The organism is Vibrio hepatarius (assembly GCF_011806575.1).
Lineage (GTDB): Bacteria > Pseudomonadota > Gammaproteobacteria > Enterobacterales > Vibrionaceae > Vibrio > Vibrio hepatarius_A.
Genome location: NZ_JAATOO010000002.1, coordinates 1 through 115,343 on the forward strand (window position 1 = coordinate 1; position 115,343 = coordinate 115,343).

The window sequence follows — 115,343 nt, forward strand, 5'->3', positions numbered from 1 at the left end:
ATCAATCTGTGTGGACACTCATCGTGAGTAATCATCGTATAAGGAGGTGATCCAGCGCCAGGTTCCCCTAGCGCTACCTTGTTACGACTTCACCCCAGTCATGAACCACAAAGTGGTAAGCGTCCTCCCCGAAAGGTTAAACTACCTACTTCTTTTGCAGCCCACTCCCATGGTGTGACGGGCGGTGTGTACAAGGCCCGGGAACGTATTCACCGTGGCATTCTGATCCACGATTACTAGCGATTCCGACTTCACGGAGTCGAGTTGCAGACTCCGATCCGGACTACGACGCACTTTTTGGGATTCGCTCACTTTCGCAAGTTGGCCGCCCTCTGTATGCGCCATTGTAGCACGTGTGTAGCCCTACTCGTAAGGGCCATGATGACTTGACGTCGTCCCCACCTTCCTCCGGTTTATCACCGGCAGTCTCCCTGGAGTTCCCGACATTACTCGCTGGCAAACAAGGATAAGGGTTGCGCTCGTTGCGGGACTTAACCCAACATTTCACAACACGAGCTGACGACAGCCATGCAGCACCTGTCTCAGAGTTCCCGAAGGCACCAATCCATCTCTGGAAAGTTCTCTGGATGTCAAGAGTAGGTAAGGTTCTTCGCGTTGCATCGAATTAAACCACATGCTCCACCGCTTGTGCGGGCCCCCGTCAATTCATTTGAGTTTTAATCTTGCGACCGTACTCCCCAGGCGGTCTACTTAACGCGTTAGCTCCGAAAGCCACGGCTCAAGGCCACAACCTCCAAGTAGACATCGTTTACGGCGTGGACTACCAGGGTATCTAATCCTGTTTGCTCCCCACGCTTTCGCATCTGAGTGTCAGTATCTGTCCAGGGGGCCGCCTTCGCCACCGGTATTCCTTCAGATCTCTACGCATTTCACCGCTACACCTGAAATTCTACCCCCCTCTACAGTACTCTAGTCTGCCAGTTTCAAATGCAATTCCGAGGTTGAGCCCCGGGCTTTCACATCTGACTTAACAAACCACCTGCATGCGCTTTACGCCCAGTAATTCCGATTAACGCTCGCACCCTCCGTATTACCGCGGCTGCTGGCACGGAGTTAGCCGGTGCTTCTTCTGCAGCTAACGTCAAATCCATACGCTATTAACGCATGAACCTTCCTCACTGCTGAAAGTACTTTACAACCCGAAGGCCTTCTTCATACACGCGGCATGGCTGCATCAGGCTTGCGCCCATTGTGCAATATTCCCCACTGCTGCCTCCCGTAGGAGTCTGGACCGTGTCTCAGTTCCAGTGTGGCTGATCATCCTCTCAGACCAGCTAGGGATCGTTGCCTTGGTGAGCCCTTACCTCACCAACTAGCTAATCCCACCTGGGCATATCCTGACGCGAGAGGCCCGAAGGTCCCCCTCTTTGAGCCGAAGCTATTATGCGGTATTAGCCATCGTTTCCAATGGTTATCCCCCACATCAGGGCAATTTCCCAGGCATTACTCACCCGTCCGCCGCTCGACGCCGTTCACGTTCCCCGAAGGTTCAGTGAACTCGTTTCCGCTCGACTTGCATGTGTTAGGCCTGCCGCCAGCGTTCAATCTGAGCCATGATCAAACTCTTCAATTTAAGATTTTGTTCGGCTCAATGAATACTGAACATTACATAAAGTAATGTTTGAATTGACTGTGCTGAATCCGAAGATTCAATGGTCACTTCGTATCATTGAAACCTAATTTGAAGCCTAAGCTTCTAATTGGATTATCATCAACGAGTGCCCACACAGATTGATAGGTTTATATTGTTAAAGAGCTTTGCTCTGAGGCTTCTCAAAGCGGACGGACATTTTATCGAGATAACTTGTTGTGTCAAACACTTTTTTCGTTATTTCTTTGAAAGTAATTTCACTTAACTTTCGCCGTCTTGTTGCCTTGCTTTTCAGCTCGGTTTCCCGTGACAACGGAGGCGCATTATAGGGAGGAATTCAAAAGGCGCAATAGCAAATATGAAAAAAACTCGTATTTTGGATTTGTTCGTTCACATTTCAACCAAGCTGTATTAAAGATAAACAAAAAGGGCCTATCAAGGCCCTTTTTAGTTAACTTAATTACTGATGCGCAATGATCTGGTCGTTGCTCACCACCAACTTGATTGGCTTGTCTGGAACCACATTGCCCGCCAATATTTCTTTGGCTAGTGGGTTTTCGACACTTTGTTGGATCGCACGCTTCAATGGGCGAGCACCATATACAGGGTCGAAACCGACTTGAGCAATATGTTCGAGTGCTTTGTCTGACACCTCAAGCACAAAACCTTTCTCTTCCATTCGTGACGCTAAACGTTGCAACTGAATAGAAGCAATCGACTTGATATGGTCTTGTCCTAGAGGATGGAACACGACACTCTCATCGACGCGGTTAAGGAACTCAGGACGGAAGTGTTTGCTAACCACATCCATTACCTGCTCTTTCATACCTTCGTAATCCAGCGAACCAAAGTTCTCTTGAATACGCGTTGAACCCAAGTTAGACGTCATGATCACCACAGTATTACGGAAATCTACCGTTCTACCTTGCCCGTCAGTGAGTCGACCATCATCCAATACTTGTAGCAGAATATTAAACACGTCTGGATGTGCTTTCTCTACTTCATCAAGCAGGATGACCGAATAAGGCTTACGTCTTACCGCTTCGGTTAGGTAACCACCTTCTTCATACCCCACATAACCCGGAGGCGCACCGACCAATCTTGCCACGGAGTGTTTCTCCATGAACTCAGACATATCGATACGAACCATCGCATCTTCACTATCGAACATAAAGCTCGCCAGTGTTTTACAGAGTTCGGTTTTACCAACCCCGGTTGGACCTAAGAATAGGAACGAACCAATTGGTCGATTTGGATCAGATAGCCCCGCTCGACTACGACGAATCGCATTCGATACCACTTCCACCGCTTCGACTTGACCAATTACACGTTTGTGTAACACGTCTTCCATGCGTAGCAGTTTCTCTTTTTCTGCTTCCAGCATTTTTGAGACTGGAATCCCCGTTTGTTTAGAGAGTACTTCGGCAATTTCGTTGTCTGTAACCTTATTGCGTAACAAGGTCATCTCTTGCATTTCAGCCTGTGTCGCAAGATCGAGCTGCTTCTCTAGCTCAGGGATACGACCGTACTGAAGCTCAGACATTCTGTTCAAATCGCCCGCTCGACGTGCGAACTCCATATCCATACGCGCTTGCTCAAGCTCAGACTTGATATGCTGCGTACCCGATAGCGCTGCTTTCTCTGCGTTCCAAACTTCTTCTAACTCCGCAAACTCTCGCTCTTTCTCTGCCAACTCTTCGTTGAGCATGTTTAAGCGTTTTTCACTCGCGTCATCATGTTCGTTGTTCAGTGCCTGCTGCTCGATTTTAAGTTGGATAATTTTACGCTCCAACTTGTCCAGTGCTTCTGGTTTCGAGTCAATTTGCATCCTGATGCTAGAAGCCGCCTCATCGATCAAGTCAATCGCTTTATCCGGCAACTGACGGTCCGAAATATAACGATGTGACAAGCTTGCCGCTGCAACAATAGCAGGGTCAGTAATTTCTACGTGGTGGTGTAATTCGTAACGCTCTTTCAAACCACGCAAAATCGCCACGGTATCTTCAACCGACGGCTCATCCACCAGCACTTTTTGGAAACGACGTTCTAGCGCTGGGTCCTTTTCAATATATTGGCGATATTCATCTAATGTGGTCGCCCCGACACAATGCAGTTCACCACGAGCAAGCGCAGGCTTAAGCATATTACCGGCATCCATCGAGCCTTCGCCTTTACCCGCACCGACCATAGTATGCACTTCGTCGATAAAGAGGATGACGTTGCCCTCTTCTTTTGCCAATTCGTTAAGGACCGATTTCAAGCGTTCTTCGAATTCACCACGGTATTTAGCACCAGCCACCAACGCGCCCATATCCAACGCTAGTACGCGTCGGCCACGAAGTCCTTCCGGAACTTCGTTATTAATGATGCGCTGAGCAAGCCCTTCAACAATGGCCGTTTTACCAACACCAGGCTCACCGATGATCACCGGGTTGTTTTTGGTACGACGTTGTAGCACTTGAATAGTGCGACGGATTTCATCGTCACGACCGATCACAGGATCCAGTTTGCCTTGCTCTGCTCGTTCGGTCAGGTCAATGGTGAACTTCTCAAGCGCTTGGCGAAGCTCTTCCGCATTAGGGTCATTCACTTTCTGACCACCACGCACTTTATCGATCGCTTCGCTGATCTTCGCTTCGGTTAGACCTTGCTCTTTTAGCAATGCACCTAATGGACCACGATCCTCGATCGCCGCCAGCAAAAAGATTTCTGATGAGATATAGGTATCTTGGCGCTTTTGCGCGACCTTATCACACAGGTTAAAAAGCGTGCCCATTGAGCTAGAAAGCTGTACGTCCCCACCAATACCACTCACTTTTGGTAATCGGTCGAGGATTTCGCTCAATTTAGATCGTAGTTGAGTCACATCGACATTAAGCATAGTTAGCAATGGGCGGATCGGGCTACCATCCTGATCCATTAATGCCACCATCAGGTGTACCGGTTCGATGTATTGATGGTCGCGGCCTAACGCCAACGATTGAGCGTCAGATATCGCGATTTGAAATTTACTTGTGAATCTGTCAAGACGCATATCTACCTTCCTAACCTCAAATAGAAGAATTCTTTAGTCAGTTAGAAAGATGGTTACGTCAGCAAAGATTTTCAAGGGGAATAAATCGCTTCCCCTAAAATTTAGGAGGGTATTATTGCTCGATCCAGATAAAACTTGCTTGGCGGCCAGTTTTACCGTCTCGGCGGTAAGAGTAAAAACGCTCTGCGTCGTTGTAGGTACATAAATCACTGTAGTAAACCGCTGTCACTCCCGCTTTATTCAAACGTTGAGTCACCAGCATGTTCATATCAGCGAGCCATTTACCCTTGGTGTTTTTTGGCGTAAACGCTTTTTCGGCTTGAGAGTCAAACGCGCAAAACGCATCCAGTACATCTTTACCGACTTCAAATGCGCTCTGAGCAATCGCAGGGCCAATCCACGCCATCACCTCACCGTCAAACTTTTGCAGAGCTTGTTCAACGATGCCACCGGCTAAACCTCGCCAACCCGCATGCACCGCCGCTACTTGGGTTCCTGTCGTGTTGGTGAGTAATACCGGTAAACAATCAGCGGTCATAGCACTACAAACCACATTCGCAGATTGTGTAAATAAACCATCTGCATCTAGAACCTCGTCGGTCGGAGAGCTGGTTTCTAATACAAGCGTCGAATGAGTTTGATTAAGCCAAATTGGTCGTGATGGCATATTGGCATGTTCAAACAACCACTGGCGGTTATTCGCAACGATAGCGGCATCATCCCCAACATGGCTACCAAGGTTTAAACCTTGATAGGGCGCATCAGAGAAACCACCAATGCGAGTCGACGCAAAAGCTTTAATATTGCTCGGTGCTGGCCAGTTAGGGACGATCATTTCCATGCTTAGTAATCTTCTTCCAAGCCGTGCTCTTGCGTATCTTGACGAAGCGCTTCTGCCATTGCAACCATGTCATCAGGTACATCAGCATGAAACTCTAATTGTTCGCCAGTCACTGGATGTTCAAACCTTAGCATCACCGCATGAAGTGCCTGACGGTCGAAGCTACGGATCTTCTCCGCCAACTCCTCCGTCGCGCCAGATGGAATACGTGCGCGACCACCATAGGCAGTATCGCCCAACAGCGGATGTTGCAAGTAAGCCATGTGCACACGAATTTGGTGCGTACGACCAGTTTCCAGACGCAGACGAATACGAGTATGTTCGCGGAAATGCTCCGCTACTCGGTAGTGTGTCACCGCTGGCTTGCCCATTGGGGTCACTGCCATCAGAGTACGTTTGGTAGAATGGCGACCAATTGGCTGCTCTACCTTACCACCTGCAGTCATACGACCAATCGCAATTGCTTCGTATTCACGAGTGATATTGCGTTTTTGTAGCGCACGAACCAAACGCGTTTGCGCTGGGACCGTTTTCGCTACCACCATAAGACCCGTGGTATCTTTATCTAGACGATGGACAATACCTGCACGCGGCACTTCTGCAATCGCTGGGTAATGGTGCAATAGCGCATTTAACACTGTGCCATCCGGAGTGCCTGCACCTGGATGAACCACGAAATCGCGCGGTTTGTTGATGACAATAATGTCGTCATCTTCGTAGACGATATCCAAAGGAATGTCTTGCGCTTCCCAGCGCTCTTCATCTTCAAGTTCCGCTTGCAGTGTAATGACCTCACCGCCCATCACCTTAGTACGGGGTTTCTTGACAACTTCACCATCGACTTGGACTTTACCTTCCAAAAGCCACTCTTTTAGACGAGAGCGAGAGAAGTCGGCGAATAATTCGGCGATAGCTTGGTCAAGACGCTGACCTAATTGGCTATCTTTAATTGTGTTGGTTAATTCAATCTGCTGAGCCATGTCGAACTTTTTTAAAAACTGAGAGACTAATCGTCACTACTGTGGAAAAATATAATATTTGGACATTGTATCTGTTACCGTCCAGAAAGTAACGGAAGCAACGAAATATTTATCTGAAGGAACTGAATCCTGACATGAAAAAGCATACCTTATCTGGCTTATTGGCGTTATCAGTACTGGTTGGCTGCTCAAGCAGCGACGAGGTCGTCCCAGATGTTCCTCCATCAGAGCTTTACTCAGAAGCTCAAGTCGCACTGCAAAGTGGCAATTGGCTATCCGCAATCAGCCAGCTAGAAGCTTTAGACTCTCGTTACCCATTTGGTGCTTATTCAGATCAAGTTCAACTCGACCTTATCTACGCTTACTACAAAAATGACGATTTAGCACTGGGTCTAGCAACTATTGAGCGCTTCACTCGCTTAAACCCTACCCACGAGAAGTTGGACTGGGTGCTATATATGCGTGGTCTGACTCACATGGCGCAAGACCGCAACTTTATGCACGACCTATTTAACATTGACCGTGCTGACCGAGACCCTGAGCCAGTCAAAAAAGCGTTCGCAGACTTCAAACGTTTATTAGAACGTTACCCAACCAGCCCATATGCCCAAGATGCGCAGAAACGCATGTACGCACTTAAAAACCGTCTTGCGGAATACGATTTAGCGACAGCAGATTTCTACTTACGACGTGAAGCTTGGATCGCGGCGATTAATCGTGCTCAAGAACTACAGAAAACTTACCCAGACACAGAAGCGGCGCGTAAGTCGCTAGACATCCAACTGGAAGCATACAAAGAGCTTGGATTGACAGACGCCATTGAACGAACAAAGAAGCTGATGGAACTCAATCCACACTAAACTACAAAGTTCACAACGTTAAAGCCGCCTACTCTTAGGCGGTTTTTTTGTATTTTGGCGGAGCGAAAACGTTGTGAAATCGATAAATCCAGGCACGATACTGTATCAATGCGGCCAAACATATCGCACAACATTCATCGGCTTAAACAGCTGTAAGATGAAACTTGAAAAAGAGAAGAAATGAACTGGAAAACGTTCTGGAAGATAATTCACATTTTGAATTGTTTAATCTTCACTCAATGACTTTTATTGAGCCGAATCCCGCCCCTAAAAAGTAGAAGATTTTTAGTAACTTACTCTTTCCAATCTAATGAGTTTTTTCCTCAAAACAAGCTTTTTTATCCATAAACACAACTACTCTTTGAGTTGGATCACGTTTAAATTTAGTCGGTAAAACGCCCCACCAAATAATGATCTACGTCACATTATTTTGTGATGGGATGGGTAATCTGGAGTTAACCCATGAGGGATTACACAGAGGAAAACATATATGAAAGTAAACATCACTGGTAAAAACATCGACATCACCTCTGCAATCCGTGCTCACATTGAGAGCAAGTTTAAAAAACTAGAAAAGTGGCAAGTAGACATCATCGGTTGTCAGGCAAGCTTCAGCGAGGAGCCGAATAAACAGAAGAAATTTGAAGCTGTCATCACCGTACCAAAAGGCAAACTTGTTGCTTCAGCAGTACATGAAGATTTATACGCTGCCGTTAATGAGGTAGAACAGAAACTAGAACGTCAGCTAAACAAACTACGCCATAAACCAGAAGCTCGCCGAGCGGATAAGCCGGAGCTGGAAGAGGCAGAAACAGAGTAATCCTTGTAAGAATGCTCAATTCGCAGAGGAATCAAGAAGTAGCGCCGAAAGGCGCTATTTTTTTGCTTGACGCTCCATGAGCGGTTGCTTATTGTGTTTGCAGCTTAATTGAAAAGTAACGCATTATGACACCAACTATTCTGTTCTTTTTTGACTTCTTTTTTCTCCATTAACCCTGGAGGCTCTCTCGTTTTCGAAAGATAAGTCAAGAACGAACAGAAGGCCTCCCAAACGGGAGGCTTTTTTATTTTAAGGAATACAGGATGACTGAACAAAAATACTCTCTTGAAGAGATACGCTTGAGACTTAATGAGCTTGATGACCAGCTATTAAAGCTGCTCTCTGAGCGCAGAAAGATGAGTATTGAAGTCGCCAAAAGTAAAGTGGAAACCTCTAAGCCAGTGCGTGACGCCTCCCGAGAACAACAGTTGCTGGTTAAACTCATCAATGCTGGTCGTGATAAATACGAGCTAGACGCGCAGTACATCACCAAGCTATTCCACACCATCATTGAAGATTCGGTTCTACTTCAACAGTCGTACTTACAAAACCTTGCCAATCCAGAACTCAGCCGTAAACCTTTGGCGCGCGTTGCGTTCTTAGGCTCGAAAGGCTCCTACTCTCACCTAGCGAGTCGTGAATTCTTTAGCCGCAAGAACACCGAACTAATCGAGCTCAACTGCGAACAGTTTAAAGAAGTCGCTAGTACGGTTGAGTCCGGTCATGCCGATTACGGTGTACTACCGATTGAGAACACCAGCTCAGGCTCTATCAACGAAGTTTACGACTTACTACAACACACCACGTTATACATCGTCGGTGAACTGACACTACCGATAGAACATTGCTTGGTGGCAACATCAGACATTCGTTTGGAAGAGATTAAAACGCTTTACTCTCACCCTCAGCCTTACCAACAGTGCAGCGAATTTTTGAGCAAACTGAAAGGCGTGAAACTTGAGTCATGTGCAAGCACAGCTGATGCTATGCGTAAAGTTCAAGAATTAAACCGTAGCGATGTCGCTGCAATTGGAAACTCTTCAAGTGGCAAGCTGTACGGCTTACAAGCGATCCAAAACAACATTGCTAACCAAACAGAAAACCACACCCGCTTTATTGTTGTTGCGCGTAAACCAGTCGAAGTATCGGCACAAATCCCTGCGAAAACCACGCTAATCATGTCAACATCGCAGGATGCTGGTTCACTGGTTGAAACTTTACTGGTGCTTCAACGCTATGGAATTAACATGACGAAACTTGAGTCTCGTCCAATTATGGGCAATCCATGGGAAGAAATGTTCTATGTTGATCTAGAGTCTCATTTGGACTCAGAAGAGATGCAGCAAGCCCTCAATGGACTAACCAAGATCACAAAACACCTGAAAGTTCTTGGGTGCTATCCGAGTGAAAATGTGAAACCGACGCAAATTAAGTTGCAGTAAAATAACTCTACCGAGTTCAAATAATTCCATTCTTTAGCTGACACCTCTAATCGATGCTCTTACTATTCGTGGTTTAAGTTGCATATTAGTTGTGTGTCAGCCTAATAACTGACGCTGATAAGCATTGTTCGACGTAATTGTTAAGGGTGCCAAGCAGTCAGTATGAAAACCTCATTCCCACTTATTCTTCTCTTTGTTTCATTTTTTAGCGTTGCTGGTAAAACACCACTCAACGTCTATCTGTGGGAAGATACCCTTTCTCCTCAAGTCGTCGAACTTTGGGAGCGCAGCAATAACTACCAAATTCAACGCGCCCATTTCGACAACGACGACGAACGCAGTTTACTGATGATGAAAAGCGTTCAGTTACCTTTTGATATCGTAGTACTGGATAACGTTTCAGCGCAAATCTATGGCCGACAAGGGATCTTCGAAGACCTATCTAAACTGCCGAATAGAAAACACAACGCAGCCAAATGGAACCAAGCGTGCGGCACTCACGCCGTGCCTTACTTTTGGGGCACGGTAGGAATCGCGTATCGTAAAGACCTGATTGCCAATCCTCCTAAAACATGGGGGGAGTTTGTCCATCCACCAGCCGAGCTAGAAGGCCGAATCGGTATGATCAACGACAGCGTCGAGACCTTCTTACCGCTGTTTTATAGCTTAGGCATTGCCCCAACAACTGAAGATGTCTCTGAGATTCAGTCTGCCTATGAAGCTCTCCAACGCTTTAGCGAAAAAGTCCTGACGTTCGATTACATCCTGAGCTACATCCGCAGCCAGAAAAATTACGACAAGCTACAAATGGCACTGGCATACAGCGGCGACCAACATTCGTTGAATCGCTTTTTTACTGGCAACAATTGGGACTTTTCGGTTCCAGATGGTGAGCTTTACATTTGGGTCGATTGTCTAGCCGTCAGCAGCCATTCAGAAAACAAACGCGCCGCAATCTCGTTTTTGAACCATCTTTCAGATCCCGAAAACGCTGCAAAGAATGCAATCCATATCAAAGCTGCAACGCCCAATTTAAGTGCACTAAAACTAATGCCAGATTGGTACCTAAATGATGCATCATTGTTCCCAGGTGAAGAAAGAGTCGCCAACGCTCATATCGACAGCGAACTTTCGGCACAAAATATTAGCCTAAGAACAAAAATAATTAATCGTATTCTTAAACGTCATGAAGCTCAGTACTAGAGTTCTGTTACTAGTCACGCCAGTCATTCTCCTTAGTGCTGCTGTTTCTAGCTACAGCATATACTCGAACCAAAAAGAAACTCTGATCAAGCGCGAAAACAGTTACTTACAACTGACAATGGAAAAGCTTGCGGGACACTTTCGTCAGTCAGTTTCCTTAATCAATAGTTACTCATTAACGCTCATTAAAAGCGACATCATCCGCCATTACTTTGGTCAGCCAGAAAATCCCTACCGAGAAATGAAGCTGATCGAAAGCCTGCAAACCACAATTGATGACTTACAACCTAACCAACAAGATGCACTCGCAGTCGCTATTGTCGACAGCAACGAAAAAGTGAAGTTCTTTGCCGATAACCAAAGTGATCCTTTTGGCACTTTAGATGAAAACGTACTGACTTACGTAAAGTACATGTATAAGCACACCGGAGAACTCTCTCACACTGGCTTTGCGCACAATTTTCAAGGGCAGAGTATTCTGATCCGTTACGATGTGCTGGACAAAAACACTCTAACCTCTCCGCTGAGCTACAATAAAGACCAAATTTTTTTCGTCATCGTTTCGTTGTCGCTCGAAAAGTTTGACCAACTAAAACACGTTCTCGAGTTTGATAACGACAGCAGCATCTATTTTTCTCTTGAACCGGTAAAAAAGCCCGGCTTAACGCAGTCTGTTGAATTGAAACCCAACCTGTATGCGGTACTCGACCCTGCGCAGTACTTGTTGGATGAGCAACTGAGTAAGATTGAAAACAAGCTCCTGATTGCTTTCGGTGCATCAGCGTTAACGACGGTGATTATCTTATTACTACTGCTTTACCAACACGTCATCAAACCGATTACCCGCCTAGACCACCAACTTAGAGAAGTCGAGCAGCAACGACGCATTAACATTGATCGCTTACCAACCGATAACGAAATTGGTCGTCTGTCGGTCCGTTTCTACGATATGTACCGCGAGCTCAACTCAAGCTACCAAAAAACCAAAGCGATGGCCGAAAATGACCATCTGACACAGTTGGCTAACCGCTATCAATTTCAAACCTTTGTCAGCCGAAACATCGCCAATAAAATGCTCAACACCCGAGCTTGGATTCTCTATATCGACCTAGACAACTTTAAGTACGTCAACGACAAGTACGGCCATAACGTTGGCGACAAGCTGCTGGTGAGCTTTGCCGAACACATCAAACAAAGCTGTCTCGAGTTCGAGCGTAATTTTGGCATTAAGTGTCTTGCTGCGCGTTTATCGGGTGACGAGTTTGCTATCTTCATTTCTTCTTCTCATCGTTCGAGCTACGCCGAGCAGATGGCGAATGAAGTGCTCGACCCAATTCAAAATAGCACTAACTCTCCGCTTGGCAACTTGCCCATTACCGCCAGTGTCGGCATTGCGTCTTACCCGAAAGATGGCCATGACCTCACCACTCTGCTATCAAACGCCGATACCGCGATGTATCAAGCCAAGCGTGCGGGTAAAAACCAAGTCGCGCACTATTCTAAAGAACTCGACCAAGTGGTTAAACGCCGGACGCAAATCGAGCGAGCGCTACGTAACGGTGACCTCGATAAAGAATTTACCCTGATGTACCAACCATACTTTGACCGCAGCGGTAAGGAAGTCAAAGGATTAGAAGCCCTGTTACGTTGGGAATCAAAAAAGCTAGGTAATATTCCTCCGAGTGAGTTCATTCCTATTTCAGAGCAAATTGGCTTATTCGGCTCTATTGACCGCTGGGTGGTTAAACAAGCGTTCCTCGATTTTGAAGCGATCCAAGCGTGCTTTACTCAACCAGTGCAGATTTCAATTAACCTCTCCTCAGCAGAGCTGGATTCTTTACAGCTCGCCCAAGACATTAAGGCGTTGTCTCGACAATACAAAGTCCAGCCGTATTTGATTGATTTTGAGATCACCGAAACCTTCGCGTCTGACTCGCAAAGCTTCCTGCTACTGCACAAATTATCTCAGGCAGGCTTTAAGTTGACGATTGATGACTTTGGTTCTGGCTACACCTCTATCACCCAATTGGTCGAATACCCAGTGCAAAAAATTAAGTTCGACCGCGAGTTTTTAGGCACCTTGATCAAGACTAATAATCAAGCCGTCGTCAAACCTCTGGTTGACCTTTGTCATTCACAATCTATGCTAGTAACCGCAGAAGGTATCGAGTCCCAAGAGATGCACACTTGGTTGGCCGAAAATCAGTGTGATTACATGCAGGGCTACTATTTATCGGCCCCGTTGTCACTCGAACAGCTGCAAGCCAATAGCCCAAAGATGAAAGGAATGATTGATGTCAGTGAAGAAAGTCGTCGTCGCTTCGCTTAACCCAGCCAAAATCAACGCGGTTAAGAGCGCGTTTCAATCTGCATTTCCACAGCAAGCTTGTGAATTTATTGGTGTCAGCGTCGAAAGTGAAGTCGACGACCAGCCAATGAGTGATGAAGAAACCCGAGACGGTGCGCTTAATCGTGTTAAAAATGCCAAGGTCTCACTACCAAACGCTGACTATTACGTCGGTTTAGAGGCAGGGATTGAAGATAATGTTACCTTTGCCTGGATGATTATTGAATCAGATACTCACCGAGGAGAGTCTCGTTCCGCAAGCTTAATGCTGCCGCCGCTGGTGATTGAAAAGCTCGATCACGCCAATGAACTAGGCGATGTGATGGATGAGGTGTTTGGCACTGAAAATATCAAACAAAAAGGCGGAGCGATTAGTCTGCTCACTCAAGACTTACTTACCCGCAGCAGCGTCTACCACCAAGCATTGATCTTGGCGTTAATTCCTTTTACCAACCCAGAGCACTTTCCTGCCAACTTATAAAAAAGGTGCCGATTTGGCACCTTTTTATTTACTTACGTTCCAGCAATTGAATGATCACACTCTTTTCTTGCTCGGACTTTGATTTTAATTCATTCGATCCACGTGTGATGGTTGCAATCCCGACGCCGAGTAACTGGCTAATCTGCCTTTGTGAAAGTTCACCTTTCAGCAGCTCACGAAAGATGTTTACCCTTGAAATCAGAGACTCTCTCTCATCAGGGCTGAGCAACATAGTTAACAACATTTCATGCTGATTGGTTGCCGTACTTTCTTTGACTAAATCTAATATTTCCTGCCACTCAGTGTACTCAGGTTGTGTTGCCATCTTTTCTCCGCCTAGGAATTTAATACCTGGTATCGACCTCATTTTGGTTCAAAAACGCACCATCGACATTCAAGAGATCACGATAGTAGGTTTCGAACATCAAAATGTTTTGCACGTAACCACGGGTTTCATTGAACGGTATCGCCTCAATGAAAGCATAGGCATCCAACTTGCCTTGTGTACGTTCGCGCCAGGTTTTGACTCGATGTGGACCCGCATTATACGCAGCAAACGCAAAAATTCGATTGTTATCGTATTGCTCCAACAAACCTTTTAAGTAGTGGCTACCAATCTCGATATTTTTGCCTACTTCATATAAGTCGTTACTGCTATCGTAGCTTAGTTCGTATTTACGCGCGGTATATTTCGCCGTTGAAGGCATGATTTGCATAATACCACGTGCACCAACCGGAGACTTCGCTTCGATGTCCATCGCGCTTTCCTGACGAGCCAACGACATCAAAGTAATCGGGTCGATGCTGTGCTTTTCGCCATAGAAATTAAACCACCAGCGGTGAGCAATCGGGAAACGCAGCTTCAGGTTATCCCACATTTTCGCCTTGATACTGGCAGTAACCGTTAAATGGTGCCAACGTTTATAGGAAGCATACGCCGCCAACATCTCTTTTTGTTCTTCATTTGCTCGTGCCAGCAACCAGTACCATTCACTTTTTGCCGCAGCAATTTTATCGCGCTCGATCAGCTCTTCAATTCGCACCAAAGACGAGTTAAACGGCTTAATAACCGCCTTGTTTAATTTCACCGTAGACACTGGGTAATCGATCGATCGCTTGATCTCTTTCGCCGCCGCAACGCTGTAGAAGTTACGTTGGCCTACCAGTTTTTCAAGTCGTTGATGGCCTTTCTGTGCCTCTCCAGTTGCCACTTCACTTCTGCCCAGCCAGTATTGCCAACGCAATGAGCTCTGTAGCTCTGGAGGCATACGCGCAATCCAGTCCATGACACCTTGCCAGTCCATCTCTTGAATCGCCAAACGCGTTCTACGTTCCAGCAACGATGAGTTAGCAGAATCAGCAATCGCGCTATCTCGCCATTGTGCTAGCTCGGCAGAGTCGGTATTGATCAGACGAATCGCCAGATAATCGGCAATGGATTGGCTCTGTTTCTTTGTCAGTTTCTGCGCTTTGACTACGCCGTCAAAGAGTTCCTGAGCTTGTTTCACATCTTTACGCGCCAGTTTTTTCAAACCGAGTATGGTTTGCTGCTGATAAAATTCACTCGCGTCATGTTGGCGGGCAAACTCAAGTACACTCTCTGGTTTGGTGAACAGCGCTTTCATATCTGTGGCTTGCTGCTTGGCTTGGTCCGATTTGAGTAGTTTTTGTAGGTAATTCATCAAAGCGCCATTACGCGCCTCAAATGCCAGCAGCATACGTTCCATCACTTGCGAGTCGGTTCTTAAACCAGCGTCATCCCAAGCGGTAAATAGTGGGTCACAGGCACCTGAAACGCTGCTACCGGATAGCCAGAGTTTCTCAGCGCCTTTAAACGCTTCATCTTGCTTGCCTTGCTGGTATAGCGCGTTGTAGTAATGGCACTGGTAAGTCTCACCTGCCGGCTCGTGCTGTTGAAACTCAAGTAGCCTTGCCCACTGTTCTTGAGAGGCTAACTGACTGAGGTAAGGCGCACTGATTCGTCTGGAAAACGGAAAAGCCTTATGCGACTCGATAAACTGCTCGACTTCCGCTGGCGAGCGATCGCCTATATCGACTAAAAACGCACGGTAATCCACATAAGGCGTTAGCGGATAATCTTTAATTTGATTGCGAATTGTCTGGTACTTAGCAACATCTCTTGCGTCTAAGAGCTCTTGCGCTTGATCGTAAATATCACGTTGTTGCTGAAGAGTCATAGCCACAGCAGAGGTGGCATAACTTGCGCTGCAAACCATCGATGTCATAACCAACAGCGATGAAGGAATGCGATGCAGCGACTTTGAAAGCGTCGACACCATGTTTCTCTTCCCATTGAGAGTAGTGAAATGAATCCCTAATTAAGCTCATTGTAAGCCGTGCTGTAAAGTGAGATGGCGAAAATAAAAATAATTTCACATTACTGTGACATTCGACGAGCCTCACTAAATATTTACTGCCTGAATCATCAACTAAATTAATGATTTTTGTCGTAACCGTTTTCAGGGTAACAAACGCTATCATCTTGGTATAAAATGTCGGTTTACCGTGAATTGAAATGTTAGGAACGATCGGCAATGGCTGAATACGTATATACGATGTCGCGCGTGAGCAAAATTGTGCCACCAAAGCGACAAATTCTTAAAGACATCTCTCTGAGCTTCTTCCCTGGCGCAAAAATTGGTGTGTTAGGTCTAAACGGTGCAGGTAAATCGACACTTCTACGCATCATGGCGGGTATCGATACCGACATCGATGGTGAAGCACGTCCACAACCTGGCCTGAACGTCGGTTACCTACCGCAGGAGCCAGTGTTAGACGAATCTAAAACCGTTCGCGAAGTGGTTGAAGAAGCGGTCGCAGACGTTGCGCACGCGCTAAAACGTCTGGATGAAGTATACGCAGCTTACGCTGAAGAAGACGCTGACTTTGATGCACTGGCAAAAGAACAAGGTGAACTGGAAGCGCTGATCCAAGCAAAAGACGGTCACAACCTAGACAACACGCTAGAACGCGCTGCAGATGCTCTCCGTCTTCCAGAGTGGGACCAAAAAATTGCCCACCTTTCTGGTGGTGAGCGCCGCCGTGTCGCAATCTGTCGTCTACTACTCGAAAAGCCAGACATGCTGCTACTCGACGAACCGACCAACCACTTGGACGCAGAGTCTGTTGCATGGCTAGAACGCTTCCTGGTGGATTACACAGGTACTGTCGTAGCGATTACCCACGACCGTTACTTCCTAGATAACGCAGCGGGTTGGATTCTTGAACTTGACCGTGGTGAAGGTATTCCATGGGAAGGTAACTACACGTCATGGCTTGAGCAAAAAGATGCGCGTCTACAACAAGAAGCATCGCAAGAAAGCGCTCGTCAAAAGACCATCGAGAAAGAACTGGAATGGGTACGTAAGAACCCTAAAGGTCGTCAGGCAAAATCTAAAGCGCGTATGGCTCGCTTTGAAGAACTGCAAAGTACTGACCACCAAAAGCGTAACGAAACGAACGAACTGTTTATCCCGCCAGGTGAGCGTCTAGGTGACAAGGTTATCGAAGTAAATAACCTAACCAAGTCATTCGACGGTCGCGTACTGATTGATGACCTATCATTCAGCATCCCTAAAGGTGCGATCGTCGGTATCATCGGTGCCAACGGTGCTGGTAAATCGACGCTATTTAAGATGCTAAGTGGCACTGAACAACCTGACTCAGGTACGATTGAGATGGGTGATACGGTGAAACTGGCGTCTGTTGAGCAGTTCCGTGACTCGATGAACGATAAGAACACCGTGTTCCAAGAGATCTCTGAAGGCGCTGATATTATTAAGATCAACAACTTCGAAATCCCAGCGCGTGCTTACTGTTCACGTTTCAACTTCAAAGGCTCTGACCAACAGAAGATCATCGGCGAACTGTCTGGTGGTGAACGTAACCGTGTCCATCTAGCAAAACTGCTTAAAGCGGGCGGTAACGTATTGCTACTTGATGAACCGACCAACGACCTTGACGTTGAAACACTGCGTGCGCTTGAGGAAGCACTGCTTGAATTCCCAGGCTGTGCCATGGTTATCTCGCACGACCGCTGGTTCCTTGACCGTATTGCAACGCACATCATCGACTACCGCGATGAAGGCCAAGTTAACTTCTACGAAGGTAACTACACGGAATACATGGAATGGCTGAAGAAGACCCTTGGTCCAGAAGCAGCAGAACCACACCGCATCAAATACAAGCGTATCGCAAAATAATACGCTTGAATTATGTGCAAAGGCCGCTTAAATTAGCGGCCTTTATTATTTGCCTCGCATAACCGAGAATTTCGCTGTCGAGTGTAAATAATTATTGCGAAGCCCTCTGCATAGCGACTAACCTTATTTTGATAATCTAATAATTTCAAGCTAAGAGAGATAACTATGTCAGAGCGACGCCGTTTTTCACGCATTGTCTACCGCACTCCTGCCATCGTTGTACAAGGCGAGCTGACGATCAATGCGTCGATTAGTGATCTGTCATTGCACGGTTTACTTATCACATGCGATCAAGCCAACAAGCTTAATCTCGACAAGCAAATTGATGTAGAATTTGCGCTTTTAGGTAGTGATATCACTATCCAGCTTACCGGCAACATCGTCGAAATTAATAATAATATGATTCGTCTCAGCATTGATCATATTGATATTGAAAGTATTGGATACCTGAAGCGTTTAGTTGAACTCAATGTCGGTGACGACGAGTTGCTCTACAGGGATATAGAGCACTTATCCGAACTGGGTGAACACACTTAACGAACAACTTATGTCTAGAAAAATTACTATCTCCATTCCCGGCTCTAATGGTGAGACTCGCTTTTACCTTTCACGCCCTGTTTTCGCCGTTACTCTTAGCGCTTTACTCGCGTCAATTGTCTCAGGAGCGGTCTATGTCCATGGCAATATTGAAAAAGACCAAATCGCACAAGCAAAGTACCACGCGCTGATCGACAAACTCAGCCAAGTGGAAAAAGAGAAAGACGACCTTGAGCAGCTCTATACCGCGCAAGTGGGTGAAACCCATTCACTCTCGCAAGAGCTAGAAGATAAAAACAACATGATCAACATCTTAGGCCGACGAGTTTACGATGTTGAATCTGCGCTCGGTCTTGCTGATCCGTTTGCGAATGAAGAAAGCAGTTTAGAAAACCGTCTTGATGCAGCCGCGGTTGATTCTGCGGTACGTGCAACGCTGTTTCGCATGATTCCTAACGACACGCCGATCGATTATCAACGCATCTCATCCTCTTATGGCAGACGTACCAACCCAATTACTGGCAAGCGTCACACTCATACCGGTATCGATTTAACCTGTGACCGTGGTGACCCGATTTACGCCCCTGCTGACGCCGTTGTAGAAACGGTTCGCCCAAGCTCCAAAGGCTTCGGTAACTTCCTGACGCTCAGACACTCTTTTGGCTTTATGAGCTCATACGCACATCTGTCCAAATTCAAGGTACGTAGCGGACAGTTTGTCAGTAAAGGGGACTTGATCGCTACCTGTGGTAACTCGGGTAACTCTACCGGCCCACACCTTCATTACGAAGTACGCTTTTTGGGTCGCCCATTGAACCCTCGCTACACCATGGAATGGACACCAGACAACTTCAACTATCTGTTTGAAAAAGAGAAGACGGTAAAATGGGCACCATTGGTAGACTTGATTGATAACACAGTGCGACTACAGATCAATTTGACCAATAACCCATACGTTGAAAACAACGTGAATACGGTTAAAAACGAAGAAACGCCCGCAGAAACAGAAATTACCAGCGTGCAATAATAAAAAAAAGAGCTGCCATTGGCAGCTCTTTTTATTTGTTGATGGACGATAGTTTACGCTCGGTGAATCGAGTCGTTCGCCTGCTTCAGCAAATTCTGGCTCTCATGCATAAACTGCTGTGAATAATCACCAAACCAATCACTTACTTTGTTAAAACTCTTAACGAATGCTTGCTTGTCTTTACCATCCAGAATCATTAACGCTTCTCCAAAGCACTGGTGGAAACGTTTTATCATCTCGATGTTCTCATCGGAAGAGAGAATAATGTCACCGTAGAGGTTCGGGTCTTGTCCAAACAGACGTCCAACCATCGCTAACTCAAGTCGGTAAATCGGCGAGCTAAGCTGGAGCAACTTATCGATACTTGGGTTCTCTCGGCTTAAATGCAAACCGTAAGCAAACGAAGTAAAGTGACGCAGCGCCTGAATCAAAGTCATGCCGTGATCGTGTTCTGACGCATCGATATGGCACAAGCTCGCTCCCCAGATCGAGAACTGCTTAAGCAACCATTCGTACTGCTCTTGACCGCGACCATCACAGTAAACAATCACCTGCTTCGCTAAGCTTGGAACATCTGGACCAAACATTGGGTGTAAACCCACCACTGGCCCTTGGTGCACCGCCATCATCGCTTGCAATGGCTTAAATTTAATCGAAGTCAAATCACACAAGATGCAGTCTTGTGGCAAGTTGGCGAGCTTTTCAATCACACCTTGAGTGAGATGAATCGGTACGGTCACAACGACTAACCCCGCATCCGCCAAGATTTCATCGGCATGATCCCAATCTTGACTGCCGAGAACTTTTACTTGGTAGCCCGACAGTTTAAACATACGACCAAACAATCCACCCAATTGACCGTTACCACCGACGATAACCACCGAGCGAAGCTCAGGATTAAGGCACTTAAAGCCCGAATCTTTTTCACTCGCGTAAGACTCACGCATCGTGCGACGCAAAATGTCTTCAATCAATTGAGGCGGTACGCCCTTTTTCTCAGCTTCTTCTCGGCGAGAGGCCAACATGGCTGCTTCTCTATCTGGGGCATAAATCGGCAAGCCATGCTCGCTTTTAACCTCACCCACTTTCTCTACTAACGCTAAGCGCTGCGCCAGTAGGTCTAAGATCTGCTTATCTACTGCGTCTATTTGGTCGCGCAGCTCGTTCAGTTCAACAGCCATCGTTATTCCCTGTTAAATTCTACTTCTTACCCTTTCAGGCGGTCTTCCAAGAATGGCACTAACTCTTTGTGCGCATGACGCAATAGTGCCTCAGTTGTATCCCAATTAATACAAGCATCGGTGATAGATACGCCATATTGCATTTCTTTTAAAGGAATATCAGACGATTGATTGCCTTCATTGATGTGGCTCTCAATCATCAGGCCAATCACTGACTTGTTACCTTCACGAATTTGATGGATAACGTCTTCTGCCACCAGCGGCTGACGACGGTAATCTTTGCGTGAGTTCGCGTGGCTGCAGTCGACCATTAACGATGCGTCTAAGCCCGCTTTCGCCATTTCTTCTTCACACTCAGCAACAGAAACGGAATCGTAGTTAGTCTGTTTACCACCACGCAGAATCACGTGACCGTTCGGGTTACCTTGTGTGGTTAGCAACGCCACCTGACCTTCGCGGTTGATGCCCATGAAACGGTGACTAGATGACGCCGCCTGCATCGCATTGATCGCCGTAGCCAAGCTACCATCGGTACCATTTTTGAAACCGATAGGCATAGATAGACCACTCGCCATCTCACGGTGAGTCTGAGATTCCGTCGTACGCGCGCCAATTGCTGCCCAGCTGAATGTATCAGCTAGGTACTGTGGGCTGATCGGGTCCAGCGCTTCTGTCGCGAGTGGGATATCCATTTCCGCCAGTTCAACTAACAACTTGCGACCAACGTGTAGACCATGCTCAATATCAAACGTGCCGTCTAGATGTGGGTCGTTAATCAGACCTTTCCAGCCAACCGTGGTACGAGGCTTTTCAAAGTAAACGCGCATAACAATATACAGTTGGTCATTAAGTTGAGCAGAGAGCTCTTTTAGGCGACGTGCGTATTCTTTCGCAGCGTCTACATCGTGAATAGAACATGGACCACACACCACAAGTAGGCGGTGATCTTTCTTATGAAGAATATCGGCAATCGTCTGTCTCGACTCTTGGATAAAACGGCGCGCTTTGTCACTCAACGGGATTTTGGCTTTTAATTCATCCGGAGTAACTAAAACCTGCTCATCACTGATGTTGATATTGCTTAATTCACTTCTTTGCATGACTCTTAACCTGTATATTTTATTTTACACCAAGATAATCCATATATCTTAAGTGGCGAATAACCACACATTAACAGTCTAAATATAAATTTCAACCGTAAACTTTAAAAAACACCCAATGTAAACTTTAGTTTACAACAACAAATAAACGAAGCTTTATCCGAAAATAATAAGATAAACATACTTTCTCTACTCGAAGTTATCTAAAATAAGCCAAAACCACTGACTGAAATCGTTATGGATCTCGTCCTCTCCTTACTACAACAGATGTGTGTCTACCTTGTCTTGGCCTATATGCTGAGCAAGACGCCGATCTTTCTCCCTTTACTGAACATATCCAATCGGCGTAGCCATAAACTCAGCGTTTATGTGTTGTTCTCTCTATTTTGTATCATGGGGACCTATTTTGGTCTGCAGATCAACGACGCGATTGCCAATACTCGAGCGATGGGCGCCGTCATGGGCGGTTTGTTTGGTGGGCCGGTCGTGGGCTTTTTTGTCGGTCTAACTGGCGGGATACACAGATATACCTTGGGTGGTTTTACTGACTTAGCCTGCGCGATCTCGACCACCGCAGAAGGTCTTATCGGCGGTTTACTGCATAGCTACTTGCTGCGAAAAGGCAAACGCGAGCAACTGTTTAATCCGAGTGTAGTATTCACTATCACCTTGGTTGCCGAAGTGATTCAGATGGCGATCATCCTTGTCGTGGCCAAACCGTTCGACCAAGCCTATACGCTAGTGTCTGCAATCTCAGCGCCAATGATCATCACCAATTCGGTCGGTGCGGCACTGTTTATGAGCATTCTTCAAGACCGTAAAACCATTTTTGAAGAATACTCAGCAACGTTCTCTCGTCGAGCGCTCAATATTGCAGAGCGCTCAGTGGGAATATTGGTTTCAGGGTTTAACACCGAGACAGCAGAGAAAATCGCCCGCATCGTTTACGAAGAAACCAACGTCGGCGCAGTTTCCATCACGGACGATGAAAAAATCCTCGCTTTTGTTGGCATTGGCGACGACCACCACCGACCTGAAACACCGATCTCTTCGCAAAGCACGCTAGACGCGATCAGCCAAAACGACATCATCTACCTCGACGGCAAAGAGAAAGCCTACCAATGCTCGATTTCTCCGGACTGCAAACTGGGTAGTGCGCTGATCATTCCACTACGCGCCGGCGACAAGGTGATCGGCACCATCAAACTCTACGAGCCAAAGCGCAAGCTGTTCTCAACGATCAACATGTCGATGGCCGAAGGGATCGCCCAACTACTATCGAGCCAAATCTTGTTCGGCGATTACCAGCAAAAACGTACGCTACTCTCCCAGGCAGAGATTAAGCTGTTGCATGCACAGGTTAACCCACACTTCCTGTTCAACGCGTTAAACACCATTAGCGCGGTGATTCGTCGTGACCCAGCCAAAGCACGCGAGTTGATTCAGCATCTGTCGCATTTTTTCCGCAGTAACCTTAAGCAAGATATCGACACCGTTACACTGAAAGAAGAGCTGGCGCATGTAAATGCGTATCTGACGATAGAGAAAGCGCGCTTTACCGATAGACTTGAAGTCAATATCGATATCGACGATACCCTACTCAACCGCAAGCTACCGACCTTTACCTTGCAGCCTTTGGTCGAAAACGCGATTAAGCACGGGATCTCGAACTTACTGGAAGGTGGCCACGTGCACATCTACAGTCAGAATGTGAACGGTGGCTATCAGTTGGTGGTTGAGGATAACGCGGGGAGCTATATCGCACCGCAGGATGATCATGCTGGACTTGGCATGCAAATCGTTGATAAGCGACTCACCAATAAATTCGGACGACTCTCGGCGCTGAAGATTGACGTCGAGCCAAACAAATTCACCCGAATGAGCTTCTTCATTCCGGATGAAAACACGTATTAGGGTATCTACATGCTTTCTGCTTTAGTCATAGACGACGAACTTTTCGCCCGAGAAGAGCTAACGGAACTACTGGAAGAAACGGGGCAAATTGAAGTCATTGATCACGCCAGCAACGCGATTGAAGGGTTAAAGAAAATCAATCAGCTCAAGCCTGACGTGGTTTTTCTCGACATTCAAATGCCGCAAATCACCGGCATTGAACTGCTTGGCATGTTAGACCAAGACACAATGCCGAAAGTGGTGTTTGTCACCGCTTACGATGAGTTTGCTATTCAGGCGTTTGAAGACAATGCGTTTGACTACTTGCTAAAACCTGTCGATACCCGTCGACTGGAGAAGACCGTCAAACGCCTACTCAAATCAGAGTATCAGGAACAGGTTAGCCCCGCCGTTCTCGCGCCGCAAAGTCTTGACCAAGTTCCGTGTATCGGCCTGAACCGGATTATGATCATCCCTACTCAAGACGTTGAGTTCGCTTATACGGACATCAGCGGTGTGCACGTCCAAACTCGCGAACAAAAAGCGACGTCTCAATTAACGTTAAAGGTGTTGGAAGAAAAGACTCCGCTGGTTCGCTGCCATCGACAGTTTCTGGTCAACATCAAAGCGATCAAAGAGATCAAATTGTTGGAAAACGGTCTAGCCGAAATTATTACCGTGAGCGACCATCCTATTCCGGTCAGCCGTCGTTATTTAAAAACGCTCAAAGAGCTGCTAGGTTTCCACTAAGCGAGTCGATAAAAAAAAAGCCACAATCGTGGCTCTTTTGTTCTATATGGGACTCTCTTAACCCAGCATGCGTTTCATCGCTTCGGACGCTTGCTGCCACTTTTCGCTGCTTTGCAGCTCAGACAAGCTAAAGCTCTGCTTTTTAAGCAGACTTTCCGCCGCTGGCGTCTCGAGGATTGGTAAGTTGTCTAGCACTTCAATCTGAGCATCACGCTGGTTGCACACTAACAACATATCGCAACCCGCGACCAAAGATTGATGAGCGCGCTCTGCTGGCCCGCCCATGATCGCCGCACCTTCCATAGTTAGGTCATCAGAAAAAACAATCCCTTTAAAACCTAGCTGCTGGCGAAGCACTTGCTTGAGCCAGTATTCCGAACCGCTTGCTGGCTGATCATCGTAATGCGGATACACCACGTGCGCTGGCATCATTGCGTCTAGAATCCCGCTATCGATTTGCGCTTTAAACACCTGCATATCTAACTCGAAGATATCGTCACGCTGGTCAAACGGCGTTTCTAAGTGAGAGTCAGCGATCACGCCACCATGACCGGGAAAGTGCTTACCTGTAGTTGCCATTCCCGCCGCTTTCATGCCATTCATATAAGCGGTGCTGTGGCGGATAATGCTATCGACATCCTCACCAAAAGCGCGATTGCCAATCGCTTTACATTCGTGACCTTTATCCAGCACTGGCGCAAAACTCAGGTCGATATCATGGGCAACAAGCTCTGCCGCCATCAACCAGCCACCAAGTTCAGCCAGTTGCTCGCCGTTGTTGTGCTTGGCGTATTCCTGCGCGGCAGGAATAATTGAGAAACCTTCACGGAAACGCTGTACACGTCCTCCCTCCTGATCCACACCAATCAAGATTGGTCGTTTCGCAGCTTGGCGAATGGCCTTATTCAGCGCGATAAGCTGCTTGTTATCGTGGTAGTTTCTTGCAAACAGAATCACCCCGCCAACGGTAGGATGCTCTAGAATTTCTTTATCTTCTGCGGTCAGCTCACAGCCTTCCACGTCTAGCCACAACGGTCCCATAAGGTTTCCTTTATTATTTCTAAGCTATTGTTTTAGCGCCGCAACCGCGGACTTACTTTGTTCTATTAGTTGGTCAGCTTGCTCTTCCAGCTGAGTTAAAGCAATAAAGAGCAAGTCGGTAATCATTAATTGGCTGTCTCGCGCGGTAATGGACGAGCTGCGGATCTGTTCTTCATCCGCTGCGCTGACCAACTTAATATCCGCGTACTTGTCGAGTGGTGTCGGTGCAAACTGGCTAACCGTAATCACCTTAGCGCCTTTACTGCGTGCCAACTGGGCGATCTTGATCACCTCTTGGCTGCGCCCGGAATAAGACAAGGCGACCAGAACATCTTTGTCGTTCAACGCCGCGGCATTGGCAATCTGCACATGAGTATCGTGCTCGGCGTGCACCGCATGCCCAATCTTCATTAATTTGAACGCGAGATCTTTCGCCACCAGCGAAGAAGCCCCGACACCCGCAACCTGAATTTTCTCAGCCAAATGTAAAAATTGAGCGGCATTTTGTACTAGATCACCCTCATTGAGAATAACGGTTCGCTCTAACGACTGATGTTTACTGGCGAGCAGTTTTTCCATCACTAAATCAGGGTGGTCGTTACGGGTAATGGAACCATGGATCATTTTGCGCGAAACAGGCTGATAGGCAAGTTCATTCTCATACAGCTTGAGCTTCATTTCTGAAAAGCCGCGATAACCCAGTTTTTGACTAAACTTAACAATCGTCGACTGGCTGACACCGATCGCTTTCGCAAGCTCGGGTGACGAACTCTTCTTAACCAACTGCGGGTGGTCCAACAGATATTGACCTATTTTTGCATCAGAGGGAGAAAACTTGGGCAGCAACGCTTTCACCTTTGCCAGTCCTTTCATAGCCAATCTCCTTCGCGTCAGTTTCAGCATGAAACAAGAATAGGTTGAGTGTAACGAATTTCACTTCAATGCTGGAATAGGTATTCCTATCCACTATCCCATTTGGAATAAAAATGGCAGAACTCTGATATTCCGCTCACACAATTCAACTGGTCATTATTCCACCAGGGAATAGATTTTGCGAACTACTATTCATCCCGCCACTCTATGCAAAACGACAACAATATATTCATGCTAAGGAGTTGCTATGAATACCCTCTTTACCTCGCTTGACTGGGCAGTGTTTGCGGTTTATTTCGCTGTCATCATCTACACCGGTTGGTACTTCAGCCGGACCAAAGTCACGACGACCAAGGACTACTTCTTAGGCGGGAATAGCATGCCGATGTGGGTCGTTGCAGTTTCTGTTTTGGCTACCTCACAATCTGCTGCAACTTTTCTAGGCGGTCCAGAATCGAGCTACCGTGGCAACTTGACCTACCTAGCGACGAATATCGGTGGAATCATCGGCGCGCTGTTTGTTGCTTGGGTACTGATTCCTCGCTTCTACGAAAGCAAAGTATCGACTGTATATGAACTGCTACAGGTCCGTTTCGGCGATAAGACCAAACGCCGAGCGGGCAGTATGTATCTTATTGGTCGTGTCTTCGCTTCGGGTTCGCGCCTGTATATGGCGGCCATTGCGGTTTCAATGATCTTGTTCACCAATATCGACCCACAAAGTGTGATTACCTCCGTCATTATCTTGGTTGCGGTCGGCCTCGCTTATACCTATATGGGCGGCATTCGCTCGGTGATTTGGAGTGACTTGATCCAACTGATTGTCTACGTTGGTGCCGCGATTGCCGTAATCATTTATCTGCTTGGCCAAATCCCGGCGGATATGGGACAAATTGTTCATGCACTGCAAAACCCAGGCGGTGATCAGCACTCAAAACTGACCTTACTGGATTTCCGTCTTGATTTTGGTCCAGCGGGCACGTTCAGCTTCTGGGCATGTATTACCGGCTTCGTGTTGTTGAACATTGGTGCGTTCGGCCTTGACCAAGATATGACCCAACGAGTGCTGACGTGTAAAGACGCCAAACAAGGTTCGCGAGCGATGATCAACTCGATCATCTACTCAATCCCTGTAGTTCTAGTCTTTATGACCATTGGCCTGTTGCTATACATCTTTTACCAGCGTCCAGAACTGATGGGTGGCGGCGATAAAGAAGTGGTGCAGAGTTTTAACGGTGAAAACGTAACGATCTTTATGTATTACGTGCTGAACGAAATGCCTGCAGGCTTACGTGGCCTGGTAACGGTTGGTGTCGTCGCAGCAGCGCTTTCAACCCTAAACTCTGGATTAAACTCAATGTCATCGGTCGCGATTCAAGATATTTATCGTCCGTGGAAAGAAGCGCGTAGCGGCAAACAGGCAGAGCTGCACTATGTAACGGCGGGCCGATTCGGTATGGCTGCGGCGGCCATTGCGCTCGGTAGCATGGCCATCTTGTGTTACTACTGGCAGCAGTACACAGATATGCCGTTGTTGTCGTTTGCATTGAGTGTGATGGTGTTTGCTTACACGGGTCTATTGGGTGTGTACTTTACCGCTATCTTCACCAACCGCGGCAGTGAGTCTTCGGTTGCTATGGCGCTTGTGTCAGGCTTCTTAACGACATTGCTACTGCAAGCGTATATCTGGGACAGCGTGATGGGCGTCATCAACCCTGATTGGATAGGTGTAAGACTCGCGTTCCCTTACCAACTATGCATCGGTACTGCGGTATCAACCATTGTGTGTTTGATGGGTAAAGCGCAAAATCAAGAGCAGAACCAACTACAGGCTGCCAAAGGATGATCACCCATTACTTAGCCGTGGATGGCGGTGGTACCAAAACCGCCATCCAATTAACACCCGCAAGTCATAACGGGGGCGAACACGCGGTTACTCTCACAACTGGCCCTTCCTCGTTGACCCAACAAGGCGAACAAGGCATACAAACCATCGTCGGAGGGTTACGAGAGATACTGCAACAACACCAACTTTCACCGGCTCAGTGTATGTTGGTGGCAGGTGTCGCTGGCGCAAGCAATAGCGAGCTAAAGCAATTACTTGATGACGCGCTCGCACCATTTCCACATCGTTTGGTCACAACGGATGCGCACATCAGCTTGGCAGGTGCTGGAAATGGGAATGCGGTGAACTGCATTGCGATTGGTACAGGCACCGTTGCGACTCGCTTAAACCCCGACCGCAGTGTCTCGCTAATTGGCGGATGGGGCTTTCCCATTGGCGACCAAGGTGGCGGTGCTTGGCTTGGCTTTGAAGCGGTTCGCGCGTTAATTCGCTCAATAGATACCGGCCAGTCTAGCGTGTTGGCCGATGTAATTCGCTTGGCAATCGGCTCACAACGCTCAGAGATTTTAAACTGGGTCAAAGCGGCCAATGCCACACGCTATGCGCAGCTTGCTCCTGCAGTAACCGACAGCGCAAATCAGGGTTGCGCAGTAGCTCAAGCCATCATCCAACAAGGCGTTGAGCATATCGAATCGCTAGTAAAAGATTGTTGTCAAAATAATGACTTAGATATCGTTTTCCTTGGTAGTCTAGGTCAATACTATCAACCAAAACTTGCAAACCAATGGCAGACTCGCTGTATTGCACCACAGGGAAATGCACTAGACGGTGCGACCCTTCTGGCGAGCCAGTTATCAGGAGAATGAACATGACTCAAGAGTTGTATATCGGTGTAATGTCCGGTACCAGCATGGACGGCGTAGACACTGCCTTAGTGGCTTTTGACGGCAACCAACCGTCGTTACTCGCACATGATGAGTTTCCGATGCCAGAGTCATTGAAACAGCGACTGCTTGATGTGTGCATTGGTCAGCAGACAAATCTGATTGAAATTGGCGAGTTGGACCATCTGCTTGGTCACTTGTTTGCCGATGCGGTCAATCAACTACTAAATAGGACCGGCTACCGCGCAGAGCAAATCTGTGCGATAGGCAATCACGGGCAAACCGTCTACCACCAGCCTCAAGGCAATACACCGTTTACGATGCAGATCGGCGATGCCAACATCATCGCAGCCCAAACAGGCATCGATACCATTGCCGATTTTCGCCGTAAAGATATCGCGTTGGGCGGACAAGGTGCACCACTCGTCCCCGCTTTCCACCAAACCATTTTCCAGTCACAGGGCTCAAGCGTTGTGGTGCTAAACATCGGCGGCATCGCCAATATCTCTGTGATTCGACCGCAACAGAAGGTACTCGGTTACGATACTGGACCGGGCAACATGTTGATGGACAGCTGGTGCCTGCGCCACACAGGTAGTAAGTACGACAAAGATGCGATGTTTGCCAAGACAGGTAACGTCAGCAATGAACTACTGAAACAGCTGATGAGCGAAAGCTACCTTGCCCAACCCGCGCCTAAAAGTACCGGACGAGAGCTGTTCAATTTACCTTGGTTAGACAACCAATTGAGTCAGTTCGACTTACCTGCCGAAGATGTCCAGCGTACTCTGTGCGAATACACCGCACAAACCATCGCCAACGAAGTTGGCCGCTATGGATTTGGCTCTCAACCTGAGTTATTGGTGTGTGGTGGTGGAGCGAGAAACCCACTCGTAATGGAAAGACTGGCTGCACTGTTACCCGACTGGAAAGTGGCACCAACCAGCGACAAAGGTGTCGACAACGACTACATGGAAGCGATGGCTTTTGCTTGGCTTGCTTATCGCCGTGTTCACAATTTGCCAAGCAATTTGCCCGAAGTCACCGGAGCCAGTAAGCTAGCTTCGCTCGGTGTGATGTACTTTGCGGATAAATAAGGACAATTATGACTAACGATGCGCTCATTGCAGCCCTATCTCACTTAGTGTCTGAGGGACGAAACCCAGACACCATGGATATCGACTTGCTGCCGTCTCTCGAAATCGTTAAACGTATTAACCAGCAGGATAAACAAGTCCCGCTGGCGGTAGAAAAAGTGCTACCGGAAGTCGCGCAAGCCGTCGATAAAATCACCGCCGCATTTAAACAAGGTGGTCGCCTGATCTATATGGGAGCAGGCACCAGTGGCCGACTCGGAATACTTGATGCCTCCGAATGTCCGCCAACCTTTGGTGTTTCAGAGCAAATGGTGATTGGCTTAATCGCTGGTGGACCAGAAGCGATTCTCAAAGCCAAAGAAGGGGCGGAAGACTCACCAGAGCTTGGTGTAGAGGATTTAAAGAGTATCGATTTCAGCATCAAAGATGTAGTGGTTGGCATTGCAGCCAGTGGCCGAACCCCTTACGTCATCGGTGCGTTGGAATACGCTAACGAGATTGGAGCTACAACCGTGGCGCTCTCGTGTAATCCAGATTCTGCGATTGCCGAAGTCGCACAGATAGCAATCAGCCCGGTAGTGGGACCAGAAGCATTGACCGGTTCAACGCGTTTGAAGTCGGGCACAGCACAGAAGTTAGTGCTCAATATGCTCACCACCGCGTCCATGATTCGTTTAGGCAAAAGCTATCAGAACTTAATGGTGGATGTGAAAGCCACTAACGCCAAACTGGTCGCAAGAGCGGCGCGCATTGTCATGCAAGCGACAGATTGTGACAAAGCCGAAGCGACGGAAGCATTACGCCAAACCGATTACGATGTGAAGCTATCAATTCTGATGATTTTGACCGGATTGAATGTTGAGCAAGCGCGTGAACAACTTCATCGCCAAGATGGTTTCTTGCGCAAAGCAGTGCAAACTCATAGCCAAGATTAAGTAAAACAAAAACAGGGAGCATCACGCTCCCTGTTTCTATTTGTCTGTCAATTACTGAGACAAGTTGTATTCGCTCCAGCCTCGTTGCCATTCCATACGGAATTTCTGCGCTTGCTCGGTGCCCTCGCAGACACCTTCATAGTTTTGTCCAGATAACCCCATTTGGTACGCAAAGTCTGCGTTGCAGTACTCGGCAACACCTTCTGAATATCCCTGTTCATAGTCACTTTGGTTAACTCCACCAAGAGCTGACATTTCTTTGTACGAGCGCTGGGTATGCCCTGCGACGCCATCTTGATAACCAATTTGGTACCAGTTTCCATCTTTCGCCAATTGTTCTGTGCTCGCTGCACATCCTGCCAATGACACTACCGCTGCTAATACGACTAATTTTTTCATTGTTATACTTCATGTTTTGTAAACTGAGTTAACTAAACCACTAAATCTTGTTAATTGCCACTCGCCGTCAACAAAAACCACTCAACCTCACTTAAAACCACTCAAGAGCGTATACGACCACTCACTACATTAGCGAATGCTTATTGCCATCTTGGTGCGTAATATCCAACCTGAGCTTATAAAATTTACCAAGGAACAAGTGATATGTTGTGGTTTTTAACCTGTGTTGCCGCACTGATTGGCGGTTACTTTATCTACGGTGCTTTCGTTGAGAAAGTATTCGGCATCAACGAAAAACGTCAAACTCCGGCGCACACTAAGCAAGACGGTGTTGACTACGTACCAATGTCGACCAAAAAGGTTTACCTAGTTCAACTACTTAACATCGCGGGTGTCGGTCCAATCTTTGGTCCAATCATGGGCGCACTTTACGGCCCTGCAGCAATGTTGTGGATCGTAATGGGTTGTATCTTCGCGGGTGCAGTTCACGATTACTTCTCAGGTATGTTATCTGTTCGTAACGGCGGTGCTTCTGTCCCTACGATTACAGGTCGATACTTAGGTAATGGCGCAAAACACTTTATGAACATTTTTGCCATTGTCCTACTGCTGCTTGTTGGTGTGGTTTTCGTATCAGCGCCAGCTGGCATGATCACTAACCTAATCAACGATCAAACTAGCCTGAATGTAAGCATGACAACAATGGTTATCGCGATCTTCGCGTACTACATCATTGCGACAATTGTTCCTGTCGATAAGATCATCGGCCGCTTCTACCCACTATTTGGTGCTCTGCTTATCTTCATGTCTGTTGGTCTAATGACTGCGATTGCTCTCTCAAGCGAGCACACCGTAATGGGTGACTTCCAAGTGTCAGACATGTTCACTAACCTAAACCCGAATGACATGCCATTGTGGCCTGCGCTATTCATCACTATCGCATGTGGCGCTATCTCTGGTTTCCACGCAACTCAGTCTCCTCTAATGGCGCGTTGTATGGAAAACGAGAAGAACGGTCGCTTTGTATTCTACGGTGCAATGATCGGTGAAGGCGTTATCGCTCTAATCTGGTGTGCTATCGCGTTGTCTTTCTTTGGCTCTCTAGATGCACTATCTGAAGCCGTGAAGAACGGTGGTCCTGGTAACGTTGTTTACAGCTCTTCGTTTGGTCTACTAGGTGTGTTCGGCGGTATCATCGCATTCCTAGGTGTGGTTATTCTACCAATCACTTCAGGTGACACAGCGTTCCGCTCAAGCCGTCTGATCCTTGCTGAATACTTCAACATGGAACAGAAAACACTACGTAACCGCCTACTGATGGCTCTTCCACTGTTCGTTATCGGTGGCATCCTAACTCAAGTAGATTTCGGTATCATCTGGCGTTACTTCGGTTTCGCAAACCAAACTACTGCGGTAATGATGCTTTGGACTGCGTCGGCTTACCTACTACGTCACAACAAACTGCACTGGATTACGACTATCCCAGCAATGTTCATGACTACGGTATGTGTTACTTTCATTCTGAACAACAGCACACTTGGTTTCGGCCTACCAATGCAAGTGTCGACTATCGCAGGTATCCTGTTCACGCTAACAGCAACGGTATACGTAATTAAAAGCTCAAAAGGCAAAGGTGAAACAGACCTTGCAGATGAGGAAAAGCTAACGGACGTTACAGAAACAGCATAGTCTCAGCAAAATAGCTAATAGGATCAAATAATTGACAAGCCACTTGTATCAAATACGAGTGGCTTTCTTCTTGGATATAGACTGAATTGATCTATCTTGTACTTAGTCACAGAGAAGATTAGAGATTTTTAGTGTTAATATCACATGCCCTCTTCACAAGCACGACACGTTTAATATCCAACTGCCCCCTTTAATATCGCTCATCAACAATAGTCTTTTCAGAGAGTTTCGCATATAAGCTCACTTAACAAGCAAAGCCCAAACCGGAGAAAACGAGTGCCGTAGATGGCATCTATACCATGATCTCGCTACGCTTAGTTTGGCGAGACGTAATCTAATTTATAAACGCAGTTTTCTCGTAATGGTCTGGTTCCAAGTCAAAGTTTGATCACTTTATCGGATCATCTTACTTTATTTTTGGAGGTGTCAAACTATGAAAGTGAATAATCGTAATTGGCGACTATGGGTGCTTTGGGTGTTTTGGGCTAGCGCTTTTTCGGCTTCTGCTTCTACCATACTTTTTGAGGGAAAGGATGTTCGTCTCACCCTCGAATTTAGCCAACCAGAGGCGGCTAAATATCAAGATGAAGTCATCCAACTTGCTGATCATGCGTTTAGCCAACACAAAAAGTTATTCGGCGGTTTACCCAGAGATTTACAAGGAAAGCCCTATCGCGATGTGAAAGTCTCCATAAATCTTGCCGAACAAATCGGCGGGGACGCTGATCCGGGTGAAGTTTCGCTCACGATTGCCGACAATGGTTTGTTTGGCTACGCCAGTTGGCAAACCATATTAATCCATGAACTGTTTCATCTTTGGAATGCCGAATCTTTCCGTTACGCGGATAATCGCGAACAATGGTTCAATGAGGGGGTTACCGATTTTTACACATATCAGACAGCGGCGCGGTTAGGTCTGTTAACCCCGCAGCAAGCATTGCAAATAGCCGCTCTGCCCGTTGGCTATTACTCCAGCTTTGAAAATACCGGTAAATTGTCGATGCGTGAAGCCACAATTAATAAACATTCGAAAATTGATAATTACTTTTTGGTATATAACGGCGGCTGGGTCACTGGCATGTTATTGGATCGCGATATTCGCCAACGTAGCAAAGGTCAGTATAGTTTGGATAATCTGATGCGCTGGCTATATCGGAATTATCCTCGTCATGAACGAAGTTACAGCATGGAAGACATAGTGTTGGGTTTACAACAAAGCTGTCAACTGGATTTTGCCGATTTTTTCAAGCGCTACATCGATGGTAAGCAACTATTGCCACTAGAGCAATTGCCTTTAGGTAAAGCCGCTTGGGCGTTGGCATTTAATCCATCTAGCGAAAATCCTTACCCTTGGCTGTACCAAACGTTAGGTATTGTATGGCCGCACGCCAACGAATAGAGATCTAGTGTGGCATTACAAGTTTTAAGCACCAATCTAACGCTCGGCATTCTATAAATTGGCGCCTAATAAGCATTCATAATACGGAGAAGTATCAAGCTAAACACACAATAACGTCGCGATGTTTCATCACTAGTATTGCGTTGCTAAATGCTACTGATGAAACTAGAGCGCTGACTGACCTTTCGTAATTGTTTTACAGCAATTTGTGGGTTCTTTATGCGAGGCAGGCCGCTTTGATATGTTGTTATCCTTCCCGATAAGTCAATAACGCAGCAGAAAGGAACACCAAGCGTCCTGCTCAAAGACTAAGACAAGGCCTGTGTTACTCTACTTGCTTGATCTGTAGCTCTTTTGGCACTTCAAAAAACATGTTTTCTTCGCGCCCCTGGATTTCTTCTACTGACTTAGTACCGCCGATCTCTTTGATACGTTCCAGAATCTGGTTAACCAACTCTTCAGGAGCAGAAGCACCTGCAGTCACACCTACTTTGCTCTTGCCGTCAAACCATTCAGTCTGAATGTCTTCAGGACAGTCGGTTAAGTAACCCGGTGTGCCTAGCTTCTCTGCCAACTCTTTTAGACGAGTTGAGTTAGACGAGTTCTTTGAACCCACAACCACGACCACATCCACGTCTTCTGCCATATCGCGCACTGCGTCCTGGCGGTTTTGCGTCGCGTAACAGATATCATCTTTGCGTGGCCCTTGAATATCAGGGAACACACGGCGTAGCTCTTCAATCACATCGGCGGTTTCATCCACTGACAGCGTTGTTTGGCTCACATAGTGCAGGTGGCTTGGGTCTTTCACTATTTCAACTAGCTTCTGCACGTCTTCTGGTTTCTCAACCAAGTACATGCCACCCGTATCGCTCGCGTACTGCCCCATGGTGCCTTCCACTTCTGGATGACCAGCGTGGCCAATCAGAACCACTTCCATGTTCTTGCGGCTTGCGCGCGCCACTTCCATATGCACTTTGGTCACCAATGGGCAAGTGGCATCGAACACCGTCAACGCGCGCTCTTTGGCTTCTTTGCGTACCGCTTGCGACACACCATGAGCGGAAAAGATAACGATATTGTCATCTGGCACTTCACTCAGTTCTTCAACGAAAATGGCGCCACGCTGCTTTAGCCCTTCCACAACAAAGCGGTTATGCACCACTTCATGGCGAACGTAAATCGGCGGTTGATACATTTCTAGTGCACGCTCAACAATACTGATGGCGCGGTCAACACCAGCGCAAAAACCGCGAGGGTTGGCTAACAGAATTTTCATTTCATTGCTCATGGTTCTAAGTTCTATTCGGTGGGCTATTCTACTGACAAAATCTCGACTTCGAAAGTCACGTCTTGCCCTGCCAGAGGATGGTTAAAATCTACAGTCACAGAGTCACCTGCGATTTCCGTAATGATACCCGGAATTTCCATACCGTCTGGGCCAGAGAATGCCATGATGGTGCCGACTTCTACTTCTGCGTCACCGACAAATTTCGTTCGGTCCATGTGATGGATATTGTCTGGATTTGGCATACCAAAGGCGTCTTGCGCTTTTAACTCAATCGCTTTGCTGTCGCCAGTGCTTAAACCCAGCAGGCATTGCTCGAAATTTTCACTCAAGCTACCATCACCAATGACTAACTTCGCTGGTTTCCCCATGTTATGGGTACTGTCCGCCACGGAGCCATCTTTCATTTTGATTGTAAAGTGCAGGGTTACTGCTGAATCTTGGGCAATTGTAGTCACGTTACTGCTTCCTTGAAGTTATTGTCGATACTAAAGCGTAATCGAACTTTCAGTTGTTCTTATATTAAAAAGCGCTCTCCGGATCAACGGACAGCGCTTAGGGTTATTCGCTAAAACAAAGCTTATGCTGCTGAGTTTTCTTTTTTGCGAAAGCCATCCAAGATGATCATCGCAGCACCAATACAGATAGCGGTATCTGCAAGGTTGAAAGCAGGCCAGTGGTAATTGCCCCAGTAAAAATCTAAGTAGTCGACAACAAAGCCGTGTACAACTCGGTCAAACACGTTACCGACTGCGCCACCGATGATCATCGCATAGGCGCTGTTGTTCCACTTTTCTTTCGCTGGCAGTTTACTCATCCAGTACGTCAGTAAACCCGTCACAAAAAATGCGATTCCGGTGAACAGCCAACGTTGCCAACCCGCTTGGTCACTTAGAAAACTAAACGCCGCACCGTAGTTGTGTACGTAAAGCAGGTTAAAGAATGGCAGAACCTCGATGCGATTTGCCCATCCATAACCCATGTTGTCCATCACAACCAGTTTGATGCCGATATCGGCAATAAAAATCACAACCGCCAGCCATAGCCAACGTACGCCTGATTGTTTCAATGTTAGTGCTTTTTCACTCATTACTTTACCTAAAAACAGCCCCAGTAAATACTGGGGCTGTTAAAACTAATGAAAGTTCAATGAATTATGCGTACTTACGCTCTTCACCTTCACCGTCAACGTTCGATACACAACGACCACAGATCTTTTCGTGACCCGCGATAGTGCCAACGTCTGGCGTGTGGTGCCAACAACGGTCACACTTCTCTGATTCCGTCGCTTTCACTTCAACAAATAAACCGTCAACGTCAGTGGCTTGCGCTTGCTCTGTCTTCTCGCTCAATGGCTTAACCACAGCCGAAGATGTCAGTAACACAAAGCGTAGCTCGTCTTCGAGCTTGTTGATCTTCGCCGCCAGTGCGTCTTCAGCAAATAGAGTGACTTCTGCTTGCAGTGCGCCACCGATAGTCTTTTCACTACGAGCCGCTTCAAGCAGTTTGTTTACGCCGCTACGAACCGATTGGATTTCGGTCCAGAAGTCGTTGTTTAGCTCTTCGCCTTCAGCCAGACCAAATAGACCATCGAACCATTCACCAGTGAAAACAAACTTGTCACGTTGACCCGGCATTTCGTTCCAGATCTCGTCTGCTGTGAATGACATGATTGGTGCCATCCAACGAACCAACGCTTCAACAATGTAGTAAAGCGCAGTCTGACAGCTACGTTGCGCGTGGCCACCACGTTTCGCTGTGTATTGACGGTCTTTGATCACGTCTAGGTAGAAAGAACCCATTTCGATCGAACAGAACTGCATCAAACGCTGCGTGACTGCGTGAGTGTTGTATTCGCCGTACGCTTTCACAATTTCTTCTTGAGCTGCTTGTGCGCGACCAACTGCCCAACGGTCCAACGCGACCATTTCATCTGCTGGAACAAGATCTGTTTCTGGGTTGAAACCGTTTAGGTTAGCAAGGAAGAAACGAGCCGTGTTACGGATACGACGGTATGCGTCAGCACTGCGTTTTAGGATTTCATCCGATACTGCCACTTCGCCAGTGTAGTCAGTTGACGCAACCCAAAGGCGCAGAATGTCAGCACCCAGCTTGTTTGTCACATCTTTAGGTGCAACAACGTTACCGATAGATTTCGACATCTTACGGCCTTGACCATCAACCACGAAACCGTGTGTCAGTACTTGTTTGTATGGCGCTTCGCCTTTCATCGCGATCGATGAAATCAGTGAAGACTGGAACCAACCGCGGTGTTGGTCAGAACCTTCTAAGTAAAGGTCTGCACTGTGGCCGTTGTACTCTTCACGAGCGTCAACCACTGAGAAGTGAGTAACACCTGAGTCAAACCATACATCTAGTGTATCCAGTACTTTTTCGTATTTGGCTGCGTCTTCTTCGCCTAGTAGTTCTGCCGCATCGACATCCCACCAAGCTTGAATACCTTTTTGTTCAACAAGTTGAGCCACTTTTTCAATCAGCTCAGATGTATTCGGGTGAAGTTCTGCTGTTTCTTTATGAACGAACAGAGCAATTGGCACACCCCAAGTACGCTGACGAGAGATACACCACTCAGGGCGACCTTCGATCATGCCTTCAATGCGGCTTTGACCCCATTCTGGCATCCACTGAACACCTTTGATTGACTCTAGTGCTTTTGCACGTAGGCCTGCTTGATCCATAGAAACGAACCATTGAGGTGTGGCACGGAAGATGATTGGAGTCTTATGACGCCAGCAGTGTGGGTAACTGTGCTCGTAAGCGTGGTGATGCAGCAAAGCGCCTTTTTCTTGTAGCGTTTCCACAACCGCAGCGTTCGCTTTAAATACGTGTTGGCCAGCAAATAGCTCAGTGTCAGGTAAGTAAACACCGTTTGAGCCTACTGGATTTGCTACTTCTAGACCGTATTTTTGACCAACCGCGAAGTCTTCTTGACCGTGGCCCGGTGCAGTGTGAACCACACCAGTACCTGAATCTGTTGTGACGTGATCGCCAAGGATCGCAGGAACAGTAAAGTCGTAGAACGGGTGGTTGAACTGAGCAAGCTCTAAGTCCGCACCTTTTGCAAATCCAAGGTTATGGAAATGCTCGATACCCGCACGATCCATGACGTCTTTCGCGAGCTCTGAAGCCACGATAATACGCTCAGGGTTGTCACCCTCAACTTGGATTAATACGTACTCTAGATCATCACGCAGACACACAGCACGGTTTGCAGGTAGTGTCCAAGGCGTTGTTGTCCAGATTACGATAGAGATATCGCCATGACCTTCGTGGCCTTCGCTTAATGCAAATTTAGACAATAGCGCCGCTTCGTCTGTCGCTTTGAAGCGCACATCAATAGAAGGTGACACTTTGTCTTTGTATTCGACTTCTGCTTCTGCCAGTGCACTGCCACAGTCTGTACACCAGTGAACAGGTTTGAAACCTTTTAGCAGGTGGCCTTGGTCAGCGATCTTACCCAAAGCACGGATGATGTTCGCCTCTGTATCGAAATCCATAGTGCGGTAAGGTTTGTCCCACTCGCCCATGATGCCAAGACGCTTAAAGCTCTCTTTTTGACCTTCAACCTGACCCGCAGCGTAGTCGCGACATTTTGCGCGGAACTCAGCAGCTGTAACTTTTTGACCTGGCTTACCAACCTTTTTCTCTACCATTAATTCAATTGGTAGACCGTGGCAGTCCCAGCCAGGAATGTAAGGAGCGTCAAAACCTGAAAGTGTTTTGGATTTAATAATAATGTCTTTAAGAATCTTGTTTAGTGCGTGACCAATATGAATGTCACCGTTGGCGTATGGAGGGCCATCGTGTAGAACGAAAGATTTTTTGCCTTTCTTCGCTTTACGGATTTCACCGTAAAGGTCTTCTTTGTACCAACGCTCAAGCATTTCTGGCTCGCGGTTCGCCAGATTGCCGCGCATCGGAAACCCTGTTTCAGGAAGGTTCAGGGTATCTTTATACTCACTCATCGATTCTTAATTCCGTTGTGTTGGGCGAATGTTAGACATTATGCTAAGTCGGTGGACTAAACCACTTAGCGATTAAGCTGACGCAACCACACCCTTGCTGCCTCAGCATCCAATTCAATTTGTTGTTTCAATACTTCAAAAGACTCGAACTTCTGTTCGTCTCGAAGCTTATGTAAAAGTACGATTTCTAACTGTTTGCCGTATAAGTCGGCATGAAAGTCGAATAAATGCACTTCCAATTGTTGGCGAACACCATTTACTGTTGGTCTGTTGCCAATGTTTGCCACGCCACCGATTGGCTGGTTGCCTAAGCCCAAAGCTTCGACAACATATACGCCAGATACTGGTGAAACACGGCGTTTCAGTGGAATATTGGCGGTTGGAAAACCGATCGTTCTACCAAGCTTACGCCCATGAGAAACACGCCCACTGATACTGTAATCTCGCCCAAGCATTTCTGCGGCGACATCCAGTTGATCTTGTGCTAACGCGTCGCGAATCGCCGTGCTACTCACTCGCAGTTTCTGCATACAGAAACTTTGGGTACTGACCACTTCAAAACCGTATTTTTCGCCGGCTTGTTTAAGCATGTCAAAGTTGCCTTTCCGGCCACGACCAAAACAGAAATCATCGCCTACGACCAGAAACTTAACACCCAAACGCTTCACCAACAAGTCACTAATAAACTCATCCGCCGTGAGATTGGCAAATTGCTCGTTAAAATTGACACAAAGTAGTCGCTCAAGCTTGAGTTTACTAAGCTGAACAAACTTATCTCTGAGTCGGGTTAACCGAGCGGGTGCTTTCTCTTTAGCGAACAACTCCAATGGCTGTGGGTCAAAGGTCATAATCGTGGAAGGCAAGCCTAATTTCTCTGCTCGCTCAGACACTTGACGCAATACTGCTTGATGACCTAGATGCACTCCGTCGAAGTTTCCGATCGTCAATACACACCCGTAATGGTGTGGTTTGATATTGTGAATACCTCGGATTAATTCCATTGGAAGTTACTAAAACCTGTGTTTTTATTATTTACGCTGCGTGAAACTGACGGATTATATACTAATCGCCATCAGTCTGTCGCTGCTTTTAGATCTTTTAAACGTACGCCCATTATGACAAGCGACAGCAAATAAACCGCTGCACCAAGCGCGATTAAAATCGCTAGGCTCGTTGAACGTTCCAGTAAGCTCCACTGCAACCACACTGGCATCTCTTCCAGTTGCCATAAGATAGCCGCAACCATGAAACCACCAGCAATCACGAGTTTGATCGCGAATACGATGGTTTGACGTGTTAGCCTATAAACACCAGCAATGTGTAAGCCCCTATATAGTAGAGACATGTTAACCAGTGCCGACAGCGCCGTCGCCATTGCGAGACCAACATAGCCGTAAAACCATGCAAAAATCGCGTTGAAGACCATATTCGATACCATGGCGATGATGCCGTACTTCACTGGAGTCTTAGTGTCTTGACGCGAGTAGTAACCCGGCGCGAGCACTTTAATCAGCATGAAGTTCAACAAGCCCGCGGCGTAAGCCATCAACGACATAGAGGCAAACTCGACGTCTTGTGGAGAAAACTCTCCACGCATAAACAGTACCATCAACATCGGTTTGGCGAGTACGATCAACCCTAGCATCGCTGGTACACCAAGTAAGCTGACCATACGCACCCCCCAATCCATGGTATGCGCAAAGCCTTCCCCTTGGGCGTCGACGTGTTTACGCGATAACGCCGGCAGAATCACCGTTGCGATAGCAATACCAAACAGACCGAGTGGGAACTCCAATAAGCGGTCCGAGTAATAAAGCCAACTGATTGAGCCAGTCTGAAGAAAGCTGGCGATAAAGGTATCAAACAGTAAGTTGATTTGGCTGACCGATACGCCAAACAGTGCAGGAATCATCAAGGTTCTGATTTTCACAACCCCAGGGTCACGCCATCCCCATTTAGGACGCACCATCACGCCAGCTTTAATAAGGAAAGGAAGTTGGAAGAAAAACTGAACCAACCCACCTAAAAAGACCCCGATCGCTAAACCTATTTCTGGTTGTGCTAACTGCGGCGCGATAAACCACGCCGACAGAATGATCATCACGTTGAGAAACACCGGAGTAAAAGAAGAGACGGCAAACTTGCCCAAGGTATTCAGTATCGCTCCGGAAAGCGCGACAAAGGTAATGAACCAAAGATAGGGAAAGGTGATTTTGAGCATCAAGCTCGCCAGCTCAAATTTTTCCGCCGATGGGCCACCGTTAAGCCAGTCTAAGAACCAACCAAAACCAAACATTGCCGTCACGATACCGGAGCCAAGTACCCCGAGTATTGTGACAACCGAGACGATCACTCCTAACGTACCTGCGGCTCTTGCAATCAACTGGCGCGTTTTGTCCATATCACCGCTGGCGTGATATTCCGTGAGTACCGGCACAAAGGCTTGCGAGAATGCCCCTTCGGCAAATAATCGGCGTAAGAAGTTGGGAATTTTATTAGCAAAAAAGAATACATCGGCACTTGCCCCTGCACCCATTAAATTTGCTACTACGACATCACGCACCAATCCTAAGACGCGCGAAATCAAAGTCATAGCACTCACAATCATGCCTGACTTGAGGAGACGTTTACTCACAGTTACCTCGGGAGTCCTCTAATACTAAATGCAAAGCGCTTCTCTTTGGCATGAATAAATGCCTGAGAGCAGATTAGTATTAGCATTGAAAAAAAAATACTGTTAGAATCCCCGCCATCTTAACCGTGAAGACCTTTCTAATCCAAAATTTGTTTGGTTTCGATTGGTTTTTGCACAAATCATTTGACATTTAAGCGCAAATAGGGGATAGTCCTCGCCCTTAAATTGTCACCGAACTAAAGTTTTTGGGAGTTAGACCCTTGGCAAATAGTAAATCTGCTAAGAAGCGCGCTATCCAAGCTGAGAAACGTCGTCAGCACAACGCTAGCCGTCGTTCTATGATGCGCACTTACATGAAGAAAACTGTTGCTGCTATCGAAGCAGGCGACAAAGCTGCTGCAACTGAAGCATTTGCTGCAGTTACACCAATCCTAGACCGCATGGCGACTAAAGGCCTTATTCACAAGAATAAAGCTGCACGTCATAAGTCTCGTTTCTCTGCTGCAATCAAAGCTCTTTAATAGAACTCTGATTACTCAGTGAAAGAAAAAACCGGCTTTTGCCGGTTTTTTTATATCTGCTAAAAATAAAAAAGAGGCTCAAGGCCTCTTTTTCTGTTTGTTCGATTAGCTGCAGTACATACCATGAAGTAATTGGATCATCGCTTTGACTTCTTCACTGCTGAGTGTGTAGTAAACGGTTTGTGCTTCTTTACGTGTTTCAACCAAACCATCACGTCGCAACCAAGCAAGGTGTTGAGACAAAGCCGATTGGCTGAGCTCAAGCTTATTACACAATTCGCCGACCGACAGTTCGTTGTTGTGTAGCAAACACAGTATCTGCAACCGTCTCTCGTTGGCCATCGCTTTCAGTAGTACTACCGCTTTTGCAGAGTTTTGTTCCATCGCTTGTAAATTCATCGGCCAGTACCCTTTGAAACCACACTAAAATACATCTGTAGACTACTTTCAAATCTAAATCGCTGAGCCAAAATTGTGTTAGCAATCTAAAACTAAAATCGATTTAACTATATATGTAGCACTATAGCACCGTTGATTTTAATCGATCTGTAATAACTAATCTATTTCTTATACAGAAAAGGTTATTTAAACAACGAGGTAAAATCGGCATCACACACATTCTTCACCGCTGGATGCTGGATCATACGTTCGGCGAAAATGACGTAGTACTCTTCTTTGAGCTCTTCGATATGACCGATCAACTGCAGTGCTAAGTCACTGTCCACTTCCGTGACATAGAGTGACGGAGCAAGAAAGATGACATCATCATGATAGCGGGCAAACGCCTTCATTAATGCGACATCATCAAATTCTCCCAACACATTCGGTTGAAGGCCTTGACGGTCGAACCACTGCAGCACCTTGCGCCCCATTGCTGTTCGGCTGCCAGGAATTAGTAGTTTTCTCTGTTCCAATACTTCAGGGAACTTCACGCTATCGACTTTACCCGCGCAGAAAAAGCTCATATTACACTCACCTAGCTTTTTGCTGTACAGACCAGGGCTTTGGCTGGAATCCACAGGGCAATCAGACAAAATCATATCGAGCTTGTGCTGTGATAACTGTTCTAACAACATTTCGTGGGTCGACTCAAAACAGCGTAAATGAATGCTGTTGTCTTCAGGGACGGTTGTCATCAGTATCTTACTCACCAAGCGCTTTGAGAGTGCGTCTGCAACACCGACATCAAACAAGATATTGGAACGCTGACTGTAGTTCACGATATCCAACATTTCGTAGCTCAAACCAAACATACGGTCTGCGTACTTGAACACCAACTGCCCTAATTCGGTTGGCTCGATGCTTCTACCGTTACGTTTGGTCAGCTTACCATCCATTCGGTCTTCTAACGCTTTGATTTGCCCGGTGACCGTTTGCGGTGTCAAGAATAGTGCATCTGCAGCTTTGGTAACCGCCCCTTGTTTGCACACCATCCAGAAGTAATAGAGATGATTGTAATTTAAGTGCGACATGACTCTGAACTCGAATTGTTTGTCGAAGATAGCGTTATAGCAAATGCGCCAAATGACAACAATACTTCGGTAAAAACGAAAAATATCAACAGTAGAACTATCTTTACCGAATATTGATAATCGCTTTATGACAACTCAGTGTCACCTTGTCATAAAACAATCATCTTTTTAGCAAAAAAATCGGTAAATTTCAGACTTTAATCACAATTTAAACCACACAAAATACCCATACAAATCAATACCTTAAATTCAAAACTCAACCTATATTTCGAGAATATAATCCGAGGTCACACAAAATCATCTCCATTACATATAACTGTAATATTACTGAAATATTTCCCCTCTAACATCGCCCTCAGTTTCAACAACAGACCACTATTAAGATTTTATCGGTCCACGGAGAAAAATTATGAACCAAGCTACTACTACAGCGGCTCCTATTTCGAGCACGACTCGCTGGTTGCGCTGGGCTAACTTGGCGTTCATGTTATACCTACTGCTTCTGGCTGTATCTATGGTCGGCAGCGGCTTCAAATGGGCAACTGGTGATCAAGCAAAAGTTCTCTTTGAATTTGCCTCTCACCCTGTAGCTGGCCTAATGATCGGCTTAGTTGCAACCGCTCTTATTCAATCTTCAAGTACAGTAACGTCTATCATCGTGGGCCTTGTGGCTGGCGGTTTACCGGTAGAAACAGCTATCCCTATGGTTATGGGTGCAAACATCGGTACAACAGTCACCAACACGCTTGTGAGCCTTGGTCACGTTCGCTGTAAAGAAGAGTTCAAACGCGCATTCGCAAGTGCAACAATCCACGATTTCTTTAACTTATTAGCCGTTGCGATCTTCCTACCATTGGAAATGATGTTCGGCATCCTTGAGAAAATCTCTCATTGGTTGGTTTCACCGCTACTTGCAACAGGCGATATGAGCCTCAAAGGCTTTAACTTCATTAAGCCAATTACCAAACCAGTTGTAAGCGCAGTTAAAGAGCCACTATCAACATTTGGTGATACTGTTGGCGGCGTAATGCTTATCGTACTGGGTATCGCAACTATCTTCGTCGCAATTACTGTGATGGGTAAACTGATGAAGAGCCTAATGGTTGGCCGTGCTCGTGAAATTCTGAAGAACGCCATTGGTCGTGGTCCTATCCACGGTATTATGTCTGGCTCTATCGTGACAGTACTGGTGCAGTCTTCTTCAACAACCACTAGCCTGATGGTTCCTCTAGTAGGTTCAGGTGTACTGAAAGTTCGTGATGTTTACCCATTCACACTAGGTGCAAACATCGGTACTTGTATTACCGCACTACTGGCAGCAACCGCAGTATCAGGTGAGTTCGCAGTATTCGCACTACAAATTGCTCTAGTTCACCTAGTGTTCAACGTAATGGCAACCGTATTCATCTTCGGTATCCCGTTCCTACGCGAACTGCCAGTAAAAGGCGCAGACCTTATTTCCGACATGGCAGTGAAGAACAAAGCCGTCGTGGCAGGTTACCTACTCAGCGTATTTGTGGTTCTACCAGGTACTATCCTTGCTTTAACAGCATAAGAATAAATACCAATTACACCATCGCTTGCGAGCCCCTAACGAAAGTTAGGGGCTTTTTTCATTCTTCGATAAAGCAAACTTATCTACCGCACCAATATCTAATTGCTCTTTTCTATCTACCTAACTTGCTGCTGTGATTCGATAAACATCAAGCAATAAAAAAGGCTGCACACTGGCAGCCTTTAATCATATGTCATGGATTAGACAGAGAACGGATACTTAATCGCGTCGTGATGCTCATAACCTTCTACCCAGAAGTCATCCATAGTGACCCAAGTTTCCAAATCTTCCAGAGATTTGATTTCAGGGTTGATGTGGAACGTCGGTGATTTCAGCGGTTCACGCTTCAGTTGTACGTCACGCATCAATTCGAGTTGATCTTCGTAGATATGGGCATTCACGATCTTATGGTACGCCTGACCTGGTTTCTTGCCAGTGATCTGCGCCATAATCGCTAAGAACACGTAAACCTGAACCATATTGAAGTTCAACCCAAGCGGCACATCACAAGAGCGCTGGGTGCTGTTGAGGTATAGCGTATCACCCAATAGCGAGAAGTGGTGGCTGTACATACATGGGCGCAAACAACCCATGTGGAACTCACCCGGGTTGTAGAAGTTGAGGATTTCACCTCGGTCATCCACACCACGAGTTAGGTCATCGACTATCTTGCGCAGTTGATCGATATGACCGCCGTCTGGTTTTGCCCAAGCACGACCTTGAACGCCGTAAACGCGGCCCATATCGTCCTCACCTTTACGGTAAGGGTTATTCAACCAAGCGTCATTCAGGTTGGCATTCGCATCCCAAGTTTTGGTGCCCAGTTTGCGGAAGTCTTCAGCATTGTCATAACCACGAATGTAGCCAAGTAGCTCAGCAACCGCCGCTTTCCAAAAGCTTTTACGCGTTGTTACGAGCGGGAACTGGTTGTTGCCAACATCGTAGGTCAAGTCTGCATTGATAACCGTCAGACAACGCTTGCCTGTACGCTCGTTTTCAACCCACTCACCTTGCTCAACGATTCGTCGACAGAGATCTAAATACTGTTTCACACCAATTCCTTACTTCGTCTGTTGTGGTAGTTCGTCTTTGTAGTGACCGCGTTTGTATGCCCAAACCATCATCAAAATACCGATGATAACCATAGGAAGTGACAAGATTTGTCCCATAGAGATAAAGCCGCCAAATAAACCTAAATGCGCATCCGGTTCACGTACGTACTCGACAAGGAAGCGGAATGTACCATATCCAGCTAAAAATAGCCCTGATACCGAGCCCAGCGGTCGAGGTTTCTTGATAAACCAGTTAAGGATAAAGAACAGGACGACACCTTCTAGCAACATTTCGTATAGCTGAGACGGGTGACGAGGCAGCGGTCCACCATTTGGGAAAACAAACGCCCAAGGCACGTCGGTAACACGGCCCCATAGCTCGCTGTTCATAAAGTTACCTAAACGTCCAACACCCAGTCCAAATGGCACGAGTGGTGCGATAAAGTCCGCCACACCAAAGAAGGTGCGACCGTTCTTTTTCGCATACCAGAACATGGCAGTGATTACGCCAAGTAAGCCACCGTGGAATGACATACCACCAGTCCAAACCTTGAAGAGATAAAGCGGGTCTTGCAGGAACAGGTCGAAGTTGTAAAACAGCACATAACCGATACGACCACCGACTACGACACCTAAGAAGCCAGCAAACAATAGATCTGACACTTGGTCTCGAGTCCAACCACTATCTGGCTTGTCTGCACGACGATTCGCTAACCACAGTGCGAACGCAAAACCGACTAAATACATTAAGCCATACCATCGGATCGACAGCGGGCCGATAGAGACCAAAACAGGATCTATATTAGGAAATTCAAGGTATCCCTGAGACATAGGAGCATTACTCTTTAGAAATTCAAAATGTTGAAAGGTATAGATGAGAGTGCGTCACAGTAACATAGTTCCAGCAACGAACATTAAAAATAGTGCAAAGATTTTCTTTAGCCTGACCGTCGGCATACTGGTCGCTAATTTCGCCCCGATTCGAGTGGTCAACATCGAGGTCGACGTAATACCAATTAACGCAGGTAGATACACGTAACCCAGGCTATACGCAGGCAGCACATCCGCTTTATAGCCATTGAGAATAAAGCCAACCATTCCCGATAGCGCGATAAAGCAGCCACACACAGAAGAAGACCCCACCGCGCGTCGCATCTCAACACCATGACGGTTTAGAAACGGCACCGACAGCGAGCCACCACCGATACCGGCTAAGCTCGATACCATACCAATTCCCGTACCGATCACCACGGTTGCCCCACTCCCCGGCATCGCGCGTTCCGTTTTGCCTTTGATAGAAAACAACATCTGAATCGCGAGTAACAGCACAATCACGCCAAATACTTTAGGTAAGTATTGCGACGGGATCCAATCAGCAATGTTCGCGCCTAAAAAACCACCGACCACCACACCGGGCATCAGCCATTTGACGACAAACATGTCGACGTTGCCCAATCTGAAATGGTTAAAAGCGGAAGAACCAGAAGTGACGATGATAGAAGCCAGCGATGTCGCCAGTGCGATGTGCATGCTGATCGACGGGTCAATCCCAGCCATCGGCAACAAAAATAACAACGCAGGAACAACGATAAGACCGCCCCCAATCCCAAGTAACCCAGCCATGATTCCAACAAAGCCACCCAGCAGGAGCAGTAAGCTCAAAAACTCAATGTTCACGGTATTTCCTATCGTTTACCAGCGCGAATAAAACCTGCAAATCCTTTCTCTTCAAGGAAGGTCTGCATCATTGTATAAATATCATTGCCGTAAGGCTGCATTAGTGCTTTGTCTGCCAAAGCCTTTAGCTCTGCACTGTCGGTATTACAAAGCAGGTATTTTACTTTTGCCACGTTGGACGTGTTCATACTTAGACTGCGATAGCCTAAGCCGACCATCAATAGCGCGCCAATCGGGTCACCGGCCAATTCACCACAAATACACACGGGTAAGTCGAGTCGAGTGCACACTTTTTGGATATGGTCGAGTGCCATGATTACCGCTGGATGCATCGATTCATAGACATCGGACACACGTGCATTATTGCGGTCGACCGCCAGCAAATATTGAGTTAAGTCATTGGTACCGATTGAAACAAAATCCACTTTATCGGCGATCAATGGCAGCAGATAGATCATCGATGGCACTTCAATCATCACACCGATTTCTGGCATTTGGATCCGCTCATCGAGCTCAACCACTTCTTGGTATGCGCGTTCGATAAGCACAATCGCGTCATCCAGCTCCTGAGCCCCAGAAACCATTGGCAATAAAATGCTCAGGTTTTGGCTTTCAGCACTCGCGCGTAGCATCGCGCGGATTTGCATCAAAAAGATATCTGGGTGGTCGAGTGTAAAGCGGATACCACGCCAACCTAAGAATGGGTTATCTTCATCGATAGGAAGATAAGGCAACGCTTTGTCACCACCAACGTCCAACGTACGCATGACTACACGCTTGTTTGGGTAGGTGTTGAGTACCATCTGATACTGCTGCGTCTGCTCTTCTTCGGAAGGAAAACGGTGTTGGAGCAAAAACGAGATTTCGGTCCGGTATAAACCAACGCCATCTACGCCTTGATTCTCAGCGATATTGGTATCGGCGCTCAAACCCGCGTTGAGCATGATTTCGATACGTTGATTGTCTTTGGTACACGCAGGTTCAAGAATACGTTGGTTAACCATGCTGGCTAACTCGCGTTCTTCATTTGCTAGCGCACGATACTCTTTAAGCAACTGACGGTTAGGTGATACCAAGATCTTACCACTGTAGCCATCGACAACGCCTTGCTTGCCACTGATTGCCCCAAGGTTAACACTCACGCCCATAACCGCAGGAATGCCCAGTGCACGTGACAAGATCGCCGCGTGGGAGTTTGCCGCCCCTTCGGTCGATACCACCGCCAGCAGTTTATCTTTCGGAATCGACGCTAAAATCGACGCGGTTAGCTCTCTCACCACCAAGATGATCGGCTTCTCGAGTAGTGGCTGCTCTTGCTCAGTATTGTTGAGGAAGTACAACAGACGATGACCAAGCTCGCGAATGTCTTGTGCTCGTTCACGCAAGTAGACGTCAGACATCCGAGCGAATCGGTTGGAGTAACTCTCGACAACTTGCCTTAACGCCCAGTCTGCACGGTCACCTTTTTGGATTTGCGCTTTAAGATCCTTACGCAGCATCGGATCGTTAAGCAAGTGGGTAAACAGGTCGAAAATGGCCAGCGCATCTTTATTGATCTCGCTGTCGAGCTTTTTGCGCATCCGGCGAAAATCGCTCAAGGCCGCTTCAATCGCCAATGCCAGCATTTCTTGCTCGCGTTCGATATCTAAAGTCGATGCCGGACACACCTCTGACAGCTCCGGTTGGGTATCATCGAGCCAAAACTCGCCAATCGCCACACCAGATGACGCTGGTACACCGCGAATCGCTTGCTGTTTTTTCTCAAGTCGCCATAAACCTTGCGTTTGAGCATGGGCAATGATCACCGCAAGCTGAGCCGCCAGCGTAACAAGAAATGACTCTTCCATTTCGTCAAATTGGCGCGGCTGCTTTTGCTGCACCACCAACACACCGAGGACTTGCTTGCGATAGATGATCGGCGTACCGAGGAAGCTTTGATAAACCTCTTCGCCCAGTTCAGAGAAGTATTTAAAGTGAGGATGTTTGGACGCTTCAGCTAAGTTGAGTGGTTCGGCCGTTCGCTTAACCAAGCCAACTAAGCCTTCACTGAAGCTAATATGAATTTTGTCGCCTTTGAAGCGCAGACCTTGAGTTGCCATTAGCTCAAGGCGCTGCATCTCTTCGTTAGCAAGATAGACAGTACAACACTCCGTACTCATCGCGCTGCACGTTTGCTTAACCAAAATATCTAAAGCCTGGTGGACATCTTCGACTTTAGATACCTGTTCAACTACGTCCCTTAGTTGAGAAAGCATGTCTATCCTCTCCTGTGTTTACGCTTATTCTTGGCTCTACGCTCTCTAAACGGCATCGCCATCGATGCAAATTCTTTCATCGCACGTCGGTAAACGTCACGCTTAAAAGACACCACTTGCCTAACCGGATACCAATAACTTACCCAACGCCAACCATCAAACTCAGGGGAGCTACCACGTAGCATATTGATCTTAGATTCGTCACAATCTAAACGTAGTAGAAACCATTTCTGTTTCTGACCGATACAAACAGGTTTTGAATCCCAGCGGACAAGGCGTTTGGGTAACTTATATCTTAGCCAATGACGACTTGTTGCTACGATCTTTACATCTTTCTTTGTAAGACCAACCTCTTCATATAACTCCCGATACATTGCTTGCTCTGGAGTTTCACCTTCATCGATTCCCCCTTGAGGAAACTGCCATGAATGTTGTCCGTATCGCTTAGCCCAGAAGACCTGACCATGGTTGTTACAGATTACAATACCCACATTTAAGCGGTAACCATCGCCATCTATCACTGGCCAACCTCTAATAAAATCTTTAATTACAGTGATTTTTCCACATATCCCCAATCGGAGCAAACTTACTAGTGTGACTAAGGCGGAAAATCTCGTCTTAGCCCTCCATGTTGAATAAGTTTTAGCCAAAACAGAGGTTATACACACCAATCTGAGACATAGCCCACATTTATACACCTTTTCTGTGTATAACCATGTGAAGAATCTTTGTTAAAGCGATCAACCAGTGAGCAAATGGGATATTTACATCTAATGACGCAGACCAAAAATAATAATTTTATCCTTTAAAAACAAAAGAATAATCTCACACCACTAAATTCACCTCGTTGAAATCACTTCGTAAAAACTGATGAAAATCCAATCGGTTAAAGATCCACCAACCATACTCTTATCCACAAAACGTTAGCCCAGATACAACTTTACCGTGTTTTATCAAGTGAAAAATGACGACAAAAGTACTGTTAATTCATACATGCGCACAGAAAAATGAAAAAAACTCGCCACCAGCTGTGGATAAGTTATTAATGAATGATCCAACCATCAAAATGATCAATTTTCACACAACCATCAAACTAGGTTTTCCGTTACAATAGTGGCGAGTTGTAATGAGTAACAAACAGATATGAAGTCGGAACCAAGATCGGAACAAGAACTGATAGAAAGAGCAACGGACATCGCGGGTGTCACCTTCGCTGAGCTGGCCGAAGAAGCCGGAATGCCAGTGCCTCCAGATCTACGTCGAGACAAAGGTTGGGTTGGGCAATTGCTAGAATGGCACTTAGGTGCAACGGCAGGCAGTAAGCCTCAACAAGACTTTGAACAGCTAGGTATCGAGTTAAAAACGATTCCTATCAGCTACAGTGGCAAGCCGCTAGAAACCACCTTCGTTTGTGTGGCTCCTTTGATGGGGGTACACGGTTTAAGGTGGGAAAACAGCCACGTCAGAAACAAACTCTCTCGCGTACTCTGGATCCCGGTAGAAGGAGAACGTGAAATCCCGTTGGCAGAGCGTCGTGTCGGTTCACCGTTGATCTGGTCACCGACTGCTGAAGAAGAGCTACAACTAAAAACCGACTGGGAAGAATTAATGGAAATGATCGTGATTGGTCAGGTCGAACAGATCACCGCACGCCATGGCGAGGTATTGCAACTAAGACCTAAAGCCGCGAACAGTCGTGTTTTAACAGAGGCTTACGGTGCCAGTGGTAAACCGATAAAAACACTCCCGCGCGGCTTTTACTTACGTACCCAATTTACCGCAAAAATACTGGAACAAAACTTCGCCTAGTGGGTAGTCAGGGAGAGTTCAAGATCGTGATAGAGTGGACCATCCCCTGTGCCACATTCATCATAAGCATTGTGCAGCCTTAGATAAGCTCTCTCTACGCCCAATCTATTAAGTTCTTCTTTCACCTGATCTAATGAATCGAAGTGAATCGGTTCGTCATTAATTTTGAGCGGCTCAAGCCGATGCTTGTACTCCACCGCCAAAAGATATTGTGATAGATCGGAACAACTAATCACAAATACCTTAGGGGGCTCATAACTCGATTTATGGCTTCCATGAATCCACTTGTCCAACTGAGTTTTTTGCATAACTTACCTCCGTCTATCCAGTGTAGACAACGAGACAAATTTTGCTAAATTGTTAATTCCATCCATGTTTTGCGACAGTGTTATCCCCTATATTGAGGAGACAATGAGAATAAAACAAGGAAGGCTCATGCAATACAATAAGTTACCTCACTCAACACTCGAAGTGAGTAAGATCTGCCTTGGTACTATGACCTTTGGAGAGCAAAACACTCAGCAAGAAGCCTTTGAACAGTTGGACTATGCACTGGAGCGAGGCGTCAATTTTATCGACACCGCTGAAATGTACCCAGTTCCTCCTAAAGCGGGAACCCAAGGGCTCACTGAAGAGTACATTGGTAACTGGCTTAAACAGTCCGGCAAAAGAGAGAAAGTCGTCCTTGCGACCAAAATTGCCGGACCGCGCAACGTGCCTTACATCCGCGACAACATGAGCCTAGATAGACGTAACATCCACTTGGCGATTGACGACAGCCTCAAACGCCTACAAACCGATTACGTGGACTTGTATCAACTCCATTGGCCACAGCGCCAGACCAACTGTTTTGGCCAACTGAATTACCCATACCCTGACGCACAAGAAGAAGTCACGCTGATCGAAACCCTAGAAGCGCTAGCGGAGTTAATAAAAGCGGGTAAAGTCAGATACATTGGTGTGTCTAATGAAACCCCTTGGGGCGTGATGACGCTGCTGCGCCTAGCGGAGAAACACGAACTGCCACGTATCGTGTCAATTCAAAACCCATATAACTTACTCAACCGCAGCTTTGAAGTAGGCCTATCTGAAATCAGCCATTATGAGGGAGTAAAACTGCTCGCCTACTCACCACTAGCGTTTGGCTGCCTAAGTGGTAAATACCTCAACAACCAACGACCAGAAGGCGCAAGATGCAGTCTGTTTGAACGCTTTGTACGTTACTTTACTCCGCAAGGCATCAAAGCAACCGAAGCGTACGTCAATTTAGCCAGAGAGCACGGTCTAGACCCGGCACAAATGGCGCTCGCGTTTGTCAATCAGAGACCGTTTGTCGCATCCAACATCATTGGTGCGACAAACTTAGAACAACTTAAATCAAACATAGATAGTTTAGAGGTCGTATTGAGTGATGAACTGCTTCAGGGGTTACAAGAGATTGGGACGACTTACTCCAATCCTTGTCCTTAGGTAATAGGCCAACTCGACGACGTTGGCCAAAAACTTACGGGGCTGGTGAAGCAACCAGCCCCTTTTATTACGTTGGTATTCGAGCACTTAATACACGACGAAGGTGACGAATACGACGTTCTGCTTTAACTGCATCAGGTTCAGTATGTCCCGCAAAGCGGCCTTCTTCATCTAGACCAATATCTTTCAACAAGTGTTTATTGTCCCAAGGAATCGCGTACGCGCTACGTCTAACTTGACGTTTCCATGCACGCTCTTCACGACGAAGGTCTGCCTTTACTAATACTGTCGCTAATTTTAGGTATACAGAATGACTCATGATAATTCTCCAGTTGTCGAAAGCTGGGAAAAGATCAACGAATCTTAAAAAGGGAAAGTGATTTTTAATTCGCTGCTTTTCCGCAGCCAATTAAAAATAAAAGGATACGGATTAATTACATATCTGATTTAGAGGTAGATTTACGATCTGTTGCGCTAGCCATAATGTTGGCGATAGCTGCCATATGAACAGATAGATCATCAGACGCACAATCGAATGAGATAACGTTAAATAGTTTCATTGTGCGCCTCCTAGCTATGTATTAATCCAGTTTGAGATTTTTGCAGATATGAGCCTGAGCTCATGGTTAAATTCTAAGCATTGATGATGGTATTTCAACCACTTTATGCCGTTAAATTTTAAAACAATTTATTAACCCAAAAACAACTGATATATCACTTCGGGAATAAGATATTCAGCCTGGAAATATATTATTCGCGATAGATAATATCGACAAAAAAATAAGCCGCAACCAAAGTGATTGCGGCTTATACAGATAAAACAAACAGTTAAACCGTCATATCGCTGATCAAATTGTGTTTGTTGAGTAATCGGTACATGGTTGCGCGTGAAACACCGAGTTCTTTCGCGGCCATCGATACCTGACCAGAGTGTGACTCCAAGACCAATAACAGAGCATCACGCTCGCTGCGCTCACGGATACTTTTCAGGCTACGTTTACCGTCGCTGCGTTTCGGCAAGTCAAGGTGTTCGTCGTCCAACATCACGGTATCCGACATCAAAACCACACGCTTAATCTGGTTCATCAGCTCACGTACGTTGCCCGGCCAATGGTAGCGAGTCAAAGAGCGTGCTGCTTGTTCAGTAAAGCTGCGAGCCTGCGCGTTGTACTCTTTTGAATATTCTTTGAGGAAATGACGCGCCAGAATAGTGATATCGCCAGCACGTTCTTTTAAACTCGGTACGTTGATACGCAGTACATTGATGTAGTGGTAAAGCTCTTCGTTGAAGTCTCCGTCAATCAGCGCTTTCTCGATGTCAGACGAGTTTGCCGCCAAGATGCGAACATCGATGTCTTTACGACCTTTCTCAGTATCTACAGTCCCCTCTTGCAGGAAGCGCAGCAAATTAACCTGCTGAGATTTTGGTAACGTCAGAATATCGTTGAGCAAGATGGTGCCACCGTGGGCTTTTTCCAGTATCGACGGTTGAGTACTGTCTTCACGATTAATACCAAATAGGTCGCTCTCAATGCGTCGTTCGGACATCGCTCGACAATTGACCGAAATGAACTCTTTATTCGCACGTGAAGAAGTTTTATGTACCGCTCTCGCAACAGTCTCTTTACCCGTTCCGCTTTCGCCGTAAATAAGAATACTCACGTCAGTAGGGCCGATACGTTTGATTTGATCGCGCAAACGCTTCATCGGGATCGAATCACCGATCAGTCCCATATCGCCATTATTTCCGTAGTGAGGCCATACTTTTTTCTCAAGTTTGAGCATGCCTAACTGGTGACCAATCGTACTCAGTAGCTGAGCATCCGGAATCGGTGCGGTAAAGAAATCGATACAAAAGTTAACGATAAACTGGCAAATCGTATCGGAGCTGAGTTGAGATTCACGGATAAATGCAATCCAGCGAACTTGCTTATGGTTACTTACCAAGTTCGCAATCCCATTCAAACTAAACTCATCGTGACTGAGGTCGACAATACCGATGCACGGACCGGTTTCACTAAATAATTCATCTGCTTTGCGTAAGTCGGCGCATTGAGTGCATCGCCAACCTACCTGTTCCAAAACTGAAAGCCATGGTTCGTATGTGCCTCCGACCACTATCAGAGACCCCGGAACCGAATCCATTCTGAACTGACTACGCATACTGCTTGATCCTTATTATTTTTCTAACGTTCACGCAATGCCACTGCGGCACATATATTCTGTTACATTATAGAGACTAGGACAGAGAATCTGTCTCATTCATAAGATTAGGGGGCAGATAGTACTTTTTCCACCGTCGATGGAATGAACTTCAAAAGTTTTTTTCCGCTCTAAGGGAAAATTTCCCCATTCAGTATTCCATCTTGCAGCGTACGTTGTCGGTAAGAATTTGCTCAATTTGATATAAAAAAAGCCACCCGAGGGTGGCTTTTTAACACAATCTAAAGCAGTTAAGCTTGTGGGCGCATTGCTGGGAATAAAATCACGTCACGAATCGTATGCGTGTTGGTAAATAGCATCGCTAGACGGTCGATACCGATACCTTGACCTGCTGTTGGCGGAAGGCCGTGCTCTAGTGCAGTGATGTAGTCCGCATCGTAGTACATTGCTTCATCATCGCCTGCGTCTTTCGCGTCAACTTGCGCTTTAAAGCGTGCGTCTTGGTCTTCAGCATCATTAAGCTCAGAGAAGCCGTTCGCCACTTCACGACCACCGATAAAGAACTCAAAACGGTCAGTGAAGAATGGGTTGTCATCGCTACGACGCGCCAGTGGAGAGATATCCGCTGGGTAGCCAGTGATGAATGTTGGTTGAATCAGTTGAGGCTCAGCGGTTTCACCGAAGATCTCTTCTAATAGCTGACCACATGTCCAGAATGGTTCTACTTCAACGTGTACTGATTTCGCAATCGCAACCATCTTTTCACGGTCTTGTAGATCCGCTTCCGTTAGCGCTTGAATATCTGCGTGCTCAGGGTTGTAGTGTTTGATCGCTTCAAACATGCTCATGCGTGCGTAAGTACCGCCAAACTCAACCGTCTCTTCGCCGTAAGGCATAGATGTTGAACCTAGAACTTCCATCGCTACAGTGCTTAGCATCTCTTCAGTCAGATCCATCAGATCTTTGTAGTCCGCGTAAGCTTGGTAGAATTCCATCATAGTGAATTCTGGGTTGTGACGAGGAGACAGACCTTCGTTACGGAAGTTACGGTTGATTTCGAATACACGGTCAAAACCACCCACAACCAGACGCTTCAGGTAAAGCTCTGGAGCAACACGTAGGTACATGTCGATGTCTAGCGCGTTGTGGTGAGTGATGAATGGACGTGCAGTCGCACCACCAGGGATCACGTGCATCATCGGCGTTTCAACTTCTAGATAGCCTTTTGCACTCATGAAGTTACGAATCGCAGAAACCAGCTTAGAGCGAATGATGAACGCTTTACGTGAATCTTCATTCACGATTAGGTCAACGTAACGCTGACGGTAACGCATTTCTTGGTCAGTCAAGCCGTGGAATTTTTCTGGTAGAGGACGTAGCGCTTTCGTTAGCAGCTCGTACTCTTCCATGTTTACGTATAGATCGCCTTTACCAGACTTGTGCAGTGCACCTTTCACACCGATGATGTCACCGATGTCTAGACCTTGGTACTTCTCTTTTAGTTCTTTCTGTACGTCTTTCGCAGCGTACGCCTGAATACGACCAGAAGTCTCTTGGATGACTAGGAAAGGACCACGTTTCGCCATGATACGACCAGCGATCGCAACGACGTGGTTAAGCTCTTCTAGCTCTTCCTTCGTCTTCTCACCGAACTCTTTTTGAAGGTCGCCCGCTAGCGCGTCACGACGGAAGTCGTTTGGATGGCCATTTGCTTTGCAGCTCTTACGGATCTCGTCCAGTTTCGCGCGGCGTTCTGCAATTAGCTTATTCTCTTCTTGTGCGTTGTCGTTTTGAACAGCATCAGTCATTTTTCGATGTATCCTGTTTCGATTTGAGTGTCGGTGAAAAGCTTAAAGACCTGATTTCAGGCTAGCTTCAATAAATTTGTCTAGATCGCCGTCAAGAACCGCCTGTGTATTACGGTTTTCAACGCCGGTACGTAAATCTTTGATACGTGAGTCATCCAGTACGTAAGAACGAATCTGGCTGCCCCAACCGATATCAGACTTCGCATCTTCGTTAGCTTGCTTCTCTGCATTCTGTTTTTGAATCTCAAGTTCAAACAGTTTTGCACGAAGCTGCTTCATCGCTTGGTCTTTGTTCTTATGTTGAGAACGGTCGTTCTGACACTGCACCACGGTGTTAGTTGGAACGTGGGTAATACGTACCGCAGATTCCGTGGTGTTAACGTGCTGACCACCTGCACCCGATGCGCGGTATACGTCAATACGTAGATCAGACGGGTTAATGTCGATCTCAATGTTGTCATCAATCTCTGGGTAAACAAACGCAGATGCAAACGAAGTATGGCGACGGCCACTTGAATCAAACGGAGATTTACGCACCAGACGATGAACGCCCGTTTCTGTACGTAACCAGCCGTAAGCGTACTCACCAGAGATCTTAACCGTTGCACCTTTAAGACCGGCAACTTCGCCTTCAGACACTTCGATAACTTCCGTTTTAAAGCCTTTCGCTTCTGCCCAACGCAAGTACATGCGCAGCATCATTGAAGTCCAGTCTTGTGCTTCTGTACCACCCGACCCTGATTGCAGGTCAATGTAGCAGTCTGACGAATCGTGGTCGCCCGCGAACATACGACGGAATTCAAGTTGTTCTAGCTTCGCTTCAAGCTCAGCAAGTTCTGGCTCGATCTCATCGAAGGTTTCTTGGTCTTCTTCTTCAACCGCAAGTTCCAGTAGACCTTCAACGTCTTCTACGCCTTGCTCTAGTTGATTGATGGTTTCAACCACGGCTTCTAGTGATGCACGTTCTTTACCAAGCGCTTGAGCACGCTCAGGTTCGTTCCATACATCCGGTTGCTCCAGTTCTGCGTTGACTTCTTCTAGACGCTCTTGTTTAGCGTCATAGTCAAAGATACCCCCTCAGGACATTCGTGCGCTCAGACACGTCCTGTAAGCGGTTTTTAATAGGATTGATTTCAAACATGTTTGCTCAACATTTATGAGTAGAATTTAACCGAAGAATTGTACTGAAAAGTGTGACGAAGATACAGGAATATTTTGAAGCTGAATAATCTTTCATTAGATAGAAAAATCCCCTGTCACGCCTTGCATGACAGGGGATTAAATTACATCAAGAGCAACTAATTATGCCGTTTCTTCAACCAACACTTGTTCGTCTGATTTTGAGACAAAGAACATGCAAACAATTGCAGCAGCGGTTGGAATCAACCAGCCCATGCCCACATCAAACAGTGGTAGAACGTTCAATGCAGAAACATCGAAGCCAGCAACTTTCGCTGCGTCAACCATTGCGAACAATAGTGACACTAAGATAACCACGCGGTACGCCACTTTTGGATTAGGCAGTTTGCTACGAACGAACGTCAGCGCGACCAATGCAATCGCCACAGGGTAAAGAGCGAACAGTACTGGCACTGATAGAGAAATCAGCTGAGATAGGCCCACGTTTGCCACGACCGCACACGCTGTACCGACGATGATCACCCATCCTTTGTACGATACTTTTGAAATTGACTTAAAGTAATCTGAACACGCAGAAATCAGACCGATAGCAGTAGTCAAACACGCCAATAGAACGATTGCTGACAGAACTAGCTGACCGTATGGACCAAATAGCGCCTGAACGTAAACGCTTAGGATCGCACCGCCGTTATCAGCACCAGCAGCAACGGCTGAACTGGTCGCGCCTAAGTAGAATAGCGAGATGTAGACAAAGGCCAGACCAGCCGCTGCGATAAACGCTGCGCTAATTAGGTATTTTGTTGTCGCGGCACTATCGGTGATGCCTTTACTACGTAGCGCGTCAACGACCAATACACCAAACATTAGCGAAGCGAAGGTATCCATCGTGTTGTAGCCTTCTAGGAAACCTTTCTGCAGTGGGTACGCTAGGTACTCACCTTGTGCCGCTAGAACTTCACCTTGAGGATCAAGGAACACGCCTACTGCTAGAGTAATTAGGCCGATAAATAGAACTGGCGTCAGGATCTTACCGATCATGTCGATCAGACGGCCTTGGAACCATGCAAACAGCATAGCGACCGCAAAGAAGATAATCGAAAACGCCGTTAAGTGGAACTGACCAGCGTCAGCAAGAAACGGCTTAACCGCCATTTCGTAAGCCACTAGACCTGTACGCGGAGCCGCGAACGCAGGACCGATAATAATAAAGATCAGTACCGCCATGACGATAGCTGCACGCTTAGGCAGATCTTTGGTCATGTGTTCCCAGCTACCACCAGCTAATGCAATCGCAATGATCGTGATCAGCGGTAGACCTACCGCAGTTAAAAGGAAACCTGTCATGGCTGGCAAAAGGTTGTCACCGGCAAGTTGCCCTGCAAACGGTGGAAAAATGATGTTGCCTGCACCTAAAAAGAACGCGAAAAGCATAAAGCCTACGGCGATAATATCTGTTAGTTTTAAAGTCTGTTTCACTAGAGACCCTTTACTTATTCTTCAGTGGATGTTGTGTGCGCTAGATAGTACAAATTTGCTATCCAGTCGATAGATTTACACGAGCATAATGACGAAACGCTCATCTATCCGCAAGGTGAAAGCAAAAAACACCATATAAATTTATATAAACAATTAAAAACCAGTCAGTTCAACTAGTACGGAGAAATTAATTAGAATTTAACCCTACACAATCAGGTAAAATAAAAACCTAAAAATAGAACAAATACCTATACATTGCGTTAACAACCCGATTAATAAACCTATTAAAGACGAATATACAGAATAAAAAATGAACAAACAGAATCCCAAAGCTAAGAGTTTTACGTTTAAACAGTTTGCCATCGAAGGCGGAGATTCTGGGATGCCTGTCAGTACGGACGGCGTACTGCTTGGCGCTTGGACGGATGTGACAGAAACGCACCGTTTACTCGATATTGGAACAGGCACCGGGTTGTTGGCTTTAATGTGTGCTCAGCGGTCACCAGATTGTGAGATAGAAGCAATCGATATCGATCCGCATGCCATTGAAGCGGCGAGTTTTAACTTCGCGCAGTCTCCTTGGTCCAAGCGCATCATTCTTCATCAAGGAGATGTGTTGAACTACTCATTTGCGGCGTGTTTCGACACCATCATCTGTAACCCTCCGTATTTTAATAACGGTGAGCAAGCTCAATTAAGCCAAAGAGCGACGGCAAGGCACAGCGACCAACTCGCCCACTCTGCACTGTTATCCCGTTGCTACGAGTTACTAACAGAGCAAGGCGCAGCAAGTTTCGTCTTGCCAATCACTGAAGGAAACCAGTTTATCCACTTGGCTTTAAAGAATAATTGGCATCTAAGCCGCGTGTGTCACGTTCAGCCAACGGAGAGTAAAGCCGTCAACCGCTTATTGATTTCGTTAGTAAAAACGCCATGCCAAAACGAGGAACAGTCATTGCTCATTCGAGAAAATAACCAGTACAGCAACGAATTTGTTGCACTAACCAAAGACTTTTATTTAAAGATGTGAAAATTAAGGTGTGATCCTTGTCACCGAACACACTATAATACGCCCCCTTAAACCAATTGTTGCTTGTGGAGACACCAGAGTGATCAAAAATTTTGCTGAATTAGAGTTAGACCCGAACTTGCTCGAAGCAATCGAAGAAATGGGTTACACCCGTCCAACACAGATTCAAGCTGAAGCGATCCCACAAGCTTTAGAAGGTCGTGACATCCTAGCCTCTGCGCCAACAGGCACAGGTAAAACGGCCGCGTTCGTTCTGCCTGCACTGCAGTTCCTGCAAGACTTTCCACGCCGTAAACCAGGACCTGCTCGAGTTTTGATCCTAACGCCAACTCGCGAACTGGCGATGCAGGTTGCTGACCAAGCACGTGCGCTGGCAAAAAACACCAAGTTAAACATCTTCACGATTACTGGTGGTGTTCAATACCAAGAGCACGCCGACATTCTCGCGACCACGCAAGATATCGTAGTTGCGACGCCTGGACGTTTGATGGAATACATCGAAGCAGAACGTTTTGACTGCCGTGCGATCGAATGGCTGGTCCTAGATGAAGCTGACCGCATGCTGGATATGGGCTTTGGTCCAACAGTAGATCGACTCTCTTCTGAGTGCCGCTGGCGTAAACAAACCCTTTTGTTCTCTGCAACGCTTGAAGGTAAAGGTGTAGAAGGCTTTACCGCTGACCTACTGAAAGAACCAGCAGAAATTGACGCAGAACCGTCTCGTCGCGAGCGTAAAAAGATCGCTCAGTGGTACCATCGCGCCGATGATATGAACCACAAGCTCGATCTACTGAAGAAGATCATCACTGAACAAGCTGAACGTTCAATTATTTTCCTGAAAACTCGCGATCGTCTTGCTGAGCTGCGCGTTGAGCTAGAGAAAGCACAAATTCCATGTGCTTGGATTCAAGGCGAAATGCCTCAGGATCGCCGTAACAACGCAATCGCACGTTTCCGTGACGGCACTGTCAACGTACTATTGGCAACTGACGTTGCTGCGCGCGGTATCGACTTACCGGACGTTAGCCACGTTATCAACTACGACATGCCACGTAGCGCAGACGTTTACCTTCACCGTATCGGCCGCACAGCACGCGCGGGTAAGAAAGGTAACGCGGTTTCTTTGGTAGAAGCGCACGACCAACCGATGATGGACCGTGTTGCGCGTTACGTAAAAGAAGAGATCAAAGAGCGCTTTATCAAAGAGTTGCGTCCTAAACACAAAAAGCCTGTGTTTAAGAAAAAGAAAAAAGACGACAAGAAAAAGACCGCAACAAAAGCGAAAAAGAAAGTCGCCAAGAAAAAGTAACCACCGCTCTTTAAGCAAACAAAAATGCCGCTTCAATCGAAGCGGCATTTTTTATATCGGTACATTGACGATTAATATTCGAATCCAGCTATTCATCACCTCTTCAAAGCACTTGAAGCTAGAACAAGGCGACAAGTAAACTCAACCTTGGGAGCGTAGTAAGCTACGTGACTAAGGTGAGTTTACGCCGTCAACGAAGTTATCGCCTCAAAGGCGAAGAAGATTAGTGTTCGCGGGTCGCGCGGAACTCGACCTCTGGAAAACGCTCTTTCGCCAAATTCAGATTTACCATCGTTGGCGCGATGTAACTTAGGTTATCACCGCCGTCCAACGCTAGGTTGCTCTGGTTCTTGCGCTTGAACTCTTCCAGTTTCTTCTCGTCGCTGCAATCAACCCAACGTGCGGTTGCGACGTTTACGCCTTCGTAAATAGCTTCTACGTTGTATTCTGCTTTCAGACGCGCAACAACTACGTCAAACTGAAGCACACCAACAGCACCGACGATAAGGTCGTTGTTTTGCAGTGGACGGAATACCTGCACTGCACCTTCTTCTGACAGTTGTACTAGACCTTTTAGCAGCTGTTTTTGCTTCAATGGATCTTTCAATCGGATACGACGGAACAATTCTGGTGCGAAGTTAGGAATGCCTGAGAATTTCAGACTTTCGCCTTGCGTAAAGGTATCACCAATCTGGATCGTGCCGTGGTTATGTAGACCGATGATATCGCCCGCGTACGCGTTTTCTGCGCGCGAACGGTCACCCGCCATAAAGGTTACCGCATCAGAGATATTGATCTGCTTGCCAAGACGAACGTGGTTCATCTTCATACCTTGTGTATACGTACCCGACACAATACGCATAAACGCGATACGGTCGCGGTGTTTAGGATCCATGTTTGCCTGAATCTTAAATACAAAGCCCGAGAACTTCTCTTCAGTCGCTTCAACTTCACGCTCGTTTGCCTGACGAGGCATTGGCGCAGGCGCCCACTCAGTCAAGCCATCAAGCATATGGTCAACACCGAAGTTACCTAATGCCGTACCAAAGTAAACTGGCGTTAGCTCACCCGCTAAGAACAACTCTTGGTCAAACTCAGGACAAGCGCCAATCACAAGTTCCAGCTCTTCGCGCAACTGTTCTGCTAGCTCTGCACCTACCGCTTCGTCTAGCTCTGGGTTGTCCAAACCTTTCACGATACTCAATTCTTGAATCGTGTGACCTTGACCTGTGGTGTATAGTATCGTTTCATCGCGATGAATGTGGTAAACACCCTTGAACTCTTTACCACAGCCGATTGGCCAAGTGATCGGTGCACAGGCAATAGAAAGCTCACTTTCTACTTCGTCCAGTAGCTCCATTGGGTCACGGATATCACGGTCAAGTTTGTTCATGAAAGTGATGATCGGCGTGTCACGCAGACGAGTAACTTCCATCAACTTACGCGTACGATCCTCAACACCTTTCGCCGCATCGATAACCATCAGACATGAGTCAACTGCGGTTAGCGTTCGGTAGGTATCTTCTGAGAAGTCTTCGTGCCCGGGAGTATCGAGTAAGTTAACCAAACACTCATTGTATGGAAACTGCATAACAGAGGTTGTTACCGAGATGCCACGCTCTTTTTCCATTTCCATCCAGTCAGATTTCGCGTGTTGCGCTGAACCGCGACCTTTTACTGTACCCGCAGTCTGGATTGCGCGTCCGAAAAGCAATACTTTTTCAGTAATGGTTGTTTTACCCGCATCCGGGTGAGAAATGATCGCGAAAGTTCTACGTTTAGACACTTCGCCAAGGAAAGTGGTATTTGACATCAAAAGTTCTTCTTCTGTCTGGTTGCCAGAAGATAAAAATCAGTTAGCCTGACTCTTCTGGGTGTTCGATTCAATTTTGCGCGGTATTCTCTCTTATATTCACGTGAGGGGCAACTTCAACGGAAAAAATGACACTTTAGCTTCGTCATTTACTCCAAAAGGTGAAAGTAATGCAGGATATGAGCTATAAGTATAGGTAGTAGAGGGAACTCAATTTAACGATGAATAAAAACAAAAGAATACATTCTCTTGCAGTTAGGCAAGCAAAAACTGTTTTTTTGGTTTCAGTCATGCTCGGAGTCTGCTTTAGTTTGTACCACATCATCGTCGATCTTCATCAGGAGCAAGATCGAATAGAAGACTTTTATCAAGTTAAACTACTGCAGAATTACTCCAATGCCAGCCAAGCAGCGTATCACTTAAATTCATTATTAGCCGAGCAAGTCGCTTCGAATCTAATGATGGATAGCGCGATCTATAACGTAAAAATCATTGACGACTTTGGTGACACCCTGACCCACAAAGTCAAAAATCCAGCCACTCAAGGGGCGTTTACCCAACTATTGGCTGATTATCTGCTCCCAGAGAACCCGGTCTACAACACGGAATTGCACCAGCCAAACTCGCACATCTTAGTCGGGACGCTGAGTTTTTCGGTCAATGGCAACAGTATTGCCAACGCATTTATCACCAAAACCAGCAAAGTGCTGTTATTCGATTTACTGCGTAACATTATCCTGACTTCTATCTTACTGCTGTTCTTTTACCAGAAACTCTCTAAGCCGCTGGTAACCTTGATGAACTGGGTTAAATCGCTGCAAGATTATAAAAATCATCTGCCTCCTCCGGCTCAGTATCATGATGATGAAATCGGCCATCTCGCCGAAACCATTCATACCTTGTGGCGAGAGCGTGAAGCAGCGGAAGACAAACTCAACCAACTCGCCTACTACGACTCTTTAACCGGATTGGCCAATCGCAGTTTATTGATGAAACTGCTCGCCAATGAAATAGAAGCGTCGAAAGCGCACCACCAAAATGGTGCGCTCTTTTACCTCGATCTAGACCGTTTTAAAACCATCAACGACTCTCTCGGTCATACCATCGGAGATAACTTGCTCAAGGCAATTTCTCGACGTCTAACGAGTTGGGTGCGACATGGATACTCCACAGCACGTATCGGAGGTGACGAGTTCGCCATTTTGCTGCCAAATACCTCTGCAGAACAAGCGCGCGAATTGGCGCAGCAATTGATGAGCCTGATCTCAAATCCCTACACCATCGATGGCCACCAGTTGTATTGCTCTATAAGCGTTGGCGTGGCGCTATTCTCTGATAACGATCTTTCCAATATCGACGTTTTGCGCCAAGCAGATACTGCGCTTTATCGAGCAAAAGTGGCGGGGAAGAACAAATACGTATTCTATGAAGCAGGCATGCATGCCCAAGTTGAGTCGTTCTTAGAAATAGAGCGTGGGCTGCATGAAGCAATCAACAACGAACAACTCGAACTGTTTTATCAGCCGCAAGTCGACAGCCAGCATCGTATTGTTGGGGCGGAAGCACTGATCCGCTGGCATCACCCAGAGAAAGGCTTACTCTATCCCGATCTATTTATGCCAATCGCCGAAGAAACCGGACAGATCATGCCGATCGGTAATTGGATCATCGAAAAGGCCTGTTATCAGTTCGCAAGTTGGAAAAACTCAGGGGTCCTGCCTGACTCTTTCCAGCGCTTGGCAATCAACATCAGTCCGCTGCAGTTTGCACAAGATAGCTTTGTTGAACACATCAGTGGTACATTAACTCAAGCAGGGATCAGCGGTGACAATATTGAACTCGAGATCACCGAGAATCTCTTGCTGGAGAACGCCGAGAGCATTATCGAAAAGATGCTGAAGCTGAAAGAGTTGAACATCAAAATATCCATTGATGATTTTGGTACGGGCTACTCATCACTTCGCTACCTCAAACACTTATCGGTTGATGTGTTGAAGATCGACCGATCTTTTGTCGTACAGTTGCATTTGGATGAAAGTGACCAAGCCATCGTCGATACAATCATCATGACAGCGAAACGACTCAATCTGGATGTGATTGCGGAAGGTGTGGAAGACATTCATGAGCTGGAAACACTCAAGCAACTCGGTTGCTATCATTTCCAAGGATATTTGTTCGATAAGCCGCTCCCAGCGAAAGAGCTGGAACAACGCTTCCAAAACAATCTCTATGTGATTGAAAGCACGCAAAAACAGCATATCGATAGCTAGAAGTTAGAAGAAGATATAGCTCATGATGATGGCGTCTTCTTTGCCGCTAGCACTCGGGTAGTAATTGATGCGGCGGTCGACTTCGTTAAAGCCAATAGACTCATACAAGCCGAATGCCGTGACATTACTTTCTCTCACCTCGAGCCAAGCACTCTCTGCGTTGAGCCCTTCACACATTTCGATAAACGCATTGACCAAGCGCTTGCCGTAGCCTTTGCCCTGATGCTTGGGATCAACCGCAATATTAAGCAAAGTCACTTCACCGACGATATTCTGCGCGTAGAAATACCCCACGACCTGATTATTATCGACCAGCACGTGATGGCATGCACCGCGAGAGTTGACGTCTCGGATCATGTTGCTTGACCAAGGGTGGCTGTGAGCACGCTGCTCAATCGCATCTACTTGGTCTAGATGAGACTCAGCTAAAGGTAAAATTGTGTGAGACATATTATTGATAGGAACAAATTTGTTGCCACAACGCTCGGCGCTGGGCGTTATTACCGTCGATCTGACTTAATGCTGGCGAGGTCAGGACTTTCGTTGTTACGCCTTCTTGAACGTCACATCCCGCAAACCAAACCCATTCTAACTGGTTCTCAGCAAGCGTGTTTACCTGTTGCGGAAAAACGTGGCGAGCCTGCTCAAGCGGGATATTGATGCTTTTCAACACGCGTTCAAACAACAACGCTGTTTCTTGTGTTGGCAATTGAGGAGAAACAAGCAGCAGTTGGCAGGATTCAGGCAACGTCAGTTTCGTCGCTTGATAGCCTTGTAACCTTTCAGGATGTGCCAGTTCGTAGCACTGGATACCCATTTCTTGTAAATACTGAATCTCGTGTTGTGGCATAACAAACCGTTACCGTGTTGAACGCAGCAATCCTAACATAAAACGAAAAAGCGCCACAGAATCTGTGGCGCTTTATTTTATCTCTTCGGGCTTAAAAGCTTGCTTTCACCGCATCGGCGATTTTCAGTGCAGAGGTTTGCACCAGTTCTGCATCTTCACCTTCAACCATCACTCGGATCAGTGGCTCAGTACCTGACTTACGCAGCAACACTCGCCCTTTCTCACCCAGTTCCGCTTCGACTTGCGCTACCGAGGCTTTCACCGCTTCCGCTTCCAGTGGGTTAGAATCACCAGAGAAACGTACGTTTTCCAGAACTTGCGGATAAAGTGTCATGCCTTGAGACAGGTCAAACAGTGACATGTTGCTGCCAACGACAGACGCGAGTACTTGCAGCGCTGCAACGATAGCATCACCGGTGGTCACTTTATCCAGTAGGATCACGTGGCCTGAGTTTTCAGCACCGATTTTCCAGCCTTTCTCTATCAGCTGTTCCATCACGTAACGGTCACCTACCGCAGCGCGGACAAATGGAATACCCAATTGCTTCAGGCCGTTTTCCATCCCAAGGTTGGTCATTAAAGTACCAACAACACCACCTTTCAATTCGCCACGACGTAGTGCATCACGAGCGATTATGTAAGCGATCTGATCACCGTCGACTTTGTTGCCAAGGTGGTCGACCATGATGATTCGGTCACCATCACCGTCAAATGCGAGGCCTAGGTCCGCTTTTTCTTCCAGCACGCGTTTTTGTAGCGCGCGTACGTCTGTAGCCCCCACTTCGTGGTTGATGTTAGTACCGTTTGGCTCAACGCCCATTGTAATTACATCAGCCCCTAGCTCTGAGAATACTGCTGGCGCAATGTGGTAAGTTGCACCGTGTGCACAATCGACCACAATTTTCAGCTCAGCTAAGCTCAGTTGAGACGGGAACGTGCTCTTACAGAATTCGATGTAACGGCCAGCGGCATCAGTAAGGCGAGAAGCTTTACCCAGTAGCGCCGATTCAACACATTCGATCTCTTTATCTAGCTCAGCTTCGATCGCAAGCTCTACTTCATCCGGCAGTTTAGTCCCTTCGGAAGAGAAGAATTTAATGCCGTTGTCGTAGTATGGGTTGTGAGATGCTGAGATAACAATGCCTGCTTCCGCACGGAAGGTTTGCGTTAAGTAAGCAACTGCCGGCGTTGGCATTGGACCTGTAAACGTCGCTTTCAGTCCTGCTGCAGCTAAGCCAGCTTCCAGCGCCGATTCCAGCATGTATCCAGAGATACGGGTATCTTTACCGATAATCACTTTTTTCGTGCCCTGTTTTGCCAGCACACGACCTGCCGCCCAGCCAAGCTTAAGTACAAAATCAGGGGTAATTGGGTACTGTCCCACCTTACCGCGTACGCCGTCTGTACCGAAGTAACGTCTTGTATTAGACATGGTTATTCCTTTTATTATTGTCTAGCACTCAATGATTTGCTTTAACCATTGAGACAACTTTCATCGCATCTAGAGTTTGTTCGAAGTCATGAACGCGGATGATCTGCGCCCCTTTCAACGCAGCAATCGTCGCGCAGCTTACACTCGCTGCTACGCACTCAGCAGGGGTTTTATCAAGTACCTTGAAAATCATCGATTTACGCGACATACCAGCAAGCAAAGGTAGTCCAAACTGGTGGAACTGTTCCAGATGCGCCAACATATGATAATTGTGTTCTAACGTTTTACCAAACCCAAAACCTGGGTCCAGAATCAGTTGTTCGCGTTGAATGCCTACAGCTTGGCACGCTTCGATACGCTCTTGAAGAAATTCCTCAACTTCTTTGAGTAAGTCTTTATATTGAGGCGCATTTTGCATCGTGCGTGGCTGACCCTGCATGTGCATCAGGCAGATTGGTAGCCCGACTTCCGCTGCGACTTTAAGAGCCCCCGGCTCTTGTAGTGCGCGCACGTCATTAATAATATCTGCTCCAGCTGCGGCGGCTTGGCGCATTACTTCCGCTTTACTGGTATCAATCGAAATCCATACGTTGTATTGCTCACGAATCGCTTTGATAACCGGAATCACGCGTGTGAGTTCATCTTCTAAACTCACATCTGGTGCGCCAGGGCGCGTCGACTCACCACCGATATCGATAATGGATACACCAGCATCGATCATGCGTTTGGCTTGAGTAAGTGCGTTATCAAGAGAGTTAAACTTACCGCCGTCAGAGAAGGAGTCTGGGGTAACATTGAGAATCCCCATCACTTGTGGTTGTGACAGGTCTAGAGACTTATTATTTGCTGTAATGATCATAATAAAAATACAAAAACCCCGAGTTGCCCCGGGGTTTGATAATACGTTTAATTATTCAGAGTCTTTCTTCTCTGGAGCTTCTGGCGAAACGCTGTCATCAGACTGCTCTTGCTCACTCGCTGGTTCAGCGTCAGCCGGTTTCTTAGCTTCTTCCTTTGCAGGTTTCACTTCCGGTTCTGCTGTTTGCTTGTTGCTTGGGTTATCACCCCAACCAGCTGGTTGACGAATTTCAGACTTACGTTCCATCAGGTCGTCAATTTGACCCGCGTCGATGGTTTCGTATTTCATCAGCGCATCTTTCATTGCGTGCATGATATCCATGTTGTCTTCAAGGATCTGCTTCGCACGCTCATAGTTGCGGTCGATGATTTGGCGAACTTCGTCATCAATAAGCTTGGCTGTGTCATCAGACATGTGTTTAGTCTGAGTCACGCTACGGCCTAGGAACACTTCACCTTCGTCTTCTGCGTACAGTAGAGGACCGAGTTTTTCAGAGAAACCCCACTGAGTCACCATCTTACGAGCGATTTCAGTAGCGCGTTCGATATCGTTCGATGCACCAGTTGATACTTTCTCTGCGCCGTAGATAAGTTCTTCCGCTAGACGACCGCCGTACAAACTAGAGATCATCGACTCTAGGTGCTGACGAGACATGCTGACACGGTCTTGCTCTGGTAGGTACATAGTCACACCCAACGCGCGACCGCGTGGAATGATCGATACCTTGTATACAGGATCGTGTTCAGGAACCAAACGACCAACAATTGCGTGACCCGCTTCGTGGTAAGCCGTTGACTCTTTCGTCTCTTCAGACATTACCATTGAACGGCGCTCAGCACCCATCATGATTTTGTCTTTCGCTAATTCGAACTCAACCATAGAAACGTTGCGCTTGTTACCACGCGCAGCAAAAAGTGCCGCTTCGTTAACTAGGTTCGCCAAGTCTGCACCAGAGAAACCTGGTGTACCACGTGCGATCAATGATGGTTCAACATCACCCGCCAGTGGCACTTTACGCATGTGAACTTTAAGAATCTGCTCACGACCACGTACGTCTGGCAAGCCAACCACTACTTGACGGTCGAAACGACCAGGACGTAGCAACGCAGGGTCAAGAACGTCTGGACGGTTAGTCGCAGCGATAACGATGATACCTTCGTTACCTTCGAAACCATCCATTTCAACCAGCATTTGGTTTAGTGTTTGTTCACGTTCATCGTGACCACCACCAACACCAGCGCCACGCTGACGACCTACCGCATCGATCTCATCGATAAAGATGATACAAGGCGCCGCTTTCTTCGCTTGTTCGAACATGTCACGTACACGAGATGCACCAACACCAACGAACATTTCTACGAAGTCTGAACCTGAAATGGTAAAGAATGGTACTTTTGCTTCACCGGCAATTGCCTTCGCAAGCAAGGTTTTACCTGTACCAGGAGGACCAACCATCAGAACACCTGTTGGGATCTTACCGCCCAACTTCTGGAAACGGCTAGGATCACGTAGGTAATCCACTAGCTCTTTCACGTCTTCTTTTGCTTCGTCACAACCCGCTACATCGTTAAAGGTCGTTTTGATTTGTTCTTCGCTCATCATTCGAGCTTTGCTCTTACCGAAAGACATAGCGCCTTTGCCGCCACCGCCTTGCATTTGGCGCATGAAGAAAATCCATACACCGATCAGTAAGATCATTGGGAACCAAGAAATAAAGATGGTTCCGAGTAGGCTTTGCTCCTCTGGAGGCGTGCCTTGAACTTTCACGTTTTGGTTAATCAGGTCATCCAAAAGCTTTTGGTCGTAGACCGGCATGTAAGTAACATAACGCGCGCCGCCGCCACGACGAGTGAAGGTAATTTCACCGTCTTTAAATGTTGCTTCCTGAATCTGGCCTTGGCCAACTTCCTGTACAAATGTCGTGTAATCAACCGCTCTGCCGTTACTTTCACCAGGGCCGAAGCTCTGAAATACCGACATCAACACTACGGCGATCACAAGCCACAGAATTAAATTTTTTGCCATGTCACTCAAGGTGTCAGCCTCGCGATAACTAATTGTAATTAAAAGGTAGGGTACTACAGTTTCTAGGCTGTAGCTAGATTGTTAACTGCTTCTAAAAAAGCCAAATAGTTAACCTTTGTAACCAGTGGCTACGATATACACTTCTCGAGAACGAGCTCTTGAAGAATCTGGTTTACGGATCTTCACGGCTTTAAACATATCGCGAACATCTTTTACGTATTGGTCGAAACCTTCGCCCTGGAACACTTTGACCACAAAGCTACCATTTGGCGCAAGAACTTGTCGACACATATCTAATGCTAGTTCAACAAGATACATTGCACGAGGTTGATCGACCGATAAATTTCCGGCCATATTTGGTGCCATGTCAGACATCACGATATCAACCATATCTGGTTGGATTCGCTCAAGTAGTGCGTCAAGCACCGCTTCTTCACGAAAATCGCCCTGCAGGAATGCGACACCAGCAATAGAGTCCATTGGCAGAATGTCACATGCAATAACTTGACCTTCATCACCAACAATTTTTGCTGCGTACTGAGACCAACCACCAGGAGCTGCACCTAAATCCACAACAGTCATGCCAGGTTTTAGTAGTTTATCCTTCTCTTGGATCTCTTCTATTTTGAAAATAGCGCGCGAACGGTAGCCTTTTTTCTTCGCTTCGTTCACGTATTTATCATCAAAATGCTCTTTCAGCCAACGGCCCGAGCTCGCAGAATGTTTTTGTTTGCTCATTTGATTCCTAACAGATAGAGGGACCAACATACCCAATAAATTATAGTCTTCAGGGATAGATGGCGTTAAAATGGTATTTTTCAACCCTTATACTAAAGAAAATTGGCCGCGGAATGAACCTAAGCACTAAACAAAAGCAGCATCTAAAAGGCCTAGCGCACAGTCTAAAACCTGTTGTGCTTATGGGCGCAAATGGACTAACTGAAGCTGTTCTAGCGGAAATCGAAATCGCTCTTGATCACCACGAGCTAATCAAAGTCAAAGTGGCATCTGAAGATCGCGACACTAAGAACTTGATTATTGAAGCAATCGTACGTGAAACTGGCGCAGAGAAAGTTCAAGTGATCGGTAAGACACTCGTTCTTTTCCGTCAGACAGACGATCGCAAAATCGAACTGCCACGTAAATAACCAAACCGTTATTCACTGAGCACTAAAAAAGGTCGCAATTGCGACCTTTTTTAATTTGTTCAACATCGCTCGATTAGATGTACTCAACTCGGTCGATTTCAAAGTCGCGTTCGCCACCGGGCGTAGAAATGACCACTTCGTCACCTTCCATCTTGCCGATTAGACCACGCGCAATTGGCGAGCTTACAGAGATACGGCCCGCTTTGATGTCCGCTTCATCGTCGCCAACGATCTGGTAAGTTTTTTCTTCTTCAGTGTCGCAGTCGATTAGCGTCACAGTAGAACCGAAAATAATCTTACCTGTGTTGTCCATCTTGGTCACATCAATAACTTGTGCCACTGATAGCTTGTACTCAATATCGCGGATTTGAGCTTCACAGATGCCCTGCTCTTCACGAGCCGCGTGATATTCAGCATTTTCTTTAAGGTCGCCCAGTTCACGAGCTTCTGCAATCGCTTCTGAAATCTGTGGGCGAAGCTTTAACAGTCTGTCTAGTTCTGCACGCAGCTTCTGTTCGCCACGTATTGTCATTGGGACTTTTTCCATTGTGTACCTCATTCCAAAGCTATCTTTGGACAAAACAAAACTACCCAATCCTGCGGATTAGGTAGTGAGTAAATGAATCGCTTTGTCCTAGTGTAAACAAACTTAGCGACTAAATCATCAAAATTCCACTCGGGTGATTTTTAGCCTCAAAACGCTACCACTATTAACCTAAAGCTCAATAAAAACAACACTCATACACGCGCTAAATAGATAAAAAAAACTAAAACGTGCATAGATCACACTTTAAATCAAAATCAATATAAAAGCTTATATTACAGAAAGATAAGACCTAAAAATACCAATAAAACACCGTTCAAAAAGCGAATTTATATTGTTTTACTACCGTCTTAGGGAACTTTAACGTTAAAACAGTGCACGTCGATTGCTAACTGAGCGTTCATCAATACCTTTCATATATTTGACACAGTTCTTGTTTATGAATATTGATTCACGCGAGCAATAAATAGAGTATACCCTTGCTAAGAGGTATCACTCGCAAAAAATAATGTATGGACAGTAATTTAGGATATATAAGATGAACAAGACTCTGATTGCTCTAGCAGTATCAGCTGCAGCAGTGGCAACTGGCGCAAACGCGGCAGAAATCTACAACCAAGATGGCACTTCTCTAGAATTCGGTGGCCGTGCGGAAGCTCGTCTGTCTATTAAAGATGGCAAAGCTGAAGATAAAACTCGTGTACGTTTAAACTTCCTAGGTAAAACTCAAATCACTGACAACCTATACGGTCTAGGTTTTTATGAAGGTGAGTTTAGCTCGCACGAAAATGGCGACATCGATTCTGAAGCAGATGACAATGACCTATACACTCGTCTAGGCTACGCTGGTCTAGGTGGCGAGTTCGGTGAAGTTTCATACGGTAAAACTGAAGGTGCACTAGGTGTGATCACTGACTTTACCGATATCATGGCTTACCACGGTAACTCTGCAGCAGACAAACTATCTGTAGCAGACCGTACTGATAACATGATCGCTTACAAAGGCCAATTCTCTGACCTAAGCCTAAAAGCTAGCTACCGTTTTGCAGATCGTAGCACTGAAGGCACTGGTGAAAACGAATCTTTCACTGATAACGATCAAGACGGTTACTCACTATCTGCTATCTACGCGCTAGGCGACACTGGCCTTAAGCTAGGTGGTGGTTACGCTGACCAAGACGAAGCGAACGAATACATGCTAGGTGTTTCTTACGCTATCGGCGACCTATACGTTGCAGGTCTTTTCACTGATGGTGAAAAATACAATACAACTGAAAAGAATACGTACGACTACACTGGTTACGAATTCGCAGCAGCTTACACAATCGGAAAAACTGTACTAAGCACTACGTACAACAACGCTGAAACAGACGATGAAACATCTAAAGACAACATCGCTATTGACGCAACTTACTACTTCAAGCCTAACTTCCGTGGCTACGTATCGTACAACTTTAACCTAATCGACGATGGCGACACTATCGGCACAGTTGCTGCTGGCAATGGCAAAGCTTCAGATACTGATGCAGAAGACGAGATCGCTCTAGGTCTACGTTACGACTTCTAATTTTGGCTTAATGTCATAAATGAAAACGCCTGCTGTATAGCAGGCGTTTTTTTTACTCGTTATACTGACACCTGTTTCGTACCTAACCGTCTTCGATATTATGCCTTTGACCTTTCGCCTCTCTCTGCTGCTCGCCTTCTGTTTTTCCAGTGCCTCTTTTGCCTATACGCCTCTCAATGAGCTTCCTCAAGGCACTCGCACCAGCTTAGTAGTAGAAAGTCTTGCTGAGCAGAAAAGCCTGCTCTCAACCAACACAGAGCAGTATTTCCCACCAGCCAGCACGTTAAAAGTGGTCACAGCGTTAGCCGCGAAACTGGAGCTGGCGAATGATTTTAAGTTTGAAACCCGTCTAGAACAGTTTGGGAACAACTGGGTTGTGCACTTCTCTGGCGACCCAACATTACAAACTGACGATTTAAAAGCCTTATTAACGACTGCCCGCAGTAAAGGTCTTAAACGAATTAAAGGTGATATCTGGCTCGATAACTCCGCCTTTACTGGCTATGACCGTGCCGTTGGCTGGCCGTGGGATATCCTTGGCGTGTGTTATAGCGCTCCAGCCAGTGCGGTGACGCTCGATGGTAACTGCGTTCAGGCGTCGATTTATACCGAGAAACACGGTAAAACCCGAGTGTACGTGCCGCCGCATTTCCCTGTACACGCCTCAACTGAAGTTAAAGCAGTCAGTGAAGCGGAACAAGAAAGCTCTCAATGTGACCTAGAGTTAGAATCGACAGCCAATAACCACTACCGCCTGAAAGGTTGTCTGCAGAATCGTAAAAAGCCGCTGCCGTTGAAATTTGCGGTGCAGAACCCAGAGCTTTACACGCAAAAGATGCTGGGCAAACAACTGGCTCAACTTGGCATTAAACTCGACGGACAAATCCGAATCGGCAAGCCAAATACAAGCAAAGCCAAATTGATCGCAAGCCATTACTCTAAGCCATTAAATGAGCTGCTTGAAGAGATGCTGAAAGACTCAAACAATCTTATCGCCGATAACCTGACGAAAACCTTAGGCGCAAAGTTCTACGTCCAACCAGGTAGCTTTCGCAATGGCACCGAAGCGATAAAACAAATCATCCATACGCGAACAGGCATCGATTTAAGCCACATGCCGCTTGCCGACGGTTCAGGACTATCTCGCAACAACCGGTTTACCACAGGCGCAATGACGCAGGTCCTCCATTACATCTGGAAAAACGACCGCGACTTACAGTTAATCGCATTAATGCCAACGGCAGGCGAAAGCGGTACATTGAAATATCGCAGAAGCATGCGCAAAGCACCGGTCAAAGGTGCCATCATCGCCAAAAGCGGTTCGTTGTACGGGAGCTTGAATATGGCGGGTTATGGTCTAGATAGCACTGGAAAGCCGAGCTCACTGTTTGTGCAGTACGTGACGGACTATCATCCAGAAAAAACCAAGACGGAGAAGCCAGTCGAAGCACCAATTACGCGATTTGAAACGCGCTTCTATCAAGACGTGGTGAAGTTCAGTCACTCATTGAAAAGCAAGTAACTGAGGTGGCAAACGCCACCCACAAAAAAAGCGCCCGATGAGGCGCTTTTTTTAGTTCAACTGCGATTACTTAATCGTAATGCGAGCAAACTTACGTTTACCAACCTGGAATACGTAAGTACCCGCTTCAGGTGCAAATTTAGCATCCGCGACCTTCTCGCCTTCAATCTTAGCCGCGCCTTGTTTTACCATACGCATCGCTTCAGATGTTGAAGCACATAGGCCTGCGTCTTTTAGCAAGTTTGCAACTGGTGTACCTGCGTCGAAATCAAACTCAGGCATTTCGTCTGGGATTTGGTTCTTAGCAAAACGGTTAACGAACTCTTGCTCCGCCGCTTCTGCATCTGCTTCGCTATGGAAACGCGCGATGATCTCTTTCGCTAGCAGTACTTTGATATCACGTGGGTTTTTACCCGCCGCAACGTCTGCTTTGAACTGAGCGATTTCTTCCAACGGACGGAAAGACAGCAGCTCGTAGTAGCTCCACATCAGGTCATCAGAGATAGACATGATCTTACCGAACATTTCGCTTGGCGCTTCGCTAATACCAATGTAGTTGTTCGCCGACTTAGACATCTTCTTCTCACCGTCTAGACCGACAAGAAGAGGCATCATCAATACAACCTGAGGCTTCTGACCGTGCGATTTTTGTAGCTCACGACCCATTAGTAGGTTGAACTTCTGGTCCGTACCGCCTAGCTCTACGTCCGTTTCCATCGCAACCGAGTCCCAACCTTGCAGTAGTGGGTACATAAACTCGTGGATTGCTATTGGCTGGCCGCCTGCATAACGCTTTTTAAAGTCGTCACGTTCAAGCATACGCGCTACAGTTTGGTTGGCAGCAAGGCGAATCATGCCTTCTGCACCAAGTTCAGATAACCACTCAGAGTTAAACTGAATCTTAGTTTTCGCAGGGTCTAGAATCTTAAACACCTGCTCTTTGTATGTTTCTGCGTTGCGTAGCACGTCTTCACGGCTTAGCGGTGGACGCGTGCTGTTTTTACCTGTTGGGTCGCCAACCATTGCGGTGAAGTCACCAATCAGGAACGTCACTTCATGGCCTAACTCTTGGAACAAGCGAAGCTTATTGAAAATTACCGTATGACCTAGGTGGATATCCGGTGCCGTTGGATCCGCGCCCAATTTAATGCGCAGAGGACGACCTTCTTTTAGTTTTGCGATCAGCTCTTCTTCTGGAATCAGCTCTTCAACACCGCGCTTAATCTCGGCTAGTGCAGCTTCAATGCTCGCCATTCTTGTTCACTCCCACAGATTTGGCAAAAATTTGATAGTTTGACATCTTACTTGAATAGCGATGCTTTTTGAAACCAGTTAGACTAAACGGCTATGCATTTTTATCGATTTTTTTAGAACGGACATACGATGTTGTCGCTTTTCGCTCGACTCCCATGGATTCACCGAGCTCTTATTGCATTCTTCAGTGCCTTAATAGTAGTCGCGCTATTTCTTCCGGCACCTCAGGATTTACGTCAGGACGAGCGTATCTACCAAGTGGGCAAAGCCTACCCTATTGATATTAATTATGAGGCGCTGGCGCTTCAGGAAACGCTACCGTCGCTTTCGGTACTTCGCTGGGAAACGCATACAATCGGCTCTGGTGACAGCATGGCATTACTGTTTCAACGTGCAGGCCTGTCTTCTCGATTGCTTTATACCCTCACCTCCACAAGCAAAGAGATTGCCAATCAACTGACGAGAGTTCGCCCTGGTGACAGTTTTCAGTTTGGTTTTGACACCGACAACAATCTGCTACAAATCAAACGTAAGCTAAACGAATACGAAACCTTTTTGATTACTAAGTCAGAAAATGGCTACACCTCCAGCACCGATACCAAAGAGGTGTTCTACCAATACAATTATGCGCGCAACACGATTACGTCTAACTTCTGGAATGCCGGGCTTGGCGCTGGGCTAACTGCCAACCAAATCATGGAGTTAGCCGGAATATTTGGCTGGGATATCGACTTCGCCCTCGATATCCGTCAAAACGACAGCTTTGAGATCCTTTATCAAGAGAAAGTCGTTGAAGGTGAAGTTGTCGGTCGCGGTAAGATCATCGCGGCAATCTTCACCAACCAAGGCGATACCTTTAAAGCGATTTTAGACGACAGAACCGGCAACTATTACGATGAAAACGGCCGAGCTATGAAGAAGGCTTTCTTGCGTTCACCGCTCGATTTTCGTCGCGTCACGTCTAACTTCAACCCAACACGTCGCCATCCTGTAACGGGTAAAGTCCGCGCGCACCGTGGCACCGACTACGCAGCACCAGTCGGCACACCAATCTGGGCTGCCGGTGACGGTATCGTGCAGAAGTCGAGTTACAACCAGTTCAATGGTAATTATGTGTTTATCAAACACAGCAATACCTACATCACTAAGTACCTGCACTTAACGAAACGTATGGTGAAAACGGGTCAGCGCGTAAAACAAGGCCAAACCATTGGTACGCTAGGCGGTACGGGACGAGTGACAGGTCCGCACTTGCACTACGAATTCTTAGTTAACGGCGTACACAAAAACGCAAGAACGGTGAAATTGCCGCAATCAAAGTCTCTGACGGGCCAAGCAAAAGCGACGTTCATGGCCAACGCGGCCATCCGGCTGAAAAACTTAGACCGATACGGTAAGTTACTCGCCACAGAGTAGACAATAAAACGCCCCGCTTAAACAAGCGGGGCGTTTTCTATCAGGGTAATCTCAATCAGCTCTTATCGGGCTTGTGTGTCCTACCAAGCATCAATAGACAAGGCGTCAATACCAAGGTCAACACCGTCGCAAAAGCCAATCCACCAGCCACTGCCGTCGCCAGCTGCGACCACCACTGGGTACTTGGTGCGCCAAACTCGATCTTTTGGTTCATCAAGTCGATGTTCATTTCCAATACCATAGGTAGCAAGCCCAGAATCGTGGTCACGGTAGTCAATAGTACCGGACGCAAACGCTGCACACCGGTTCTCAGTATCGCATCGCGCTTGTCCAGACCGCGTTTGAGTAGCTGGTTATAGGTGTCGATCAAGACGATGTTGTTATTCACCACAATCCCCGCTAAAGCAATCACACCGATGCCGGACATGATCACACCGAACGGCTTCTGGAAGATCAATAAGCCCGCAAATACCCCAACCGTTGAAAACAGTACCGCACTGAGGATAAGAAACGCTTGGTAGAAACTGTTGAACTGAGTAATCAAAATCAGCGCCATCACCACCAGCGCGACCATAAATGCGTTGAGCAAGAACGCAGAGGAGTTCTCCTGCTCTTCATTCTGACCTCGGATCTTAAACTCAACACCCTCTGGCAAGGCTAACTCTTTCAATGCTTGTTCTACTTTCGGTAGTTCAAGCGCTAGGTTATAGCCTTCTCTAATATCCGCGAATACGCTAATCACTCGGTAGCCGTCAACTCGACGAATCGTATCCTGTTTATGTTCAGGCACTATGCTGGCGAAGTTAGTGATTGGTACCAGTCCGGCAGCGGTTTTGACCCGCAGTTGGTCAAAACGGCCAATATCACGCTTATCTTCTGGGTAACGAACCAAAATATCGACTTCTTCGGTCGAATCATCCGGCAGATAATCGCCAAGTTTTAAGCCATTGGTAACAAACTGCACCGTATTACCAACCAGTGTGGCGTCAGCCAAGAAGCGCGCCGCGTCATCTCTGCGGATATCGATCTGCCAGTCGATGCCATCTTTGCTCGAGTTGTCACTGACATTGGTAAACGCAGGATAAGCATCCGCCCATTGGCGAACGATTTTTGAGCCCTCGTCTAGACCAGTGATCGTTTCGCCAGACATTTCGATCACTAAATCATGGTCTGTCGGTGGCCCCGCTTCAGGAAATTTGTACTCAATTTCCACCCCAGCGTACTGATCTGTCGTTTGCTTTAGTTCATCAATAATGGTTTTGACTTTACGGCGATACTGCCAATCCACTGGCGTAATCTGAATTAAGCCAATCTCATCTTCGCCACCCGTTTTGGTGTAGACGCTTTCAAACTCGTCATGCCCCAACATCACCGATTCAACATCACGCATGATCCGGTCTTTCTCATCGATAGATAAATCACCGTACGAACGCACTTTTACGGTAAAAAATGGTGGGTCTACTTCGGGGAAGAACTCTGCACCTAGACCCGCTTTAACGTAGGTAAAACCAACGGCAAGCGAGAATAATATTGCACTTAGTAAGATCTTTAGCGGATGACGCAGCGCGACGTTCAAGGTGTGAAAGTAAAGCTTGGTGAGACCAGTTGCTTTGTCGTAATCCCCTTCATGTAGGGCAAGCATTTTCTCGCGTTGGATCGGCGAAACATTTTGCGGTTTACCGATCAGACTACCGAGCACAGGCACAAATAATAGTGCCATTGCTAACGAGGCGGCCAGCGTCGCGATCAACGTCAATGGAAGATACCTCATAAACTCACCCGTGACGTCGGGCCAGAATAACAACGGCGCAAAAGCAGCCAGAGTGGTCGCTGTTGAGGCAGTGATCGGCCACGCCATACGTTTCGCTGCATCTCGATACGCTTCTTTTCGCGGCGTCCCCTCTTGCATACGTCGGTCGGCAAACTCGGTGACAACGATCGCCCCATCGACCAACATACCAACCGCCATGATCAGCGAGAACAATACGATAATATTCACTGTCAGGCCAAACACAGCCAATACCAGCAAGCCTGTCAGGAATGAACCGGGAATCGAAATACCGACCAACAATGCGGTACGGACACCGAGGATTGCGATGATCACAATCACGACCAGAATGATCGCTGACAAGATGTTATTTTGCAGGTCATTGAGCATCATCTTGACGTCATCTGACTGGTCCCAGGTGTATTTCACCAGTAGGTTATCCGGCCATTGTTCTCGCTTCTGCGCTTCTGCCATCACCGTTTTAATTAACTCGACTGTTTCGATGATGTTTTCACCTGCACGCTTTTTCACGTCGAGCACAATCGCAGATTTACCATCCAAACGTGCGTAACTTTCGGGGTCACGGAACGCACGCCTTACCGTCGCGACATCACCAAAAGTAATTACTTGCTTACCATCAACTTTCACTGGCAACTCAAGCACATCTTTTAGCGACTCAAATACCGACGGCACCTTGACCGAAAAGCGACCATAGCCAGTATCAACAAAACCTGCCGCCACCACACGATTGTTTAGCGCGATCAGGTTGTAAATATCGGCCTGATCCAAACCATAACTTTCCATTAAAAGTGGATCGACGATGATCTCAACAATATCTTCACGGTCACCCGCGATGTCGACTTCCAAAATTTGTCGATAGCTTTCCAGTTTGTCTCGCAATTGACGCGCAAGATGCACGGCGGTTCTTTCAGGAACAGTGCCGTATAGCACCACAGATAAAGCGGGTTCTTCAGAAGCCAGAGTCACTTCATTCACGGTAGGCTCGTCACTGTCGGCAGGCAATTTAGGCTTGGCCAAGTCAACCGCATCACGCACTTCAGCCATCGCTCGGTCAAGGTCAACGCCGACGCTGAACTCCAGCACCACCGACGCGTGCCCTTCTGACGCCGTTGCGGTCATCTCTTTTACCCCTTCAATAGAGCGCAGCTCTTGCTCTATCGGCCGAACGAGCAAACGCTCAGCGTCGGTAGGTGAGATACCTTGGTGGCCAACAGACACATAGATAATTGGGATCGTAATATCCGGGCTCGATTCTTTCGGAATAGTTAGATAGGTCAGTACGCCAGAAATCAGAACAAAGACCAGCAATACCATCATGGTACGGGTGCGCGATAAGGCAGCGTCGATCAAACTTAACATATCGCCCCCGCTTACAATTCTTGCTTAACGGCAATTACTTCATCGCCATCACGCACAAAACCCTGACCAGTGGTAATAATGTCGACGACATCCCCCAGACCTGTCAGCCAAACACCGTCCTGCTCTGCTTTGACGATTTGAATTGGAACAAACTTTACCTTTTGGTCCTTTAGAGTTTTGACACCCAAATTGCCGGCCTCATCCAGCGCAAGCATCGCCGGGGTGAGTTTTATCGCTGGTTGTTGTTTGAGGTTTAAATCAACCTCGGTGCTGATCCCCGCTGAAATCAACTGTTGCGGATTGGGTAATAGGATCTCAATCGGGAAGGTGTTGGTCGCAGGTGAAGATACCCGTGAAATATAACTCACTGTACCCTCGACTGTTTCGCCAGAGATAAACTTCACCGTTGCAGGTTGATCTAATGACAAGTCCTGAATGTGACGCTCACTAACATCGGCTTCAATCACTAAGTTGGTTAAATCAATAATCGTCGCGACTGGGTCGCCGACACCGACGAAATCCCCCGTTTCGATAAATAGATTGTCGACAATACCGCTAAAAGGCGCAGTGACATTGGTATTTCTCAATGCGATCCTAGCATTTGTAACTTGTGCGCGAGCTTCCACTAAAGAAGCTTCCGCATTACTGAATGCAACTTCACCTTGCAGACCTTTATTCTTTAACGATTGAGCCGCTTTAAACTCTTTTTCACGAACTTTGAGCAATGAACGCGCGCGCTCTAATTGAATTTCAAGGTCACCTTTATCAATTTGCGCAATCACTTGTCCTTGCTTGACCGACTGACCTTTGTCCACCTTGAGGGCAATGATTTTACCGGCGATTTCTGCACCTAAAGTTGCTTGTCTGTCCGGCGCGGTTCGACCGTACAATTCGATCGCCTTATAGGTATTTTGTGCGGTAAATGTTTGATAGGAGACTCGCGCCAGAGGGATGTCTTGCGATGAACTCTGAGGTGCTGCGTCATCGGCTCGTAATGACCCAAGTCCCAACCAAGCAGAGAGTAATAAAACAATGAACAACGATACAGTATAAGGTCGTTCAGCGAAAAATCGCGTAAATGAGAAGCTAGCCATAACAATCCTTTGCGTTGAGCAATGATAGGAGGATTAATTCATAAAACACAGCAATCCATATCGAATATTAATTCATGATACGAATTAACTATCTAAAATGAAAACAGTAAAGGCTTGGATTCTTAGCTAGATCTCAGTTTCACGAAATTTAGCAGTAAATAAAACAAAGGCTGCAAAAATGCAGCCTTGTGAATAACTTATCAGAGATTAGACGCTAAATGATGCACCACAACCACAGGTTGTCGTCGCGTTCGGGTTGTTAACGAAGAAGCGAGAACCCTCTAGCCCCTCTGTGTAATCAACTTGACCACCAACTAGGTACTGCAAACTCATTGGGTCAACAACTAAAGTTACACCGCTGTTTACAATCGTCGTGTCACCTTCGTTTACGTTTTCATCAAACGTGAAGCCGTACTGAAAACCACTACAACCACCACCGGTAATGTATACGCGTAGCTTTAAGTTTGGGTTTTCTTCTTCAGCAATCAGAGCGCCTACTCGTTGTGCGGCCGCATCCGAAAATGTTAGTGGGATATTTACTTCGCTCACGATGACCTCTCTCACTCGTGTAAATCCAATCGCCTCGCGCAGCGATGGACAAATCATCTTTATATAATAACCGGATTATCTAATACCTGAGTGAAGCGTTCAAGTATTCACCACTAATGAGGGCTTTTTTTTGCTTATTGCCCCATTTCTTGGGGTAAAACTGCCCATTATGAGGCACGAAGCATTTTATTGTACTGGATTGGGCAGGTACAATGCCTGCCAAATTGGTCCGAGCAATCAAAAGAGGATATATCAATGACCAAATCAGCAGAACTTTACGAGAAGGCACAGAAAACCATTCCTGGTGGCGTGAACTCTCCAGTACGTGCTTTCAACGGCGTTGGTGGTGCACCTGTATTTATTGAACGCGCAGATGGTCCATTAATTTTCGATGCTGATGGTAAAGCTTACATTGATTACGTTGGTTCTTGGGGTCCAATGATTCTTGGCCACAACCATGCCGTAATCCGCGAAGCCGTCATCGACGCTGCACAACGCGGTTTAAGCTTTGGTGCACCTACTGAGATGGAAATCAAAATGGCGGAGCTCGTGTCTGAGCTGGTTCCTTCAATGGAGCAAATCCGCATGGTGAGCTCGGGCACAGAAGCAACCATGAGTGCAATTCGCCTTGCTCGTGGTTACACAGGTCGCGATAAGATCATGAAATTCGAAGGTTGTTACCACGGTCACGCAGACAGCCTACTAGTCAAAGCTGGTTCTGGTGCTCTGACTCTTGGTCAACCAAGCTCTCCTGGTGTACCAGCGGATTTTGCTAAATACACGCTAACTGCAACCTTTAACGACCTTGATTCTGTTCGTGAACTGTTTGCAGCAAACAAAGGCGAGATTGCTTGTATCATCGTTGAACCTGTCGCGGGCAACATGAACTGTATTCCACCAGTAGAAGGTTTCCACGAAGGCCTACGCCAAATCTGTGATGAAGAAGGCGCACTACTGATTTTTGATGAAGTAATGACAGGCTTCCGCGTTGCACTAGGTGGCGCACAAGGTTACTACAACATCAAACCTGACCTAACGACGCTAGGTAAAGTGATCGGTGGCGGTATGCCAGTGGGTGCTTTTGGTGGTCGTAAAGAAGTGATGCAATACATCGCCCCAACAGGCCCGGTTTACCAAGCGGGTACTCTATCAGGCAACCCAGTCGCGATGGCAGCGGGCTACGCGTGTCTGAACCTTCTAAAAGAAGAAGGCAATGAAAAACGTCTCGCAAGCAAAACCAAGCAACTTGCGGATGGTTTCAAAGAGCTGGCTGACCGTCACGGTATCCCACTTGTGGTTAACCAAGTCGGCGGTATGTTTGGTTTCTTCTTTACCGACCAAGAAAGCGTTACTTGCTACGAAGACGTGACTAAGTGTGATATCGAGCGCTTTAAGCGTTTCTTCCACCTCATGCTGGATCACGGCGTATACCTAGCGCCATCTGCTTTTGAAGCAAGCTTTACTTGTCTTGCTCACGGCAGCAAAGAAATTGACGCCACTCTTGAAGCGGCTGAACGTTGTTTTGCGATGTTAGCGGCAGAAGCTTAATTGTAAAAACAACTAAAAAGGCTGCACTCGCAGCCTTTTTTATCTTTCATAGGAACCGGGTTATTGCCAGTTCAGCGCAACTAACACCACCAGTCCTATCACAATTAAAGTGAACCAAGGAATTGAACGCTTAGGCTTGCCCTTTGTCGAGCACCCTTTCTCATTATTACAACATCCCATCCATTTAACTCTTCTTTGATAACATTAGATTTTTTGCGTTGAAGAACCCACGCTTTAGAGCCATTATACTTAAACAACGTCGAATAATTGGACAAAAACGTGTCAGATAAAATTAAAATCACTTCCAGCCATTGGGTTTTGGTGATCGCGCTACTCGCGTCAGCTTATACCTGTTATTTACTTGTTGAGCCTTATGTCAACTCGATAGTCATGGCGTTCATTATTTCTTTGCTGATGTTTCCGATCCATGACTGGATTGAACAACGCATTCCAACGCACAAAAACATCGCCGCTCTGGTGTCGTGTGTGGTACTGACTTTTATCATCGTCGTACCTTTGCTGTTTGTCTTTGCGGCAATCGTTCAACAAGGCTCAACCTTTTCGCAGAATGTCTATCAGTGGGTTACCCACGGCGGCATCCAAACCATTTTTGAGCACCCTTGGGTCGTCAAAGGCTTGTCGATAGTTAACACCTACTTACCTTTCGACTCAGTCACACCTCAGGAAATCGCCCAGCGCATAGCTAAATTTGCCACTTCGTTTGGTTCAAACTTGGTCGGTTTTAGCGCACAGATATTAGGTGATGCGACTTCATTCCTGATGGCGTTTTTCCTGATGTTGTTTGTGTTGTTTTTCTTGCTTAGGGACCGCGAAAAAATCATCACTGCCATTCGTCATATCCTGCCGCTCTCGCGCAGCCAAGAAGACAAGTTACTCGATGAGATCGAACAAGTGTCTAAGTCTGCTGTGATGGGATCTTTTCTTACCGCGATTGCCCAAGGCTTTGCCGGTGGTATCGGTATGTGGCTAGCGGGATTCCCAGGGCTGTTTTGGGGAACCATGATGGGCTTTGCGTCGTTTATTCCCGTGGTCGGTACCGCGCTGATCTGGATTCCGGCTGCGGCTTATCTATTCCTAACCGGTGACACCACTTGGGCGATCTTCCTAACCGTTTGGAGTGTGGCAGTCGTCGGCTCAATCGACAACCTACTGCGACCGCTTCTAATGCAAGGCAGCGCAGGGATGAACACATTGATGATCTTCTTCTCGCTACTGGGTGGTCTGCACTTATTTGGCTTGATGGGCTTAATCTACGGTCCACTAATCTTCGCCATCACCATGGTTCTCTTCAATCTATATGAAGAAGAGTTCCAAGACTTCTTAGATCGCCAAGATCAGAACTAACGCGAATAGCTTCAAGAATGCGGGGGATTATGCGAAAATCCCCCGTCTTTTTTCTGATCGAGTCCAACATGTCTGCTTATATCGCTCCTAGCCAAATCGCCGAAAGACAACTTGCTTACTTTGAAGGTAAACATGTGCTTGTCGCTGGCGAATCGGAAGACCTCTTCCCTGTCGAACTGGTGAAACACTGCGAATCAGTAACCGTATTTACCACTAACTACGGCTACTACCGTCAACTTGCACCATTTGGGCAAGTCAAAGCGGTATTTGGAGCCGAATTTGACCAGTCTACTCAAGCAGATATGGTTCTACTCTACTGGCCGAAAGCCAAAGCTGAAGCTGAGTATTTATTGGCGATGCTGATGGCAAAACTCGGCGTCGATACCGAGATTGTCGTGGTAGGTGAAAACCGCTCGGGGGTCAAAAGTATCGAGAAAATGTTCAAGCAATACGGTCCCATCAATAAGTTTGATTCCGCACGCCGTTGTTCATTTTATTGGGGTAAATGTTTGGAGCCGGTTAAACCGTTCCAGATTGACGAATGGTTTAAGCAGTATCCGGTCAGCTATCAAGAACACCAACTCACTATCATGAGCCTGCCGGGTGTGTTTAGTCATGGTCAGTTTGATATCGGTAGTAAATTGCTCCTCGATACCCTGCCTACACTTTCGGGCAAAGTCCTCGACTTCGGTTGCGGTGCCGGAGTGATCGGTTCCGTCATGGCGAGCCTTTACCCTGAAATTGAACTCGAAATGTGCGACATCAGCGCGTTAGCGGTCGCTTCAAGTAAAGCCACACTGGCGGCAAATGGGCTCTCGGGTAAGGTGTTTGCTTCTGATGTGTATTCTGATACCAGTAAAGATTACCGTTTTATTATCAGCAATCCACCGTTTCACGCGGGGTTAGACACCAGTTACAGCGCGACAGAAACGCTGCTCGCTGACGCCCCTAAACAACAAAATGCACAGGGCGAACTGCTCATCGTAGCAAATAGCTTCTTGAAATATCCACCAATTATTGAAAAAGCGTATGGTAATTGCGAGACACTAAATAAGACCAATAAATTCGCTATTTATCACGCTAAGAAATAGTCATTTCGCCCAGTTATGCTGCAATAACTGGGCTTATTTTGCACTTCATGTGGTAAATTTGCGCCTCTCACCACGCTTTCCCAGCAACTTACTTGTCAAAGTAAAAAAACTCGTTAATTTTGTCATTTCTAAAATTAACGTTTTTATTCTCGCTCTGTAAAAATCACCTTTCTAGCTTTAACTGCTCGAACGCGACAGAGCTGTATTCTCACGGAAAGCCTAGTCAGAACATGTTTAAGTTGTACAGAAAACAAAGATTTAAGCGTCTGCAAAATACGTTGATGCTGGCGTTTCTTGTCGTCAGTATCACGCCTTTGACGATCATCGCGTTATTCTTTTTGCACTCACATACCACCGACCTGCAAGAACAAAGCACCTCTCACTTAGTCTCGGTTCGCGATAGCAAGAAGCAGCAAATCATCGATTACCTCAACGCAAAAGAGTCAGAAGTGATGGGTTTTGTCCGTTCTGAGTTGGCTTACGCCAGTGGCGGGCGCTTTTATGGCCTAGTCAACGCGTTTAGCAACTTAGGACTCGATATTGAACAAGCGCGAGAATACGCACAAAAGCGTTATATCCAAGGTTCGGGCGACCAGATCAAAACTTCTATCCTGCCGCAATCCAGTAACTACAACGGTACGGAAAGGTATCGCTTACTGCACAAACGTTACCATTGGGCATATCTAGAGCTGCTGAAACGTTCTGATTTTGACGACATTCTTTTGGTCGACCGCGATGGCAACGTTACCTACTCAATCTATAAATACGACAACTACGGCACCAACCTGCTAACGGGTAAATACACAGACGGCAACCTCGGCAAAACGTTTAAAAAACTAAGAAACCTAGTGAATGAAAAGCGTAAAACCAACGAAGATTTCACTCCTGTCGTAATCTCTGACTTTACAGTAGAACAAGGTAAATCGGTCGCTTGGCTTGGCGCGCCAATCATCCAGCAAGGTTACTTGCACAGCTACGCCATGTTCCGTCTACCTAATAATGGCATCACCAAACTGATTGCTGACCTTCGTGGCAACGCCTACACCAGAACGTTACTGGTAGGTAAAGACCATTACTCGCGTACTCTGGCGTTCCAGCAAGAAGATATTGACCGCAGTATTGAAGTAGTTGATTACGGTCTAAACGGCTTAACGAATGTCGGCACCTACACCAATACCGAAGGTGAAGAAGTGATTGCCGCCTACACCCCGGTTTCCGTCAGTGGTATCGACTGGTCTTTGGTGGTTGAAGTTCCAGAGAAAGTCGCATTTGCCCGAGTCCATCAGCTCGAGAAGATCTTTATCGTCGCGATGTTGATCGCCATTTTCTTAGTCGTGATGGCGTCGCACTATCTTTCTAACTTTATTACCTCCCCCCTACTAAAACTGACCTGGGCGGCAGAGAAAGTCTCTGCTGGCGACATGGAAGCGAGCATGATCAATACCGAGCGCAAAGACGAAATTGGTCGGCTTGCGGTCAGCTTTGAGCGCATGCAGCGTTCTATTCGCGAGAAAATTCAGCTTATCAAACACCAGAACGAAGAGCTCGAAAGCAATCTTCATCTGATCCAGAAACAGAACGATGAGTTGCAACTGGCGAACAAACTAAAAGATGAGTTCCTCGCGACAACCTCTCACGAATTACGTACCCCATTACACGGTATGGTGGGTATTGCTGAGGCTCTAATTTCGGGAGCAAACGGCCCGATTACCGCAGATCACAAGTACCAGTTGGACATCATAATTAGTAGCGGCCAGCGACTCGCTACCTTGGTTGACGATCTGCTCGATTACCACAAAATGCGTTACGGCAACCTAGATATTGAAACCAGTGCGGTCGATCTCTCTGGCGCAACACGTTTGGTGCTCGAGCTCTCTTCGCACTTACTGGGCAATAAGCCGCTGCGCATCATTAACCAAGTGCCTACAGAACCGGTTTGGGTGAGCGCCGATCCTCAACGACTGGAGCAAGTGCTGTATAACTTGATTGGCAACGCGATTAAATACACCAGCGAAGGGAAAATTGTCATTTCTGCTACCGTTATCGACCAACAAATTCGCGTCCAAGTCGTCGATACCGGTCAGGGTATTCCTGCTGATCAGCTTGATCATATTTTTGAGCCTTTGATTCAGGCAGGGAATGATGCCAGCCGCTACCGCCAAGGTGCCGGACTGGGTCTATCGATCAGTCGACAATTGATCGAGCTGATGAAAGGTTCTCTCTACGTCAGCAGTCAGCCAATGGTCGGGACGACATTTAGCTTTACGCTGCCGATTGCCACCGATGAGCAAATCGCGCACGCCACGCACTACGAAACGCCACACTTCCAAGCACCAGATAGTGGCGAATCTGAACTGGTAGAGCCGACTAATCTGCCAGAAAACCCTGAAGGACCTTTGCTACTGATCGTTGACGATGAACCTGTCAACGTCAGAGTTCTCGACAGCTTCTTGCGTTTAGAAGGCTACCGTGTTCGTACCGCAAAAGACGGACTGGAAGCGCTGGAAAACGTTGAAGCAGAAAAACCAGAATTGATGCTACTCGACATCATGATGCCGGGCATGAGTGGTTACCAAGTGTGTGAAAAGCTGCGTGAAGAATATGACCACGCGGAACTACCAATCATTATGTTAACAGCATTGAATCAGGCCAATGATCGAGTAAGAGGGTTTAACGCTGGGGCGAACGACTACCTGTCAAAGCCGTTTAACAAACAAGAACTCGCAGCCCGAATCCGCGCACACTTAACCGCAAGTAAAGCCGAGTTGCGTCGTATCGAAAACCAGCAACTGCAATTGGAGCTCAAAGAGCGTGCGTTAGTCGAAGCGAGCTTGCTAGAAACTCAAGGGCGACTACTTGAGCAGCTAGAAACCGCCCCAGAAGCCATTATCTGTACCAGAGAGGACAATAAAATCCGCTTTGCCAACGACGCTGCATCAAAACTGTTCAGACGTTCAACGGAGCAACTGAAACGTTCATCAGCAGAAGAGTTGATTGCGCCTAAGTTTATTCAAGTCGAGCAAGAGCACTACTGCGGCACGATTGACGTCTATGTCGAAGATGTACGCCAACACATATCTGCGGATATCCTCAAGCTACCTGAAGGCTCTGGACTGCGTTCAATGTATATCTTTAACGTTGGCGGCAGTATTAACGCGGGGCGCATCAACAATCTAGAGAGAGCAATTGAGGCACTTTCAAGCTATGCGTTCGATGGTGACAAAGCTAAGCTTCAGGAATTGAAAGAGCTTGGTGGTGAGTTCACTCGTTTGGCGGACAAGGTGTCGTCAGACAGTAAGAGCAAGCAAGAAGTCATGCGTGAAATCTTAGTTGATGCGATGACAAGTGCGCTTGACTACTGGGAACGAGTAACCGGACAAAGCAAGTTTACTTTTGCAGAACAAAGTGGGTTGTGGCGTGTCTATCTCGACAGAAGCACCCTACAAACGAGAACGTTAGACAAGTATCTACGCGTAGAGACGCTACCTAAAACCCCACGCTGGAGAACGGTACTAAGCTCGCTGGAGTACATTTTAGAACACTGTAATGAACAAAGTCCTGAGCGTACACACATCGAAGCACTCAAAAATAAACTGCAGCATTTACTTACCAGTTAACCTGCTTACATCCACTAGATTAAGCCCAACTTATGTTGGGCTTTTTTTATTCCTACATGTATAAGCAGCACGTTAACTTTCTCTTTTTACGCTTCATAAAAGAAGGTTAAAAACGCCTTGTAATTGCTGACAGAATCTTGGCTACTTTCCTCTGTAAAAGGCCTATCACCGTACTTTTTACGCGACAATAATCGATATTGCGAAGCCAGTCACAACAATTCGGCAGATTTTATTTAGCCGCATAAATTAACACCTTAGCTTAGAAGTGATTAAGATCTCAGTTGTACTAGCAAAACAGCAAAGCTATTATTTTTATTGACCAACAGAGTTAGTAAACACTTACATAACCAGTCCAACCTCTGAGCATATGCGAGATAGATCACCCATAAAAAATCGAACAAATTTTGTTCTAAAATAGGTTGATTGACGTTATTAACGAGAGACAATGAAGTTTTAACGTTTTTAACGGGAATACCGATTGCGAAAATTGACGTTAAGGTGTTTTCTTACTGTGCCTAAGGCCTACAGGCCACTCTTAGAGCCAACGTTCTCCTCCGAACAGAAGCTCGAAGTTAGAGGTAGGTCTTAGAGAGTGTTTATCAATTGATGACATTCCATTCCGTAAGTGAAATGAAAGCAAATAGTAAGGAACAGCTATGCTTGCCAACATTAAAAAAACAGCACTAGCAACAGCAATTATTGCTACAGCGACTACTGGATTTGCTTCAGTAGCGACAGCAGCTGAACGCAGTGAACTAACTATCCACCCGAAAGAGTTCACCACTTTTGTACGTAACTTTAACCCGTACCTAGGTGCAACGAACTTACACACAACAACAGACTTCCTATACGAACCTCTTGTTGTTTTCAACGAAATGCACGGTAACACCCCTGTATTCCGTTTAGCTGAAAACTACACAATGTCTGACGACCTAATGAGCGTAACTTTCGATATTCGTAAAGGCGTAAAATGGTCTGACGGTCAAACGTTCGATGCGAACGACGTAGTATTCTCGTTCAACCTAGTTAAGGAAAAACCAGAGCTAGACCAAAGCGGCATCAACTCTTGGGTTGCAGGCGTAGAAAAAGTTAACGATTACCAAGTTAAGTTTAGCCTGAAAGAAGCGAACTCTAACGTTCCTTACGAAATTGCTAAGGTTCCTGTTGTACCAGAGCACATCTGGAAAGACATCAAAGATCCTGCAACTTTCACTAACGAAAACCCTGTAGGCTCTGGCCCATTCACTGAGATCGATACTTTCACTCCTCAGCTTTACATCCAGTGTGCTAACCCGAACTACTGGGATGCAGACAACCTAGACGTTGACTGTCTACGCGTACCTCAAATCGCGAACAACGACCAATTCCTAGGTAAAGTAGTTAACGGCGAAATGGACTGGACTTCATCGTTCATCCCAGACATCGACCGTACTTACGCAGCTGCAAGTCCTAACCACCAGTACTGGTACCCGCCATCAGGTACTCAGGCGTTCGTAGTTAACTTCAAGAACCCAGATCCTGCGAAGAATGAAGCGCTAACTAACGTAGATTTCCGTCGTGCGTTCTCTATGGCTCTTGACCGTCAAACTATCATCGACATCGCGTTCTACGGTGGTGGTACAGTGAACGACTTCGCATCTGGCCTTGGCTACGCATTCGAAGCATGGTCTGACGAAAAGACTCACAACAAGTACAAAGGTTTCAACACGTACAACGTTGATGGCGCGAAAGAACTGCTTAAGAAAGCGGGCTTCAAAGACGTAAACAAAGATGGTTTCGTAGACACTCCATCTGGCAAGTCTTTTGAACTGTTAATCCAATCTCCAAACGGTTGGACTGACTTCAACAACACAGTACAGCTAGCTGTTGAACAACTAGCAGAAGTAGGTATCAAAGCGAAAGCACGTACTCCTGACTTCTCTGTGTACAACCAAGCAATGCTTGAAGGCACTTACGATGTAGCTTACACAAACTACTTCCACGGTGCGGATCCATACACTTACTGGAACAGTGCTTACAACTCAGCGCTACAATCTGGTGAAGGTATGCCTCGTTTCGCAATGCACTTCTACAAGAACGACAAACTAGATGGTCTTCTAAACAGCTTCTACAAAACAGCTGATAAGAATGAGCAGCTAGCAATCGCTCACGGTATTCAGAACATCATTGCATCTGACCAAGTAACGATTCCTGTAATGTCTGGCGCGTACATGTACCAGTACAATACAACTCGCTTCACTGGTTGGTGGAACGAAGAAAATCCAAAAGGCCGTCCAAACATTTGGGCTGGTATCCCAGAGCGTCTACTTCACGTACTGGACCTAAAACCAGTTAAGTAATCGTTCTATCTTCGCGGCGTACTTTCGGTACGCCGCATAGTCCCCGCTTTATATGTTTAAAGTATGGCGCCAGTCGTCAGGGGATTGTTCGCTCTAAATTTTTATAAGTTCGCTAGGAGCGACCTGAAACCAGAAACAGGGAAAATCTGGGTCAGTAAGGTGTGAGTTATGGGTTATTTTTTAAGACGTTTGTCGTTTTACTTTGTCGCGTTATTAGTTGCTGCGACGTTAAACTTCATTATTCCTCGTGCGATGCCGGGCGATCCGGTAACCATGATGTTCGCTAACGCTTCGGTACAGGTAACACCGGAGCGTATCGCCGCAATGAAAGAGCTACTTGGCTTTGTCGATGGCGGTTTGTTTGTTCAATACATTGCCTACATGAAGAACATTCTTAGCTGGGAATTAGGGACTTCGATTCAGTTCTACCCGCTATCTGTGAATTCATTACTAGGAGGAGCTTTTGGTTGGTCTCTATTCCTAGCGGGCAGCGCAGTCATCCTTTCGTTCTCGCTAGGTTCTGTTCTAGGTATCTTCGCGGCTTGGAAGCGCGGCAGTAAATACGATGCTTTCATCACTCCGGGCATGCTTATCATCCAAGCTGTTCCTCAAGTTGTTATTGCAATGATGACCCTATTCGTTTTTGCTATCGGCTTGAAGTGGTTCCCAACTGGCTACGCGTATACCGCAGGTACACTGCCAGATTGGACAAGCTGGGCGTTCTATAAAGACCTCGCGTACCACGCTGTTCTACCTCTATTCTGTGCATCAATTATCCAAGTGGGTGGCTTCTTGGTGAACATGCGTAACAACATGATCAACCTGCTAGCAGAAGACTACATCACTATGGCGAAAGGCAAAGGCTTAAGCGAAAACCGCGTGGTCTTTAACTACGCTGCACGTAACGCACTGCTACCAAGTGTCACCGCACTTTCTATGTCTTTGGGTATGGCTATTGGTGGTCAGCTAATCATCGAGATCATCTTTAACTACCCTGGTCTTGGTACTGTGCTACTAAACGCAATTCACGCACGTGACTACCAAGTACTTCAAGGTCAGTTGATCATCATGACGCTATTCATGCTGTCTTTTAACTTGATTGCCGACATGCTTTACGTGGTACTTGACCCTCGCCTTCGCAAGGGAGGTAAATAATTATGAAAGACTTATTCAAACTGATACTAGGTAACGCGTACGCGCGTACAGGTTTAGCGATTGTAACGCTATTCATATTCGTCGCTGTAGCGGCTCCGTTACTCACTAAACACGCACCAGACAAACGCACCGGTAATCCTCACGAGTACCCAAGTTTTGTTGTGAAATCTGCACAAGCGAATCCTGATGGTTGGGTTGCAGAAAACTTAGCGACGGACCGCCGAACTATGCTGCTGTCCAAGAAAGCAGACCACGTATTAGGTACCAGCCGCATGGGGCGTGATATCTGGTCACAACTAGCTTACGGTGCGCGTATTTCACTCGGTGTAGGCTTCGGTGCAGGTGTTACTGTGTGTTTCCTAGCAACGGTTATCGGTATCTCAGCGGGTTACTTTGGCGGACGAGTGGACGACATCCTCACAGCCGCTATGAACATCATGCTGGTTATTCCTCAGTATCCGTTACTGTTTGTATTAGCAGCCTTTATCGGTGAGGCAGGGCCACTAACCATTGCAATCATTATCGGCTGTACCTCCTGGGCTTGGGGGGCGAGGGTTATACGTTCCCAGACTCTGGCTCTAAGAGAGAAAGAGTTTGTGAAAGCAGCAGAAGTACTAGGCGAATCTTCATTCCGCATCATTTTCGTTGAGATTCTGCCAAACCTTATCCCTATCGTAGGTGCGAGCTTCATCGGTTCGGTGATGTACGCCATCGGTATGGAATCCATCATCTCGTTCCTAGGTCTGGGTGACCCAAGTACGATTAGCTGGGGCATCATGCTTTACAACGTGCAAACTTCATCAGCGATGCTAATCGGCGCTTGGTGGGAAGTCATCGCGCCATGTGTGGCCCTGACCATCCTAGTAACCGGTCTGGCACTACTTAACTTCGCAGTCGATGAAATTGCTAACCCTCAGCTTCGTTCTCACAAAGGTATGAAGCGCTGGAAAAAGCTAGCAGCGAGCAACAAAAAAGAGCGTGAACCAGAACTACCACCTCAAAATGCACTTTGGAGCGGAGAAAAATAATCATGACTGAACCACTCATCTCTATCCGCAACCTTTGCGTAGATTACATTACAGACTCCGGCGATGTTCGCGCTTGTAACAACGTTAGCTTTGACATCGCACCAGGCGAAGTGTTTGGTCTGGCGGGCGAATCTGGTTGTGGTAAATCAACCGTTGCCTTCTCGCTAATGCGTCTACACAAGCCGCCTGCATTCATTACTGGTGGCGAGGTTATCTTCAACGGTGAAGATATCCTTCAGTACAGCGACGAACGCATGCAGTCATTTCGTTGGAGCGAAATGTCGATGGTGTTCCAGAGTGCAATGAACGCTCTGAACCCTGTACTAACAATGGAAGAGCAATTCTGTGACGTGATTATGCGTCACACCAATATGACCCGTGAGCAAGCGCGTAAACGTGCAGAAGGTCTATTGGAAATAGTAGATATCCACCCTAGCCGCTTGACCGACTACCCTCACCAGTTCTCTGGTGGTATGCGTCAGCGCTTGGTCATCGCGATTGCTCTAGCGTTAAATCCAAAAATGATCATTATGGATGAGCCAACTACCGCACTTGACGTAGTGGTACAACGTGAGATCTTGCAAAAGATCTACGCGCTAAAAGAAGAGTTTGGCTTCTCTATCTTATTCATTACTCACGATATCTCTTTGATGGTCGAGTTCTCTGACCGAATCGGCATCATGTACTCCGGCGAGTTGATCGAAGTTGCGCCGTCAAAACAGATATTGGAAAGTCCTTACCATCCTTACACCAAAGGCTTGGGTAGCTCTTTCCCTCCTTTAACTGGTCCAAAAACCAAGCTAACGGGTATTCCGGGCAACCCACTTAACCTACTGGAAATTCCACAAGGTTGCCGCTTCCAAGCTCGCTGTGACCGCGTGCATGAAGCGTGTACTCGAGTACCCACTCAGCTTAGACAAATTGAGCCAAATCGTTTCTCAAACTGTCACCTTTACGGTGAGCCAATTGCTCAGAGCAAGCTCTAGCGATAACGCGAGAAAAGAATTAAGGATTACTGGAGACAATTATGAGTAAAGATTTTGGCCAACTACTGGTTGAAGGCAAGAACCTAGTTAAGGACTTCCCTATCAACAGTAACGCCTTAAACCAACCAATGATGCGCGCAATCAACGACGTATCATTCAAAATGTACAAAAGCCGCGGACTTTCAGTGGTCGGTGAATCTGGTTCAGGTAAATCAACGACAGCCAAAATGATCGCCAAAATGTACGCACCTACCGATGGAGTTATCGAGTACAAAGGACGCGACATTGAGACGATCAAATCACGCTCTGACCTGATGGCATACCGCGAAGGTGTGCAGATGGTTTGGCAAGACCCGTTTGGCTCACTGAACCCAACGCACAACATCTTCCACCACATCGCTCGTCCACTTTTGATTCACAGAAAAGTATCGCCGGGCAATAAGAAAGAGCTGGAAGAGCGCGTGTATGACCTATTGGAACAAGTAGGTCTGATCCCACCAAAAGAGACGGCACAGAAATTCCCTCACCAGCTTTCTGGTGGTCAGCGTCAACGCGTTAACCTAGCAAGAAACATTGCTGTCGGCGCAGAAGTGGTGCTGGCAGACGAACCGACGTCGATGCTAGACGTTTCGATTCGTGCTGGTGTTTTGAACCTGATGGAAGAAATGAAGTTTGAGAAAGAAATGTCTCTACTTTACATCACTCACGATATCGCAACCGCGCGCTACATCGCTGAAGATCTTGCGGTTATGTACGTTGGTCACATGGTGGAATGGGGTGATACCGAAGAGATCATTCACGATCCTCAACACCCGTACACGCAATTATTGGTTTCAGCGGTACCGGATCCGAGTAAATCAATCCACGAAAAACTCAAAGGCAACAAAGGGGAGATCCCTCTCTGGACGCCGGAGTCACTAGGCTGTCCATTTGCAGGTCGATGTGGGCACGCAACGGATAAATGTCGCGAGAAGCTACCTGAAGTCACTCAACTATCCGACAACCACTTTGTTCGTTGTTACTTATACGAAAACTAATAATAAACGAGCCAAGGGCCTACGCTCTTGGCTCCAACTGCACAATAGTTACCAGATTTTCGGAGTATTTGATGCTGCTACTTACTAACCATCTTGGTTATGAATCCCTTGGGCCAAAACAGGCTGTATTGATGACTAGCAAGCCACGCCTTTCTTCAACCACTGCGCTATTGGTATGTGCCGACAGCCATCAAACTGTTGCTAACTTTAGTATTGATTCTGGCACTAAGGTTGCAAACTGGCACCAAGGGAATTTTTTTCGCATTGATTTCTCTGAATTTAGCCAAATCGGCCAATTCTATCTGCGCGTAGATAATCTACGTTCAGAACCATTTAAAATTGAGCAAGGTTTGTTGCTCAAGCATACTTTGTCCGACGTTTTACACTACTTCAAATCGCAACGCTGTGGCGGCCGTTTCGATAAACAAGACCACAATGTTCCTTTGCTGGGAACCAACACAACCGCAGATGTTCACGGTGGCTGGTATGACGCCTCCGGTGATGTGAGCAAATACCTCAGTCACTTATCTTATTCAAACTACCTCAACCCTCAGCAAACACCGATGGTTGTATGGAACATGCTCCGTAGTCTAGAAATAACCGCTAACAACGAACAAGTTCCACTGAACACCAAAGTCCGTTTAGCCGAAGAAGCGCTATACGGCGCAGATTTTTTAGTTCGCATGCAGAACGAACAAGGGTTCTTTTACATCACGGTGTTTGATAAATGGTCGAAAGACATCAAACAACGCGAAATCTGTGTGTTCGCTACTCAGGAAGGTCATAAGACCGACGACTTCCAAGCAGGTTTCAGACAAGGCGGTGGAGCTTCAATAGCGGCGTTGGCAGCGGCTGCGCGTCAGGATGAATGCGGCGACTACTCTCAAGAGCAGTATTTGCAAGCCGCCGAAAAAGGTTACTGGCATTTACGCGAGTTCAACCTTCAATATCTTAACGATGGTGAAGAGAACATCATCGACGAATACTGCGCATTACTCGCCAGTGTTGAACTGTTTAAAACGACCCAAAATCCCGATTACCTTGACGAGAGTCGTTACTGGGCAGACAAACTTCAATATCGTCAGCAAAATGACGAACAATTTGCTCATTTCTGGGCAGCAAATCTGGACGGATCGCGACCTTATTATCACGCGGCCGAAGCAGGTCTGCCCGTGATCGCTCTGTGTGCGTACTTAGACATCGAAACGGACGTCTCACTGTCGGCGGCAACTTTAAGCACGATTGAACAAGCCGTCAGTTTCGAACTAGAGATTACGCAAGCGGTAGACAATCCGTTTGGTTATCCGCGCCAATACGTAAAAGGGGTGAATAGCGCCAAGCGTGATGCGTTTTTTGTCGCACAAGACAACGAAACGGGTTACTGGTGGCAAGGTGAAAACGCACGCTTAGGTTCTTTAGCATCTATGGCGTTCATCGCCCTTCCATATATCAAAAACCAACAGCTACAACAGCAACTACTGTCGTACTCGCAAAACGCACTCAACTGGATACTGGGTTTAAACCCCTACCACATGTGCATGCTCGATGGTCACGGTTATAACAACCCAGATTACCTCCCCCAGCTTGGTTTCTTTAACGCCAAAGGCGGGATTTGTAACGGTATTACGGCAGGCTTTGAAGACGAACAAGACATCGCATTCAACCCTGCGGGACAAAAAGACGACATGCTACAAAATTGGCGCTGGGGTGAACAATGGATCCCTCACGGCGCTTGGTATTTGTTAGCCATCGTCACGCAATTTAATCACTTTAACGAGCACAAGGATTACTAACATGACGCTTTATTATGTTGGCATTGACGGTGGTGGCACTTCTTGCCGTGCTCGCATTCGTGACGAGCAAGGCAATTTTATCGGTGAAGCGAAAAGCGGCAGTGCGAATATTATGCTCGGCGCCGAGATCGCGATGGAGTCGATCCTAGATTCCATCACTCAAGCGGCCCAGCAAGGAGGCTTATCTGAGAAGCAGTTTGCCAAAATGCACGTTGGTTTGGCGCTTGCTGGCGCGGAGCACAAGTCATCATGGCAGAAGTTTATGGCGCTCTCTCACCCATTTGCTTCTATCGTGTTAAATACCGATGCATACGGTGCTTGCGTCGGCGCTCACAACGGTGACGATGGCGCGATTATGATCGCCGGAACGGGCTCTTGCGGGATCTACCTGCAAGGCAGTGAGCAACATATCGTGGGTGGACGCGAGTTTCCAATCTCTGACCAAGGTGGCGGCGCTGTCATGGGGCTACGCCTAATCCAGCAAGTGTTATTGGCAGAAGATGGTATCGGTGAAAAGACCGCACTCGCCGAGCACGTGATGGCACATTTTGATAACGACGTCGACCAAATCGTTGAATGGTCAAAAACCGCTCTACCCCGTGACTACGGACAATTTTCGCCAGCCATTTTTAAACATGCAGAGCAAGGCGACAGCTTGGCCATCGCGATGCTTAAACAAACTGCAGCTGACGTAGAAATGTTTCTTGTGGCACTCAACCGTAAAGGCGCTACGCGTATCTGCTTAATGGGTAGTATCGCAGAACGCATCAAAGCGTGGCTTTCGCCCCCAGTGCAAAGTTGGGTTGTGACACCTCAATTCGATGCTATCGAAGGTGCACTGATGTTTGCCGGCAAACCAGCGCACAATCTATATTGAGGGTTGAATGATGAGCTTTCGTGTCGAACTCGCCGTCTTATCAGAGCACAAGCACTACTGTCGCTTTGGCTTAACCGTGCATAATTTAACCGATCAGGACCTCAACGATTGGCAACTGCAGTTTATTACTGACCGTTATATCCAACCAGACAGCTTCACCAATGGCCACATCAAGCAAATTGGTAGTTTTTGTATGGTCACTCCAAGTAGCAATTTGTTGAGTGCTAACCAGCACTATTACTGCGAATTCAGTATTGGTAATGCGCCACTGCGTTTTTATACCGACGGTCTAAAAGACGCCCTTATCCTCGCAGAAGGTAAAGCGATAACCAGCCCGATCACATTAACACCAATTGCCTTGGCGTCACCGTATCGAGAGCGCAGTGAACTTCCGGCTGTCGAAGCAAGCACTTTGCCACTGATCCCAATGCCAAATAAGCTTGAGCAGCGTGAAGGATTTTTCACGTTATCTCCATCTAGCCAAATCACGTTACAAGCTGCCTTAGCAGAAAAAGCCGCAACTTGGCTACAACAAGAACTAAATCGATTGTTTGGCTTTACCAGCAAAGCGATCGGACAGAGCGACATTCTATTTCGCAATAACCCAACATTGGATGAAGGCGAGTATCAGCTTAGCGTTTCCAGTTCGGGAATACGTCTAGAGTCAGCGTCAAGCGTTGGTTTTGTCCACGCCAGCGCGACACTATTGCAATTGATCAAGTGCTCCGACAGCTCAGAGTTGCAAGTCCCGTACGTAAAAATCAGTGACAGTCCTCGATTTAAGTATCGTGGCATGATGCTCGACTGCGCACGCCATTTTCACCCGGTTGAACGAGTCAAACGCCTCATCAACCAGTTGGCACATTACAAGTTCAATACCTTCCACTGGCATCTCACCGATGACGAAGGTTGGCGTTTAGAAATTAAAACCTTTCCGCAGCTCACCGATATTGGGGCGTACCGTGGTAGCGGAACACCATTAGAGCCTCAATATAGCCATCTCAACAGTGTTTATGGTGGTTTTTATTCGCAAGAGCAAGTCAGAGAAGTGATCGCCTTTGCTGAAGAGCGCGGCATTACCATCATTCCTGAAATTGATATTCCTGGTCACTGCCGCGCGGCGATTAAGTCGCTACCTGAACTGCTGCAAGACCCACAAGACGCCTCGCGATACCGCAGTATTCAGCACTACAACGACAATATTCTTTCACCTGCACTTCCGGGTACGTATGAGTTCCTCGATAAAGTGCTGGAAGAAGTGGCCGAACTGTTTCCGTCCAAATGGATACATATCGGTGCAGATGAAGTGCCTGACGGCGTTTGGATTGAAAGCCCAGCTTGTCAACAACTAATGGCGCAGCACGGTTACCAAACGGCAAAAGAGCTGCAAGGTCACTTGCTTCGCTACGCGGAACAAAAACTTCGCTCGCTTGGCAAACGTATGGTCGGCTGGGAAGAAGCTCAGCATGGTAACAAAGTCAGCAAAGATACGGTGATCTATTCATGGTTGAGTGAAGAAGCCGCGTTGAACTGCGCCAAACAGGGCTTTGACGTCATTCTTCAACCAGGCCAATCGACCTACCTCGATATGACCCAAGACTACGCGCCAGAAGAACCCGGGGTCGATTGGGCTGCCGTGATCCCATTGGAGAGCGCTTACCAATATGAGCCTTTAGCGGAAATCCCAGACAGTGACCCGATCCGTAAACGTATTCTCGGTATTCAGTGTGCTTTATGGAGTGAAATCGTCATTACTCAACAACGTATGGATTACATGATTTTTCCACGCTTAACTGCGATGGCAGAAGCATGCTGGACCGAAAAAACGCACCGTAACTGGGAAGATTATTTGTCTCGATTGAAAGGACACTTGCCATTCCTCGACAAGCAGAACATTCAATACAGACAACCTTGGAAATAACACGTGGCCAATGAGCAACTTATTAAAGTTTTCACTAGCTTAAAAATTTTGGCTACCAATGTGGTAGCTTGGTAAAAAGGAAATTAACATGAAATACGGCTATTTCGATAACGACAATCGTGAATACGTCATCACTCGCCCAGACGTTCCTGCGCCATGGACTAATTACTTAGGCACAGAAAAATTTTGTACTGTTATCTCCCACAACGCAGGGGGATACTCATTCTACAATTCTCCTGAATATAACCGTGTTACTAAGTTCCGACCAAACGCGACCTTTGACCGCCCGGGACATTATGTTTACCTGCGCGATGACGAGACGGGTGACTACTGGTCAATCTCATGGCAACCGGTAGCGAAAAGCCTAGACGAAGCGAACTACGAAGTTCGTCACGGCTTGTCTTACTCTAAATTCAAGTGTGAATACAGCGGTATCACCGCGACGAAAACGCTCTTCGTACCAAAAGGCGAAGATGCTGAGATTTGGGATGTGGTGATCAAAAACACCTCAGACAAACCACGTACTATCAGTGCGTTCTCATTCGTTGAGTTCTCGTTCAGCCACATCCAGTCAGACAACCAAAACCACCAAATGTCTTTGTACTCGGCAGGCACTGCTTACAAAGATGGTGTGATTGAATACGACTTGTACTACAACACCAACGACTTCGAGGGCTTCTACTACCTAGCGTCCACATTCGACCCAGACTCATACGATGGCCAACGCGACAGCTTCCTAGGCCTATACCGTGACGAAGCGAATCCTCTGGCAGTAGAACAAGGTAAGTGTTTCAACACCGCACAAACGTGTTACAACCACTGTGGCTCACTGCACAAGCAATTTACTATTCAACCGGGTGAAGAAGTTCGTTTCGCTTACATCCTAGGTATCGGCAAAGGCAATGGCGAGCGTCTACGTGCGAAGTACCAAAACCTGGCAGAAGTAGATAACGCGTTTGCTGGCATCAAAGCACACTGGGATGAGCGTTGTGGCAAGTTCCAAGTGAAATCGCCAAACGAAGGGCTGGATACTATGATCAACGCTTGGACACTATACCAAGCGGAAACGTGTGTTGTTTGGTCTCGTTTTGCATCCTTCATCGAAGTCGGCGGGCGTACCGGTCTTGGTTACCGTGATACCGCACAGGACGCGATTTCAGTACCACATGCAAACCCAGCGATGACGCGTAAGCGCATTGTTGACCTACTGCGCGGCCAAGTGAAAGCGGGTTACGGTCTACACCTATTCGATCCAGATTGGTTCGACCCAGAAAAAGCTGACGTTAAACCATCTAAATCTCCAACCGTTGTTCCTACGCCTTCTGATGAAGACAAGATCCACGGCATCGAAGATACCTGTTCTGATGACCACTTGTGGTTAGTGCCAACGATCTGTAAGTACGTGATGGAAACGGGTGAGCACAGCTTCTTCAACGAAGTGATCCCATACGCTGATGGTGGCGACGCAACGGTGTATGACCACATGAAAGCCGCACTAGACTTCTCGGCAGAATACGTGGGTAAAACCGGTATCTGTAAAGGTCTGCGCGCAGACTGGAACGACTGTCTAAACCTAGGTGGTGGCGAATCATCAATGGTATCTTTCCTGCACTTCTGGGCGCTGCAAGAGTTCATCGACCTAGCAAAATACCTAGGTAAAGACGCTGACGTTGAGAAATACACCGAGATGGCGGCAAATGTTCGCGAAGCGTGTGAAACTCATTTGTGGGATGACGAAGGCGGTTGGTACATCCGTGGTCTAACCAAAGATGGTGACAAGATCGGTACCGCGCAACAAAAAGAAGGTCGTGTACACCTTGAGTCAAACACGCTGGCAGTTCTTTCTGGCGCGGTATCTCAAGAGCGTGGTGAGAAAGCGATGGACGCTGTTGATGAGAACCTGTTCTCTGAGTACGGCCTACACCTCAACTCCCCGTCGTTTGCAACACCAAATGACGATATCGGGTTCGTGACTCGCGTGTACCAAGGCGTAAAAGAGAACGGTGCAATCTTCTCTCATCCAAACCCTTGGGCATGGGTAGCGGAAGCGAAACTGGGTCGCGGTGACCGTGCGATGAAGTTCTACGACGCACTTAACCCATACAACCAAAACGACATTATCGAGAAACGTATCGCAGAACCGTACTCATACGTGCAGTTCATCATGGGTCGTGACCATCAAGACCACGGTCGTGCAAACCACCCATGGTTAACCGGTACATCAGGTTGGGCTTACTTTGCGGTGACGAACTTTATCTTGGGTGTTCGTACTGGTTTCGACGGCCTGACAATCGACCCATGTATTCCGACTAACTGGCCTGGCTTTGAAGTGACTCGTCAATGGCTTGGCGCGACTTATAACATCAAGGTAGAGAACCCGAATTCCGTCAGCAAAGGCGTGAAATCTATCACTATCAACGGTGAAGCAGTATCTGGCGCGGTGCCTGTACAAGCAGAAGGCAGTGTTAACGACGTTGTCGTTGTGCTTGGCTAATTAAGCGCGGAGCCTCCTCGTGAGGCTCCTGCTATGAATTAAGGATTATCAATATGATCAAATTCGGAACAGGCGGTTGGCGCGCATTTATTGGTGAGGAATTTACCAAAGATAACGTGCGCCTTGTCGCTCAAGCAGTAGCCAACATCATCAACGCTGAAAATGTTGCAAAAAACGGCTTTGTCATCGGTTATGACCGCCGCTTTTTATCTGATAAAGCCGGGCGTTGGTTTGCCGAAGTACTCGCAGCAAACGGCGTATCCGTCAGCTTTATCGACAAGTTTGTCCCAACACCGATTGTGATGTTCAAGGCAAAAGAGATGGGCTGCGCTTATTCGGCGTGTATTACCGCTTCCCACAACCCTGCTGATTATAACGGCGTCAAAATCTTCATCGAAGGTGGCCGTGATGCAGACGAAGTGATCACACAAAAAATTGAAGCACAAATTGCGGTATTGAGTGCTGAGAAAGTTCAAAGCGTCGACTTCGAACAAGCGGTAGAAGACAAGTTAATTGAAGTAATCAATCCAATGAACGAGTTCGTGGATTCCATCATTAACTTTATCGACATCGAAGCGATCAAAAAGGCCAACTTGCGCGTGTTGATCGACCCGATGTTTGGTGTGGCGAAGAATGCTCTGCAAACAGTGTTGATCAACGGTCGTTGTGATGTGGACGTGATCAACGATGGTAAAAACCCAGATTTTGGTGGCCTAATGCCGTCACCTAGCGCTGCGACACTTTACCGTTTGATGCACCTCGTCTCAGAACAAGGTTACGACATTGGTATCGGTACCGATGGTGACGCGGACCGACTCGGTATCATCGACGAAAAAGGTCACTTTATCCATCCCAATGAAGTGCTGATCCTGTTGTACTACTACTTACTCGAGTACAAAGGCTGGTCTGGCTCTGTAGTGCGCAACATTGCTACTACCCACCTGTTGGACAAGATTGCAGAGGACCACGGTGAGAAGTGCTTTGAAGTACCAGTAGGCTTTAAGCATATCAGTTCGCAGATGGAAGCAGATGACTCGTTAATCGGCGGTGAAAGCTCGGGCGGTTTAACCATTCGTGGCCACATTAAAGGTAAAGATGGCGTATTTGCCTCAAGCCTATTGGTGGAAATGATTTCAGTCACGGGTAAAAAGCTTTCTGAGCTACTGGACGAAATCTACGCCAAATACGGTTACGCTTACATGGCGGAAGGTGACTGCAAGTTCAAGCCTGCGCAGAAAGAGATCCTGCACAACCGCATTTACGTTGAGAAGCAACTCCCTGACTTTGAGTTTGAAATTGAAAAAGTCAGCTACGAAGATGGTGCAAAAGTCTACTTCAAAAACGGTGGCTGGATCATCGCAAGATTCTCGGGAACCGAACCATTGCTGCGTATCTTTGCCGAAATGGCTGACAAAGAGACCGCAGAACACGTGGTGCAGCAATTTAAGGACTTCTTACAACTGTAACTCTCATCTGTTTATTAAACACAAAACAAAAGCCCAGCGTATCGCTGGGCTTTCTCTATTCGCAAAGGATGATTCGATTAAAAGGCAAGTACGCCTTGCGTTTCTACTTTGACTGAAACCATTTGGCCAATAGACAGTGGCTCTGCTGAACTCGCCAATAACTTACTGCCACCTGCGTCGATAACATAGCGACAGTGGTCACCCATAAACTGCTGCTCAAGTACGGTCACGCTACTCTCTTCAGTCGCGGCGATCTGTACGTGTTGAGGACGCAGTAACAGCTCACAGCTTGCCTCAAGTTCAATGTGTTGTTGCGCTTGCGCTTCCACTACACCCAATTCGGTCGAAAATTCAGATTCTGAAATTCGTTTCGCCGCTAAGTAACTGCCACCGCCAAGGAAATCGGCAACAAACTTACTCGATGGTTTATAGTAAAGCTCGCCAGCAGTACCGTACTGCTCAATCACACCGTGATTCATTACCGCCATCTTATCAGCGAAAGCAAACGCCTCTTCACGACTGTGAGTAACAAAAATCGCCGTTACACCCTGCTTCTTAAAGATCTTGCGGATCTCACCAATCAGTTCATGGCGAACTTGGGTATCAATATTGGAAAACGGCTCATCGAGCAACAACAGGTCTGGTTTATATGCCAACGAACGGGCAATCGCGACACGTTGCTGCTGACCACCAGATAACTGATGTGGGTAACGCTCACCAAAGTCCTGAAGGTGAACAAGTTCAAGCATTTCAGCGACTTTACTGCGCTTTTCTTCGACGCTACAACCTTTCAAGCCAAACGCCACGTTTTGTTCCACGGTTAAGTGCGGAAACAGCGCGTAATCTTGGAAGATCATACCGATATTGCGCTGCTCTGGTGGCATCCAGTTTTCACCATCATCAATGGTCATACAGTTTAAGCTCATCGTGCCTGAACTGAGCGGTAATAAACCGGCGATCGCTTTAAGCAGCGTGGTTTTGCCACAGCCACTGGCACCAAGTAAGCAGACGATTTCACCGTGTTCCACTTCTAATGACAGCGACTCCAGCACAGTCGTGTTTTGGTCGTACTTACAGGTCAAATCTTGAATCGAAAGTGCGCAGCTCATTAGTGTGTATGCTCCAGTGAACGGTTAATCAACACCAGTGGAATTAATCCCACCAAAACCAACAAAACAGCAGGAAGAGCGGCCAGCTCCAAGTGCTCGTCTGAGGCAAAATTGTAAACGTAAGTCGCTAATGTCTCGAAGTTAAATGGACGCAATAGCAGAGCCGCATTCAACTCTTTCATCGACTCAATAAACACCAGTAGACCGGCGATCAAGGCGCCACGACGGACCAACGGAAAATGGACTCGCCACAGCATTTGGTTGGAGTTACACCCCATAGTGCGAGACGCCATATCCAGCGACGGAGATATCTTGCCTAAACTGCTCTCGATACTGCCAATCGCGACCGCAGAGAATCGCACTACCATGGCGAAGATAATCGCAAACATCGAGCCAGAAAAGATTAACCCTGGTCTGCCCCACTCCATGGCTTTCGCGATATCGTTGACCAAGTGATCCATAAATAGCACAGGCACCATAACACCGATCGCCAATACCGTGCCAGGTACTGCATAGCCCATCGATGCCAATCGCATAAACGCTAAGCTTTGGCGTCCCGGATTTAAACGCTGACAGAAGTTGACCAATAGCGCGACCGACACGCCGATGATTGCAGCCGCGACGGAAACATACAGGCTGTTTAACGCGAACTCGCGGAACTCACTCGTCCAGCTTTGGGCAAAATATTTGTAGGCGTAAATCAGTAACTGACCAAGCGGGAAAATAAATGCCACACACACCAATCCCCAACACCAGGTTAATGCCAACCACTTTTTCCAACCATTCAGCTCATAGCGGAAATCTTCACGACTATTGAACTGGCTTTGGAACAGCTTCTGCCTACGTCGGCTAAAGCGTTCTGCGCTAAGAAGCAAAATAACAATGACCAGCATGATCGCCGAGATTTTGGCCGCTGCGGTCAGGCTTGAGTAGCCTAGCCACGTGTCGTAAACCGCAGTGGTTAAGGTGTTGACGGCAAAGTAACTCACAGTGCCGAAATCCCCCACGGTTTCCATCGCAACCAACGACAGGCCAACAGCAATGGAAGGACGAGCCAAAGGCATAGAAATACGGCGAAAGCTCTCCCATGGAGAACATTTAAGTAGGCGTGCAGATTGCAACAGAGAAACGTTTTGCTCCATGAACGCAGCGCGCGCAAGCAGGTAAACGTAAGGGTACAGCACCAAAGAGAGGACAAACATCGCCCCTGTTAACGTGCGGATGTCTGGGAACCAGTATTCACCAGGCCCCCACCCCGTGATATCACGTAGCAGGAGTTGTATCGGCCCAGCGAAATCAAACCAATCGGTGAAGATGTAGCCGACGATATACCCCGGCATCGCCAACGGTAAGACCAATGCCCATTGCAGTATGCGCTCACTTGGTAAGCGGCACATCGCCATGATCCAAGCAGAAGGAATACCAAACACCAACGCTAACGCCATGGTGCCAAGCACCAATACGATAGTGTTATAGGTGTAAGTAGGCAGCACGGTCGACATCAAATGCGCGAACAGATCGTCGGTTTCGCCTACTGCGGTAAAAAATATCGCTAAGATCGGTAAAACCAGTAGCAAAGCAAAAGCTCCACTACTGGTTTTCCATAAATAATTCTTTTCTTTCATCGCCTAATTACAGCCAGGCTGAGTGAGAGATAAATGCATCTGCAAATACATCTCATATCCTTTTAATCGTTTAGGGCTAGTTATACCCTTATAAACAAACAACCTCAAGTTACCCTGATAAAAGAGCGACTTGAGGCTGTAAATTTATCATCGGTGAGTGAAGTTCTCACCGAGTCAAATCAAACTAACGATTAAAGGTCGAACTTAACTTCGTCTAGTAGCTTGATCGCCGCTTCGTGGTGGTCAGCGATTTCGTCTAGAGAGACAGTATCAGCTTTAAACTCACCCCAAGATGCGACTAGCTCTGAAGGTTTAACGTCTGCTTTTACTGGGTATTCGAAGTTTACTTCTGCGTACATGCTTTGCGCTGTATCACCCGCTAGGAATTCCATCAGCTTAAGCGCGTTCTCTTTGTTTGGCGCGTATTTCGCCATTGCCATACCAGAAATGTTTACGTGTGTACCCGTAGTGTTCTGGTTAGGGAAGTTGATGTATACCGCGTCAGCCCAAGCTTTTTGCTCTTTGTCGTTAACCATTTTGCCTAGGTAGTAGCTGTTGCCAAGAGAAACGTCACATAGACCTTCTTTGATCGCTTTAACCTGAGCACGGTCGTTACCTTGAGGTTTACGAGCTAGGTTTGCTTTTACGCCTTCTAGCCATTCTTTAGTCGCAGCTTCACCTTGGTGAGCGATCATAGAAGACACTAGAGATACGTTGTATGGGTGCTTACCGCTACGAGTACAGATCTTGCCTTTAAACTCTGGCTTCGCTAGGTCAGCGTAAGTGAAGTCATCACCTAGTTTGCCTACGCGGTCGCGAGAAGAGTAAACGCTACGAGTACGAGTTGTTAGTGCAAACCACTCGTTTGCAGTATCTTGGTATTGAGCTGGAATGTTCTTTTCTAGAACTGGGCTCTCAACAGGCTGAACCACGCCTTTCTTAGTTAGCTCTGATAGACGCGCGATATCCACAGTCAGAAGCACGTCAGCTGGGCTGTACTCGCCTTCTTGAACAAGTTTTTCTGCGATACCTTCTTTAGCAAACTTAACGTTTACTTTAATGCCTGTCTCTTTAGTGAACTCTTTAAACATAGGCTCAACCAAGAATGGCTGGCGGTATGAGTAAACGTTCACTTCTTCAGCAGCCATAGCCGTTGGAGCTAGTGTTGCACAAGCTAAAGCAGAAAGAGTTAGCACTTTTTTCATGGTTCAATCCTTTAAGTATTCGTAATGATAACGTTTATCAGTTGCGTTATTATATTCATGTCGATTTTAAAAACAATCTCCCAATAACAAAAAACCTACCTTAGTTGGCAGGTTTTTGATCTCGTTAAGTGCAACTGGTTGCGTTACTATTGATTTACTTCACAGTGACGAACTCAGGGTAAGCTCCAACGCCACAGTCATGCATATCCATACCTTCCATCTCTTCGTCTTCCGATACTCGGATACCGATGGTGTATTTCAATACCGCCCAAACCGCCAGGCTTGCACCAAATACCCAAGCAAAGATAACTGCAGCACCTAGCAACTGAGAGCCAAAGCTCGCGTCACCATTGCTTAGTGGCACAACCATCAGACCAAAGAAGCCACACACGCCGTGTACTGAGATAGCACCAACTGGATCATCAATTTTCAATTTATCTAAGCCGATGATGCTAAATACAACCAACGCACCAGCAACCGCACCGATTGCCACTGCATATAGTGGTGACGGAGATAGAGGGTCTGCCGTGATGGCTACTAGACCCGCTAGCGCACCGTTGAGGATCATCGTTAAGTCTGCTTTACCCCAAGTGGTTTTACATACGAATAGTGCTGCAATCGCACCTGCCGCAGCCGCTGCGTTGGTGTTCAAGAAGATTTGACCGACTGCTGTAGCGTTTTCGAAGTCAGACACCATTAACTGAGAACCGCCGTTAAAGCCAAACCAACCGAACCACAGGATGAACGTACCCACGGTTGCTAGAGGCAGGTTTGAACCTGGAATTGGGTAGATTTCACCATTTTTGCCGTATTTACCTTTACGAGCACCCAGTAGCAACACACCTGCTAGCGCCGCTGATGCGCCCGCCATGTGTACAATACCTGAACCTGCGAAGTCACTGAACCCCGCTTCTGATAGGAAACCACCGCCCCAAGTCCAGTAACCTTCCATCGGGTAGATGAACGCCGTTAGTACAGCTGAGAAAATTAAGAACGACCAAAGCTTCATACGCTCTGCTACCGCACCTGAAACGACTGACATTGCCGTTGCGACAAATACGACTTGGAAGAAGAAGTCAGACTCAAGCGAGTGATCCGCACCTTCCGCTTGAGTACCGATCAGCGCACCAAAAGATGGCAACCAGCCGCCTTCATCGTTACCAACATACATAATGTTGTAACCAACGATTAGGAATGTAGTACAAGCGATGGCGTACAAACAAAAGTTTTTAGTTAAGATTTCAGTGGTGTTTTTAGAGCGTACTAAGCCCGCCTCCAACATCGCAAAGCCCGCTGCCATCCACATGACTAACGCACCTGAAATGAGAAAGAAAAAGGTATCCAGAGCGTATCTAAGTTCTGTTACGGTTGTTGTTAATTCCATTTTATCGTCTCCAATCCATCGAATTCTTACAGTGCTTCTGCGTCCATTTCACCGGTACGGATTCGTACTGCTTGGCTTAGGTCGTATACGAAGATTTTCCCGTCGCCAATTTTGCCGGTGTGTGCCGCTTTGGTGATCGCTTCAATTACGTTGTCGACGTTGTCGGCATGCGTTGCGATTTCCAATTTCACTTTCGGTAAAAAATCCACCTGGTACTCCGCACCGCGGTAAAGCTCGGTATGGCCCTTCTGGCGACCAAAGCCTTTGACTTCTGATACCGTCATCCCCTCAATGCCGACTTCGGCAAGAGCTTCACGTACATCATCCAATTTGAATGGTTTAACAATCGCATTTATTAATTTCATCGCATCCTCTCTGAGCTGAAGCTATCATCCTTTTACTCCACATAATCCAAGGTGCGTGCCAGTTTTTTAAGTTATTGTTATTTAATAACTTATCGAATATAGATTGGATAAAAACAAAAAAGACGCACCAATAAGGTGCGCCCTTTTCACAGAAATAAAGCAAGCAATCAATTTCGGTGCAACAACAAAGCTTATCGGCTAACGAACTGCTGCCACTGAGAGATCAATTGCTGAAAGTCGTCCAAACCACAGCTTGCGACACTTTCACACTCATATAGCTCGAATTCGCTGTCTTCGTCCTGTTCGTAGCCATGCAGCAACGCATTGTCTTGCACCGTGACCTCATCGCCACAAATCATCAAACTGATCTCGCGGCCTAACAGAGTGAACTCTTTCGCAGGGCTAGCAATCGCCGAGTCAAGCAATGCCGTCACTTGAGCAATGTTCTCTTGCTGCTTGCCGATTTCTTCTTGCAGCCAGCGGCCGACAATTTCGTGGTCCATGGAGCAGTGGCAATAGTAGGTGCCATCAAGGGTGTTTTTCTTAAATTCGTAATCCATGTTTTTCTCTATTGATAACGAGATCAGGTACTATGATCGATAATATTCTTCTAAGGCACCATTCTCTAGCATGAAACTGAACGAAGCGATTGCTCGACAGATCGTCGAGCGCACTATGAAGATCATCCCCTACTCTGTCAATGTTATGGATGAACAAGGACGAATCATAGGTTCGGGAGACCCTTCTCGCTTACAGCAAAAGCATGAAGGAGCCGTCTTAGCCAGCGCCGAGCGTCGCGTGGTTGAAATCGACCAAGCCACCGCTGCGCATCTCAAAGGGGTAAAACCCGGAATCAACTTACCGATCGTGCACCACCAGCAAGTGCTCGGCGTGGTCGGCATTTCTGGCGAGCCAGCACAAGTTCACCATTATGGTGAGTTGGTAAAGATGACCGCAGAGTTGATCGTCGAGCAAGCCGAGCTAATGGAACAAGTGCAGTGGGATAAACGCCACAGAGAAGAATTGGTGCTACAGTTGATTTCCGCCGAAGAGAGCGACGCTCAAAAGCTGTCGACCATCGCGCAAAGGCTCGATATCGACATCAATGAGCCACGTATCGCGACGATTATTAAGCTGACCCCGCTTGGCGACAACACGCTGACCTTAGAGCACATGCAGCACCTTGTTCACTTACTCGAATACCCAGAGCGGAACAACCTTGTTGGTATCCTGTCGGTGTCGGAACACGAAGTAGTGGTACTTAAGCCTGCTTCTTTAAGTGCAGAGGTATGGAATCCAGATAAAGAACGCCAACGTGTCAAAGCGTTGCTCAAGCGGATTAATAAAGAGGCCGGCTTTCGAGTGCGTGTCGCAGTAGGAGATTATTTCCCGGGTATTGATGGCCTAACCCGTTCATACCAAAGCGCCAAGACCACACTGCAGGTGACACGTAAGCTAAAAGGAACGATTTTCTTTTTCCACGACCATCAATTGCCGGTATTACTCAGCGCGATGCAGTACCAAAACTGGCAACGGGAAAAATTGCTCAACCCTTTGCTGGAACTGCAACAGCACGACCGTCAAGGTCAGCTGCAAAAGACCATCGAAGCATATTTGTTACTAAATTGTGATCCAGTTAAAACCTGCCAAGAGCTACATATTCACCGCAACACGCTTCGCTACCGACTGGATAAGATCAACGAACTCACTTCGATAGATATCAATAAGTTAGAAGATAAAATCCACTTATATTTGGCGCTAAAATTGCACTAACTTAAACTACGAATTTGTCATTTTGCACAATTTAAGTGTTAACTAAACGTTTAACTTTGTGCATTTGCACAATTCAATTTATTTCAAATCTACGATAATGCGCCTAGCTAGTCAGAAATAGACAAGATAACAAACACCTCTAATTAGCTAAAGACACGCCGAGCCTACCCGCTCGGCCAACATACTTACCGTCCCTAACCTTACTCGGAGTTTTCACATGGAGCTGATACTCATATTGTTGGCGGTGATTGGCTTTATCGTCATCGCTACCACCAAGTTTAAATTACACCCCTTCCTCGCCTTGATCAGTGCGGCTTTCATCGCGGCATTCGCTTACGGCCTGCCAGCCGATAGCATCGCGAAAACCATCACTGGCGGTTTTGGTGGCATCTTAGGCTACATCGGTCTGGTGATCGTCTTAGGTACCATCATCGGTGTGATCTTGGAAAAAAGTGGCGCGGCGATCACAATGGCGGATAGCGTGATTCGCCTTTTAGGTGACCGCTTCCCAACCCTAACTATGACCATTATCGG

92 protein-coding genes, 1 rRNA gene and 1 other annotated feature (1 of these 94 running past the window's edge) are annotated in these 115,343 nt (G+C 46.9%); of the genes, 44 read left to right on the forward strand and 49 right to left on the reverse strand.

All coding sequences use genetic code 11. The annotated features are described in order from the left end of the window. Positions 1–39: 39 nt before the first annotated feature. The 4 genes from HCZ42_RS01525 to rluD all read right to left on the reverse strand — a co-directional run bounded on the left by HCZ42_RS01525 (position 40) and on the right by rluD (position 6,467). Positions 40–1,594, reverse strand: a 16S ribosomal RNA gene (locus HCZ42_RS01525). A gap of 478 nt (positions 1,595–2,072) precedes the next feature. Continuing rightward, positions 2,073–4,646 (reverse strand): ATP-dependent chaperone ClpB, encoded by a 2,574-nt coding sequence (gene clpB / locus HCZ42_RS01530; RefSeq protein ID WP_053410199.1) that lies wholly within the window; start codon positions 4,644–4,646, stop codon positions 2,073–2,075. Positions 4,647–4,758: 112 nt separating this feature from the next. Beyond that, positions 4,759–5,487 (reverse strand): peptidoglycan editing factor PgeF, encoded by a 729-nt coding sequence (gene pgeF / locus HCZ42_RS01535; RefSeq protein WP_167419029.1) that lies wholly within the window; start codon positions 5,485–5,487, stop codon positions 4,759–4,761. A gap of 2 nt (positions 5,488–5,489) precedes the next feature. Further along, the gene (rluD, locus tag HCZ42_RS01540) at positions 5,490–6,467 is read right to left on the reverse strand and encodes a 23S rRNA pseudouridine(1911/1915/1917) synthase RluD (protein ID WP_167419030.1); all 978 of its coding nucleotides are present in this window, start codon (positions 6,465–6,467) and stop codon (positions 5,490–5,492) included. Positions 6,468–6,601: 134 nt separating this feature from the next. On the opposite strand from rluD, the gene HCZ42_RS01545 reads away from it, so the two are divergent. The 6 genes from HCZ42_RS01545 to yjjX all read left to right on the forward strand — a co-directional run bounded on the left by HCZ42_RS01545 (position 6,602) and on the right by yjjX (position 13,620). Further along, the gene (locus HCZ42_RS01545; RefSeq protein WP_167419031.1) at positions 6,602–7,327 is read left to right on the forward strand and encodes an outer membrane protein assembly factor BamD; all 726 of its coding nucleotides are present in this window, start codon (positions 6,602–6,604) and stop codon (positions 7,325–7,327) included. Positions 7,328–7,817: 490 nt separating this feature from the next. Continuing rightward, a complete protein-coding gene (gene hpf, locus HCZ42_RS01550) occupies positions 7,818–8,147 on the forward strand; it encodes a ribosome hibernation-promoting factor, HPF/YfiA family (RefSeq protein WP_053410203.1) in 330 nt (109 codons plus the stop codon). A gap of 127 nt (positions 8,148–8,274) precedes the next feature. Next, positions 8,275–8,396 (forward strand) — a sequence feature (Phe leader region). Positions 8,397–8,410: 14 nt separating this feature from the next. Next, positions 8,411–9,589, forward strand: a complete 1,179-nt coding sequence (pheA, locus tag HCZ42_RS01555) for a prephenate dehydratase (RefSeq protein WP_167419032.1) — start codon at positions 8,411–8,413, stop codon at positions 9,587–9,589. Positions 9,590–9,751: 162 nt separating this feature from the next. Further along, positions 9,752–10,792 (forward strand): polyamine ABC transporter substrate-binding protein, encoded by a 1,041-nt coding sequence (locus tag HCZ42_RS01560; protein ID WP_167419033.1) that lies wholly within the window; start codon positions 9,752–9,754, stop codon positions 10,790–10,792. Beyond that, complete coding sequence (locus HCZ42_RS01565; protein WP_167419034.1) at positions 10,776–13,121, forward strand: putative bifunctional diguanylate cyclase/phosphodiesterase; 2,346 nt, start codon at positions 10,776–10,778, stop codon at positions 13,119–13,121. Before HCZ42_RS01560 ends, HCZ42_RS01565 begins: the two co-directional genes overlap by 17 nt. Then, on the forward strand, positions 13,087–13,620 hold the full coding sequence (yjjX, locus tag HCZ42_RS01570; RefSeq protein ID WP_167419035.1) for an inosine/xanthosine triphosphatase: 534 nt from the start codon (positions 13,087–13,089) through the stop codon (positions 13,618–13,620). The genes HCZ42_RS01565 and yjjX overlap by 35 nt, the downstream gene beginning before the upstream one ends. 28 nt (positions 13,621–13,648) lie before the next feature. Here the strand turns inward: yjjX and trpR are convergent, their stop codons facing one another. Together trpR and sltY are read right to left on the reverse strand one after the other, a co-directional pair. After that, positions 13,649–13,945, reverse strand: coding sequence for a trp operon repressor (trpR, locus tag HCZ42_RS01575; protein WP_167419036.1), 297 nt, complete (start codon positions 13,943–13,945; stop codon positions 13,649–13,651). A gap of 19 nt (positions 13,946–13,964) precedes the next feature. Beyond that, the gene (sltY, locus tag HCZ42_RS01580) at positions 13,965–15,866 is read right to left on the reverse strand and encodes a murein transglycosylase (protein ID WP_254868875.1); all 1,902 of its coding nucleotides are present in this window, start codon (positions 15,864–15,866) and stop codon (positions 13,965–13,967) included. A gap of 309 nt (positions 15,867–16,175) precedes the next feature. Between sltY and ettA the strand changes: the two genes are divergently transcribed. From ettA to HCZ42_RS01595, 3 genes are all read left to right on the forward strand, one after another. Next, positions 16,176–17,843, forward strand: a complete 1,668-nt coding sequence (gene ettA / locus HCZ42_RS01585; RefSeq protein ID WP_167419038.1) for an energy-dependent translational throttle protein EttA — start codon at positions 16,176–16,178, stop codon at positions 17,841–17,843. Positions 17,844–18,008: 165 nt separating this feature from the next. Further along, complete coding sequence (locus HCZ42_RS01590) at positions 18,009–18,380, forward strand: PilZ domain-containing protein (RefSeq protein WP_167419039.1); 372 nt, start codon at positions 18,009–18,011, stop codon at positions 18,378–18,380. Positions 18,381–18,390: 10 nt separating this feature from the next. After that, the gene (locus HCZ42_RS01595; RefSeq protein WP_167419040.1) at positions 18,391–19,407 is read left to right on the forward strand and encodes a M23 family metallopeptidase; all 1,017 of its coding nucleotides are present in this window, start codon (positions 18,391–18,393) and stop codon (positions 19,405–19,407) included. A gap of 53 nt (positions 19,408–19,460) precedes the next feature. Here HCZ42_RS01595 and tyrA read toward each other — a convergent pair whose 3' ends face one another. Both tyrA and HCZ42_RS01605 read right to left on the reverse strand, forming a co-directional pair. After that, complete coding sequence (gene tyrA, locus HCZ42_RS01600) at positions 19,461–20,588, reverse strand: bifunctional chorismate mutase/prephenate dehydrogenase (protein WP_167419041.1); 1,128 nt, start codon at positions 20,586–20,588, stop codon at positions 19,461–19,463. Between the two features lie 26 nt (positions 20,589–20,614). Continuing rightward, a complete protein-coding gene (locus HCZ42_RS01605; RefSeq protein ID WP_167419042.1) occupies positions 20,615–21,688 on the reverse strand; it encodes a 3-deoxy-7-phosphoheptulonate synthase in 1,074 nt (357 codons plus the stop codon). Positions 21,689–21,925: 237 nt separating this feature from the next. Between HCZ42_RS01605 and HCZ42_RS01610 the strand changes: the two genes are divergently transcribed. Continuing rightward, complete coding sequence (locus tag HCZ42_RS01610; protein ID WP_167419043.1) at positions 21,926–23,602, forward strand: sensor histidine kinase; 1,677 nt, start codon at positions 21,926–21,928, stop codon at positions 23,600–23,602. A 9-nt stretch (positions 23,603–23,611) separates the two neighbouring features. Continuing rightward, the gene (btsR, locus tag HCZ42_RS01615) at positions 23,612–24,331 is read left to right on the forward strand and encodes a two-component system response regulator BtsR (protein ID WP_167419044.1); all 720 of its coding nucleotides are present in this window, start codon (positions 23,612–23,614) and stop codon (positions 24,329–24,331) included. Between the two features lie 57 nt (positions 24,332–24,388). Here the strand turns inward: btsR and nagZ are convergent, their stop codons facing one another. Beyond that, entirely contained in the window at positions 24,389–25,372 is a 984-nt protein-coding gene (nagZ, locus tag HCZ42_RS01620; protein WP_167419045.1) for a beta-N-acetylhexosaminidase, read from the reverse strand. A 24-nt stretch (positions 25,373–25,396) separates the two neighbouring features. Next, positions 25,397–26,245: a MurR/RpiR family transcriptional regulator gene (locus tag HCZ42_RS01625; RefSeq protein WP_167419046.1), complete on the reverse strand. Its 849-nt coding sequence runs from the start codon at positions 26,243–26,245 to the stop codon at positions 25,397–25,399. 247 nt (positions 26,246–26,492) lie between these two features. Here HCZ42_RS01625 and HCZ42_RS01630 point away from each other — a divergent pair, with 247 nt between their 5' ends. Genes HCZ42_RS01630 through murQ form a run of 4 tightly spaced genes read left to right on the forward strand, consistent with a single transcriptional unit; the run spans position 26,493 to position 31,007 of the window. Continuing rightward, positions 26,493–28,091, forward strand: coding sequence for a sodium:solute symporter (locus HCZ42_RS01630; protein ID WP_167419047.1), 1,599 nt, complete (start codon positions 26,493–26,495; stop codon positions 28,089–28,091). Next, the gene (locus HCZ42_RS01635) at positions 28,088–28,957 is read left to right on the forward strand and encodes a BadF/BadG/BcrA/BcrD ATPase family protein (protein ID WP_167419048.1); all 870 of its coding nucleotides are present in this window, start codon (positions 28,088–28,090) and stop codon (positions 28,955–28,957) included. The genes HCZ42_RS01630 and HCZ42_RS01635 overlap by 4 nt, the downstream gene beginning before the upstream one ends. A gap of 2 nt (positions 28,958–28,959) precedes the next feature. Further along, positions 28,960–30,072, forward strand: coding sequence for an anhydro-N-acetylmuramic acid kinase (locus tag HCZ42_RS01640; protein WP_167419049.1), 1,113 nt, complete (start codon positions 28,960–28,962; stop codon positions 30,070–30,072). Between the two features lie 8 nt (positions 30,073–30,080). After that, a complete protein-coding gene (murQ, locus tag HCZ42_RS01645) occupies positions 30,081–31,007 on the forward strand; it encodes an N-acetylmuramic acid 6-phosphate etherase (protein WP_167419050.1) in 927 nt (308 codons plus the stop codon). Between the two features lie 51 nt (positions 31,008–31,058). Here murQ and HCZ42_RS01650 read toward each other — a convergent pair whose 3' ends face one another. Continuing rightward, on the reverse strand, positions 31,059–31,406 hold the full coding sequence (locus HCZ42_RS01650; protein WP_167419051.1) for a DUF2799 domain-containing protein: 348 nt from the start codon (positions 31,404–31,406) through the stop codon (positions 31,059–31,061). Positions 31,407–31,610: 204 nt separating this feature from the next. On the opposite strand from HCZ42_RS01650, the gene HCZ42_RS01655 reads away from it, so the two are divergent. Together HCZ42_RS01655 and HCZ42_RS01660 are read left to right on the forward strand one after the other, a co-directional pair. Continuing rightward, positions 31,611–33,095, forward strand: coding sequence for a carbon starvation CstA family protein (locus HCZ42_RS01655; RefSeq protein WP_167419052.1), 1,485 nt, complete (start codon positions 31,611–31,613; stop codon positions 33,093–33,095). A gap of 433 nt (positions 33,096–33,528) precedes the next feature. Beyond that, complete coding sequence (locus HCZ42_RS01660; RefSeq protein ID WP_167419053.1) at positions 33,529–34,494, forward strand: M61 family metallopeptidase; 966 nt, start codon at positions 33,529–33,531, stop codon at positions 34,492–34,494. Positions 34,495–34,819: 325 nt separating this feature from the next. Here the strand turns inward: HCZ42_RS01660 and ispH are convergent, their stop codons facing one another. The 6 genes from ispH to murJ all read right to left on the reverse strand — a co-directional run bounded on the left by ispH (position 34,820) and on the right by murJ (position 42,403). Further along, on the reverse strand, positions 34,820–35,785 hold the full coding sequence (gene ispH / locus HCZ42_RS01665) for a 4-hydroxy-3-methylbut-2-enyl diphosphate reductase (RefSeq protein ID WP_167419054.1): 966 nt from the start codon (positions 35,783–35,785) through the stop codon (positions 34,820–34,822). A 23-nt stretch (positions 35,786–35,808) separates the two neighbouring features. Then, positions 35,809–36,240, reverse strand: coding sequence for an FKBP-type peptidyl-prolyl cis-trans isomerase (gene fkpB, locus HCZ42_RS01670; RefSeq protein ID WP_167419055.1), 432 nt, complete (start codon positions 36,238–36,240; stop codon positions 35,809–35,811). Between the two features lie 122 nt (positions 36,241–36,362). Next, positions 36,363–36,872: a signal peptidase II gene (lspA, locus tag HCZ42_RS01675; RefSeq protein WP_167419056.1), complete on the reverse strand. Its 510-nt coding sequence runs from the start codon at positions 36,870–36,872 to the stop codon at positions 36,363–36,365. A 64-nt stretch (positions 36,873–36,936) separates the two neighbouring features. Beyond that, positions 36,937–39,768 carry an isoleucine--tRNA ligase gene (gene ileS, locus HCZ42_RS01680; protein ID WP_167419057.1) on the reverse strand — a complete coding sequence of 944 codons (2,832 nt, stop codon included), beginning with the start codon at positions 39,766–39,768 and terminating at the stop codon, positions 36,937–36,939. Positions 39,769–39,833: 65 nt separating this feature from the next. Further along, entirely contained in the window at positions 39,834–40,769 is a 936-nt protein-coding gene (gene ribF / locus HCZ42_RS01685) for a bifunctional riboflavin kinase/FAD synthetase (protein WP_167419058.1), read from the reverse strand. A gap of 71 nt (positions 40,770–40,840) precedes the next feature. Next, positions 40,841–42,403 carry a murein biosynthesis integral membrane protein MurJ gene (gene murJ, locus HCZ42_RS01690; RefSeq protein WP_167419059.1) on the reverse strand — a complete coding sequence of 521 codons (1,563 nt, stop codon included), beginning with the start codon at positions 42,401–42,403 and terminating at the stop codon, positions 40,841–40,843. Positions 42,404–42,663: 260 nt separating this feature from the next. Here murJ and rpsT point away from each other — a divergent pair, with 260 nt between their 5' ends. After that, a complete protein-coding gene (gene rpsT / locus HCZ42_RS01695; RefSeq protein WP_021705632.1) occupies positions 42,664–42,924 on the forward strand; it encodes a 30S ribosomal protein S20 in 261 nt (86 codons plus the stop codon). A 105-nt stretch (positions 42,925–43,029) separates the two neighbouring features. On the opposite strand, the gene HCZ42_RS01700 is transcribed toward rpsT, so the two are convergent. Beyond that, a complete protein-coding gene (locus HCZ42_RS01700) occupies positions 43,030–43,323 on the reverse strand; it encodes an ArsR/SmtB family transcription factor (RefSeq protein ID WP_053410232.1) in 294 nt (97 codons plus the stop codon). A gap of 182 nt (positions 43,324–43,505) precedes the next feature. Then, positions 43,506–44,396: a transcriptional activator NhaR gene (gene nhaR / locus HCZ42_RS01705; RefSeq protein ID WP_167419060.1), complete on the reverse strand. Its 891-nt coding sequence runs from the start codon at positions 44,394–44,396 to the stop codon at positions 43,506–43,508. A 409-nt stretch (positions 44,397–44,805) separates the two neighbouring features. On the opposite strand from nhaR, the gene HCZ42_RS01710 reads away from it, so the two are divergent. Then, positions 44,806–45,951 carry a Na/Pi symporter gene (locus HCZ42_RS01710; protein ID WP_167419061.1) on the forward strand — a complete coding sequence of 382 codons (1,146 nt, stop codon included), beginning with the start codon at positions 44,806–44,808 and terminating at the stop codon, positions 45,949–45,951. A 200-nt stretch (positions 45,952–46,151) separates the two neighbouring features. Here HCZ42_RS01710 and HCZ42_RS01715 read toward each other — a convergent pair whose 3' ends face one another. The 5 genes from HCZ42_RS01715 to rppH are packed head-to-tail and all read right to left on the reverse strand — an operon-like array spanning position 46,152 to position 51,456. Then, positions 46,152–47,003: a thymidylate synthase gene (locus tag HCZ42_RS01715; protein WP_167419062.1), complete on the reverse strand. Its 852-nt coding sequence runs from the start codon at positions 47,001–47,003 to the stop codon at positions 46,152–46,154. 9 nt (positions 47,004–47,012) lie between these two features. Then, positions 47,013–47,834 (reverse strand): prolipoprotein diacylglyceryl transferase, encoded by an 822-nt coding sequence (gene lgt, locus HCZ42_RS01720; RefSeq protein WP_167419063.1) that lies wholly within the window; start codon positions 47,832–47,834, stop codon positions 47,013–47,015. A gap of 54 nt (positions 47,835–47,888) precedes the next feature. Next, positions 47,889–48,680: a sulfite exporter TauE/SafE family protein gene (locus HCZ42_RS01725; protein ID WP_167419064.1), complete on the reverse strand. Its 792-nt coding sequence runs from the start codon at positions 48,678–48,680 to the stop codon at positions 47,889–47,891. Positions 48,681–48,688: 8 nt separating this feature from the next. Then, positions 48,689–50,935, reverse strand: coding sequence for a phosphoenolpyruvate--protein phosphotransferase (ptsP, locus tag HCZ42_RS01730; protein ID WP_167419065.1), 2,247 nt, complete (start codon positions 50,933–50,935; stop codon positions 48,689–48,691). Between the two features lie 2 nt (positions 50,936–50,937). After that, entirely contained in the window at positions 50,938–51,456 is a 519-nt protein-coding gene (gene rppH, locus HCZ42_RS01735; RefSeq protein ID WP_053410255.1) for an RNA pyrophosphohydrolase, read from the reverse strand. Positions 51,457–52,078: 622 nt separating this feature from the next. Here rppH and mutH point away from each other — a divergent pair. After that, on the forward strand, positions 52,079–52,744 hold the full coding sequence (mutH, locus tag HCZ42_RS01740) for a DNA mismatch repair endonuclease MutH (RefSeq protein ID WP_167419066.1): 666 nt from the start codon (positions 52,079–52,081) through the stop codon (positions 52,742–52,744). Here the strand turns inward: mutH and HCZ42_RS01745 are convergent. After that, positions 52,741–53,052 (reverse strand): DUF6482 family protein, encoded by a 312-nt coding sequence (locus HCZ42_RS01745; protein WP_167419067.1) that lies wholly within the window; start codon positions 53,050–53,052, stop codon positions 52,741–52,743. The genes mutH and HCZ42_RS01745 overlap by 4 nt on opposite strands. A 127-nt stretch (positions 53,053–53,179) precedes the next feature. Between HCZ42_RS01745 and HCZ42_RS01750 the strand changes: the two genes are divergently transcribed. Next, on the forward strand, positions 53,180–54,214 hold the full coding sequence (locus HCZ42_RS01750) for an NADP(H)-dependent aldo-keto reductase (protein WP_167419068.1): 1,035 nt from the start codon (positions 53,180–53,182) through the stop codon (positions 54,212–54,214). Positions 54,215–54,281: 67 nt separating this feature from the next. On the opposite strand, the gene HCZ42_RS01755 is transcribed toward HCZ42_RS01750, so the two are convergent. From HCZ42_RS01755 to brnQ, 6 genes are all read right to left on the reverse strand, one after another. Next, complete coding sequence (locus tag HCZ42_RS01755; RefSeq protein ID WP_167419069.1) at positions 54,282–54,533, reverse strand: DUF1127 domain-containing protein; 252 nt, start codon at positions 54,531–54,533, stop codon at positions 54,282–54,284. A 115-nt stretch (positions 54,534–54,648) separates the two neighbouring features. After that, a complete protein-coding gene (locus HCZ42_RS22015) occupies positions 54,649–54,774 on the reverse strand; it encodes a hypothetical protein (RefSeq protein ID WP_303047951.1) in 126 nt (41 codons plus the stop codon). A gap of 268 nt (positions 54,775–55,042) precedes the next feature. After that, a complete protein-coding gene (gene vpsR / locus HCZ42_RS01760; RefSeq protein WP_167419070.1) occupies positions 55,043–56,377 on the reverse strand; it encodes a cyclic-di-GMP-binding transcriptional regulator VpsR in 1,335 nt (444 codons plus the stop codon). A gap of 290 nt (positions 56,378–56,667) precedes the next feature. Next, positions 56,668–58,185 (reverse strand): lysine--tRNA ligase, encoded by a 1,518-nt coding sequence (lysS, locus tag HCZ42_RS01765; RefSeq protein ID WP_167419071.1) that lies wholly within the window; start codon positions 58,183–58,185, stop codon positions 56,668–56,670. Between the two features lie 42 nt (positions 58,186–58,227). Then, positions 58,228–59,326, reverse strand: a protein-coding gene (gene prfB / locus HCZ42_RS01770; protein ID WP_167419072.1) for a peptide chain release factor 2 whose coding sequence is annotated in 2 segments (ribosomal slippage) — positions 58,228–59,250 and positions 59,252–59,326 — 1,098 coding nt in all. Because the reading frame shifts where the segments join, the coding sequence is not laid out codon by codon here. Positions 59,327–59,487: 161 nt separating this feature from the next. After that, positions 59,488–60,801, reverse strand: coding sequence for a branched-chain amino acid transport system II carrier protein (brnQ, locus tag HCZ42_RS01775; RefSeq protein WP_167419073.1), 1,314 nt, complete (start codon positions 60,799–60,801; stop codon positions 59,488–59,490). A gap of 310 nt (positions 60,802–61,111) precedes the next feature. Between brnQ and HCZ42_RS01780 the strand changes: the two genes are divergently transcribed. Beyond that, entirely contained in the window at positions 61,112–61,831 is a 720-nt protein-coding gene (locus tag HCZ42_RS01780) for a tRNA1(Val) (adenine(37)-N6)-methyltransferase (RefSeq protein WP_167419074.1), read from the forward strand. Positions 61,832–61,910: 79 nt separating this feature from the next. Continuing rightward, on the forward strand, positions 61,911–63,140 hold the full coding sequence (srmB, locus tag HCZ42_RS01785) for an ATP-dependent RNA helicase SrmB (RefSeq protein ID WP_167419075.1): 1,230 nt from the start codon (positions 61,911–61,913) through the stop codon (positions 63,138–63,140). A gap of 223 nt (positions 63,141–63,363) precedes the next feature. On the opposite strand, the gene prfC is transcribed toward srmB, so the two are convergent. Next, positions 63,364–64,953: a peptide chain release factor 3 gene (prfC, locus tag HCZ42_RS01790; RefSeq protein WP_167419076.1), complete on the reverse strand. Its 1,590-nt coding sequence runs from the start codon at positions 64,951–64,953 to the stop codon at positions 63,364–63,366. 221 nt (positions 64,954–65,174) lie between these two features. Here prfC and HCZ42_RS01795 point away from each other — a divergent pair, with 221 nt between their 5' ends. Further along, positions 65,175–67,223: a putative bifunctional diguanylate cyclase/phosphodiesterase gene (locus tag HCZ42_RS01795; RefSeq protein WP_167419077.1), complete on the forward strand. Its 2,049-nt coding sequence runs from the start codon at positions 65,175–65,177 to the stop codon at positions 67,221–67,223. Positions 67,224–67,226: 3 nt separating this feature from the next. Here the strand turns inward: HCZ42_RS01795 and rimI are convergent, their stop codons facing one another. From rimI to rlmE, 6 genes are all read right to left on the reverse strand, one after another. Then, positions 67,227–67,673: a ribosomal protein S18-alanine N-acetyltransferase gene (gene rimI, locus HCZ42_RS01800; protein WP_167419078.1), complete on the reverse strand. Its 447-nt coding sequence runs from the start codon at positions 67,671–67,673 to the stop codon at positions 67,227–67,229. Position 67,674: 1 nt separating this feature from the next. Continuing rightward, on the reverse strand, positions 67,675–68,073 hold the full coding sequence (locus HCZ42_RS01805; RefSeq protein WP_167419079.1) for a DNA polymerase III subunit psi: 399 nt from the start codon (positions 68,071–68,073) through the stop codon (positions 67,675–67,677). Between the two features lie 91 nt (positions 68,074–68,164). Continuing rightward, on the reverse strand, positions 68,165–69,505 hold the full coding sequence (gene glmM / locus HCZ42_RS01810) for a phosphoglucosamine mutase (protein ID WP_167419080.1): 1,341 nt from the start codon (positions 69,503–69,505) through the stop codon (positions 68,165–68,167). Between the two features lie 28 nt (positions 69,506–69,533). Beyond that, positions 69,534–70,364: a dihydropteroate synthase gene (gene folP, locus HCZ42_RS01815; protein ID WP_167419081.1), complete on the reverse strand. Its 831-nt coding sequence runs from the start codon at positions 70,362–70,364 to the stop codon at positions 69,534–69,536. A 51-nt stretch (positions 70,365–70,415) separates the two neighbouring features. Then, positions 70,416–72,389, reverse strand: a complete 1,974-nt coding sequence (gene ftsH, locus HCZ42_RS01820; RefSeq protein ID WP_167419082.1) for an ATP-dependent zinc metalloprotease FtsH — start codon at positions 72,387–72,389, stop codon at positions 70,416–70,418. Between the two features lie 108 nt (positions 72,390–72,497). Next, entirely contained in the window at positions 72,498–73,127 is a 630-nt protein-coding gene (rlmE, locus tag HCZ42_RS01825) for a 23S rRNA (uridine(2552)-2'-O)-methyltransferase RlmE (RefSeq protein WP_053408662.1), read from the reverse strand. Positions 73,128–73,240: 113 nt separating this feature from the next. Between rlmE and yhbY the strand changes: the two genes are divergently transcribed. Continuing rightward, on the forward strand, positions 73,241–73,537 hold the full coding sequence (gene yhbY / locus HCZ42_RS01830) for a ribosome assembly RNA-binding protein YhbY (RefSeq protein WP_053408663.1): 297 nt from the start codon (positions 73,241–73,243) through the stop codon (positions 73,535–73,537). Positions 73,538–73,610: 73 nt separating this feature from the next. On the opposite strand, the gene greA is transcribed toward yhbY, so the two are convergent. After that, complete coding sequence (gene greA, locus HCZ42_RS01835; protein ID WP_167419083.1) at positions 73,611–74,084, reverse strand: transcription elongation factor GreA; 474 nt, start codon at positions 74,082–74,084, stop codon at positions 73,611–73,613. Between the two features lie 535 nt (positions 74,085–74,619). Between greA and HCZ42_RS01840 the strand changes: the two genes are divergently transcribed. Further along, positions 74,620–75,648 (forward strand): porin, encoded by a 1,029-nt coding sequence (locus HCZ42_RS01840; protein ID WP_167419084.1) that lies wholly within the window; start codon positions 74,620–74,622, stop codon positions 75,646–75,648. 100 nt (positions 75,649–75,748) lie between these two features. Next, positions 75,749–77,170: a serine-type D-Ala-D-Ala carboxypeptidase gene (dacB, locus tag HCZ42_RS01845; protein WP_167419085.1), complete on the forward strand. Its 1,422-nt coding sequence runs from the start codon at positions 75,749–75,751 to the stop codon at positions 77,168–77,170. Positions 77,171–77,236: 66 nt separating this feature from the next. Here the strand turns inward: dacB and tyrS are convergent, their stop codons facing one another. Beyond that, the gene (gene tyrS / locus HCZ42_RS01850; RefSeq protein ID WP_167419086.1) at positions 77,237–78,424 is read right to left on the reverse strand and encodes a tyrosine--tRNA ligase; all 1,188 of its coding nucleotides are present in this window, start codon (positions 78,422–78,424) and stop codon (positions 77,237–77,239) included. A gap of 129 nt (positions 78,425–78,553) precedes the next feature. On the opposite strand from tyrS, the gene HCZ42_RS01855 reads away from it, so the two are divergent. Beyond that, positions 78,554–79,840 carry a peptidoglycan DD-metalloendopeptidase family protein gene (locus HCZ42_RS01855; protein WP_167419087.1) on the forward strand — a complete coding sequence of 429 codons (1,287 nt, stop codon included), beginning with the start codon at positions 78,554–78,556 and terminating at the stop codon, positions 79,838–79,840. Between the two features lie 55 nt (positions 79,841–79,895). On the opposite strand, the gene HCZ42_RS01860 is transcribed toward HCZ42_RS01855, so the two are convergent. From HCZ42_RS01860 to erpA, 3 genes are all read right to left on the reverse strand, one after another. Then, positions 79,896–82,988, reverse strand: a complete 3,093-nt coding sequence (locus HCZ42_RS01860; RefSeq protein ID WP_167419088.1) for an efflux RND transporter permease subunit — start codon at positions 82,986–82,988, stop codon at positions 79,896–79,898. A gap of 11 nt (positions 82,989–82,999) precedes the next feature. After that, the gene (locus tag HCZ42_RS01865; RefSeq protein ID WP_167419089.1) at positions 83,000–84,082 is read right to left on the reverse strand and encodes an efflux RND transporter periplasmic adaptor subunit; all 1,083 of its coding nucleotides are present in this window, start codon (positions 84,080–84,082) and stop codon (positions 83,000–83,002) included. Between the two features lie 207 nt (positions 84,083–84,289). Beyond that, positions 84,290–84,631 carry an iron-sulfur cluster insertion protein ErpA gene (gene erpA, locus HCZ42_RS01870; protein ID WP_006878298.1) on the reverse strand — a complete coding sequence of 114 codons (342 nt, stop codon included), beginning with the start codon at positions 84,629–84,631 and terminating at the stop codon, positions 84,290–84,292. A 255-nt stretch (positions 84,632–84,886) separates the two neighbouring features. On the opposite strand from erpA, the gene hemL reads away from it, so the two are divergent. The 14 genes from hemL (at position 84,887) to HCZ42_RS01940 (ending at position 107,348) form a co-directional block, all read left to right on the forward strand. Beyond that, positions 84,887–86,179 carry a glutamate-1-semialdehyde 2,1-aminomutase gene (hemL, locus tag HCZ42_RS01875; RefSeq protein WP_167419090.1) on the forward strand — a complete coding sequence of 431 codons (1,293 nt, stop codon included), beginning with the start codon at positions 84,887–84,889 and terminating at the stop codon, positions 86,177–86,179. Between the two features lie 279 nt (positions 86,180–86,458). Further along, complete coding sequence (locus tag HCZ42_RS01880; protein WP_167419091.1) at positions 86,459–87,544, forward strand: AI-2E family transporter; 1,086 nt, start codon at positions 86,459–86,461, stop codon at positions 87,542–87,544. A 68-nt stretch (positions 87,545–87,612) separates the two neighbouring features. Next, a complete protein-coding gene (gene rsmC, locus HCZ42_RS01885; protein ID WP_167419092.1) occupies positions 87,613–88,635 on the forward strand; it encodes a 16S rRNA (guanine(1207)-N(2))-methyltransferase RsmC in 1,023 nt (340 codons plus the stop codon). Positions 88,636–88,865: 230 nt separating this feature from the next. Then, positions 88,866–92,252: a response regulator gene (locus tag HCZ42_RS01890; RefSeq protein ID WP_167419093.1), complete on the forward strand. Its 3,387-nt coding sequence runs from the start codon at positions 88,866–88,868 to the stop codon at positions 92,250–92,252. A gap of 656 nt (positions 92,253–92,908) precedes the next feature. Further along, positions 92,909–94,591: an ABC transporter substrate-binding protein gene (locus HCZ42_RS01895; RefSeq protein ID WP_167419094.1), complete on the forward strand. Its 1,683-nt coding sequence runs from the start codon at positions 92,909–92,911 to the stop codon at positions 94,589–94,591. Between the two features lie 168 nt (positions 94,592–94,759). Beyond that, positions 94,760–95,746 (forward strand): ABC transporter permease, encoded by a 987-nt coding sequence (locus tag HCZ42_RS01900; RefSeq protein WP_167419095.1) that lies wholly within the window; start codon positions 94,760–94,762, stop codon positions 95,744–95,746. Positions 95,747–95,748: 2 nt separating this feature from the next. Then, complete coding sequence (locus tag HCZ42_RS01905; RefSeq protein WP_167419096.1) at positions 95,749–96,774, forward strand: ABC transporter permease; 1,026 nt, start codon at positions 95,749–95,751, stop codon at positions 96,772–96,774. Positions 96,775–96,776: 2 nt separating this feature from the next. Beyond that, on the forward strand, positions 96,777–97,760 hold the full coding sequence (locus HCZ42_RS01910; RefSeq protein ID WP_167419097.1) for an ABC transporter ATP-binding protein: 984 nt from the start codon (positions 96,777–96,779) through the stop codon (positions 97,758–97,760). A 41-nt stretch (positions 97,761–97,801) separates the two neighbouring features. Further along, positions 97,802–98,797, forward strand: coding sequence for an ABC transporter ATP-binding protein (locus HCZ42_RS01915; RefSeq protein ID WP_167419098.1), 996 nt, complete (start codon positions 97,802–97,804; stop codon positions 98,795–98,797). Positions 98,798–98,868: 71 nt separating this feature from the next. Further along, the gene (locus tag HCZ42_RS01920) at positions 98,869–100,590 is read left to right on the forward strand and encodes a glycoside hydrolase family 9 protein (protein ID WP_167419099.1); all 1,722 of its coding nucleotides are present in this window, start codon (positions 98,869–98,871) and stop codon (positions 100,588–100,590) included. 1 nt (position 100,591) lies between these two features. After that, positions 100,592–101,467 carry an N-acetylglucosamine kinase gene (locus HCZ42_RS01925; RefSeq protein ID WP_167419100.1) on the forward strand — a complete coding sequence of 292 codons (876 nt, stop codon included), beginning with the start codon at positions 100,592–100,594 and terminating at the stop codon, positions 101,465–101,467. A gap of 10 nt (positions 101,468–101,477) precedes the next feature. Then, entirely contained in the window at positions 101,478–103,388 is a 1,911-nt protein-coding gene (locus HCZ42_RS01930) for a beta-N-acetylhexosaminidase (RefSeq protein WP_167419224.1), read from the forward strand. A gap of 88 nt (positions 103,389–103,476) precedes the next feature. Further along, a complete protein-coding gene (locus HCZ42_RS01935; RefSeq protein ID WP_167419101.1) occupies positions 103,477–105,882 on the forward strand; it encodes a GH36-type glycosyl hydrolase domain-containing protein in 2,406 nt (801 codons plus the stop codon). A 53-nt stretch (positions 105,883–105,935) separates the two neighbouring features. Then, positions 105,936–107,348, forward strand: coding sequence for a phosphoglucomutase/phosphomannomutase family protein (locus HCZ42_RS01940; RefSeq protein WP_167419102.1), 1,413 nt, complete (start codon positions 105,936–105,938; stop codon positions 107,346–107,348). Between the two features lie 77 nt (positions 107,349–107,425). Here HCZ42_RS01940 and HCZ42_RS01945 read toward each other — a convergent pair whose 3' ends face one another. The 6 genes from HCZ42_RS01945 to HCZ42_RS01970 all read right to left on the reverse strand — a co-directional run bounded on the left by HCZ42_RS01945 (position 107,426) and on the right by HCZ42_RS01970 (position 113,596). Beyond that, complete coding sequence (locus tag HCZ42_RS01945) at positions 107,426–108,457, reverse strand: ABC transporter ATP-binding protein (RefSeq protein ID WP_167419103.1); 1,032 nt, start codon at positions 108,455–108,457, stop codon at positions 107,426–107,428. Continuing rightward, positions 108,457–110,082, reverse strand: a complete 1,626-nt coding sequence (locus HCZ42_RS01950) for an ABC transporter permease (protein ID WP_167419104.1) — start codon at positions 110,080–110,082, stop codon at positions 108,457–108,459. Before HCZ42_RS01950 ends, HCZ42_RS01945 begins: the two co-directional genes overlap by 1 nt. A gap of 191 nt (positions 110,083–110,273) precedes the next feature. Then, complete coding sequence (locus HCZ42_RS01955) at positions 110,274–111,287, reverse strand: Fe(3+) ABC transporter substrate-binding protein (protein WP_167419105.1); 1,014 nt, start codon at positions 111,285–111,287, stop codon at positions 110,274–110,276. Positions 111,288–111,441: 154 nt separating this feature from the next. Continuing rightward, complete coding sequence (locus HCZ42_RS01960) at positions 111,442–112,671, reverse strand: ammonium transporter (protein WP_167419106.1); 1,230 nt, start codon at positions 112,669–112,671, stop codon at positions 111,442–111,444. 26 nt (positions 112,672–112,697) lie between these two features. Then, positions 112,698–113,036 (reverse strand): P-II family nitrogen regulator, encoded by a 339-nt coding sequence (gene glnK, locus HCZ42_RS01965; RefSeq protein ID WP_053408689.1) that lies wholly within the window; start codon positions 113,034–113,036, stop codon positions 112,698–112,700. A gap of 191 nt (positions 113,037–113,227) precedes the next feature. Further along, positions 113,228–113,596: a YacL family protein gene (locus tag HCZ42_RS01970; protein WP_167419107.1), complete on the reverse strand. Its 369-nt coding sequence runs from the start codon at positions 113,594–113,596 to the stop codon at positions 113,228–113,230. A gap of 70 nt (positions 113,597–113,666) precedes the next feature. On the opposite strand from HCZ42_RS01970, the gene HCZ42_RS01975 reads away from it, so the two are divergent. Further along, the gene (locus HCZ42_RS01975) at positions 113,667–114,809 is read left to right on the forward strand and encodes a sugar diacid recognition domain-containing protein (RefSeq protein ID WP_167419108.1); all 1,143 of its coding nucleotides are present in this window, start codon (positions 113,667–113,669) and stop codon (positions 114,807–114,809) included. A 217-nt stretch (positions 114,810–115,026) separates the two neighbouring features. After that, on the forward strand, positions 115,027–115,343 hold the 5' end (the start) of the coding sequence (locus HCZ42_RS01980) for a GntP family permease (protein WP_167419109.1). It continues 1,039 nt past the right edge of the window; 317 of the gene's 1,356 nt are visible here — the first part of the coding sequence; the start codon lies at positions 115,027–115,029; its stop codon lies beyond the right edge, outside the window.

Bases quoted from the DNA above. Each gene is read 5' to 3' on its own strand.
- clpB (WP_053410199.1), bottom strand. From the start codon at position 4,646: ATGCGTCTTGACAGATTCACAAGTAAATTTCAAATCGCGATATCTGAC.
- pgeF (WP_167419029.1), bottom strand. From the start codon at position 5,487: ATGGAAATGATCGTCCCTAACTGGCCAGCACCGAGCAATATTAAAGCT.
- rluD (WP_167419030.1), bottom strand. From the start codon at position 6,467: ATGGCTCAGCAGATTGAATTAACCAACACAATTAAAGATAGCCAATTA.
- HCZ42_RS01545 (WP_167419031.1), top strand. From the start codon at position 6,602: ATGAAAAAGCATACCTTATCTGGCTTATTGGCGTTATCAGTACTGGTT.
- hpf (WP_053410203.1), top strand. From the start codon at position 7,818: ATGAAAGTAAACATCACTGGTAAAAACATCGACATCACCTCTGCAATC.
- pheA (WP_167419032.1), top strand. From the start codon at position 8,411: ATGACTGAACAAAAATACTCTCTTGAAGAGATACGCTTGAGACTTAAT.
- HCZ42_RS01560 (WP_167419033.1), top strand. From the start codon at position 9,752: ATGAAAACCTCATTCCCACTTATTCTTCTCTTTGTTTCATTTTTTAGC.
- HCZ42_RS01565 (WP_167419034.1), top strand. From the start codon at position 10,776: ATGAAGCTCAGTACTAGAGTTCTGTTACTAGTCACGCCAGTCATTCTC.
- yjjX (WP_167419035.1), top strand. From the start codon at position 13,087: ATGTCAGTGAAGAAAGTCGTCGTCGCTTCGCTTAACCCAGCCAAAATC.
- trpR (WP_167419036.1), bottom strand. From the start codon at position 13,945: ATGGCAACACAACCTGAGTACACTGAGTGGCAGGAAATATTAGATTTA.
- sltY (WP_254868875.1), bottom strand. From the start codon at position 15,866: ATGACATCGATGGTTTGCAGCGCAAGTTATGCCACCTCTGCTGTGGCT.
- ettA (WP_167419038.1), top strand. From the start codon at position 16,176: ATGGCTGAATACGTATATACGATGTCGCGCGTGAGCAAAATTGTGCCA.
- HCZ42_RS01590 (WP_167419039.1), top strand. From the start codon at position 18,009: ATGTCAGAGCGACGCCGTTTTTCACGCATTGTCTACCGCACTCCTGCC.
- HCZ42_RS01595 (WP_167419040.1), top strand. From the start codon at position 18,391: ATGTCTAGAAAAATTACTATCTCCATTCCCGGCTCTAATGGTGAGACT.
- tyrA (WP_167419041.1), bottom strand. From the start codon at position 20,588: ATGGCTGTTGAACTGAACGAGCTGCGCGACCAAATAGACGCAGTAGAT.
- HCZ42_RS01605 (WP_167419042.1), bottom strand. From the start codon at position 21,688: ATGCAAAGAAGTGAATTAAGCAATATCAACATCAGTGATGAGCAGGTT.
- HCZ42_RS01610 (WP_167419043.1), top strand. From the start codon at position 21,926: ATGGATCTCGTCCTCTCCTTACTACAACAGATGTGTGTCTACCTTGTC.
- btsR (WP_167419044.1), top strand. From the start codon at position 23,612: ATGCTTTCTGCTTTAGTCATAGACGACGAACTTTTCGCCCGAGAAGAG.
- nagZ (WP_167419045.1), bottom strand. From the start codon at position 25,372: ATGGGACCGTTGTGGCTAGACGTGGAAGGCTGTGAGCTGACCGCAGAA.
- HCZ42_RS01625 (WP_167419046.1), bottom strand. From the start codon at position 26,245: ATGAAAGGACTGGCAAAGGTGAAAGCGTTGCTGCCCAAGTTTTCTCCC.
- HCZ42_RS01630 (WP_167419047.1), top strand. From the start codon at position 26,493: ATGAATACCCTCTTTACCTCGCTTGACTGGGCAGTGTTTGCGGTTTAT.
- HCZ42_RS01635 (WP_167419048.1), top strand. From the start codon at position 28,088: ATGATCACCCATTACTTAGCCGTGGATGGCGGTGGTACCAAAACCGCC.
- HCZ42_RS01640 (WP_167419049.1), top strand. From the start codon at position 28,960: ATGACTCAAGAGTTGTATATCGGTGTAATGTCCGGTACCAGCATGGAC.
- murQ (WP_167419050.1), top strand. From the start codon at position 30,081: ATGACTAACGATGCGCTCATTGCAGCCCTATCTCACTTAGTGTCTGAG.
- HCZ42_RS01650 (WP_167419051.1), bottom strand. From the start codon at position 31,406: ATGAAAAAATTAGTCGTATTAGCAGCGGTAGTGTCATTGGCAGGATGT.
- HCZ42_RS01655 (WP_167419052.1), top strand. From the start codon at position 31,611: ATGTTGTGGTTTTTAACCTGTGTTGCCGCACTGATTGGCGGTTACTTT.
- HCZ42_RS01660 (WP_167419053.1), top strand. From the start codon at position 33,529: ATGAAAGTGAATAATCGTAATTGGCGACTATGGGTGCTTTGGGTGTTT.
- ispH (WP_167419054.1), bottom strand. From the start codon at position 35,785: ATGAGCAATGAAATGAAAATTCTGTTAGCCAACCCTCGCGGTTTTTGC.
- lspA (WP_167419056.1), bottom strand. From the start codon at position 36,872: ATGAGTGAAAAAGCACTAACATTGAAACAATCAGGCGTACGTTGGCTA.
- ileS (WP_167419057.1), bottom strand. From the start codon at position 39,768: ATGAGTGAGTATAAAGATACCCTGAACCTTCCTGAAACAGGGTTTCCG.
- ribF (WP_167419058.1), bottom strand. From the start codon at position 40,769: ATGGAATTAATCCGAGGTATTCACAATATCAAACCACACCATTACGGG.
- HCZ42_RS01700 (WP_053410232.1), bottom strand. From the start codon at position 43,323: ATGAATTTACAAGCGATGGAACAAAACTCTGCAAAAGCGGTAGTACTA.
- nhaR (WP_167419060.1), bottom strand. From the start codon at position 44,396: ATGTCGCACTTAAATTACAATCATCTCTATTACTTCTGGATGGTGTGC.
- HCZ42_RS01710 (WP_167419061.1), top strand. From the start codon at position 44,806: ATGAACCAAGCTACTACTACAGCGGCTCCTATTTCGAGCACGACTCGC.
- lgt (WP_167419063.1), bottom strand. From the start codon at position 47,834: ATGTCTCAGGGATACCTTGAATTTCCTAATATAGATCCTGTTTTGGTC.
- ptsP (WP_167419065.1), bottom strand. From the start codon at position 50,935: ATGCTTTCTCAACTAAGGGACGTAGTTGAACAGGTATCTAAAGTCGAA.
- mutH (WP_167419066.1), top strand. From the start codon at position 52,079: ATGAAGTCGGAACCAAGATCGGAACAAGAACTGATAGAAAGAGCAACG.
- HCZ42_RS01745 (WP_167419067.1), bottom strand. From the start codon at position 53,052: ATGCAAAAAACTCAGTTGGACAAGTGGATTCATGGAAGCCATAAATCG.
- HCZ42_RS01750 (WP_167419068.1), top strand. From the start codon at position 53,180: ATGCAATACAATAAGTTACCTCACTCAACACTCGAAGTGAGTAAGATC.
- HCZ42_RS01755 (WP_167419069.1), bottom strand. From the start codon at position 54,533: ATGAGTCATTCTGTATACCTAAAATTAGCGACAGTATTAGTAAAGGCA.
- HCZ42_RS22015 (WP_303047951.1), bottom strand. From the start codon at position 54,774: ATGAAACTATTTAACGTTATCTCATTCGATTGTGCGTCTGATGATCTA.
- vpsR (WP_167419070.1), bottom strand. From the start codon at position 56,377: ATGCGTAGTCAGTTCAGAATGGATTCGGTTCCGGGGTCTCTGATAGTG.
- lysS (WP_167419071.1), bottom strand. From the start codon at position 58,185: ATGACTGATGCTGTTCAAAACGACAACGCACAAGAAGAGAATAAGCTA.
- HCZ42_RS01780 (WP_167419074.1), top strand. From the start codon at position 61,112: ATGAACAAACAGAATCCCAAAGCTAAGAGTTTTACGTTTAAACAGTTT.
- prfC (WP_167419076.1), bottom strand. From the start codon at position 64,953: ATGTCAAATACCACTTTCCTTGGCGAAGTGTCTAAACGTAGAACTTTC.
- HCZ42_RS01795 (WP_167419077.1), top strand. From the start codon at position 65,175: ATGAATAAAAACAAAAGAATACATTCTCTTGCAGTTAGGCAAGCAAAA.
- rimI (WP_167419078.1), bottom strand. From the start codon at position 67,673: ATGTCTCACACAATTTTACCTTTAGCTGAGTCTCATCTAGACCAAGTA.
- HCZ42_RS01805 (WP_167419079.1), bottom strand. From the start codon at position 68,073: ATGCCACAACACGAGATTCAGTATTTACAAGAAATGGGTATCCAGTGC.
- glmM (WP_167419080.1), bottom strand. From the start codon at position 69,505: ATGTCTAATACAAGACGTTACTTCGGTACAGACGGCGTACGCGGTAAG.
- folP (WP_167419081.1), bottom strand. From the start codon at position 70,364: ATGATCATTACAGCAAATAATAAGTCTCTAGACCTGTCACAACCACAA.
- ftsH (WP_167419082.1), bottom strand. From the start codon at position 72,389: ATGGCAAAAAATTTAATTCTGTGGCTTGTGATCGCCGTAGTGTTGATG.
- rlmE (WP_053408662.1), bottom strand. From the start codon at position 73,127: ATGAGCAAACAAAAACATTCTGCGAGCTCGGGCCGTTGGCTGAAAGAG.
- yhbY (WP_053408663.1), top strand. From the start codon at position 73,241: ATGAACCTAAGCACTAAACAAAAGCAGCATCTAAAAGGCCTAGCGCAC.
- greA (WP_167419083.1), bottom strand. From the start codon at position 74,084: ATGGAAAAAGTCCCAATGACAATACGTGGCGAACAGAAGCTGCGTGCA.
- HCZ42_RS01840 (WP_167419084.1), top strand. From the start codon at position 74,620: ATGAACAAGACTCTGATTGCTCTAGCAGTATCAGCTGCAGCAGTGGCA.
- dacB (WP_167419085.1), top strand. From the start codon at position 75,749: ATGCCTTTGACCTTTCGCCTCTCTCTGCTGCTCGCCTTCTGTTTTTCC.
- tyrS (WP_167419086.1), bottom strand. From the start codon at position 78,424: ATGGCGAGCATTGAAGCTGCACTAGCCGAGATTAAGCGCGGTGTTGAA.
- HCZ42_RS01855 (WP_167419087.1), top strand. From the start codon at position 78,554: ATGTTGTCGCTTTTCGCTCGACTCCCATGGATTCACCGAGCTCTTATT.
- HCZ42_RS01860 (WP_167419088.1), bottom strand. From the start codon at position 82,988: ATGTTAAGTTTGATCGACGCTGCCTTATCGCGCACCCGTACCATGATG.
- HCZ42_RS01865 (WP_167419089.1), bottom strand. From the start codon at position 84,082: ATGGCTAGCTTCTCATTTACGCGATTTTTCGCTGAACGACCTTATACT.
- hemL (WP_167419090.1), top strand. From the start codon at position 84,887: ATGACCAAATCAGCAGAACTTTACGAGAAGGCACAGAAAACCATTCCT.
- rsmC (WP_167419092.1), top strand. From the start codon at position 87,613: ATGTCTGCTTATATCGCTCCTAGCCAAATCGCCGAAAGACAACTTGCT.
- HCZ42_RS01890 (WP_167419093.1), top strand. From the start codon at position 88,866: ATGTTTAAGTTGTACAGAAAACAAAGATTTAAGCGTCTGCAAAATACG.
- HCZ42_RS01895 (WP_167419094.1), top strand. From the start codon at position 92,909: ATGCTTGCCAACATTAAAAAAACAGCACTAGCAACAGCAATTATTGCT.
- HCZ42_RS01900 (WP_167419095.1), top strand. From the start codon at position 94,760: ATGGGTTATTTTTTAAGACGTTTGTCGTTTTACTTTGTCGCGTTATTA.
- HCZ42_RS01905 (WP_167419096.1), top strand. From the start codon at position 95,749: ATGAAAGACTTATTCAAACTGATACTAGGTAACGCGTACGCGCGTACA.
- HCZ42_RS01910 (WP_167419097.1), top strand. From the start codon at position 96,777: ATGACTGAACCACTCATCTCTATCCGCAACCTTTGCGTAGATTACATT.
- HCZ42_RS01915 (WP_167419098.1), top strand. From the start codon at position 97,802: ATGAGTAAAGATTTTGGCCAACTACTGGTTGAAGGCAAGAACCTAGTT.
- HCZ42_RS01920 (WP_167419099.1), top strand. From the start codon at position 98,869: ATGCTGCTACTTACTAACCATCTTGGTTATGAATCCCTTGGGCCAAAA.
- HCZ42_RS01925 (WP_167419100.1), top strand. From the start codon at position 100,592: ATGACGCTTTATTATGTTGGCATTGACGGTGGTGGCACTTCTTGCCGT.
- HCZ42_RS01930 (WP_167419224.1), top strand. From the start codon at position 101,478: ATGAGCTTTCGTGTCGAACTCGCCGTCTTATCAGAGCACAAGCACTAC.
- HCZ42_RS01935 (WP_167419101.1), top strand. From the start codon at position 103,477: ATGAAATACGGCTATTTCGATAACGACAATCGTGAATACGTCATCACT.
- HCZ42_RS01940 (WP_167419102.1), top strand. From the start codon at position 105,936: ATGATCAAATTCGGAACAGGCGGTTGGCGCGCATTTATTGGTGAGGAA.
- HCZ42_RS01945 (WP_167419103.1), bottom strand. From the start codon at position 108,457: ATGAGCTGCGCACTTTCGATTCAAGATTTGACCTGTAAGTACGACCAA.
- HCZ42_RS01950 (WP_167419104.1), bottom strand. From the start codon at position 110,082: ATGAAAGAAAAGAATTATTTATGGAAAACCAGTAGTGGAGCTTTTGCT.
- HCZ42_RS01955 (WP_167419105.1), bottom strand. From the start codon at position 111,287: ATGAAAAAAGTGCTAACTCTTTCTGCTTTAGCTTGTGCAACACTAGCT.
- HCZ42_RS01960 (WP_167419106.1), bottom strand. From the start codon at position 112,671: ATGGAATTAACAACAACCGTAACAGAACTTAGATACGCTCTGGATACC.
- glnK (WP_053408689.1), bottom strand. From the start codon at position 113,036: ATGAAATTAATAAATGCGATTGTTAAACCATTCAAATTGGATGATGTA.
- HCZ42_RS01970 (WP_167419107.1), bottom strand. From the start codon at position 113,596: ATGGATTACGAATTTAAGAAAAACACCCTTGATGGCACCTACTATTGC.
- HCZ42_RS01975 (WP_167419108.1), top strand. From the start codon at position 113,667: ATGAAACTGAACGAAGCGATTGCTCGACAGATCGTCGAGCGCACTATG.